The sequence below is a fragment of the Blattabacterium cuenoti genome, from assembly GCF_014251255.1.
Taxonomy (GTDB): Bacteria; Bacteroidota; Bacteroidia; order Flavobacteriales; family Blattabacteriaceae; genus Blattabacterium; species Blattabacterium cuenoti_W.
Window position 1 is genome coordinate 403,700 of sequence record NZ_CP059182.1, and the last position, 115,343, is coordinate 519,042.

Annotated in this window: 114 protein-coding genes, 9 tRNA genes and 1 other RNA gene (2 of these 124 running past the window's edge); 43 read left to right on the plus strand and 81 right to left on the minus strand. The window is 25.8% G+C overall.

The genetic code is table 11. The annotated features are described in order from the left end of the window. The 23 genes in view from rplE to rplM are tightly spaced (at most 55 nt apart) and all read right to left on the minus strand, a layout consistent with a single transcriptional unit that may run on beyond the window. Positions 1-314, minus strand: the 5' portion of a protein-coding gene (gene rplE, locus H0H77_RS01900) for a 50S ribosomal protein L5 (RefSeq protein WP_185851394.1). It extends 244 nt beyond the left edge of the window; 314 of the gene's 558 nt are visible here — the first part of the coding sequence; the start codon lies at positions 312-314; its stop codon lies off the left edge, out of view. Further along, the gene (gene rplX, locus H0H77_RS01905) at positions 311-529 is read right to left on the minus strand and encodes a 50S ribosomal protein L24 (protein ID WP_185851395.1); all 219 of its coding nucleotides are present in this window, start codon (positions 527-529) and stop codon (positions 311-313) included. Before rplX ends, rplE begins: the two co-directional genes overlap by 4 nt. Before the next feature lie 18 nt (positions 530-547). Next, complete coding sequence (gene rplN, locus H0H77_RS01910; RefSeq protein ID WP_185851396.1) at positions 548-919, minus strand: 50S ribosomal protein L14; 372 nt, start codon at positions 917-919, stop codon at positions 548-550. A 19-nt stretch (positions 920-938) separates the two neighbouring features. Further along, on the minus strand, positions 939-1,211 hold the full coding sequence (gene rpsQ, locus H0H77_RS01915) for a 30S ribosomal protein S17 (protein WP_185851397.1): 273 nt from the start codon (positions 1,209-1,211) through the stop codon (positions 939-941). Then, entirely contained in the window at positions 1,195-1,395 is a 201-nt protein-coding gene (gene rpmC, locus H0H77_RS01920) for a 50S ribosomal protein L29 (protein ID WP_185851398.1), read from the minus strand. Before rpmC ends, rpsQ begins: the two co-directional genes overlap by 17 nt. 21 nt (positions 1,396-1,416) lie before the next feature. Then, complete coding sequence (gene rplP, locus H0H77_RS01925) at positions 1,417-1,827, minus strand: 50S ribosomal protein L16 (RefSeq protein ID WP_185851399.1); 411 nt, start codon at positions 1,825-1,827, stop codon at positions 1,417-1,419. Between the two features lie 6 nt (positions 1,828-1,833). Then, a complete protein-coding gene (gene rpsC, locus H0H77_RS01930) occupies positions 1,834-2,556 on the minus strand; it encodes a 30S ribosomal protein S3 (protein WP_185851400.1) in 723 nt (240 codons plus the stop codon). Between the two features lie 54 nt (positions 2,557-2,610). Further along, positions 2,611-3,000 carry a large ribosomal subunit protein uL22 gene (locus tag H0H77_RS01935; RefSeq protein WP_185851401.1) on the minus strand — a complete coding sequence of 130 codons (390 nt, stop codon included), beginning with the start codon at positions 2,998-3,000 and terminating at the stop codon, positions 2,611-2,613. 17 nt (positions 3,001-3,017) lie between these two features. Further along, entirely contained in the window at positions 3,018-3,302 is a 285-nt protein-coding gene (gene rpsS, locus H0H77_RS01940; RefSeq protein ID WP_185851402.1) for a 30S ribosomal protein S19, read from the minus strand. 7 nt (positions 3,303-3,309) lie between these two features. Then, positions 3,310-4,134, minus strand: a complete 825-nt coding sequence (gene rplB, locus H0H77_RS01945) for a 50S ribosomal protein L2 (RefSeq protein ID WP_185851403.1) — start codon at positions 4,132-4,134, stop codon at positions 3,310-3,312. Between the two features lie 4 nt (positions 4,135-4,138). Beyond that, a complete protein-coding gene (locus H0H77_RS01950; protein WP_317168001.1) occupies positions 4,139-4,435 on the minus strand; it encodes a 50S ribosomal protein L23 in 297 nt (98 codons plus the stop codon). Positions 4,436-4,463: 28 nt separating this feature from the next. After that, on the minus strand, positions 4,464-5,099 hold the full coding sequence (gene rplD / locus H0H77_RS01955) for a 50S ribosomal protein L4 (RefSeq protein ID WP_185851404.1): 636 nt from the start codon (positions 5,097-5,099) through the stop codon (positions 4,464-4,466). Beyond that, positions 5,065-5,718, minus strand: a complete 654-nt coding sequence (rplC, locus tag H0H77_RS01960) for a 50S ribosomal protein L3 (protein WP_185851405.1) — start codon at positions 5,716-5,718, stop codon at positions 5,065-5,067. Before rplC ends, rplD begins: the two co-directional genes overlap by 35 nt. Positions 5,719-5,738: 20 nt before the next feature. Then, positions 5,739-6,044: a 30S ribosomal protein S10 gene (rpsJ, locus tag H0H77_RS01965; protein WP_185851406.1), complete on the minus strand. Its 306-nt coding sequence runs from the start codon at positions 6,042-6,044 to the stop codon at positions 5,739-5,741. A 16-nt stretch (positions 6,045-6,060) separates the two neighbouring features. Continuing rightward, the gene (gene fusA / locus H0H77_RS01970; protein ID WP_185851407.1) at positions 6,061-8,205 is read right to left on the minus strand and encodes an elongation factor G; all 2,145 of its coding nucleotides are present in this window, start codon (positions 8,203-8,205) and stop codon (positions 6,061-6,063) included. 3 nt (positions 8,206-8,208) lie between these two features. Then, entirely contained in the window at positions 8,209-8,691 is a 483-nt protein-coding gene (gene rpsG / locus H0H77_RS01975; RefSeq protein WP_185851408.1) for a 30S ribosomal protein S7, read from the minus strand. Positions 8,692-8,728: 37 nt separating this feature from the next. Continuing rightward, on the minus strand, positions 8,729-9,106 hold the full coding sequence (rpsL, locus tag H0H77_RS01980) for a 30S ribosomal protein S12 (RefSeq protein WP_185851862.1): 378 nt from the start codon (positions 9,104-9,106) through the stop codon (positions 8,729-8,731). A 55-nt stretch (positions 9,107-9,161) separates the two neighbouring features. Next, positions 9,162-9,989, minus strand: coding sequence for a type I methionyl aminopeptidase (gene map, locus H0H77_RS01985; protein WP_185851409.1), 828 nt, complete (start codon positions 9,987-9,989; stop codon positions 9,162-9,164). Then, positions 9,967-11,553, minus strand: coding sequence for a 2,3-bisphosphoglycerate-independent phosphoglycerate mutase (gpmI, locus tag H0H77_RS01990; RefSeq protein ID WP_185851410.1), 1,587 nt, complete (start codon positions 11,551-11,553; stop codon positions 9,967-9,969). The genes map and gpmI overlap by 23 nt, the downstream gene beginning before the upstream one ends. 39 nt (positions 11,554-11,592) lie before the next feature. Beyond that, complete coding sequence (gene tsf, locus H0H77_RS01995) at positions 11,593-12,447, minus strand: translation elongation factor Ts (protein ID WP_185851411.1); 855 nt, start codon at positions 12,445-12,447, stop codon at positions 11,593-11,595. 2 nt (positions 12,448-12,449) lie between these two features. Further along, positions 12,450-13,166: a 30S ribosomal protein S2 gene (rpsB, locus tag H0H77_RS02000; RefSeq protein ID WP_185851412.1), complete on the minus strand. Its 717-nt coding sequence runs from the start codon at positions 13,164-13,166 to the stop codon at positions 12,450-12,452. 36 nt (positions 13,167-13,202) lie between these two features. After that, on the minus strand, positions 13,203-13,589 hold the full coding sequence (gene rpsI, locus H0H77_RS02005) for a 30S ribosomal protein S9 (RefSeq protein ID WP_394366556.1): 387 nt from the start codon (positions 13,587-13,589) through the stop codon (positions 13,203-13,205). Continuing rightward, the gene (gene rplM, locus H0H77_RS02010) at positions 13,589-14,023 is read right to left on the minus strand and encodes a 50S ribosomal protein L13 (protein WP_185851413.1); all 435 of its coding nucleotides are present in this window, start codon (positions 14,021-14,023) and stop codon (positions 13,589-13,591) included. Before rplM ends, rpsI begins: the two co-directional genes overlap by 1 nt. A 207-nt stretch (positions 14,024-14,230) precedes the next feature. On the opposite strand from rplM, the gene dnaK reads away from it, so the two are divergent. Beyond that, entirely contained in the window at positions 14,231-16,135 is a 1,905-nt protein-coding gene (dnaK, locus tag H0H77_RS02015; RefSeq protein ID WP_185851414.1) for a molecular chaperone DnaK, read from the plus strand. 26 nt (positions 16,136-16,161) lie between these two features. Here the strand turns inward: dnaK and H0H77_RS02020 are convergent, their stop codons facing one another. From H0H77_RS02020 to rsfS, 4 genes are all read right to left on the minus strand, one after another. Next, positions 16,162-16,833, minus strand: coding sequence for a phosphatidylserine decarboxylase family protein (locus H0H77_RS02020; protein WP_185851864.1), 672 nt, complete (start codon positions 16,831-16,833; stop codon positions 16,162-16,164). Between the two features lie 9 nt (positions 16,834-16,842). Then, positions 16,843-17,667 carry a phosphatidate cytidylyltransferase gene (locus tag H0H77_RS02025; protein WP_185851415.1) on the minus strand — a complete coding sequence of 275 codons (825 nt, stop codon included), beginning with the start codon at positions 17,665-17,667 and terminating at the stop codon, positions 16,843-16,845. A gap of 92 nt (positions 17,668-17,759) precedes the next feature. Further along, positions 17,760-19,757: an ATP-dependent zinc metalloprotease FtsH gene (ftsH, locus tag H0H77_RS02030; RefSeq protein WP_185851416.1), complete on the minus strand. Its 1,998-nt coding sequence runs from the start codon at positions 19,755-19,757 to the stop codon at positions 17,760-17,762. A gap of 2 nt (positions 19,758-19,759) precedes the next feature. Beyond that, positions 19,760-20,062 carry a ribosome silencing factor gene (rsfS, locus tag H0H77_RS02035; RefSeq protein WP_185851865.1) on the minus strand — a complete coding sequence of 101 codons (303 nt, stop codon included), beginning with the start codon at positions 20,060-20,062 and terminating at the stop codon, positions 19,760-19,762. Between the two features lie 149 nt (positions 20,063-20,211). Between rsfS and H0H77_RS02040 the strand changes: the two genes are divergently transcribed. Beyond that, positions 20,212-21,018, plus strand: a complete 807-nt coding sequence (locus H0H77_RS02040) for a biotin--[acetyl-CoA-carboxylase] ligase (RefSeq protein WP_185851417.1) — start codon at positions 20,212-20,214, stop codon at positions 21,016-21,018. Here H0H77_RS02040 and H0H77_RS02045 read toward each other — a convergent pair. Both H0H77_RS02045 and H0H77_RS02050 read right to left on the minus strand, forming a co-directional pair. Next, positions 21,015-22,823 carry a YidC/Oxa1 family insertase periplasmic-domain containing protein gene (locus H0H77_RS02045; RefSeq protein WP_185851418.1) on the minus strand — a complete coding sequence of 603 codons (1,809 nt, stop codon included), beginning with the start codon at positions 22,821-22,823 and terminating at the stop codon, positions 21,015-21,017. The genes H0H77_RS02040 and H0H77_RS02045 overlap by 4 nt on opposite strands. Then, complete coding sequence (locus H0H77_RS02050) at positions 22,813-24,453, minus strand: CTP synthase (RefSeq protein WP_185851866.1); 1,641 nt, start codon at positions 24,451-24,453, stop codon at positions 22,813-22,815. Before H0H77_RS02050 ends, H0H77_RS02045 begins: the two co-directional genes overlap by 11 nt. A gap of 110 nt (positions 24,454-24,563) precedes the next feature. Here H0H77_RS02050 and ffs point away from each other — a divergent pair. Both ffs and clpX read left to right on the plus strand, forming a co-directional pair. Then, positions 24,564-24,666, plus strand: an RNA gene (ffs, locus tag H0H77_RS02055) — signal recognition particle sRNA small type. Positions 24,667-24,718: 52 nt separating this feature from the next. Next, the gene (gene clpX / locus H0H77_RS02060) at positions 24,719-25,954 is read left to right on the plus strand and encodes an ATP-dependent Clp protease ATP-binding subunit ClpX (protein WP_185851419.1); all 1,236 of its coding nucleotides are present in this window, start codon (positions 24,719-24,721) and stop codon (positions 25,952-25,954) included. Here the strand turns inward: clpX and obgE are convergent. The 3 genes from obgE to lpdA (H0H77_RS02075) all read right to left on the minus strand — a co-directional run bounded on the left by obgE (position 25,949) and on the right by lpdA (H0H77_RS02075) (position 29,060). Continuing rightward, the gene (obgE, locus tag H0H77_RS02065) at positions 25,949-26,953 is read right to left on the minus strand and encodes a GTPase ObgE (RefSeq protein WP_185851420.1); all 1,005 of its coding nucleotides are present in this window, start codon (positions 26,951-26,953) and stop codon (positions 25,949-25,951) included. The genes clpX and obgE overlap by 6 nt on opposite strands. Positions 26,954-26,974: 21 nt before the next feature. Then, positions 26,975-27,559 carry a nucleoside monophosphate kinase gene (locus H0H77_RS02070; RefSeq protein WP_185851421.1) on the minus strand — a complete coding sequence of 195 codons (585 nt, stop codon included), beginning with the start codon at positions 27,557-27,559 and terminating at the stop codon, positions 26,975-26,977. A gap of 112 nt (positions 27,560-27,671) precedes the next feature. Further along, positions 27,672-29,060, minus strand: a complete 1,389-nt coding sequence (gene lpdA / locus H0H77_RS02075; RefSeq protein WP_185851422.1) for a dihydrolipoyl dehydrogenase — start codon at positions 29,058-29,060, stop codon at positions 27,672-27,674. A 139-nt stretch (positions 29,061-29,199) separates the two neighbouring features. Here lpdA (H0H77_RS02075) and fsa point away from each other — a divergent pair, with 139 nt between their 5' ends. Further along, entirely contained in the window at positions 29,200-29,886 is a 687-nt protein-coding gene (fsa, locus tag H0H77_RS02080) for a fructose-6-phosphate aldolase (protein ID WP_185851423.1), read from the plus strand. On the opposite strand, the gene H0H77_RS02085 is transcribed toward fsa, so the two are convergent. From H0H77_RS02085 to H0H77_RS02105, 5 genes are all read right to left on the minus strand, one after another. Continuing rightward, a complete protein-coding gene (locus H0H77_RS02085) occupies positions 29,887-30,198 on the minus strand; it encodes a hypothetical protein (RefSeq protein WP_185851424.1) in 312 nt (103 codons plus the stop codon). A gap of 22 nt (positions 30,199-30,220) precedes the next feature. Then, entirely contained in the window at positions 30,221-31,615 is a 1,395-nt protein-coding gene (gene bamD / locus H0H77_RS02090) for an outer membrane protein assembly factor BamD (RefSeq protein ID WP_185851425.1), read from the minus strand. Between the two features lie 3 nt (positions 31,616-31,618). Next, on the minus strand, positions 31,619-32,137 hold the full coding sequence (locus H0H77_RS02095) for a ferritin (protein ID WP_185851426.1): 519 nt from the start codon (positions 32,135-32,137) through the stop codon (positions 31,619-31,621). A gap of 6 nt (positions 32,138-32,143) precedes the next feature. Continuing rightward, positions 32,144-33,031 (minus strand): 4-hydroxy-tetrahydrodipicolinate synthase, encoded by an 888-nt coding sequence (gene dapA / locus H0H77_RS02100; RefSeq protein WP_185851427.1) that lies wholly within the window; start codon positions 33,029-33,031, stop codon positions 32,144-32,146. A gap of 136 nt (positions 33,032-33,167) precedes the next feature. Beyond that, positions 33,168-33,440, minus strand: a complete 273-nt coding sequence (locus tag H0H77_RS02105; protein WP_185851428.1) for an RNA recognition motif domain-containing protein — start codon at positions 33,438-33,440, stop codon at positions 33,168-33,170. A 237-nt stretch (positions 33,441-33,677) separates the two neighbouring features. Between H0H77_RS02105 and pncB the strand changes: the two genes are divergently transcribed. The 7 genes from pncB to groL all read left to right on the plus strand — a co-directional run bounded on the left by pncB (position 33,678) and on the right by groL (position 40,796). Further along, the gene (gene pncB, locus H0H77_RS02110; RefSeq protein WP_185851429.1) at positions 33,678-34,859 is read left to right on the plus strand and encodes a nicotinate phosphoribosyltransferase; all 1,182 of its coding nucleotides are present in this window, start codon (positions 33,678-33,680) and stop codon (positions 34,857-34,859) included. Positions 34,860-34,980: 121 nt separating this feature from the next. Next, positions 34,981-36,417: a tRNA (N6-isopentenyl adenosine(37)-C2)-methylthiotransferase MiaB gene (miaB, locus tag H0H77_RS02115; RefSeq protein ID WP_185851430.1), complete on the plus strand. Its 1,437-nt coding sequence runs from the start codon at positions 34,981-34,983 to the stop codon at positions 36,415-36,417. A 60-nt stretch (positions 36,418-36,477) separates the two neighbouring features. Then, positions 36,478-37,752, plus strand: coding sequence for a sigma 54-interacting transcriptional regulator (locus H0H77_RS02120; RefSeq protein ID WP_185851867.1), 1,275 nt, complete (start codon positions 36,478-36,480; stop codon positions 37,750-37,752). Further along, positions 37,742-38,335 carry a hypothetical protein gene (locus tag H0H77_RS02125; RefSeq protein WP_185851431.1) on the plus strand — a complete coding sequence of 198 codons (594 nt, stop codon included), beginning with the start codon at positions 37,742-37,744 and terminating at the stop codon, positions 38,333-38,335. The genes H0H77_RS02120 and H0H77_RS02125 overlap by 11 nt, the downstream gene beginning before the upstream one ends. A 53-nt stretch (positions 38,336-38,388) precedes the next feature. Continuing rightward, a complete protein-coding gene (secG, locus tag H0H77_RS02130; protein ID WP_317168002.1) occupies positions 38,389-38,634 on the plus strand; it encodes a preprotein translocase subunit SecG in 246 nt (81 codons plus the stop codon). Positions 38,635-38,753: 119 nt separating this feature from the next. Next, entirely contained in the window at positions 38,754-39,032 is a 279-nt protein-coding gene (locus H0H77_RS02135; protein WP_185851432.1) for a co-chaperone GroES, read from the plus strand. 123 nt (positions 39,033-39,155) lie between these two features. After that, the gene (gene groL / locus H0H77_RS02140) at positions 39,156-40,796 is read left to right on the plus strand and encodes a chaperonin GroEL (RefSeq protein ID WP_185851433.1); all 1,641 of its coding nucleotides are present in this window, start codon (positions 39,156-39,158) and stop codon (positions 40,794-40,796) included. 96 nt (positions 40,797-40,892) lie between these two features. On the opposite strand, the gene H0H77_RS02145 is transcribed toward groL, so the two are convergent. From H0H77_RS02145 to H0H77_RS02155, 3 genes are all read right to left on the minus strand, one after another. Further along, entirely contained in the window at positions 40,893-41,372 is a 480-nt protein-coding gene (locus tag H0H77_RS02145; protein WP_238783782.1) for a KdsC family phosphatase, read from the minus strand. A 114-nt stretch (positions 41,373-41,486) separates the two neighbouring features. Continuing rightward, positions 41,487-41,882 (minus strand): DUF3276 family protein, encoded by a 396-nt coding sequence (locus H0H77_RS02150; protein ID WP_185851435.1) that lies wholly within the window; start codon positions 41,880-41,882, stop codon positions 41,487-41,489. A 101-nt stretch (positions 41,883-41,983) separates the two neighbouring features. Then, on the minus strand, positions 41,984-43,732 hold the full coding sequence (locus tag H0H77_RS02155; RefSeq protein WP_185851436.1) for an ABC transporter ATP-binding protein: 1,749 nt from the start codon (positions 43,730-43,732) through the stop codon (positions 41,984-41,986). Positions 43,733-43,808: 76 nt separating this feature from the next. On the opposite strand from H0H77_RS02155, the gene nusB reads away from it, so the two are divergent. From nusB to H0H77_RS02175, 4 genes are read left to right on the plus strand one after another with little or no spacing between them, the layout of a single operon-like run. Beyond that, positions 43,809-44,729 carry a transcription antitermination factor NusB gene (gene nusB / locus H0H77_RS02160; protein WP_185851869.1) on the plus strand — a complete coding sequence of 307 codons (921 nt, stop codon included), beginning with the start codon at positions 43,809-43,811 and terminating at the stop codon, positions 44,727-44,729. Between the two features lie 52 nt (positions 44,730-44,781). Then, positions 44,782-45,174: a preprotein translocase subunit YajC gene (gene yajC / locus H0H77_RS02165; protein ID WP_185851437.1), complete on the plus strand. Its 393-nt coding sequence runs from the start codon at positions 44,782-44,784 to the stop codon at positions 45,172-45,174. 11 nt (positions 45,175-45,185) lie between these two features. Next, complete coding sequence (coaE, locus tag H0H77_RS02170) at positions 45,186-45,806, plus strand: dephospho-CoA kinase (RefSeq protein WP_185851438.1); 621 nt, start codon at positions 45,186-45,188, stop codon at positions 45,804-45,806. Further along, the gene (locus H0H77_RS02175; protein ID WP_185851439.1) at positions 45,793-45,909 is read left to right on the plus strand and encodes a 30S ribosomal protein THX; all 117 of its coding nucleotides are present in this window, start codon (positions 45,793-45,795) and stop codon (positions 45,907-45,909) included. Before coaE ends, H0H77_RS02175 begins: the two co-directional genes overlap by 14 nt. Positions 45,910-45,911: 2 nt before the next feature. Here H0H77_RS02175 and H0H77_RS02180 read toward each other — a convergent pair whose 3' ends face one another. Continuing rightward, positions 45,912-46,607: a zinc metallopeptidase gene (locus H0H77_RS02180; RefSeq protein WP_185851440.1), complete on the minus strand. Its 696-nt coding sequence runs from the start codon at positions 46,605-46,607 to the stop codon at positions 45,912-45,914. Between the two features lie 119 nt (positions 46,608-46,726). Here H0H77_RS02180 and H0H77_RS02185 point away from each other — a divergent pair, with 119 nt between their 5' ends. Further along, positions 46,727-48,010: an NAD(P)/FAD-dependent oxidoreductase gene (locus H0H77_RS02185; RefSeq protein ID WP_185851441.1), complete on the plus strand. Its 1,284-nt coding sequence runs from the start codon at positions 46,727-46,729 to the stop codon at positions 48,008-48,010. Here H0H77_RS02185 and H0H77_RS02190 read toward each other — a convergent pair. Together H0H77_RS02190 and H0H77_RS02195 are read right to left on the minus strand one after the other, a co-directional pair. Beyond that, a complete protein-coding gene (locus tag H0H77_RS02190; RefSeq protein ID WP_185851442.1) occupies positions 47,989-49,062 on the minus strand; it encodes a chorismate-binding protein in 1,074 nt (357 codons plus the stop codon). The genes H0H77_RS02185 and H0H77_RS02190 overlap by 22 nt on opposite strands. Continuing rightward, the gene (locus tag H0H77_RS02195; protein WP_238783783.1) at positions 49,059-49,472 is read right to left on the minus strand and encodes a PaaI family thioesterase; all 414 of its coding nucleotides are present in this window, start codon (positions 49,470-49,472) and stop codon (positions 49,059-49,061) included. Before H0H77_RS02195 ends, H0H77_RS02190 begins: the two co-directional genes overlap by 4 nt. A gap of 175 nt (positions 49,473-49,647) precedes the next feature. Between H0H77_RS02195 and H0H77_RS02200 the strand changes: the two genes are divergently transcribed. The 7 genes from H0H77_RS02200 to miaA all read left to right on the plus strand — a co-directional run bounded on the left by H0H77_RS02200 (position 49,648) and on the right by miaA (position 56,851). Next, entirely contained in the window at positions 49,648-50,175 is a 528-nt protein-coding gene (locus tag H0H77_RS02200; protein WP_185851444.1) for an isopentenyl-diphosphate Delta-isomerase, read from the plus strand. A 25-nt stretch (positions 50,176-50,200) separates the two neighbouring features. After that, a complete protein-coding gene (locus H0H77_RS02205; protein ID WP_185851870.1) occupies positions 50,201-50,608 on the plus strand; it encodes a 6-pyruvoyl trahydropterin synthase family protein in 408 nt (135 codons plus the stop codon). Then, positions 50,598-51,701, plus strand: coding sequence for a glycine cleavage system aminomethyltransferase GcvT (gene gcvT / locus H0H77_RS02210; RefSeq protein ID WP_185851445.1), 1,104 nt, complete (start codon positions 50,598-50,600; stop codon positions 51,699-51,701). Before H0H77_RS02205 ends, gcvT begins: the two co-directional genes overlap by 11 nt. A 215-nt stretch (positions 51,702-51,916) precedes the next feature. Further along, positions 51,917-53,167, plus strand: coding sequence for an MATE family efflux transporter (locus H0H77_RS02215; protein WP_238783818.1), 1,251 nt, complete (start codon positions 51,917-51,919; stop codon positions 53,165-53,167). Between the two features lie 13 nt (positions 53,168-53,180). Then, complete coding sequence (locus H0H77_RS02220) at positions 53,181-54,824, plus strand: DEAD/DEAH box helicase (RefSeq protein WP_185851447.1); 1,644 nt, start codon at positions 53,181-53,183, stop codon at positions 54,822-54,824. A 22-nt stretch (positions 54,825-54,846) separates the two neighbouring features. After that, a complete protein-coding gene (gene aroC, locus H0H77_RS02225; protein WP_185851448.1) occupies positions 54,847-55,938 on the plus strand; it encodes a chorismate synthase in 1,092 nt (363 codons plus the stop codon). Continuing rightward, on the plus strand, positions 55,928-56,851 hold the full coding sequence (miaA, locus tag H0H77_RS02230; protein WP_185851449.1) for a tRNA (adenosine(37)-N6)-dimethylallyltransferase MiaA: 924 nt from the start codon (positions 55,928-55,930) through the stop codon (positions 56,849-56,851). The genes aroC and miaA overlap by 11 nt, the downstream gene beginning before the upstream one ends. Before the next feature lie 7 nt (positions 56,852-56,858). Here the strand turns inward: miaA and H0H77_RS02235 are convergent. Beyond that, a tRNA-Val gene (locus tag H0H77_RS02235) sits at positions 56,859-56,934 on the minus strand. A 54-nt stretch (positions 56,935-56,988) separates the two neighbouring features. Beyond that, entirely contained in the window at positions 56,989-58,236 is a 1,248-nt protein-coding gene (locus H0H77_RS02240; protein ID WP_185851450.1) for a bifunctional folylpolyglutamate synthase/dihydrofolate synthase, read from the minus strand. 142 nt (positions 58,237-58,378) lie between these two features. Here H0H77_RS02240 and glnS point away from each other — a divergent pair, with 142 nt between their 5' ends. After that, positions 58,379-60,043 (plus strand): glutamine--tRNA ligase, encoded by a 1,665-nt coding sequence (glnS, locus tag H0H77_RS02245; protein ID WP_238783819.1) that lies wholly within the window; start codon positions 58,379-58,381, stop codon positions 60,041-60,043. On the opposite strand, the gene rpoC is transcribed toward glnS, so the two are convergent. The 17 genes from rpoC to ileS form a co-directional block, all read right to left on the minus strand. Continuing rightward, positions 60,040-64,287, minus strand: a complete 4,248-nt coding sequence (rpoC, locus tag H0H77_RS02250; protein ID WP_185851451.1) for a DNA-directed RNA polymerase subunit beta' — start codon at positions 64,285-64,287, stop codon at positions 60,040-60,042. The two genes, glnS and rpoC, sit on opposite strands and share 4 nt — an antisense overlap. Before the next feature lie 15 nt (positions 64,288-64,302). Then, positions 64,303-68,130: a DNA-directed RNA polymerase subunit beta gene (gene rpoB, locus H0H77_RS02255; protein WP_185851452.1), complete on the minus strand. Its 3,828-nt coding sequence runs from the start codon at positions 68,128-68,130 to the stop codon at positions 64,303-64,305. Between the two features lie 157 nt (positions 68,131-68,287). Further along, the gene (gene rplL, locus H0H77_RS02260; RefSeq protein ID WP_185851453.1) at positions 68,288-68,668 is read right to left on the minus strand and encodes a 50S ribosomal protein L7/L12; all 381 of its coding nucleotides are present in this window, start codon (positions 68,666-68,668) and stop codon (positions 68,288-68,290) included. Positions 68,669-68,679: 11 nt separating this feature from the next. Then, entirely contained in the window at positions 68,680-69,222 is a 543-nt protein-coding gene (gene rplJ, locus H0H77_RS02265) for a 50S ribosomal protein L10 (protein WP_185851454.1), read from the minus strand. Between the two features lie 9 nt (positions 69,223-69,231). Further along, the gene (gene rplA, locus H0H77_RS02270; RefSeq protein WP_185851455.1) at positions 69,232-69,933 is read right to left on the minus strand and encodes a 50S ribosomal protein L1; all 702 of its coding nucleotides are present in this window, start codon (positions 69,931-69,933) and stop codon (positions 69,232-69,234) included. A gap of 19 nt (positions 69,934-69,952) precedes the next feature. Continuing rightward, entirely contained in the window at positions 69,953-70,387 is a 435-nt protein-coding gene (gene rplK / locus H0H77_RS02275) for a 50S ribosomal protein L11 (RefSeq protein ID WP_185851456.1), read from the minus strand. 1 nt (position 70,388) lies between these two features. Further along, a complete protein-coding gene (gene nusG / locus H0H77_RS02280) occupies positions 70,389-70,940 on the minus strand; it encodes a transcription termination/antitermination protein NusG (protein ID WP_185851457.1) in 552 nt (183 codons plus the stop codon). A 7-nt stretch (positions 70,941-70,947) separates the two neighbouring features. Beyond that, a complete protein-coding gene (locus tag H0H77_RS02285; protein WP_185851458.1) occupies positions 70,948-71,136 on the minus strand; it encodes a preprotein translocase subunit SecE in 189 nt (62 codons plus the stop codon). Positions 71,137-71,159: 23 nt separating this feature from the next. Further along, a tRNA-Trp gene (locus H0H77_RS02290) sits at positions 71,160-71,232 on the minus strand. Between the two features lie 34 nt (positions 71,233-71,266). Next, positions 71,267-72,454, minus strand: a complete 1,188-nt coding sequence (gene tuf / locus H0H77_RS02295) for an elongation factor Tu (RefSeq protein WP_185851459.1) — start codon at positions 72,452-72,454, stop codon at positions 71,267-71,269. A gap of 39 nt (positions 72,455-72,493) precedes the next feature. Beyond that, a tRNA-Thr gene (locus H0H77_RS02300) sits at positions 72,494-72,565 on the minus strand. Between the two features lie 40 nt (positions 72,566-72,605). Beyond that, positions 72,606-72,680, minus strand: a tRNA-Gly gene (locus H0H77_RS02305). Between the two features lie 57 nt (positions 72,681-72,737). Next, positions 72,738-72,821 (minus strand) — tRNA-Tyr (locus H0H77_RS02310). A gap of 3 nt (positions 72,822-72,824) precedes the next feature. Next, positions 72,825-72,898, minus strand: a tRNA-Thr gene (locus tag H0H77_RS02315). A gap of 100 nt (positions 72,899-72,998) precedes the next feature. Then, positions 72,999-73,649, minus strand: coding sequence for a lipoprotein signal peptidase (locus H0H77_RS02320; RefSeq protein WP_185851460.1), 651 nt, complete (start codon positions 73,647-73,649; stop codon positions 72,999-73,001). Positions 73,650-73,652: 3 nt separating this feature from the next. Continuing rightward, complete coding sequence (locus H0H77_RS02325; protein WP_185851461.1) at positions 73,653-74,060, minus strand: TraR/DksA family transcriptional regulator; 408 nt, start codon at positions 74,058-74,060, stop codon at positions 73,653-73,655. An 11-nt stretch (positions 74,061-74,071) separates the two neighbouring features. Next, a complete protein-coding gene (gene ileS / locus H0H77_RS02330) occupies positions 74,072-77,521 on the minus strand; it encodes an isoleucine--tRNA ligase (RefSeq protein ID WP_185851462.1) in 3,450 nt (1,149 codons plus the stop codon). Positions 77,522-77,616: 95 nt separating this feature from the next. On the opposite strand from ileS, the gene mutS reads away from it, so the two are divergent. The 3 genes from mutS (at position 77,617) to H0H77_RS02345 (ending at position 80,453) form a co-directional block, all read left to right on the plus strand. Then, on the plus strand, positions 77,617-80,181 hold the full coding sequence (gene mutS / locus H0H77_RS02335) for a DNA mismatch repair protein MutS (RefSeq protein ID WP_185851463.1): 2,565 nt from the start codon (positions 77,617-77,619) through the stop codon (positions 80,179-80,181). Positions 80,182-80,271: 90 nt separating this feature from the next. Then, positions 80,272-80,344: transfer RNA gene (locus H0H77_RS02340), tRNA-Gly, on the plus strand. 24 nt (positions 80,345-80,368) lie between these two features. Beyond that, positions 80,369-80,453 (plus strand) — tRNA-Leu (locus H0H77_RS02345). A 20-nt stretch (positions 80,454-80,473) separates the two neighbouring features. Here the strand turns inward: H0H77_RS02345 and guaB are convergent. Further along, positions 80,474-81,946: an IMP dehydrogenase gene (gene guaB, locus H0H77_RS02350; RefSeq protein WP_185851464.1), complete on the minus strand. Its 1,473-nt coding sequence runs from the start codon at positions 81,944-81,946 to the stop codon at positions 80,474-80,476. Between the two features lie 271 nt (positions 81,947-82,217). On the opposite strand from guaB, the gene H0H77_RS02355 reads away from it, so the two are divergent. Then, the gene (locus tag H0H77_RS02355; protein WP_185851465.1) at positions 82,218-82,499 is read left to right on the plus strand and encodes a hypothetical protein; all 282 of its coding nucleotides are present in this window, start codon (positions 82,218-82,220) and stop codon (positions 82,497-82,499) included. Positions 82,500-82,629: 130 nt separating this feature from the next. Here the strand turns inward: H0H77_RS02355 and rplS are convergent, their stop codons facing one another. The 9 genes from rplS to H0H77_RS02400 all read right to left on the minus strand — a co-directional run bounded on the left by rplS (position 82,630) and on the right by H0H77_RS02400 (position 93,081). After that, complete coding sequence (rplS, locus tag H0H77_RS02360; RefSeq protein WP_185851466.1) at positions 82,630-82,971, minus strand: 50S ribosomal protein L19; 342 nt, start codon at positions 82,969-82,971, stop codon at positions 82,630-82,632. 10 nt (positions 82,972-82,981) lie between these two features. Further along, positions 82,982-84,391 (minus strand): phosphoglucosamine mutase, encoded by a 1,410-nt coding sequence (gene glmM / locus H0H77_RS02365; protein WP_185851467.1) that lies wholly within the window; start codon positions 84,389-84,391, stop codon positions 82,982-82,984. Positions 84,392-84,441: 50 nt separating this feature from the next. After that, the gene (locus H0H77_RS02370) at positions 84,442-85,638 is read right to left on the minus strand and encodes an ABC transporter permease (protein WP_185851872.1); all 1,197 of its coding nucleotides are present in this window, start codon (positions 85,636-85,638) and stop codon (positions 84,442-84,444) included. Between the two features lie 65 nt (positions 85,639-85,703). Beyond that, positions 85,704-87,281, minus strand: coding sequence for a replicative DNA helicase (gene dnaB / locus H0H77_RS02375; protein ID WP_185851468.1), 1,578 nt, complete (start codon positions 87,279-87,281; stop codon positions 85,704-85,706). Between the two features lie 98 nt (positions 87,282-87,379). Then, complete coding sequence (locus H0H77_RS02380; RefSeq protein ID WP_185851469.1) at positions 87,380-88,336, minus strand: acetyl-CoA carboxylase carboxyltransferase subunit alpha; 957 nt, start codon at positions 88,334-88,336, stop codon at positions 87,380-87,382. A gap of 22 nt (positions 88,337-88,358) precedes the next feature. Continuing rightward, on the minus strand, positions 88,359-89,117 hold the full coding sequence (locus H0H77_RS02385; RefSeq protein ID WP_185851470.1) for a succinate dehydrogenase/fumarate reductase iron-sulfur subunit: 759 nt from the start codon (positions 89,115-89,117) through the stop codon (positions 88,359-88,361). 17 nt (positions 89,118-89,134) lie between these two features. Beyond that, entirely contained in the window at positions 89,135-91,156 is a 2,022-nt protein-coding gene (locus H0H77_RS02390; RefSeq protein WP_185851873.1) for a fumarate reductase/succinate dehydrogenase flavoprotein subunit, read from the minus strand. Positions 91,157-91,207: 51 nt separating this feature from the next. After that, positions 91,208-91,849, minus strand: a complete 642-nt coding sequence (locus tag H0H77_RS02395) for a succinate dehydrogenase cytochrome b subunit (RefSeq protein WP_185851471.1) — start codon at positions 91,847-91,849, stop codon at positions 91,208-91,210. 59 nt (positions 91,850-91,908) lie between these two features. Then, positions 91,909-93,081 (minus strand): cysteine desulfurase family protein, encoded by a 1,173-nt coding sequence (locus tag H0H77_RS02400; protein WP_185851472.1) that lies wholly within the window; start codon positions 93,079-93,081, stop codon positions 91,909-91,911. Positions 93,082-93,284: 203 nt separating this feature from the next. On the opposite strand from H0H77_RS02400, the gene rny reads away from it, so the two are divergent. The 3 genes from rny to lpdA (H0H77_RS02415) all read left to right on the plus strand — a co-directional run bounded on the left by rny (position 93,285) and on the right by lpdA (H0H77_RS02415) (position 97,361). Beyond that, the gene (rny, locus tag H0H77_RS02405) at positions 93,285-94,856 is read left to right on the plus strand and encodes a ribonuclease Y (RefSeq protein ID WP_185851473.1); all 1,572 of its coding nucleotides are present in this window, start codon (positions 93,285-93,287) and stop codon (positions 94,854-94,856) included. A gap of 15 nt (positions 94,857-94,871) precedes the next feature. Continuing rightward, positions 94,872-95,849 carry a deoxyhypusine synthase family protein gene (locus H0H77_RS02410; RefSeq protein ID WP_185851474.1) on the plus strand — a complete coding sequence of 326 codons (978 nt, stop codon included), beginning with the start codon at positions 94,872-94,874 and terminating at the stop codon, positions 95,847-95,849. Positions 95,850-95,924: 75 nt separating this feature from the next. Next, positions 95,925-97,361, plus strand: coding sequence for a dihydrolipoyl dehydrogenase (lpdA, locus tag H0H77_RS02415; protein ID WP_238783784.1), 1,437 nt, complete (start codon positions 95,925-95,927; stop codon positions 97,359-97,361). A gap of 1 nt (position 97,362) precedes the next feature. On the opposite strand, the gene H0H77_RS02420 is transcribed toward lpdA (H0H77_RS02415), so the two are convergent. The 6 genes from H0H77_RS02420 to H0H77_RS02445 form a co-directional block, all read right to left on the minus strand. Then, the gene (locus tag H0H77_RS02420) at positions 97,363-98,046 is read right to left on the minus strand and encodes a uracil-DNA glycosylase (protein WP_185851475.1); all 684 of its coding nucleotides are present in this window, start codon (positions 98,044-98,046) and stop codon (positions 97,363-97,365) included. A gap of 121 nt (positions 98,047-98,167) precedes the next feature. Continuing rightward, positions 98,168-98,512: a 4Fe-4S binding protein gene (locus tag H0H77_RS02425; RefSeq protein ID WP_185851476.1), complete on the minus strand. Its 345-nt coding sequence runs from the start codon at positions 98,510-98,512 to the stop codon at positions 98,168-98,170. Between the two features lie 139 nt (positions 98,513-98,651). Further along, positions 98,652-99,704 (minus strand): bifunctional diaminohydroxyphosphoribosylaminopyrimidine deaminase/5-amino-6-(5-phosphoribosylamino)uracil reductase RibD, encoded by a 1,053-nt coding sequence (gene ribD, locus H0H77_RS02430; RefSeq protein ID WP_185851477.1) that lies wholly within the window; start codon positions 99,702-99,704, stop codon positions 98,652-98,654. 61 nt (positions 99,705-99,765) lie between these two features. Further along, positions 99,766-100,548, minus strand: a complete 783-nt coding sequence (locus H0H77_RS02435; protein ID WP_185851478.1) for a shikimate dehydrogenase family protein — start codon at positions 100,546-100,548, stop codon at positions 99,766-99,768. Between the two features lie 15 nt (positions 100,549-100,563). Then, entirely contained in the window at positions 100,564-100,761 is a 198-nt protein-coding gene (gene rpsU, locus H0H77_RS02440; protein ID WP_185851875.1) for a 30S ribosomal protein S21, read from the minus strand. Between the two features lie 18 nt (positions 100,762-100,779). Then, a tRNA-Val gene (locus H0H77_RS02445) sits at positions 100,780-100,854 on the minus strand. 109 nt (positions 100,855-100,963) lie between these two features. On the opposite strand from H0H77_RS02445, the gene recG reads away from it, so the two are divergent. The 6 genes from recG (at position 100,964) to H0H77_RS02475 (ending at position 107,354) form a co-directional block, all read left to right on the plus strand. Continuing rightward, positions 100,964-103,087: an ATP-dependent DNA helicase RecG gene (gene recG, locus H0H77_RS02450; RefSeq protein ID WP_185851479.1), complete on the plus strand. Its 2,124-nt coding sequence runs from the start codon at positions 100,964-100,966 to the stop codon at positions 103,085-103,087. 223 nt (positions 103,088-103,310) lie between these two features. After that, positions 103,311-104,294: a cation diffusion facilitator family transporter gene (locus tag H0H77_RS02455; RefSeq protein ID WP_185851876.1), complete on the plus strand. Its 984-nt coding sequence runs from the start codon at positions 103,311-103,313 to the stop codon at positions 104,292-104,294. Between the two features lie 70 nt (positions 104,295-104,364). Further along, positions 104,365-104,976: a DUF4290 domain-containing protein gene (locus H0H77_RS02460; protein WP_185851480.1), complete on the plus strand. Its 612-nt coding sequence runs from the start codon at positions 104,365-104,367 to the stop codon at positions 104,974-104,976. Positions 104,977-105,002: 26 nt separating this feature from the next. Next, on the plus strand, positions 105,003-106,307 hold the full coding sequence (gene murA / locus H0H77_RS02465; RefSeq protein ID WP_185851481.1) for a UDP-N-acetylglucosamine 1-carboxyvinyltransferase: 1,305 nt from the start codon (positions 105,003-105,005) through the stop codon (positions 106,305-106,307). A 147-nt stretch (positions 106,308-106,454) separates the two neighbouring features. Then, a complete protein-coding gene (gene greA / locus H0H77_RS02470) occupies positions 106,455-106,937 on the plus strand; it encodes a transcription elongation factor GreA (RefSeq protein ID WP_185851482.1) in 483 nt (160 codons plus the stop codon). Then, positions 106,938-107,354 carry an HIT family protein gene (locus H0H77_RS02475; protein WP_185851483.1) on the plus strand — a complete coding sequence of 139 codons (417 nt, stop codon included), beginning with the start codon at positions 106,938-106,940 and terminating at the stop codon, positions 107,352-107,354. It begins immediately after the preceding gene. Positions 107,355-107,366: 12 nt separating this feature from the next. Here H0H77_RS02475 and H0H77_RS02480 read toward each other — a convergent pair whose 3' ends face one another. Further along, complete coding sequence (locus H0H77_RS02480; protein WP_185851877.1) at positions 107,367-108,149, minus strand: type III pantothenate kinase; 783 nt, start codon at positions 108,147-108,149, stop codon at positions 107,367-107,369. 66 nt (positions 108,150-108,215) lie between these two features. Between H0H77_RS02480 and H0H77_RS02485 the strand changes: the two genes are divergently transcribed. Then, positions 108,216-109,022 carry an alpha/beta fold hydrolase gene (locus H0H77_RS02485; protein WP_185851484.1) on the plus strand — a complete coding sequence of 269 codons (807 nt, stop codon included), beginning with the start codon at positions 108,216-108,218 and terminating at the stop codon, positions 109,020-109,022. Positions 109,023-109,272: 250 nt separating this feature from the next. Beyond that, positions 109,273-109,656 (plus strand): 5-formyltetrahydrofolate cyclo-ligase, encoded by a 384-nt coding sequence (locus H0H77_RS03085; RefSeq protein WP_317168009.1) that lies wholly within the window; start codon positions 109,273-109,275, stop codon positions 109,654-109,656. Here H0H77_RS03085 and rseP read toward each other — a convergent pair. Further along, positions 109,591-110,919: an RIP metalloprotease RseP gene (gene rseP / locus H0H77_RS02495; protein ID WP_185851878.1), complete on the minus strand. Its 1,329-nt coding sequence runs from the start codon at positions 110,917-110,919 to the stop codon at positions 109,591-109,593. The two genes, H0H77_RS03085 and rseP, sit on opposite strands and share 66 nt — an antisense overlap. Positions 110,920-111,073: 154 nt before the next feature. Between rseP and H0H77_RS02500 the strand changes: the two genes are divergently transcribed. Next, complete coding sequence (locus H0H77_RS02500; RefSeq protein ID WP_238783785.1) at positions 111,074-111,307, plus strand: FeoA family protein; 234 nt, start codon at positions 111,074-111,076, stop codon at positions 111,305-111,307. A gap of 22 nt (positions 111,308-111,329) precedes the next feature. After that, the gene (feoB, locus tag H0H77_RS02505; RefSeq protein ID WP_185851485.1) at positions 111,330-113,393 is read left to right on the plus strand and encodes a ferrous iron transport protein B; all 2,064 of its coding nucleotides are present in this window, start codon (positions 111,330-111,332) and stop codon (positions 113,391-113,393) included. Between the two features lie 155 nt (positions 113,394-113,548). Here feoB and H0H77_RS02510 read toward each other — a convergent pair whose 3' ends face one another. Next, complete coding sequence (locus H0H77_RS02510) at positions 113,549-114,532, minus strand: D-alanine--D-alanine ligase (RefSeq protein ID WP_185851486.1); 984 nt, start codon at positions 114,530-114,532, stop codon at positions 113,549-113,551. A 107-nt stretch (positions 114,533-114,639) separates the two neighbouring features. Here H0H77_RS02510 and H0H77_RS02515 point away from each other — a divergent pair, with 107 nt between their 5' ends. Then, positions 114,640-115,343, plus strand: the 5' portion of a protein-coding gene (locus H0H77_RS02515) for a PASTA domain-containing protein (protein ID WP_185851487.1). The gene runs 217 nt beyond the window's last position; the window shows 704 of its 921 coding nt (coding positions 1-704); the start codon lies at positions 114,640-114,642; its stop codon lies off the right edge, out of view.

Genomic DNA, 115,343 nt, shown 5'->3' on the forward strand with positions numbered 1-115,343 from the left:
TCTAAAAATTCATACATTCTTGTTCTTCGCAAAGTAACTTTCACTCCTATAGGCATTCCTTTTCTAAGTTTAAATCCAGATTCATCATGTTTTGAATAACAAAAAATAGCTTTTTGTCCTACAATAGTAGTTATTTCATTCATAGAATGATCTATCATTTTCTTATCAAATGAAACAGAAGATCCAACTCCTTGATGAAGAACAATTTTCTTTAACCTAGGAACTTCCATAATAGAACGATATCCAAATTTTTTAACCAAAGAAGGAATAATTTCATTTTTATACAATTTTTTTAATTTATTTAGAAACTTCATTCTTTTTCTTTTTTCAATTTGGATAAATGAATAGGCAATTCTTTTTTTAAAATACCTCCTTTAGGTTTTTCTACAGTAGGTTTTGTATGTTTTTTAATTATGTTTATTCCTTGGACAATAGCTTTGTTTTTTTTAGGAAAAACTTTTAATACAATTCCTGTATTCCCCTTATAATTTCCCGATAAAATAGAAACTTTATCTCCTTTTTTTATCATAAAAAAAAAATTAATATTTCATAAAACTTCTTGTGCTAAAGAAATAATTTTCATATACTCTTTATCTCTCAATTCTCTAGCAACTGGCCCGAAAACTCTAGTTCCCATCATTTCTCCTGAAGGATTAATAAGAACACAAGCATTATCATCAAAACTGATATATGATCCATCTTTCCTCCTTACCTTTTTTTTTGTTCTTATAACTACAGCTTTAAAAACTTGACCTTTTTTTACAATATTTCCGCCTGAAATAGCCGATTTAACAGTAACAACTATAGAATCTCCTAATGAAGCATATCTTTTTTTTGTACCACCTAATACTCTAATAACTAATACTTCTTTGGCTCCTGTATTATCTGATACTTTACACATAGATTCTTGTTGTAACATACAAATTAAAAATTTTTATTCATAAAATTGAAACTAATCTCCAACATTTTTTTTTGCTTATAGGACGTGTTTCCATAATACTCACATAATCTCCTTTTTTAGAAATGTTTTTTTCATCATGAACCATATATTTTTTTTTCTTCAAAATACTTTTTCCATAATATTTATGTTTTACTTTTTTTATTTCATAAACAACAATAGTTTTGTTCATTTTATCACTTAATACTATTCCTTTTCTTTGTTTTCTAACATTTCTACTGCTAAAATCTTCTTTATTATTTTTTTTTATCATTATCTATTTTTCTTTTATTAAATTCTGTTTTTAATCTCGCAATATCTCTTCTTAACATTCTAATTTCTATAGGATTTTTTTTTTTTTCTATTATAGGATGATACATTTTCATTTTTTGAAGATTATTTTCTTTAATTTTTATATTTTTTATAATTTCTTCTAAAGAAAATTCTGAATATTTCATATTTTCATCTTAATTTAATTTCTATTGTTTATAAAAAACAAATTTCATTTTTATAGGAAGTTTTTGAGCAGCTAATCTTAATGCTTCTTTAGCTACTTCCATAGAAACTCCATCTACTTCAAATAAAATCCTTCCAGGTTTCACTACAGAAACCCAAAATTCAACAGGACCTTTTCCTTTTCCCATACGAACTTCTTGTGGTTTTTTTGTAGCAGGTTTATCTGGAAAAACATTTATCCATAATTTTCCTTCCCTTTTCATATATCTTGTAGCAGCCACACGAGCTGACTCCAATTGTCTAGACGTAATCCATGCTCCTTCCAAAGCTTTTATTCCATATAATCCTCTTGAAAGAAAAATTCCTTTTGTAGAATTTCCACGTATACGTCCTTTTTGTTTTTTTTTATACTTTGTTTTTTTTGGTTGTAACATAATAATTTAGAATCTTTTTTTTCTATTACTATTGCTACTATTCTTATGATAAGAAGATCTACTACGTTGTTTTTTTTGTATTCCTAATAATAACGGAAACAATTCTCTTTTTCCATAAATTTCTCCTTTCATAATCCAAACTTTAACTCCTATACTTCCATAAACAGTATGAGCTACTTCCATATGATAATCCACATCTGCACGAAAAGTTCCGAGAGAAATTCTACCTTCTTTATAAGATTCACATCTTGCCATTTCTACTCCATTTAAACGACCAGACATTTGTATTTTTATTCCTTGAGCATTCATTCTTATTGCAGAAAGAATTGATAATTTTATTGCTTTTTTATAAGAAATTCTATTTTCTAATTGTCTAACTAATCCTTTAGCAACTAAGGGAGCATCTAATTCAGGACGTTTGACTTCAGATATATTTATCTGAACTTCTTTTTTAGTCAATTTTTTTAATTCTTTTCTAACTGTATCCACTTCATCTCCTCTCTTTCCTATAACAAGAGCAGGTCTTGAAGTTCTAATAGTAATGGTTATAAACTTTAAAGTTCTTTCTATAAAAATTCTAGAAATAATTCCTTTTGGAAACCGTGCTTCTATATATCTCCTTACCTTAAAGTCTTCTTGTATTCTATCTTTATAATTGTTACACCAACTAGATTGCCATCCCATAATAATCCCCAAACGATTCACAATTGGATTTGTTTTTTGCCCCATATCATTTTTTTTATTTAATCTATTTATCTTTTTATAAATTTAAGATCATTTATCTTAGTTTTCTATTTTTTTATCTAAATAAATAACAACATTACTTGATCTTTTTCTAATTCTATGACCTCTCCCTTGAGGAACAGGTCTCAATCTTTTCAACGTTTTTCCTTGATTAACTCTAATATCTTTGATATACAAAGAAGACAACAAATTCTTAGGAACATCTCTCATAGATTTTTCTATGTATTTCTTATTCCAATTGGATAACAAAGAAAGAATTAATTTTATTATATAAATAGAAATTTTACATTTAGAACTGTATCTCAACAAATCTAAAGCTTCTTGTACATTTTTATATCTAATTAGATTTATCACCAATCTTATTTTTCTTGGAGAGTTACGAATTCCATTTAAAGAAGCAGAAACAATATTATTTTTTGTGTTCTTCATTAAAACAAAACTAAAACTTAATTTTTTACTTTTAATTTATTTTTAGATCCAGAATGTCCTCTAAAAGTACGTGTAGGAGCAAATTCACCTAATTTATGTCCAATCATGTTCTCTGTAATATAGACGTTAATAAATTGTTTTCCATTATGAACTGCAAAAGTTTGTCCAACAAAATCTGGTAAAATAGTTGATGGTCTTGACCATGTTTTAATAACAGTTTTTTTTTCAGATTTTATATTTTTTAAAACTTTACTATATAATTTATGAGATACATATGGACCTTTTTTTAAAGATCTAGCCATAACAATATTATTTTTTTCTTCTTTGTAAAATATATTTATTTGAATACTTTTTTCTAGAACGTGTTCTAAATCCTTTAGAAGGAAACCCTTTTCTACTTCTAGGAATTCCTCCAGATGCTTTTCCTTCACCTCCTCCCATTGGATGATCTACAGGATTCATCGCAACTCCTCTAGTTCTAGGCCTTCTTCCTAAATGACGGTTTTTACCTGCTTTTCCATATATCTCCAATTGATGATCAGGATTAGAAACAATTCCAATAGTTGCCATACAATTAATCAGAACCATTTTTATTTCTCCAGAAGGAAATTTTATAGTTGCATATTTTCCATCTTTTGCAAATAATTGAGCATAAGATCCTGCACTTCTAGCTATTTTAGCACCTTGTCCAGGTTTAGTTTCTATACAAGAAATGTTAGTTCCTAAAGGAATTTCACTTAAAAAAGTGGAATTTCCTATTTTAAAGGGAATTTTAGATCCAGAAATAATTTCTTGTCCTATTTTGAATCCATTCATAGCAATAATATAGCTTTTTTCTCCATTTTTATAATGAATTAAAGAAATAAAAGAAGATCTATTAGGATCATACTCTATAGATTTTACAATAGCAGATATTCCAAATTTTCTTCTTTTAAAATCAATAATTCTATATTTTTTTTTATGTCCACCTCCAAAATAACGCATAGTCATTTTTCCATAATTATTTCTTCCTCCAGATTTGCATTTTCCTTTTGACAAATATTTTTCAGGAGAAGAAACAGTAATTTGATCAAATTTATTTACAATTTTAAATCTTTGACCTGGAGTTACAGGTTTTAATTTTTTAATAGACATTGTATTAATCTTTTTTTTGATTTTCAAAAAAATCAATTATTTGATTTTCTTTTAATTGAATAATAACTTTTTTTATTCTATTAGTTTTTCCATATAAAACCCCTTTTTTTGTATATTTAGATTTATTTTTTTTAGGATAAATCATAGTTCTAATTTTTTTTACAGAAAACCCAAATATTTCATTTATTTTTTTTTTTATTTCTGTTTTATTCCAATTAATAGAAACAGAAAAAATATAACAATTATTCATTTTATAAATGGAAGATTTATCTGTAATAAAAGGCTTAATTAGAAAAATCATAACTTTTTATACTTTTTTTTTATCAATTTCAAAAACAAAAACCATGTATTTTATTTATAGAGTTTTCAGAGAAAAAAACATATAAAGAATTTAATAAAGAATAACTATTTAACTCATCTATAGTTAATAACTGAAAATTCTTCAAATTCCTAGAAGATAAATATAAATTTTTATTATATTTTCCAATTACCATCAATAACTTTTTATCTTTTAATTGAAAAGAACTTAACATTTTTAATATCAATTTAGTTTTTGGAATTTCCAATTTTATATCCTCTATTATTTTTACTTTATTTGTTTTTAATTTGGATCCAATAATATATCTTTTAACCAATTTTTTAGTTAAATTATTTAATTTAAAAAAATAACGTTTTGGACGTGGACCAAAAACCCTTCCTCCTCCTCTAAATATAGGATTTTTAATATCTCCTTTTCTAGATCCTCCAGTTCCTTTTTGTCTATGCAATTTTCTTGTACTTCCAGATAATTCTCCTCTTTCTTTTGATTTATGTGTTCCTTGACGTTGTGCGGATAAAAACCTTTTTATTTCTAAATAAATAGAATGATCATAAGAATAATTCTTTCCAAAAAAGAAAAAAGAATTATCTATTTTCACTTTTCTATTTGTATCATTTCCTTGTATATCTAAAATTTTTAGTTCCATTTTTTTTTATCATTAAATATGAATTTTTATTTCCTGGAACAGATCCCTTTATAATCAAAATATTTTGATCAATGTCTATTTTTAATATTTTTAAATTTTTAATAGTAACATTTTTTCCTCCCATTCTTCCAGCCATTTTTTTGCCTTTAAAAACACGTGAAGGGTCAGAACCTGCTCCTATTGATCCAGGAGCTCTCAAACGATTATGTTGTCCATGACTTCTTTCTCCTACTCCTGAAAAATTATGTCTTTTTACTACTCCCTGAAATCCTTTACCTTTAGAAATTCCTTTTATATTTATTAATTCTCCTTCTTCAAAAAAACTCGCATCTATTTTATCTCCTAATTTAAAATTAGAAGAAAAATCCCCTCTAAATTCTAGTAATTTCCTTTTTGGAAGAATTCCTGCTTTTTTAAAATGACCTTGTAAAGATTTAGTTGTTTTTTTTTCTTTTTTATCAATCATTCCTAATTGAACTGAACAATAACCATCTTTTTCTATAGTTTTTATTTGAACAACATAACATGGTCCTATTTTTACAATTGTACATGGAAGACTTTCTCCTGTTTCAGAGAAAAGATTTGTCATTCCAAGATTTATCCCTATTCCTCCAAACATTTTATTTTTTGTTTTATATTTTATACTTTTATTTCCGCTTCTACTCCACTAGGCAATTCTAATTTCATCAAAGCATCTACTGTTTTAGAGGAAGCATTATGAATTTGTAAAAGTCTTTTATGAGTGGGTAATAAAAACTGTTCTCTTGATTTTTTATTTACATGAGGGGAACGTAATACTGTAAACACTTTTTTTTCTGTAGGTAAAGGAACTGGCCCATTTAAAACAACTCCAGTTGGAAGAACAGAATTAACAATTCTCTCTGCAGATTTATCTAATAAATTATAATCATAAGATTTTAATTTAATTTTTATATTATGCCCCATAATAATGAATTATTGATTATTTTCTTGACTTTTTTTTATCATGTAATGAATTCTTTTCAATTCCAATAATACTATTGGTGATATTTAACGGAACTTCTTCATAATGAGAAAATTCCATAGAAGATGTTCCTCTTCCAGAAGAAAAAGTACGTAATGTAGTAACATATCCAAATATTTCTGATAAAGGAACTAAAGCTTGAATAACTTTAATATTATTGTTGTTAGTATGATGACTACTACTACGATTTATCATATTTTGAACAATTCCTCTTCTACGATTCAAATCTCCTATAATGTCTCCCATATTTTCCTCTGGAATGATAACTTCCAACTTCATTATTGGTTCTAGCAAAATAGGTTTAGTTTTTTTTGCTGCTTTTTTGAATCCAAGTTTTCCTGCTATTTCAAAAGATAATTGATCAGAATCAACAGGATGATAAGAACCATCTAATATGGTTATTTTTGCACTATCTATTTCATATCCAGATAAAGGACCACTTTTCATCATTTCTTGACATCCTTTTTTTATGGAAGGAATAAACTCTTTAGGGATGTTCCCTCCTTTTATTTTGTTAACAAATTCTAAACCAGATCCTTTGTTTTTTCCCGGTTCTAATCTAAAAAGTATATCTGCAAATTTTCCTTTTCCTCCTGTTTGTTTTTTATAAACTTCCCTATGTTCCACTGAATTTTTTAATGCCTCTTTATATTCAACTTGTGGATTTCCTTGATTAACTTCAACTTTAAATTCTCTTTTCATACGATCCAAAATAATTTCCAAATGCAATTCTCCCATACCAGAAATAATAATTTGACCGGTATAATTATCTGTACGAACCTGAAAAGTAGGATCTTCTTCCATCAATTTAGATAAAGCAAAACTCATTCTATCTATATCTGATTTCAATTTTGGTTCTATGGCTATCCCTATTACTGGATCAGGAAAAGAAATATCTTCTAACAAAATTGGAAATTTTTCATCACATAATGTATCACCTGTTTTAATATCTTTAAATCCTACAACAGCGGCAATATCTCCAGCTCCTATTTCTGAAATAGGATTTTGTTTATTAGCATGCATTTGATATATTCTAGAAATTCGTTCTTTATTTCCTGATCTTGTGTTAAAACTATATGATCCTGAATTTATTTTTCCAGAATAAACTCTAAAAAATGCCAAACGTCCTACAAAAGGATCACTAGCTATTTTAAAAGCTAAAGCAGAAAATGGCTCATTATCACTAGGTTTTCTAGTAACTTTCATTTGATTAATAGGATTAATTCCCACAATATTTTTAACTTCAAGAGGAGAAGGTAAATAACGACAAATAGCATCTAACATTGCTTGAACTCCTTTATTTTTAAAAGAAGAACCACATAAAATAGGAATTACTTTCATTTTTATTGTATTCTTATGCAAAGAAGAAATTATATCTTCTTCAGATAGAGAAGAATTATCATACAAAAATTTTTCCATAATTGTATCATCATGTTCAGATAACGATTCAATCAATTTATGATGATAATCATTTACTATATTTTTCATCTTATATGGAACAGGAACTTCTTTATATGTCATTCCATAATTACTATCATCCCATACAATAGCTTTATTGGATATTAAATCCACTACTCCTATAAAATTCTCTCCAGATCCAATAGGGATCTGTAAAGGAACAGAATTTGCTCCTAACATTTTTTGTATTTGTAAACAAACATCTAAAAAATCAGCACCTTGTCTATCCATTTTATTTACAAATGCAATTCTAGGAATATGATATTTATCTGCTTGTCTCCATACCGTTTCTGATTGAGGTTCTACTCCATCTACTGCACTAAATAAAACAACCATTCCATCTAAAACTCTCATGGATCTTTCTACTTCAACTGTAAAATCAACATGTCCCGGAGTATCAATAATATTAATTTGATATTTATTTTTTTTATATGTCCATTCGCAACATGTTGCTGCTGACGTAATAGTAATTCCACGTTCTTGTTCTTGTAGCATCCAATCCATAGTGGCAGCTCCATCATGAACTTCTCCTATTTTGTGATTTATTCCTGTATAAAATAAAATTCTTTCTGTAGTAGTAGTTTTTCCTGCATCAATATGCGCTGCGATTCCAATATTTCTTGTATACCTTAAATTCTTTGCCATAATTTAAAATCTAAAATGCGAGAATGCTTTATTAGCTTCAGCCATTTTATGAATATTTTCTTTTCTTTTGATCGCTTCACCTTGTTCTTTAAAAGCATCTAATATTTCACAAGCTAATTTATGTGCCATTGTCTTCTCATTTTTTCTAATGGAAGCACAAGATATAAGTAATTTCATTGCTTTTGTTATTTTACTACTAGATGAAATAGAAATAGGAATTTGGATATTAGATCCTCCCATACGACGATTTCTAACTTCTACATGAGGCATTACATTTTTTAATCCTTCTTTCCATATTTCTAATGCAGATCTCTCCTCTTTTTCCCCTTTAATTTTTTCTATTTTTTTAATAGCATCATAAAATATTTTATATGCTAAATTTTTTTTTCCATTTTTCATTAAATGATTCACAAAACGTGTGACCAAAGTATCATTAAACTTAGGATCTGGAAAATATATTTTTATTTTCTTTTTAACTTTTCTCATTGTCTTAGTAGTAAGAATGATAATCGTTATTTTTCAATTATTTTTTTTTTTGAATTTTAGCTCCATATTTACTTCTACTTTTTTTTCTTCCATTTACTCCAGCTGTATCACGAGCTCCTCGTACTATTTTATATTTCACTCCAGGTAAATCTTTTACTCTTCCTCCTTTTACTAATACTATAGAATGTTCTTGAAGATTATGACCTTCTCCAGTAATATAACTGATAACTTCTTTTCCATTTGTAAAACGAACACGAGCTACTTTTCTCATAGCAGAATTTGGTTTTTTAGGTGTAGTAGTATATACACGTGTACAAACACCTCTTTTTTGAGGACAAAACCCTAATGCTATAGATTTTCTTTTTTTAGAAACAGATGTTCTTCCTTTTCTAATTAATTGTTGTATTGTAGGCATTTTATTTTTTTTCAATCAGAAAAAACAATATAAAAAAAAAAAAATTAAAATAGCATTAAAAATGATCTATATAAATTTTTTCATTTTGAAAGGGTTCTTCTTCCAAAGATTGGATATGAAGTTTTTCGTAAATATAACGGAAAGTAGAAAGTAAGCATGGTAATCCATCAACAATAGCTACATTGTGCTCAAAATGAGCAGAAATAGATTTATCTAATGTCGTCACAGTCCATCCATCTTTATGAAAAGAAACTTCCGCAGATCCTTTATTAACCATAGGTTCTATAGAAAGAACAAAACCTTCTTTTAATTCCAAACCTTTTCCTTTTTTTCCAAAATTAGGAATTTGTGGATCTTCATGCATTTTTTTTCCTAATCCATGACCTACAAGATCTTTTACGACATTATATCCATGATTTTCTACACAAGATTGTATAGAAAATCCAATATCTCCAACATGATTTCCATGTTTGCACTTAGATATTCCAATGTAGAGAGATTTTTTAGAACAATCAAGAAATTTTTTTACGGTATTTGATACTTTTCCTACTTCAAAAGTATAAGCATGTTCTCCATAAAAACCATTCATATATACTCCACAATCTATAGATAAGATATCTCCTTCAGACAAAGGATTTTTATTAGGAACTCCATGAACTACTTGATAATTAGGAGAAACACATAAAGTATTTGGAAAATTATATAATCCTAAAAAAGCTGGAGTTCCACCGTGATCTCTTATATAATTTTCAGCAAGTTTATCTAAATAAAGTGTATTAACTCCAGGTTTAACTTCTCCAGCTAACATTCCTAATGTTTTTGAAGCTAAAAATGCGCTTTTTTTTATTAAAATTATTTCCTCAATAGTTTTTAAGTGGATCATTTTTTTTTATTAAAATAGAATTTCCAGTCATATTATAAGGTTTAGGTAAATTCATCAACTGAAGTATAGTAGGAGCAACATCTGATAAAATAGCTTCTTTTTTTAAAATATTTTTTTTCATTTTTAATGCATCATTTAAAAGAAAAAAAGGAACCAAAGAATTTGTATGAGAAGTATTAGGAGTTTTATCAGAATTTATCATGTAATCTGCATTTCCATGATCTCCAACTATAATAACTGTATATGAACTTTTTATGGCTTCTTTAGAACAAATTTGAACACATTTATCAACAAATTCACAAGCTTTTATAGTTTCTTTCATTTTACCAGTATGTCCTACCATATCTGGATTAGCAAAATTTAAACATATAAAATCCGCTTCTTTTTTTCTCAATATTGGAATTATCTGATTTACAATTTTTTCAGCACTCATTTCAGGTTTTAAATCGTAAGTAGATACTTTGGGAGATTGACATAAAATTCTAGTCTCTCCATTAAAAGGAGCTTCACGTCCTCCTGAAAAAAAGAAAGTAACATGTGGATATTTTTCCGTTTCAGCAATGCGAATTTGTTTTTTATTTTCTTTTTCTAATACTTCTCCTAAAGTATTTAATAAATTTTTTCTTTCAAAAAGAACATAAACATTTTTTTTATATTTAGGATTATAACAAGTCATAGTCACATAATATAAATTAAGTTTTTTTCTTTTTTTATTTATAGTATTTTTTTTTGTTACGTCATTATTATCATCAAAATAATTTGTTAAATATTCCGTAATTTGTCTAGATCTATCTGAACGGAAATTAAAACAAAAAACAACATCTCCTTCTTCTATTCTAGAAATAGGATTTCCAAAATCATCAACTCTTATTAAAGGAGGTAAAAACTCATCCGTTATTTTTTTACTATATAATTTTTCAATTGATTGAATAATATTATTACTATAATTTCCTTTTGAATGGACCATAGCATCATATGCTATTTTAGTTCTTTCCCATTTTTTATCACGATCCATAGAATAATATCTTCCAATAACAGAAGATAACTGCCCAACAGTTTGTTTCATAACCTGAAAAAGGTTTTGAATATAAAAAATTCCATTTTTTGGAGAAGTGTCGCGTCCATCTGTAAATGCATGTACAAAAACATTTTTTACTTTTTTAGTATGTGCTATTTTTAGCAAATGAAAAAGATGATTTATATGTGAATGAACACCTCCATCAGATAATAAACCAATAAAATGAATTTTTTTACCAGAACAAACTACATAGTCAAAAATAGAACTGACTTTTTTTTGAAAAACTCCTTTCTTAATAGAATTATTTATTTTTTCTAAATTTTGGATAATCCTTTGTCCAGATCCTAAATTCATATGACCAACTTCTGAATTTCCCATCTGTCCTTCTGGAAGTCCTACAAATAAACCAGAAGCATGTAATTGACTAAAAGGATAGTTAAAATAACAAGAATCAATAAAAGGAGTATATGCTTGATAAATAGCAGAACTCTTTTTACAAGAAGTAATTCCCCATCCATCCAATATAATTAATATTAATTTTTTCATAAAAAAAAACCAAATTTTTTTGACTCTACTTTACTTATTTTATTTTCTTTTTTTTTCAGAAAACTCTGAAAGAGTTCTTCTTTTGTAAAGAAGAATTTTTAAATTTTTATTGAATCCATTTAGATACTCCTGAACAGTTATTTTGTTGTTTTTTATAAAATTTTGATGAATTAGTGTATTTTCTAATATAAATTTATTTAGTTTCCCTTGAACTATTTTATCAGAAATGACAGCATTTGTTTTTTTATCATTTTCTACTTGATATCGAATAATATCAATTTCTTTTTTCATCAAAGAATCTGGAATTCCGTTTTCATCTATAGCTATTGGGTTCATAGCTGTGATATGCATTGCTATATTTTTAGCAATTGAATCATCAATCCCTTCTTTAGAAGAAAAGCCAACTAGGGTTGCAATTTTATTATTAATATGAGTATAATCTTTTACAAAAGGAGAATCTATCCTTTCAAAAATTTTTAGTTCCAATAACTCTCCTACAACACTTATTTTTTCATGTATTATATCTTTAACACTTTTATTATATGGAAAAATAGAACTAGATAAAAATTCTTGTTTGTTATTATGAAATAATGAATGAATTGATAATTCTTTTAAAAAATTTAAAAATATGGAACTTTTAGAAAGAAAATCTGTTTCACAACTTAATCCTACAATTGTTCCAAAAGTCTGATCTTCACTAATAGAAGAAAGAACTCCTCCTTCTTTCATCTCAAATGAAGAACGGTTTATAGCTATTTTTTTTCCTTTTTTTCTTAAAAAATTAACAGCATCATCAAAATTTCCATTTGATTTTATTAAAGCTTTTTTACAATCCATTATTCCAACTCCAGTTCTTTTTCTAAGTTTCATTACTTTATCAGAAGAGATTTTCATAACTATTTTTCGTTATTTTTTTTTTCTTCATGTTCTTTTTTCGTACAAAGACCTTGTTGAATTGCTTCTGTAATAAATTGTAAAATAACATTAATAGATTTGGAAGAATCATCATTAGATGGAATCGGATACTTTATTTCATTTGGATCTGTATTTGTATCTACCATTGCAAAAACAGGTATATTCAATTTAATCGCTTCTGACAAAGCTATTTTTTCTTTATATGGATCTACTAAAAAAATACCACCTGGAAGATGATTCATAGAAGAAATACTCCCCAAATTTTTATATAACTTTTCATATAATCTATTAATTAATAATCTTTCTTTTTTAGATAATGTATTAAATGTTCCATTTTTTTTCATTTTTTCTATATTATTCATCTTTTTTATAGATTTTCGAATAGTGGTAAAATTTGTTAGTAATCCTCCTAACCATCTTTCTGTCACAGAAGGCATATTTACTTTTTTTGCATAAAAGGATATCTTTTCTCTTGCTTGAGCTTTTGTTCCAACTAACAAAATTTTTCTTCCAATAGAAACAATTTTTCTTATTCCACTACAAGCTTCTTTTAATTTAATTATTGTTTTTGATAAATCTATAATATGAATTCCACTTTTTTTCATAAAAATAAAAGGTCGCATTTTTGGATTCCATTTTCTTGCAATATGTCCAAAATGAACTCCTGCTTTTAATAAATCTTGAGTTTTTATTTCCATTTGAGTTTTTCAAATTTTTTTTATCAATTAATTTTTTTAACGTTTTGAAAATTGATATTTTTTTCTTGCTTTTTTTTGTCCAAATTTTTTTCTTTCTACTTCTCTAGAATCACGTGTTAACAATCCATTAGATTTCAATATTTTTCTATTTTTTAAGTCTACTTTACAAAATGCACGAGATATGGCAAGACGAATTGCTTCTGCTTGACCATTGAATCCTCCCCCATTAACTTTAATAATAATATCAAACTGATTAAGTTGATTTTGATTTATAATCTTAAGAGGATATAAAATTTTACTATAAGTGTTTTTTGAAAAATATTCAATATAATTTTTGGAATTAATTAAAATTTTACCGTTTCCAGATTTTAAATACACACGTGCTAAAGATCTTTTTCTTCTTCCTATAGAATGAATAATCATTATTTTTTTATGGGATTTTGAGATTGATGTTTATGTTTTTCTTCGTGGTAAACATGAAGATTTTTGATAATTTTTCTTCCCAAACGATTTTTAGGAAGCATTCCTTTGACTGCTTTAAATATCAATTTTCTAGAATCTTTCTGAAAAAGATTTTTAACAGAAATTATTTTTTTTCCACCTGGAAACCCAGTATGACGAATATATTTTTTTTTATTCCATTTTTTTCCAGAAAGTTTTATTTTATTAGAATTAATAACAATAACATGATCTCCGCAATCCATGTGTGGGGAAAAATCAGATTTATGTTTTCCTCTAATAATTGAAGCTACTTGAGAAGAAAATCTTCCAAGATATTGATTTTTTGCATCCATTATAATCCACATTTTGGAAATACCTTTTTTTTTTGAAAGAGTTTTAAAACTTAATGGGTCCATTATTTTTTCATTACTTAAGCTTAAGATAAATAATTTTCAAAAAAAAATAGAAAATAATGACTTTTTGTCATAAAAAAACTAAACTTTTTTTTTCTTATAGAGAAAGAAGAATTTTATTGTCATCTTCAATAGATTTATTTTCATTATGGCATAATGATTGGATATTATTTCAATGATTGATTATATGAAAAAAAACGTAATAAAAAAATGAGTAAAATTATAGGTATAGATTTAGGAACTACAAATTCTTGTGTAGCTGTGATGGAAATAAATGATCCCGTTGTTATCCCAAATTCTGAAGGAAAAAGAACAACTCCTTCTATTGTTGCTTTTGTAGACGGTGGAGAAAGAAAAATAGGAGATCCGGCAAAAAGACAAGCTGTAACAAATCCACAAAAAACTATTTTTTCAATTAAACGTTTTATGGGAAGATCATATTCTGAAGTTTCAGAAGAATTAAGACATATTCCTTATAAAGTTGTAAAAGGAGGAAATAATACTCCAAGAGTAGATATAGAAAAAAGATTATATGCTCCTCAAGAAATATCTGCTATGATCCTTCAGAAAATGAAAAAAACTGCTGAAGATTATTTAGGAGAAAAAGTGAATCGAGCAGTTATTACTGTTCCTGCATATTTCAATGATGCACAAAGACAAGCAACGAAAGAAGCAGGAGAAATATCAGGATTGAAAGTAGAAAGAATTATTAATGAACCCACAGCAGCAGCATTAGCATACGGACTAGATAAAAGCAAACAAAATAAAAAAATAGTTGTATATGATTTAGGTGGTGGAACTTTTGATGTTTCTATTTTAGAGTTAGGAGATGGTGTTTTTGAAGTCCTTTCCACAAATGGAGATACTCATTTAGGAGGAGATAATTTTGATCAAATAATAATAGATTACTTTGCAAATGAATTTAAATCTAAAGAAGGAATAGATCTTAGAAAAGATCCTATGGCATTACAACGTTTAAAAGAAACTTCCGAAAAAGCTAAAATAGAATTATCATCTTCTACACAAACAGAAATCAATTTACCATATATTACAGCCACAGAATCAGGCCCAAAACATTTAGTCATTACTCTTACTCGCGCAAAATTTGAACAATTATCTGAAAATTTAATACATCGTTCCATAAATCCTTGTTCCAAAGCTTTAAATGATGCAGGATTAACAACAAAAGATATAGATGAAGTCATTTTAGTTGGAGGATCTACAAGAATTCCAAAGGTTCAAGAAAGTGTTGAAAATTTTTTCAAAAAAAAACCATCTAAAGGAGTTAATCCAGATGAAGTAGTAGCTATTGGAGCAGCTATACAAGGGGGTGTTTTGACAGGAGATGTCCAAAATGTACTATTACTTGATGTGACACCTTTATCCTTAGGAATTGAAACTTTAGGAGGTGTTTTTACTAAACTTATTGATTCAAACACTACTATTCCTACCAAAAAATCTGAAATATTTTCTACAGCATCGGATAATCAATCAGCAGTAACTATAAGAGTAGGACAAGGAGAAAGATCTATGTTTAATGATAACAAAGAAATAGGGAGATTTGATTTAGTTGATATTCCTCCAGCACCTAGAGGAACTCCTCAAATAGAAGTTATTTTTGATATTGATGCTAATGGAATTCTTCATGTTTCAGCAAAAGATAAAGGGACAGGAAAAGAACAATCTATTCGAATTGAAACATCTTCAGGATTAAATCAAGAAGAAATTGAAAAAATGAAAAAAGAAGCGAAAGAAAATGCTCAAAAAGATGAAAAAATTAAAGAAGAAATCAATAAATTAAATACAGCTGATAGTCAGATTTTTAAATCTGAAAAACAGTTAAAAGATTATGGAAATAAATTATCTGAATCTAATAAAAAGAATATAGAAGAATCTCTAAAAGAATTAAAGAATGCTTACAACAAAAAGGATTTTACAACTATTGATAGTTGTATGAAAAAATTAAATGAAGCATGGACTAATGCTTCTCAAGAACTTTATGAAGTAAAAAAAGATAATCAAAAAAATAATTTTTCTAACAAAAAAAATAATGAAGAAAAAAATAATAAAGGAAACGAAAATGTACAAGATGTTGATTATGAAGAAATAAAATGAGAAAATAAAAAAAGGGAGCAAGTAAATTATGGAATAATAGAAATTTTAGTTTCGCCCCCAATAACTTTTTCTCCGGATTTGATAAGAATAGTGGAATTTAATGGTAAATAAATATCGACTCTGGATCCGAATTTGATAAATCCAAATTCTTCTCCCTTTCTTGCAAAGATTCCTTTTTTAGCATAAATACTAATACGACGAGCTAAAAAACCAGCTATTTGTCTAAATAATATTTTTTGTTTTTTTTTCGTCTCTATAACAGTTGTTGTTCGTTCATTATTTAATGATGCTTTTTTGAACCAAGCTATGATGTATTTTCCTGGATGATATTTTACATAAATAACTTTTCCGGAAGTTGGAAATCTGTTGACATGAACATCAAAAGGAGACATGAAAATAGAAACACATATACAATATTTTTTAATGAATTCATTTTCGAAAACTTTCTGAATATTTACAATCTTTCCATCAGCAGGAGAAACTATTTCTTTTTCCTTGTTTTTATCATCATCATTTTTTTCATGAAAATTCCTTTTTGGATTTCTAAAAAAGAAAATAAAAAAAATATATATAGTGATTAAAAATACAGAGATAAAAAGATTAATCAATCTAGAGAATAAAAAAATAGAAATAAAAATTACAAAAAAAATTATTATCAATGTATATGTCAAAAATGAAATTCCTTCTTTGTGAATGATCATTTTGTTTCAATCAAAAAAATGAATACTAACTACTAAAGTCGCTATAATTGGAATCACAAATATAAAACTATCTAATCTGTCTAAAAAACCTCCATGTCCAGGAAACCATATTCCTGAATTTTTTACACCATAAGATCTTTTTATAGTAGATTCTACTAAATCTCCAATAGATGCAAAAATAGGAACAATAAAAGAAAGAATAAACCAATATTTTTTTCCCCATGCATTATACAAAAAGATTCCAGAAATCAAACAAAAAAGCAAACCTCCAATAAATCCTTCTATAGATTTTTTAGGAGATATAAATCTAGCTATTTTTCTTTTTCCCCATTTTTTCCCTATTAAATAGGATAGAGAATCATTTGTCCATATTAAAATAAATGTTCCCAAAACTAATTCCTTTCCCACAAGAGAATACATATAGGAGGCTAAATAAAAAGGAACTATAATATATACCAACCCTAAAATTAGATGATTCATTTGCGTTATTTTCTCCTCATGAGAAGAAGTTTTATTCAATAATTGAATAATAAAAAATATTGTAGAATAAGGAATAAAACATATAATGTATAAAATTAATCCTTTTCTCATAAAAATATCTGCAAGTATTACAAATAAAAAAAAGAACGATGCAACTTTGATTAAAGTTTTATTAGTTTTAGATATAGTCAAAAATTCAAATAAACAAAAAAAAGATAATATCATCATAACTATTCTAAAAAACTTATCTCCTTTTTCAATTGAAAAAACAATTAAAAAAATAAATAAAAATCCAGTAAAAAATCTGATTAAAAAATCAAAATATTTTTCCTTACATATTTTTTTATTCATATTTATTTTTTAAACATTCTACATAACATTATGACAATAGATATTGTAATAAATAGTTAAGTAAGTTTTAGAATAAAAACTAATTAAAAAAATCAATTCTTATTTTCTTTATTAGAATTATTACTACTACTACTATTATCATTTATAAACATATCCTCTAGATCATCAGAAAAAGGAGCTTTTCCAAAAATTCTTTTCAAATCTTCTCTAAAAAGAACTTCTTTTTCTAAAAGCTCATTAGCAAGCATAGATAGTTCTTTCTCATTATTTTTCAATATATTTTTTGCTCTTTGATATTGCTCAGCGATAATTTTAGATATTTCTTCATCTATAATTTGTGCAGTTTTTTCACTATAAGGTTTAGAAAAAGAAAATTCATTCTGTCCTGTAGAATCATAATAAGAAATATTTCCAATTCTATCATTTAATCCAAAAATAGCTACCATAGATTGTGCTTGTTTCGTAACTCTTTCTAAATCGTTCAATGCTCCTGTAGAAACATTTTTAAAAATAATTTCTTCTGCAGATCTACCAGCCAATAAAGTACATATTTCGTCTTTCATCTGTTCTGGTGTTGTCAATTGTCTTTCTTCTGGAAGGTACCATGCAGATCCTAAAGATCTTCCTCTTGGAACAATAGTAACTTTAACTAAAGGAGCTGCATGTTCTAATAACCAACTTATTGTTGCATGTCCTGCTTCATGATAAGCTATACGTCTTTTTTCATTTGGTTTTATAATTTTATTTTTTTTTTCTAATCCACCTATAATACGATCAATAGCATCTAAAAAATCTTGATTTTCTATTTTAGATCTATTTTTTCTTGCAGCTATAAGTGCAGACTCATTACAAACATTTGCAATATCTGCTCCACTAAATCCTGGAGTTTGTCTTGCCAAGAAATCAGTATCAATTTTATCAGAAAGAATAAGTCTATGAAGATGAACACGGAAAATTTCTTTTCTTTCATTTAATTCAGGAGGATCTACTAATATAGTTCTATCAAAACGACCAGGACGAAGTAAAGCTTTATCTAATATGTCTGATCTATTTGTAGCAGCTAAAACAATTACATTAGTATGAGTTCCAAATCCATCCATTTCTGTAAGTAATTGATTAAGAGTATTTTCTCTTTCATCATTAGATCCAGCAATATTACTTTTCCCTCTAGCTCTTCCTATAGCATCAATTTCATCAATAAATATTATACACGGAGATTTTTCTTTAGCTTTTTCAAACAAATCTCTCACTCTTGAAGCTCCTACTCCTACAAACATTTCCACAAAATCAGAACCAGATAAAGAAAAAAAAGGAACTTGTGCTTCTCCAGCAACAGCTTTTGCTAATAATGTTTTTCCAGTTCCAGGAGGTCCTATTAAAAGAGCACCTTTTGGGATTTTTCCTCCTAACTTAGTATACTTATAAGGATTCTTTAAAAACTCTACAATCTCCTGTACTTCTTCTTTAGCTCCTTCTAAACCAGCCACATCTTTAAATGTAATTTTTACATTATCATTTTCATCAAATAATTTTGCTCTAGATTTTCCAATATTAAATATTTGTCCACCTGGACCTCCTCCAGTAGCTCCTATTTTACGAAATACAAAAAACCAAAATATTATTAATAATATAAAAAATATCCCATAATCAAAGAAGAATTTTGTTATAGTATATTCTTGTTGATTTTTAAAATCTATAATAGTATCTAAATTATATTTTTTCTTATATTCTTCAAATTTTTTCTGAAAAAATTGTAAATCTCCTATTTCAAATTCATATTTCAAAGAATGTCCTGTTGTTACAAATCTTTGACTCAAATCATCATTAGGAATGAAGGGATTATTATCGTTTAATTCATTAGAATTATGAGATAAAAATTCTTTTTTTAAATAAACATGTACAATTTCTCTATGTTTTACAATAATTTTATCTATTTCTCCTCTTGAAAGAATATCAAAAAAAGTATCTTGATCTATTTTTTTAGGATTGGAAAAAGAAGATTTAAAGAAAAATATTCCAAAAAATATAGCCAGTATAATTACATATACCCAAAAAAAATTATTTTTGCTCTTTACTTTTTTATTTATCATAATTAATTAGGATCCTTCATTTTTTTTGAATTCCAAAGACTTTCTATGTCATAATACAATCTTACCTTTTTTTGAAAAATATGGACCACAATAGAGACATAATCTATTAATATCCATTCTCCATTCTTTATCCCTTCTACATGCCAAGGTTTTTCCTGTAATTTTTCAATTGTCCTATTTTCTATAGATCTAGATATAGCACAAACTTGACTTTGAGATTCTCCATTACAAATAATAAAATAATCACAAATAAAATTTGTTTTGTTTCTCAGATCAATAATAGAAATATCATGACCTTTTACCATTTGAATTCCTTCTATAATAATATTGTTTAATAGCAAAATGAAAATTTTTTTTGTAAAAAATTATCTAATTATTTAATTTTTTTTTTAATTTCAAAAACAAAAATAAGATTTTCACTTTAAAGAAGTTAAATTTTTAATTATAAAATATCTTGAAAAAGTTCATTTGGAATATATATTTAATCTTCTTAAAAGAAATTGATTCTACTAATCAATATGCAAAAAAAAATATTTCAATGTTTCCAAACTGGACTATTGTTTATGCGATCAATCAAACTCATGGAAAAGGAGTCGGAAATACTTATTGGTATGTAGAAAAAGGAAAAAATCTAACTTTTAGCATTATTTTAAAATCAATCAATTTATCTATTGAAAAAGGATATCTTATTAACTTACTTGTAAGTAATGCAATACATAAAACATTAATAAACAATACTCTTTATAAAATAAAAAATCCTAAAAATTATAGTCCTAGTATTATTCCTAGTTCTTATATTTGGATCAAATGGCCCAACGATATTATTTTAATAAATGAAAAAATAGGTGGAATATTAATTGAAAATACTATTTTTTACAAAAAAATACATACTAGTATTATAGGAATAGGATTAAATGTTAATCAGATACAATTCGATAAAAAATTAAAAGCTTCTTCTTTAAAAAAAATTTTTCATAGAGATTTTAACTTAAAAAAGCTTTTTTATGACATAATTTATTCTATTCAAAAAGAATATTCACTTCTTACAAACAGTCCTTATGGAGAAAAAATAATACGAAATTATTACATTAACCATCTTTATAGAAAAAACAAAATATCTTTTTTTTATGTAAAAAAAACAATTATTCATGGAATAATTCAAAATATTACAAAACAAGGTCATTTGATAATAGTGATAATAGAAAATAATAAATGCAAAAAATTATCTTTTTTCTCTCAAAAAGAAATACAACTCTTTTAAGTTTTTCCTGATTTTATTTCTTTAATTCTTGATTCCCAATAATTACGTTTTTTTGGTTTTTTTTTGTTTTCTTGTATTTTATAAAGAATTTTTTTTTCGTCTAATAGGAATTTTTTAATAAAAAATATTAATCCAATATTAATCATATTAGATGTAAAATAATAAAGAGAAAGACCAGAAGCATAGCTATTTATAAATAATAACATAATTATAGGCATAATATATAATATAAAACGCATATCAGGAATAGAACCAGAACTGCTACTACTATTGCTATTGTTCTGAGTAGATCCATTATTACTCAATTTTGTATAAACTAAAAAAGCTAAAGAATATAACAAAGTAAGTAAACTTACATGATTTCCATAAAACGGAATAAAAAAAGGTAATTCAAAAATAGAATCATATGAAGTAAGATCATCTACCCATAAAAAAGATTTTCCTCTAAGATTAATCAAAGTAGGAAAAAATTTAAATAAAGAATAAAAAATAGGAATTTGCAACAATGTGGAAAGACATCCAGACATAGGATTAATTCCTACTTTTTTATAGAGATCCATCATTGCTTTCTGTTTTTTAAAAGGATCAGAATTTTTAAATTTATTATTTAACTCATCTATTTCTGGACGAATTAATTTCATCATAGCATTTAATTTATATTGTTTATAAGTCACTGGAGAAAGAATTAACTTTACTACAATAGTCATTAAAATAATAATAACTCCATAATTTAAATTTGTTTTCTCTAAAAATTGAAAAATCATCAGAAAAAAATATTTATTAATCCATTTTATAAATCCCCACCCAAATGGAATAATATTTTCAATTCCTTTTCCATATTTTTTCAAAAAGAAATAATCCAAAGGACCAAAATAAAAATGAAAACAAAAATTTAATTCCTCTTTTTTTTCTATTTCATTTAAATCTAAAGACAAATATGATTGAATTTTTTTCAAAAAATTTCCACCTAAAAAATTTTCAGAACAAAGAAAAACATTTTTTATAGGTTTATCTGAAAAAAATATTGTAGCGAAAAATTGTTGTTTATGTGCAATCCAATCTAAATGAGATAAAGTTTTTTCTTCTGTGTTTTTTTCAGACAAATATTTAACTTTATGAGAATTTTTATCTTTAGTAGAATAATAAACTTGAGTATAAGCATTTTCCCAATTTCTATCCTTTTCTATAGAAAAAATATTTTGTTCCAAACTAATTAGAACTCTTTTTTTTAAAAAAGGTATTCCTATTGTTCTTATAAAAAATTTAACATCATATTTATTTTCTAATCCTAATTTATACACATATTCTATAAATCCTTTTCCATACGGATTTTTAGATCTCATTGTAAAAATGATATTTTTATTATTTTTTTTTACTAAAAAAGGAAAAAAATACAAATATTTTGTATTAACAAATACAACTCCATTTTTCTTATAAAAATGAATATTATATGAGAAACTAGAATTTTTTATTAAAAAAAGATTTTTTTCATGTAAAAAATGAACAGAATCATAAGCTTTATACTTTTTTAAAAAAACTTCATCAATTATTCCTCCTAAACTAGAAATTCTAAGTTTTAAAACTTTATTCTCTAAATAATAATTTTTTATTTTCTTTTTTTTTCCTTCTTTTTCTACAGAAAAAGAATATTTTTTATTTCTATTTTTTAGAAAAAATTCTTTGTCTTTATTTTCATTATTATAATATGATGAATTTTTTGTATTTATATATGTAAAAATTATCAATATTAACAATATTAAAAATAAACCAATAGTAGAGTTGTAATCCAAATTTTTATTCTTCATAAGAAGACTTTTTATTTTTTTTATAAAAATATCCCTTAGAAACTTGTACAAAAGAAATAAATAAAGGATGTGGATTGATTACTGTACTTTTATATTCAGGATGAAACTGAACTCCTAAGAAAAAAATATGATTTTCTAATTCAAAAACTTCTACTAACCCAGTCTCAGGATTAATGCCAACAGCTTTCATTCCAGCATTAGAAAAACTTTCTAAATATTCATTATTAAATTCATATCTATGACGATGTCTCTCTAAAATTTCTCTTTTTCCACCATAAATAGAAAAAATATTAGATCCTTTTAGGAGAACACATTTCCAATTTCCCAGACGCATAGTTCCGCCTTTTTGGGTTATATTTTTTTGTTTTTCCATTAAACTAATAACCGGACAAGAAGAATATGGATTAGTTTCATGGCTTTCTGCTTTTTTCATTCCTAATACATTTCTAGCAAATTCTATTACAGCTATTTGCATTCCCAAACAGATCCCAAAAAAAGGAATTTTATTCTCTCTTGCATGTTTTGCAGAAAGAATTTTTCCCTCTATTCCTTTTTTTCCAAAACCAGGAGCAACTAAAATTCCAGAAATTCCATTAAAATACTTTTCTATATTTTTTTCTTTTATCATACATGAATCAATCCATTTAATATCAATATATGTTTCATTTTTTACTCCTGCATGAGTTAATGCTTCCGTAATAGATTTATACGAATCATGTAATAAAACATATTTTCCCACTAAAGCAATTGTAATTTTGCATTTAGGGTTTTTATACCTTTTAATAAAAAAATTCCATTTCTTTAAATTAGGAGTAATAGCAGTGGATAAATTTAAATTCTTTAAAACCACTTTATCAAAACATTGAAAATGCAACAAACAAGGGATATCATATATGATCTTCGTATTAATAGATTCAATTACATGTTCTGGCTTAACGTTGCAAAACAAAGCTAATTTTTTACGAATGTTTTTCGATATATGCTTTTCTGTTCTACAAACTAAAATATCAGCTTGAATTCCATTTTCCATTAGATTCCTAACAGAATGTTGTGTAGGTTTTGTTTTCACTTCTCCAGTAACAGATATATATGGTAAAAAAGTTAAATGAATTACTAATCCATTAGATTGTCCTAATTCCCATTTTAGTTGACGTACAGATTCAATATAAGGGAGACATTCTATGTCTCCAACAGTTCCACCAATTTCAGTAATAACAATATCATAATTTTTAGATTCTCCAAGAATCTTAATACGTCTTTTAATTTCATTTGTAATATGAGGTATTACTTGTACTGTTTGTCCTAAATAATTACCTTTTCTTTCATTATCAATGACTTTTTTATATATCATTCCTGATGTGATGCTGTTATTTTTTGTAGTTGGTTGATTTAAAAAACGTTCATAATGACCTAAATCCAAATCCGTTTCTACTCCATCTTTAGTTACAAAACATTCTCCATGTTCATAAGGATTTAAAGTTCCAGAATCAATATTCAAATAAGGATCCAATTTTTGTATTGTCACTTTATATCCTCTAGACTTTAGTAACATTCCTAATGAAGCTGATACAATCCCCTTTCCCAATGAAGAACTAACTCCTCCTGTAACAAAAATGTATTTTGTTTTTATCATCAAACAAATAATAAAAATAATATGAAATATTCAATAAAAAAAACATCAATTTATGATTCAAAAGATAATATGCAATAAAATTTTTTATTTATATTTGTTAAACTTAGGAGCAAGTCCTACGCAATCAGCTCCCTATGAAATCCTCCAGGGTGGGAACACAGCAAAGGTAAATAAGGTTGTAGCGATGTGATGTAGATTTGCTTGCTCCTATTTCTTAATCATGCTCTTTTTCTCATACTACTTACTGCACATAGAAAAGAAAATGGAAAACTTATTATTTTGTAACTTTTGTGGAAGGAAAAAAAATGAAATAACTTTTCTTATATCAGGAATCAATGGCCATATTTGTAATTTTTGTATAGAAAAAACTTATTCTATAATACATAGAAAATTTTCTCTTGTAGAAGAGCAAAAAAAAACAGAAAAAGAGGATCAATTTATTCTTAAAAAACCTAGGGAAATAAAAACTTTTTTAGATCAATATGTTATAGGACAAGAAGAAGCAAAAAAAGTGATTTCTGTTGCTGTATATAATCATTATAAAAGAATTCAATTTCTATCTTCTTATCAAAAAGAAGAAAAAAAAACAGAAAAAATAGAAATAGAAAAATCTAATATCTTATTAATTGGAAATACAGGAACTGGAAAAACTTTACTTGCTAAAAGTATTTCTAAACTTTTAAAAATTCCTTTTACAATAGCAGATGCAACAACTTTAACTGAAGCGGGATATGTTGGAGAAGATGTAGAATCAATTTTATCTAGATTATTACAATCTGTAAATTATGATATTCACTCTGCTGAAAAAGGAATTGTCTTTATAGATGAAATAGACAAAATCTCCAGAAAAAGTAATAATCCATCTATTACCAGAGATGTATCTGGAGAAGGAGTTCAACAAGCTTTACTAAAAATACTAGAGGGATCAATAATAAATGTTCCTCCACAAGGAGGACGAAAACATCCTGATCAAAAAATGATTCAACTAAATACAGAAAATATTTTATTTATAGCTGGAGGAACATTTGATGGAATTGAGAAAATTATATCTGATAGAATCAATCAATTTTCTTCTATTGGATATTTGACTAGAGAAAAAAAAATAAAAAAAGAAAAAAATGAACATTATATTAAAAATATTACATCTAATGATTTAAAAAAATTTGGTTTAATACCAGAACTTATTGGAAGATTTCCTATAATTACTTATATGAATCCATTGGATAAGATCATATTAAAAAAAATTTTGATAGAACCTAAAAACGCTTTAATAAAACAATATAAAAAAATATTTGACATGGATAAAATATCTATGAATATCACAGATGAAGCTTTAGATGTTATTGTTGATAAAACGGTTCAACTAGGATTAGGAGCAAGAGGATTACGTTCTTTTTGTGAAAAACTTTTTTTGGATTACATGTTTAACATAGAAAAAATACAAAAAATTTTAAATGTAGATAAGAATATCGCTATAGAAAAATTATCTTGTTTATAATGAAGAAGAATCATCATTTATAGAATTCCACAATTTATTTTTTAACGTTATTAATCCTTCTCCTGTAAAAGAAGAAATGAATACAATATTTTCTCCTAATGAGAAAAAAACATCTTTTATTTTTTTTCTTTTTTTCAAACAAGTTAAATCAGATTTAGAAATAGCTAACAAACGTTTTTTATATAATAAATTTGGATTAAATTTTTTTAGTTCATTTAATAAAATGATATATTCTTCTTTTTTATTTTTGGTTTCTGAAGAAATAAGAAATAACAAAACAGAATTTCGTTCTACATGTCTTAAAAAACGATGTCCTAATCCTTTCCCTTGAGACGCTTTTTCTATGATTCCAGGAATATCTGCTAGTATAAAAGAATGATAATTGTTCATGAAAACGATTCCTAAATGAGGTCTCTTAGTTGTAAAAGAATAATTACCTATTTTTGGTTTCGCTTTTGTCAGTGTAGAAAGCAAAGTTGATTTTCCAGTATTAGGAAATCCAATTAAACCAACATCTGCTAAAATTTTTAATTCTAAAGTAATCCAATTTCCTGTTGTTTTTATTCCAGGTTGTGCATAATGAGGAGATTGAAATTTTGAATTTTTGAAAAAAGCATTTCCTTTTCCTCCTTTTCCTCCTTCAAACAAAATTTTTTCTTGTAAATTTTTAATTATTTCTACAATAATTTTTTGATTAATATCTTTGATTATAGTTCCTACAGGAACTTCTATAAATAAATTTTTTCCATTTGCTCCAGTAATATTATTTTTTTTACCCGGAAATCCAGATTTAGCAATCCAATGTCTATGATATTTTAAATGAACAAATGTATGAATGTGAGAATTTCCTTTAACAATAATATTTCCACCTTTTCCTCCTGAACCTCCATCTGGTCCTCCTCTTATTATATTTTTATCTCTATGAAAATGAACACATCCTGATCCACCATTTCCACTTTTACAAAAAATTTTTATAAAGTCTACAAAATTTTCTTCCATAAAAAAAGAAAAAAAATAAAATTATCTTTCATAAAAATTCATTATCTTTTTTTCTATAAAAAAAGAAATTTTCTCTTTAGAAGAAGAAGCATTTAATTTGATTATGTTTTTTTTCCATTTATAATCATTCCAAATAAATGCAGTTTTTCTATCATATTCTTCAATTCTTTTTTGTACAGTTTTCATATTTATATCATCATTACGTTTACTTATTTTTCCTCTTTTTATAAGTCTATTAATTAATAAATTATTTTTTATATGAAAAGAAAAAATGACATTTATTCTCCCAAAAGAAAATCTATTTAATATCTTTTCTAAAGAAAAGATTTGATTTTTTGTTCTAGGATATCCATCATAAATAATTCCTTTAGCTTGAATATATTTTTTCATTTCTATATTTAACATACTTGTAGTAATTTTATCAGGAACCAATATTCCTTGATTAATGTAATGCTTAGCAAGCATTCCTAGACTTGTTTCGTTTTTTATATGATTTCTAAATATCATTCCAGTAGATAAATGGATAAATCCAAATTTATTTGCTATAATTCTTGCTTGAGTTCCTTTTCCACATCCTGGTGGACCAAATAATATAATATGTATCATAACCAACATTTAGACAAAAACTTCCGTTTGAAACAAATAGAAAAAAAATTAATAATAAATAATTTATCTATGTGTCATAGAAAGATAAAATAAAAATTTTTTCTCTTTATTATTATAAATGAATAGCTTTTCCGTAAGCATGCGCTACGGACTCAAAAATTGATTCGCTTAATGAAGGATGTGGATGGATACTTTTTATTATCTCACAATGAGTAGCTTCCAATCTTCTGGAAACTACTACTTCCGATATAATATCGGTAACATTATTTCCTATCATGTGACATCCCAACCATTCATCATATTTAGAATCAAAAATTACTTTCACAAATCCTTCTGGATTATCATCAGAAATAGATTTTCCAAGAGCAGTAAAAGGAAATTTTCCTACTTTAATTTGATATCCTTTTTTTTTAGCTTCTTTTTCAGTATAACCCACTGAAGCAATTTCAGGAAAACAATAAATACATTTTGGAATATTATTATAATCTATTCTTGTAGGATTTAATCCTTTTATGTTCTCAATACATAAAATAGCTTCATGTGATGCTACATGAGCCAAGGAAGGACTTTCTATAACGTCTCCAATAGCATAATATTCATCTACATTAGTCCGATAATTTTCATCAACAACTATAAATTCTTTGTCGTTTGTCTGAATTCCAATTTTTTCTAACCCAATTAGTCTGATATTAGGAGTTATTCCAATAGCAGAAAGGATTATGTCTGCTTCTAAAGAAATTTCTTCATTCAAAGTTTGAATATGAGCTATAACTCCTTTTTCAGAATAATCGATTTTTTTTATCGTAGATGATACGTAACTTTTGATTCCCCTCTTATTAAAAGAATATTTTATATGAGAAGATATTTCTTCATCTGCATTTGGAAGAAATTGTGGACAAAGTTCTATAATAGTAACATCAGTTCCCATAGAATGGTAAAAATAAGCAAATTCCAATCCTATAGATCCGGAACCTATTATAATCATTTTTCTAGGCAACGAAGTAAGGGAAAGAGCTTTTTTATATCCTATAATTCTTTTTTCATCTTGTTGAAACTTTTTTTCTATCTTAGATTTTGCTCCTGTCGCTATAATAATATGTGAAGCATTATGCTCTTCTATTTTTTTTCCATTTCTAAATATTTCAACTTTTTTTCCATTTTTTAATTTTGCATTTCCATAAATAACATTAATTCCATTTTTTTTCATTAAAAATGAAATTCCTTTTTTCATTTTGCTTACGACATTTCTACTTTTTTGAATAATTTTTAAAAAATCAATTTTGACTTTATCTATTCCAAATAGATCCTCATTTTTTTTTATATTTTGTAATATTTTAGCACTGTTTAAAAGAGATTTTGTTGGAATACATCCCCAATTTAAACAGACTCCTCCGAGAGATTCTTTTTCAATAAGAGCAACTTTCATTCCAAGTTGAGAAGCACGTATAGATGCAACATAACCTCCTGGACCACTTCCTAAAATAATTACATCGAAATACATAAATATGACATTTGATAATAAATTTACAAATTTTTATTTTCAATTTTATATCTTATAAAGATCTTAAAAAAATTAAGAATCAAAAATTAAAAAAGAATAAATTTTCATAAATTTGTTTTTTATAAAAAAATATGTATTAATGAAGTTTTTTATAGATACAGCTAATTTAAATGAATTAAAAAAAGCAAAAACATTAGGACTATTAGATGGAGTTACAACCAATCCTTCTCTGATAGCAAAAGAATCCATTTGTAGAATTGGAAATACTACTACTACTAATGATATTTATAACCATTATATATCTATATGCAATCTTTTAGATGAAGAAAATGGAGATGTTAGTGCAGAAATTATTAGTAATAATTATGTGGATATGATAAAAGAAGGAAAAAAAATTTCTCTTTTACATCCAAAAATTGTAGTAAAAGTACCTGCAACAAAAGATGGAATAAGAACTATTCAATATTTATCAAAAAATAAAATAAAAACCAATTGTACACTTATTTTTTCATCTGGACAAGCTTTATTAGCAGCTAAAGCTGGATCTAGTTATATATCTCCTTTTATAGGAAGACTAGATGATATCTCTTTCAATGGTTTAGATTTGATAAAAGAAATTAAAACTATTTTTAGTCATTATTGTTTTAATACAAAAATTATCGGAGCATCAATACGACATCCATTACATATTGTAGAATGTGCCAAAATAGGAATATATGCTGTTACTTCTCCATTAAATGTTATATCTTATCTTATTAATCATCCTTTAACAAAAATAGGGTTAGAAAAATTTTTAAAAGATTACAATTCCAATGAAATTGAATAATTATTTTATTTTTATTTTTCCATCTAATAAATACTGAAGAGAAATAGATGTAGGTTTTGGTAATTTTTCATAAAATTTAGATAATTCTATCTGTTCTTTATTTTCGAAAATTTCTTCCAAATTATTTTTGTTTATTATGTGAAACTCTTCTAACTTCTTGTCCAAATTATTTTTTAAACGAAAACCAATTTTTTGGCTTATTTTTTCTAATACACAAATAATTTCATAAATATTTCTTCCAGATAATTTTTCTAAAAAAACACGATCTACAGTTTCAGTATTAATTGGAGCTTCAATATTTTCATAATTCATATTATAATGTGAATTTTGAATTCTAATTCATTAAATTCTTATAAATTTTTTTCAAAATCCTTTTATTAGAATTAGGATATAATTGAAAATATTCATGATATGATTTAAGAAAACTAGAAATATTTTTTTTACTTTTGTTTTTTATAGCTATTCTATATTTAGTAATACAAATCTTATAAAGTGCTTTTTCTTTTAAAATACTTTTAGGAAAATCATTTATGAAATGATTTAAAGAAAACAAAGCGGCATAATCCTTATGCATAAGAAAATACAGATTCGCTATATAATAATCTTTCTTTTCAAGTTTTTTCAACAATTTATTTAATAGAATATCTATTTTCTTTCTTTTAGAACTATTTGGAAATTCTAGAATAAATTGATTTAGCAAATCAATAGCCATATGAATATTTTTCTGATCTAAATTAAAATTTAATGAAGAAAGATAATAATTGAACCCCTTTTTAAAAGAATCATTTTCTATAGATTTTTCTTCTTTTAGTTCTGAATCTGAATATGGATATTTCTTTTTTAAGAAAATTTTTATTTTTTTAAGAAAACTTTTACTTTTTGATTTTTCTTCTTTTAGTTCTGAATCTGAATTCAGAAAACTTTTACTTTTTGATTTTTCTTCTTTTAGTTCTGAATCTGAATTCAGAAAACTTTTACTTTTTGATTTTTCTTCTTTTAGTTCTGAATCTGAATTCAGAAAACTTTTACTTTTTGATTTTTCTTCTTTTAGTTCTGAATCTGAATTCAGAAAACTTTTACTTTTTGATTTTTCTTCTTTTAGTTCTGAATCTGAATTCAGAAAACTTTTACTTTTTGATTTTTCTTCTTTTAGTTCTGAATCTGAATTCAGAAAACTTTTACTTTTTGATTTTTCTTCTTTTAGTTCTGAATCTGAATTCAGAAAACTTTTACTTTTTGATTTTTCTTCTTTTAGTTCTGAATCTGAATTCAGAAAACTTTTACTTTTTGATTTTTCTTCTTTTAGTTCTGAATCTGAATTCAGAAAACTTTTACTTTTTGATTTTTCTTCTTTTAGTTCTGAATCTGAATTCAGAAAACTTTTACTTTTTGATTTTTCTTCTTTTAGTTCTGAATCTGAATTCAGAAAACTTTTACTTTTTGATTTTTCTTCTTTTAGTTCTGAATCTGAATTCAGAAAACTTTTACTTTTTGATTTTTCTTCTTTTAGTTCTGAATCTGAATTCAGAAAACTTTTACTTTTTGATTTTTCTTCTTTTAGTTCTGAATCTGAATTCAGAAAACTTTTACTTTTTGATTTTTCTAAATTAAAAAAAGCATGCTTATTCTGTTTCTGTTTTATAAAACTATTATTAGTACATCCTGTTGGATGGAACAATAATAATATATTGAATACAAATAAAAACAATAAAAAAACAATTTTTTTCATAATTTATTTCATGTTAGTAACATAGTTTTTCCTAATATCACGATTAAATAAGTAAAGACCTACTTTTTCATCTCCTATTAATTCAATTTGATTAAATATCATTTTACTTAATGCTTCTTCTTCTATTTGTTCTTCTATGTACCATTGCAAAAAATTATATGTAAAATAATCCTTTTCTTGTAAAGAAAGTTCAACCAGTTTATTGATCTCTTTAGAAATTTCCTTTTCTTGTTCCAACAATTTTTGAAATAATTCTTTTAAAGAACTACGTAAAGAAAATTCTTTAAAGAAAAGAGAAGATGACTGATTGGGAAAAACAGCATATCCTCCTCTCTTATTAATATATCTGATTAATTTTAACATATGTTTTCTTTCTTCATTTGAATGATCATATAAAAATTCACATATTCCATCAAATCCTTTATATTCAGCCCAAGATGCCATGGATAGATATAATTGAGAAGATTCTAATTCTCTAATTAATTGTTTTTTTAATTCCGTTTGTATTATTTCACTAAACATAAAAATTTAATTCACTCTGTTTTCAAATCTATCTAAAAAAAATGTCATTTTATTTTTTAAAGTATTAGATCCACTTAACAATGGTAATCTTACATAAGATTTACATATTCCCATGATATTTAAAAGTGTTTTAATTCCCGTTGGGTTTCCTTCTTCATATATTAAATGAATCATATGAAAAATTTCATAAAAAATAGTAAAAGCTTCATTTACTTTGTTCTTTTTAACTAAAGATATCATTTTAAAAATTTTATCTGGAAATCCTTGTGCAATTACAGAGATAACTCCATTTCCTCCACCTAACATAATAGGCAAAGTAAGAAAATCATCTCCTGAAATAACACTGAAATCTTTCGGCTTTTTTTCAAGAATTTCATAAGATTGTAATATATTTCCAGATGCTTCTTTTATTCCTATAATATTTTTAAAATCATTAGCTAATCTAATAACAGTATTTGGAAATATATTAGATCCAGTTCTTTTAGGAACATTATAAATGATAATGTTTGCTTCCGTATGATTCACAATAGATTTGAAATGCTGATAAATTCCTTCTTGAGAAGGTCTATTATAATAAGGGGAAACAGAAAGAATAGCTGTAAAATCTGATAAATTTATACTTTTTATTTTTTTTATAATCGATTCAGTATCGTTTCCACCAACTCCTAATATTAAAGGAAGTTTTTTGTAATTTATTTTTTGAATGCATTCAATGACTTCTTTTTTTTCTTCTTGATTTAAAGTAGAAGTTTCAGCTGTAGTTCCCAATACTACCAAATAGTTTACTTTATTTCCTACATGCTTTATAAGTTTTTCAAGACCATTAAAATCTATTTTTCCATCCTTTTTAAAGGGAGTAACCAACGCCACACCTGTTCCATATAATTTTTTCATATTAGCTTAGTGATTATTATGCTATTAAAAATATAGAAATGTCATTTAATAATCATGATTTCTTTTTTTTCTCAATTTTTTTTCCTAAACACTAAACAGATGTAGACAAATAAAATATTCTAAAATTAGTTTAGTGTTAAAAATCTCTTTTTGTTCTTGGTCTTGCAGCAGATACAATAATATTCCTTCCCATAAATTCTGTTCCATTTAATTTTTCTATAGCTTGTTTTGCATTCTCTTCATTAGACATTTCTATAAATCCAAATCCTTTACTCCTTTTACTTGATGCAGATTCATCAAAAATTATTTTTGCATGAGTCACTTCTCCTACAGATTCAAAATATTCTTTTAATTCTTTTTCTGTCATGTTATAGGATAAATTACCAACGTACAATTTCGTATTGTCCATATTAAAAATAAATTGTTTTAAAAGCAAATTTAGAGAAATATTTTTTCTAAAAAAGAAAAATATTTTACTTCAACAAGTTTTTTAACTTAGCAAAAAAAATTATGATTATTTTCATAAATAAAACTTTGCAAAAAAAAAATTGAATATATAATAGATTTTATATAAAAAAAAAAGAGAACTCTTCATTAAAATTAAAAATGAATAAATTTTTAATAATTACAAAGAAAGTATTTTTTGATGAATGAATTCATGACAGTATCATCTTTGTTAGACAATGATTTTTATAAATTTACCATGCAAAATGCTATAATAAAATTATTTCCTTTAGCAAAAGCTAAATATGAATTTATAAATAGAGGGAACCATTTTTTTCCAAAAAATTTTGCAAACATTTTAAAAGAAAATCTTCAAAAAATGTCAAAATTAAGACTTTCAAATGATGAAAGAACATTTTTAGAAAAAAATTGTCCTTATTTAGATTCCACATATTTAGATTTTCTAAAAAGATACCAATATAATCCCAAAGAAATTTATATATCACAAAATGGAAAAAATCTAAAAATGCATATTGAAGGATTATGGAGTAGAACTATATTATGGGAAGTCCCTTTAATGGCTACTATGTCGGAATTATATTATCAGTTAACAGGAAAAAAACCTATTTCAGATAAAAAAATATTTTCTTTAACAAAAGAAAAATTAAAAAAATACAAAGAACTAAATGTTAAAATTGGAGAATACGGCACAAGAAGAAGATATTCTTATCAAGTACACAAATTAGTTTTAAATCTTTTGATAGAAGGAAAATATCCTTTTTTTACAGGAAGCAGTAATGTTCATTTATCTCATATTTTTTCAAAAAAACCTATAGGAACACATGGACATGAATGGATTATGTTTCACGCAGCTAAATATGGATTTAAAATAGCAGACAAAATAGCAATGGAAAATTGGTTAAATATTTATGGAAAAAATTTAAGAATTGCTCTATCTGATACATATACCACTCCAGTTTTTTTAAAAAACTTTGACAAAAAATTATCAACTCTTTTTGAAGGCGTTAGACATGATAGTGGAAATCCTATTCTGTTTACAAAACAAATGATAGAACATTACAGAAAATTGAAAATCAATCCTATTAATAAAAAAATTATCTTTTCAGATAATTTAAATCCACATAAAGTAACTATGATTTCTTCTTTTTGCAAAGAAAAAATCAATCCTATTTTTGGAATAGGAACTAATTTTACTAATGATGTAGGACTTCCTTCTCTAAATATAGTTATTAAAATGGTAAAAGCACTTCCAGAAAAAACAAAAAAATGGATATCCGTTGTTAAACTTTCTAATGTAAAGGAAAAATCTACAGGAAATAAAAATATGATTTTTTTAGCTAAAAAAATTCTTCATATTGTATAAAATACAAATCAAAAATTATATTGATTTTTTTTTTTTATTTTATCTTTGATTCTAATCAGCTAAAGTATCTAGAATAGATCTCTGTACCAGTACATATTTAGATTAGATTGTGTATATAATTATGGATAATCATAATATCAATAATTTTTCTTATAATAAGAATAAGAAAAAGAATAAAAAGGAAGAAATATTACAATTACAAAAAACTTATATAGAAAGTTATGGGTGTCAGATGAATATTTCTGATAATGAAATTATAGCTTCTTTTTTGTTGAAAAAAAATTTTTCTATTACAAATAATTTAGAAGAAGCAAATATTATACTCATAAATACCTGTTTTATTCGGAAAAAAGCAGAATTAACTTTAAAATATAGATTACAAAATCTAAAATATTTGAAATTAAAAAAAAAACCTCCATTATTTGGAATTTTAGGATGCATATCAAAACATATAAAAAAATTGGACAAAGAGAATATTGTAGATTTTGTTATTCCTCCAGATTCTTATAGAAAAATACCAGATATTATCTTTTTGGTTAAAAAGAAAAAAGAATATTCACAAATACTCTCTCAAAAAATAAATGAAACTTATGCAGATATAACTCCATATCAATTAAATAAAGAAAAGAAAGTAACATCATTTATAAGTATTACAAGAGGATGTGATAATATGTGTACATTTTGTGTAGTTCCTTTTACGAGAGGAAGAGAAAGAAGTAGTGATCCTGACTCCATTCTTAGAGAATGTAAAAAATTATATGACAAAGGATATAAAGAGGTAACTCTTTTAGGTCAAAATGTAGATTCTTATCTATGGGTTGGAAGTAATTTATTGAAAAAACAAATTTACAAAATTAGAAATAACAAAAACTTTATAGACTTTTCTATGCTATTAGATTTGTTAGCAAAAGAAATCCCTCTTATGAGAATTCGTTTTTCTACATCTAATCCTCATGATATGTCTGAAAATGTTATAAAAGTAATATCAAAACATTCAAATATATGTAAACATATTCATTTACCAGTTCAATCAGGAAGTAATAAAATATTAAAACTAATGAATAGAAAATATACTTGTGAAAGTTATATATCTTTAATAAAAAAAATTAGATCCATAATCCCTCAATGTTCTATTTCACACGATATTATGACTGGATTTTGTAATGAAAATGAAGAAGATCATCAAAAAACTATTAGTTTAATGAACAATGTTAAGTATAATTATGGATATATGTTTTCTTATTCTCACAGACCTGGAACTTATGCATATAAAAAATTTAAAGATAATGTTCCAGAATATATAAAAAAAAGACGTTTAAAAGAAATCATTGATTTACAAAAAAATCATTCTATTTTTCATATGAAAGAATATATAGGAAAAATACAAGAAGTTTTAATAGAAGGAGTTTCCAAAAAAAGAGATCAAGATTGGTATGGAAGAAATACTCAAAATACTGTAGTAGTATTTCCTAAGATTAATAAAAAAAAAATAGGAGATATAGTTCATCTAAAAATAACAAATTATACTTCTGCAACATTAATAGGAAATATAATTTAACAAAGAAAAAAGAAAAATATTTTAAACTTTCTTATGTCCAAGAAAATAATTTCCATATCCATGGAATCTATCCATAAGATAAAACAAAAATTTAATATTATTGGAAATGATTCTGCTTTGAATAGAGCTTTAGAAAAAGCAATTCAAATTGCTCCAACTGATATTTCAGTATTGATTCTTGGAGAAAATGGAGTTGGAAAAGAATTTATTCCAAAAATTATTCATTCTTTTTCTCACAGAAAACATTGTTCTTATATTACTGTAAATTGTGGAGCTCTTCCAGAAGGAACAATTGATAGTGAATTATTTGGACATGAAAAAGGTTCTTTTACAGGAGCTACAAGTATGAGAAAAGGTTATTTTGAAGTAGCAAACGGAGGAACAATTTTTTTGGATGAAGTAGGAGAACTTCCTTTAACAACACAAGTACGTCTTCTTCGTATTTTAGAATCAGGAGAATTTATAAAAGTAGGGGCTTCTCAAGTACAAAAAACAAATTTTCGAGTAGTATCTGCCACTAATTCAAGTATGTCGGATTCTATTCAAAAAGGAAAATTTAGAGAAGATTTGTATTATCGTCTTAACACAGTACAAATTATTGTTCCACCTTTAAGGTGTAGGAAAAATGATATTCAATTATTATTGAAAAAATTTTCAAATGATTTTTCTGAAAAATATCAAATGCCATCCATAAAATTTACTGAAGAATCTATGAAATATTTGGAAAATTATTCTTGGCCAGGAAATATAAGGCAATTAAAAAATCTTGTAGAACAAATATCTGTAGTAGAAACAAAACGAGAAATTTCTGTGGAAAAACTAAAAGAGTATATTCCAGAAAATATTCCTTCGTTATCTTTTCATCATTCAACAATAAATAACGAATATTTTTTTAAAAATTTTTCTAATGAAAAAGATTTGGTTTATAAAGTTTTATTTGATATGCAAAAAAACTTTAATGACTTAAAAATTTTAACATTACAATTGATAAAAAACAATAAAAATACTAATTTTATAGAAAATAATCAACAACTTATGGAAAAAGTATTCGGAAAAATGATTCATCATTCAGATTCAGATGACTCTCTTTTTCTAGAAGATTCTTCAAAATTATCCACTCATAATAACAATGATTTAGATTTTGAAGAAATAGAAGAAGATGATCACAATACATCTAAAAATAAAAAAAATTCTAATTTTTCTTTACAAAAGAAAGAAATAGAATTTATTCAAAAGGCTTTGATAAAAAATAGTGGAAAAAGAAAAATGACTGCAAAAGAATTAGGAATTTCAGAAAGAACATTATATAGAAAAATAAAACAATATGGATTGTAGAAGACTTTTTTTTCTTATTATTTCATTTTTATTATTGAATAGTTGTTACAAACCTCTTTATTCTAAACTAAATGAATACAAAAAAAAAATACAAATCAATGAATTTGTAGAACTTGTTAAGTTACCTTTTCATGGAGCAGGAAGTTACATTTCTTATGATATTAAAAGAATGTTTGAAAATTATATAATAGATCATGGTCCTTTTAATTTAGCATTTAAAGAGGGAGGAGATATTGTTATAGGAGGAAAAATTGTAGACTATTCTATTATAGAAGGAGATGGAAAAAATCAAAAAATTAAAATAATAGTTCAAGCTTATTGTAAAGATATACGAAATTCAAAAAATAATTGGAAAGAGGATTTTGAAATTATAGAAAATTTTCACGAAGAAAAAGATGCTTTGAATGAAGGTCCAATAAGAAATAAGATTGTAGTGAATTTAGTTGATCAATTGTATAAAAAAACAATTGAAGTAATGGATATAAATAGTAAAGAAAATGATGATGGGGAAAAAGTGAACTTATATGATGATGATAAGAATGAAGATGATAATGAAAATGAAATGGAGTATTTTGAATTATGACACATTCATATTTAATGAATTAATTAAAATTAACAATTTTAACAATAAAAAATATGAAACATATATATTCAACAATGTTTGGATTTTTAATCATTTTAATGTGTATTCTTCTTATTGTAGTAATTTTAATTCAAAATCCTAAAAAAGAAAGTATTTCTCAATCTTTTATGGAAAAAAATTTTAGATTTTTTGGAATAAAAAGAACAAATACTTTTTTGGAAAGAATTACTTGGATATTATCTATTTTCATAGTTTTTTTAACTTTGTTTTTCAATTTTTTGTTAAAATTAAAAAAATAAATATGTCATAATGTCATTCAAATATGTTTTCAAAATTATGTAAAATCTAAATATTTTTTGTTTGGCATGTTTTTGGCTATGAATGATTAGTATAGTTAACCTTAAAAATTATTTTAAATATGGTGGAAGTTAAGATTAAACCTTTGGCAGATCGTGTTCTTGTACAACCAGATCCTGCTGAAACAAAAACAGCTTCAGGAATTATTATTCCTGATACAGCAAAAGAGAAACCACAAAAAGGAACTATAATAGCTGTTGGAAATGGAAAAAAAAATGAACCTATGGTTCTGAAAAAAGGAGATAGAGTTTTATATGGAAAATATTCAGGGACTGAATTAAAATGGGAAGGAGAAGAATATTTAATCATGAGAGAATCTGATGTAATTGCAATCATATAATGTCACATCACAAGAATCATCATCATTATAGAATAAAATTATTTTGTTAATTAAGGATAAAGATCTTAAGTAAAGATTATAATGTTAAGATTAATAAGATAACTTTAAAAAATCTAAAAAATTATGGCAAAAGATATTAAATTTGATATTGAAGCAAGAGACAAATTAAAAAAAGGTGTAGATGCATTAGCAAATGCTGTTAAAGTTACTTTGGGACCAAAAGGTAGAAACGTAGTTCTTCAAAAATCTTTTGGTGGACCACAAGTTACTAAAGATGGAGTTTCTGTCGCAAAAGAAATTGAATTAGAAGATTCCATAGAAAATCTTGGAGCTCAAATGGTTAAAGAAGTAGCTTCTAAAACAAATGATGTCGCAGGGGATGGAACAACTACTGCTACGGTATTAGCTCAAGCTATTGTAAGAGAGGGATTAAAAAATGTAGCAGCTGGAGCAAATCCAATGGATTTAAAAAGAGGAATAGATAAAGCATTAGAAGTTGTTATCTTAGATTTGAGAAAACAATCTAGAGAAGTAGGAGGAAATACAGAAAAAATAAAACAAGTAGCTTCTATATCTGCAAATAATGATGAAAAAACTGGAGCATTAATAGCGGATGCTTTTGAAAAAGTAGGAAAAGAAGGAGTTATTACTGTAGAAGAAGCGAAAGGAACAGATACATCTGTAGATGTCGTAGAAGGAATGCAGTTTGATAGAGGGTATCAATCTCCCTACTTTGTGACAAATACTGAAAAAATGATAACGGAATTTGATCAACCACAAATTCTATTATCAGATAAGAAAATTGCTGCAATGAAAGATCTTCTTCCCATATTAGAACCTGTAGCACAATCTGGAAAACCTTTGCTTATCATTTCTGAAGAAGTAGAAGGAGAGGCATTGGCAACATTAGTTGTCAATAAAATACGTGGAACATTAAAAGTAGCAGCAATAAAAGCTCCCGGATTTGGAGATAGAAGAAAAGCAATGCTAGAAGACATTGCTATTCTAACAGGAGGAACTGTTATTTCTGATGAAACGGGAAGTAAATTGGAAGATGTTAAACTAAATATGCTTGGAAAAGCAGAAAGAGTTATTATTGATAAAGATAATACTACTATTGTGAATGGAGGTGGAAGTAAAAAAGAAATAAGAGCTAGAGTTGAGCAAATAAAAGCTCAAATAGAATCTACTACATCTGATTATGATAAAGAAAAATTGCAAGAACGTCTTGCTAAATTGGCTGGTGGAGTAGCTGTTCTTTATGTAGGTGCTGCTTCAGAAGTAGAAATGAAAGAAAAAAAAGATCGTGTAGATGATGCATTAAATGCTACTCGTGCTGCTGTAGAAGAAGGAATTGTAGCAGGAGGTGGAGTTGCTTTGGTACGTGCTATAAAATCATTAGATAATATTAGTGGAGACAATTCAGATCAAGATACTGGTATACAAATAGTTAGAAGATCTTTAGAAGAACCTCTACGTCAAATAGTAGCTAATGCTGGAGGAGAAGGATCTGTTGTTGTTTCTAAAGTCGCTGAAGGAAAAGGAGACTTTGGTTATGATGCTAAAATTGGAGAATATAAAAATATGATTGTAGAAGGAATTATAGATCCTACTAAAGTTGCTCGAGTTGCATTAGAAAATGCTGCGTCAGTATCAGGTATGTTATTAACAACTGAATGTGTTGTAACAGAGATCAAAAAAGAAGAACCAAACACACCTCCAATGCCTGGAGCTGGCGGTGGTGGAATGGGAGGAATGATGTAGACTTAGACTGATAAGAAAAAAAGTTATCTACCTAATAATCTGATTATAAAAAAAATAGTGTCTTTTTTTAGAGACACTATTTTTTTATAACCATTTTTATAACCAATTTCTTTGAACTTTCAAAGTTTGTTCTATTACATCTCTTACACAACCTTTTCCACCTTCTTTTGGAGAAATATATTTAGATATTTCTTTTACTTCTTGAACAGCATCTATTGGAGAACATGGCAAAGCTACAGACTTCATAATTTCAATATCTGGAATATCATCTCCCATATAAAGAATTTTTTTCTTAGTAATATTTAATATATTACAATACTCATCCAAATATTTTTTTTTATTATCAACTCCTTGATAAATATAACGAATATCAAGTCTTCTTAAACGCCTAAATACCATCAAATCTGATCCTCTCGTTATAATACACAAATTATATCCTTTTTTTTTTGCTAATTGCATTGCATATCCATCTTTAGCAAACATTTGACGAACCATGTTTCCGTCAGGAAATAAATTTAAACTACAATTAGTTAACACTCCATCTACATCAAATATAAAAGTATTAATATCATTCATTATGTTTCTATAGCTACTGTCCATAAACCCATTACATTTCATTTGTAAACGTTCCTATCCATTTGTATAAAAAATGAATAAACATATAACACAAATTATTAATTTTACAATTAACTAAATATCTTCAAAATTAATATTTGTAAAATTTTTTATTTTTGATGTTTTTTTTTGAACATCTTTCATTTCTTGATGAAATGTATGATTTTTAAAATCTTTTTGATGACGTTCTGAAATGACTTCTCTTCCTTTTTCATTTATAATAAATCGAATCATATCATCAAGAATACTTTGAAATTTAGAAAAATCTTCTTTATACAAATAAATTTTGTGTTTTTTATAAGTTATTTCTCCTGTTTCAGAAAAATTTTTCTTACTTTCAGTAATAGTTAAATAATAATCTCCTGCTCTCGTTTCTCTCGCGTCAAAAAAGTATGTTCGACTTCCAGTTTTTAGAGTACGTGAACAAATTTCATTTCTTTCTTTAAGATTTTCTTTTTCTTTTTCTTCCATTTCAAACAGTGTTATAATTAATACTAATTCAGCAAATCTAAATAAAAAAAATGGTCCATACTATTTTTAGTAAAATAATTCAGAATAAATTTCTAAATTTTCTAACAAAAAATACTACGATCTCCCATTTTAAATATCTTTCCATTTTTCAAAGTAATAACAAGATCAAAATCAGAGATATAAGATAAATCATGAGTTATAATTATAATAGTTGTATTTTTCATCTTTTTTTTTAAAGAACAAATTATTAATTTTCTAGTATTTTGATCTATAGCAGAAAAACTATCGTCCAATACAAGAATACTAGGGTTTCTTATAATAGCTCTTGCTATACATATTCTTTGTTTTTGACCTCCTGATAAAGTAATTCCTCTTTCTCCTATAATAGTTTCATATCCATTTTTAAAATGAAGAATCTCATCTTCTATCATTGCTTTTCTAGCAGCATCATAAACTTTACATGATTCTACTTCTTTTTCAATACTTCCAAAAGCAATATTATTATAAATTGAATCTGAAAATAGAAAAGGTTCTTGAGGAACATATCCTATACAATTTCTAAAATTGTATAAATTATGAGATTTCAAAGATATATTGTCAACAAATATTTCTCCTTGATTTGGATCATATAAACGAGTTATTAATCTTCCTATAGTAGTTTTTCCTGATCCTGTTTCTCCAGTCAATATTAAAGTTTTTCCTTTATGAAGAGTAAAAGAAATTTCGCTTATAGTTTTAATTCTATCTTTATTTACTATCAAATTTGAATCATAAATAAACCCAACATTTTTAAACTGAATTTTACCAAAAATTTTAGTTTTTATTAAACTGTTGTTGAATATTTCAGGAATTTCTTGTAAAAATTTATTTATACGTATTTGTGATACTTTTGCTCTTTCAACAATAGAAACAACCCATCCTAAAATAATAAACGGAAAAACTAATACATTTATATAGGTAAAAAATTCAGCAAGAGTCCCTACATTTTTTATTTTTCCTTCAAAAAATTTTTTTCCTCCAAAAAAAATAATTAGTAAATGACTAATTCCAACAAAAAATATTATTATAGAAGATAAAAAAATATCAATTTTTGCTAATTCAATATTTTTTTTTTTATATTTTAATAGAATATTCTTATGTTTTTCTTGAAAAGAAATTTCAGAAACAAATGATTTAATAATCTGAATTCCAGAAAAAGTTTCTTGTATAAAAGAACAAATAAGAGATTGATAATTTTGAACTTCTTCACTTTTTCTAGTGATAAAAACACTGATATAATAAATAGAAATAAAAAGAACTGGAATAGGTAATATTCCGTAAAGGGTCAAAGTTTTATCTAAACGTAACATTTGTACAAATACCATAAAAAACAAAACTATAAGATTAACAAAATACATAACTCCTGGACCAATATACTGTCTAATAAAAGAAACATCTTCAGTAATTCTATTCATTAAATCTCCAGTTGAATTTTTTTTATAAAAGGATAAACTTAATTTTTGATAATGCGAAAAAATTTCATTTTTTATATCAAATTCTATCATTCTTGATGTTGTAATAATACACTGTCGCATATGATATTTCACTACCCCACCTATAATTGGAACTATTAATATGATACTTGTATCAATGAAAATATCTGTTTTTAAATTATTAAAAAATATAGATGATATAGATTGATTTTTAGAAAAAAAAACAAAAATATTTTTTATTGTATTAATAGATTTTCCTATATAAGGAATAGGAAGTAAAGTTAAAATATTTGATACTAAAATTAATATAAATCCTCTGAACAAACGAAACTTATATTTCTTAAAATATTTTTTGCTAAAAGCAAATAAACCACACATACGGAACACAAAAGTACAAACTTTTTAAGTTTGATATTTTATTTACATTGTGAAGAAAAAATTCATAAAAAAAATAATGTTAATAAGACGACATTTCAGAATAAAAAGTTTACAATTTTTATATGCTCAATACTTATCTAAAATGAATTCTAAAAAAGTAGAAGAAAACATGTTAAAAAGTATTGAAGAATTACATAATTTGTATATATCTCTTCTTTATTTAATATTAAAAATTAGAGATAGAGCTATCATAAAAATAAAAAAAAATAAAATTTCTAAAAATCTTGATCCTACTCAAAAACTAGCTTACAATTCTGTAATAAAAATATTGTCTAATAATAAACATTTATTAGAATATAATTCTGAAAAAATATTGTGGAAAAAAAAAGATGAATATATTTTTTTTATTATAGAAGAAATAAAAAAATCAAAATTTTTTATAAATTTTGTTGAAAAATCCAATTCTTCATTTGAAAATGATAAAATATTTATCATAAAATATTATCAAAGTTTTTTGATTCCAAACAAAAAATTAAAAGAATGCGTTGAAGAACAATATACTATAGAAATATATGATTTATGTATAGCACATACGATGGTTTGCAAAACTTTGCAATACATAAAATTGTCTACTCCAAAAAATTTTCAATTATATAATATTTATAATAATAATGAAAATAAAAAATTTATTATTAATTTGTATAGAAATACTATTTCTCACAAAAAAGAATTTAATAGTTTAATAAATAGAATCTCCAACAATTGGAACATTCATAGAATATCTATGATAGATTTAATTATATTACAAATGGCTATTTGTGAATTTTTATATTTTCCCAATATACCACCAAAAGCAACTATGAATGAATACATAGAGATAGCAAAAATGTTTTGTATGGAAAAAAGTAAAATTTTTATTAATGGGATATTAGATCAAGTATTCAAATTATTATATAATAAAAATAAAATATTTAAAATAGGAAAAGGATTAATGTAATTATTATTATCATTTTCACTAAATTTTATTTTTATTAAATAAATAAAAATTTATGTTTTTCATACTAATCCAACAAAATCCTATAATAAATACTCTTTGGATGTTTGCATTAATTTTTATAGTTTTTTATTTCTTTATGATACGTCCTCAAATAAAAAAACAAAAAATTGAAAAAAAATTTCAAGAAAATATAAAAAAAGGAAATTATATAGTGACAAGTTCAGGTATTCATGGAAAAATTATAGAAATAACAAATAATTTTTTTGTATTAGAAACTATTATAGGAAAAATAAAATTAGAAAGAAATACTGTTTCTAAAGAATTAACTCAATTACGTTATGGAGACCTTGTAAAAAAAAATAAAGAAAAAGAAAAAAAAATAATAGAAAAAGAAAAAAAAATAATAGAAAAAGAAAAAAAAATAATAGAAAAAGAAAAAAAATAACAAGTACAGAAATGAAATCTTTATTAATAGGAATTACTGGACAAATGGGATCCGGAAAAAGTTTATTTTCTTCCTTTTTTAAGGAAAAAGGAATTCCTGTTTATTCTTCAGATAAAAGAAGTAAATATTTGATGAATCAAAAAAAGAACATAAAAGAAAATATTATTAAATTTTTTGGAAAAAAATCTTATAAAAAGAATAAAATAAACAAAACATTTTTATCTAAAAAAGTTTTTAAAAATTCTAATGCATTAAAATTGTTATGTTCTATAGTTTATCCATCTATTTTTTTAGATTTTAAAAATTGGTTTTTTTATCAAAAAACTCTTTTTTCCATAAAAGAATCTGCTCTCTTATTTGAAAGTGGATCATATAAAAAATGTGATTTAATTATTACTATTAGTAGTCCTACCAAAAAAAAAATTGAAAGAGTAATAAAAAGAGATAAATTAAATGAAATCCAAATTATGGATCGTATAAGAAATCAAATATCGGATAAAGAAAAAGAAAAACATTCTGATCTTATTATAAGAAATAATCAAAATATTTCTTTTTTGCAAAAAGAAGCAGAAAGAATTCATAATAAAATTATGAATATTCAAAATATCATCAAAAAATATGGGAAAAGGTGACAAAAAAACTAGAAGAGGAAAAATAAAAAATAAAACTTATGGAAATCTTCGTCCGAATCCAAAAAATTATAAAAATTATAAAAAAAAGAAGAAAAAAAACTAATATTATTCATCTCTTTTATGATTAAGAAAAGACATAAAATATATTAATTGCGATAAACTTCCTAAGGCATAAACAACATATGTCATAGCCGCCCATTTCAAAGAATCTTTTGCCTGATTGTATTCTTGATAATTTACTATATTTTTATTCTTTAACCAAATCAAAGCTCTTTTACTTGCATCAAATTCTATTGGAAGAGTAATGAAAGAGAAAATAACTGCTAAAGAAAATAATCCTATTCCTAACTTAAGAAAAAAAGAATTTTCTCCTTCTGAACTATAAAAAATTGCAAGTCCAAACATAATTGTAAAATTAGTTAATTTTGAACTAAAATTTAAAATGGGAACCATTTGATTTCTTAACTTCAACATTTTATAACCTACTTTATGTTGTAAAGCATGTCCACATTCATGTGCTGCAACTGCAATTGCTCCCACAGTTTTTCTGTAAAAAACTATTTCGCTTAAATTAACAGTTTTATTTAAAGGATCATAATAATCCGTTAATTCTCCTTCTACAGAAAGAACATTTACATCATAAATTCCATTATCAGATAACATTTTTTCCGCTACTTCTTTCCCACTCATATGAATATTCATCTGCAATTCTGAATAAAACCTGAACTTATTTCTTAAGATTTTACTAACAAGAACACTAATAAAAAAAATAATAGAAACAATCCAATAATAATAGTTCATCTAAATAAAATTTTTTTTATCAAAAAAATCATTATTTAATTTAAATAAAATAATGATCAAATAATAATTAATTTAATAATTAAAAAAAATTAAGATATTTGTACGTCAAATATTTGACTATGAATATTCCAACAGTAAATAATCTAAAAAGAGTTGTTATTATTGGCGCTGGGTTTGCTGGCTTACAAGTAGCAAAAAAATTAAAAAGAGAAAAATTTCAAGTTATACTTATAGATAAAAACAATTATCATACATTTCAACCTTTGTTATATCAAGTAGCTACAGCAGGTTTGGAACCAGATTCTATTGCACATTCTATTAGAACAATTATAAAAAAAAAAAAAAATTTCTTCTTTCGATTAGCATACGTTCATTACATTGATACAAAAAAACAAAAAATATACACAAATGTAGGATCTTTATCCTATGACTATTTAATTCTGGCTACAGGCTCTGTAACTAATTATTTTGGAAATAAAAACATTGAATCTTTTGCTTTACCCATGAAATCTATTCCGGAAGCATTAGACTTGAGAAGTCTTATTTTACAAGATTTTGAATCTGCTTTACTCACTAAAGATTCAAAAGAAAAAGAACGACTTATGACCTTTGTTATTGTTGGAGGCGGGCCAACTGGAGTAGAACTAGCTGGAGCTTTAGCAGAAATGAAAAGATATGTTTTACCAAATGATTATCCTGATTTGGACATTCAACAAATGAATATACACTTATTACAAGCTTCTACTAGATTGTTAGATGGTATGTCTGAAAAATCAGCAAAACAAGCTTTTAAAAATTTAAAAGAATTAGGAGTTACTATTTGGTTAGATTGTTTAGTAAAAGATTATAATGGAAAAATTGTTTTTATAGACAAAAATAAGAGGATAGAATCCTCTAATGTAATATGGGCTGCAGGAGTAAAAGGAGCAATCATAAAAGGATTTCTAAAAGAGGATATGAAAGGTCAAAGAATTTTAGTAGATGATTATCTAAAAGCAATTAGATACAAAAACATCTTCGCTATTGGCGATATTGCTTGTATGATAAAAAATCCATCTTACCCCAATGGTTATCCTATGACGGCACAACCAGCTATACAACAAGGAAATTGTCTTGCAAAAAATTTAAATCTTTTTTCAGAGAAAAAACCTATAAAACCTTTTGAATATAAAAATTTAGGATCCATGGCAACTATTGGAAGAAACAAAGCAGTATGTGATTTTCCATATTTTAAATTAAAAGGGTTTCTAGCATGGATCATATGGATGTTTGTTCATTTAATAAGTTTAGTTGGATTTAGAAATAGAGTCATTGCTTTGATGAATTGGATCATTCAATATTTTCATTATCATAAAAGTGTAAGATTAATCATAAGACCGTTTCATAGAAAAAAAATTAATTGAGATAAAATATTTTTTATTTTATTTTCTGTTTCTAAATATTCTTTATCTGCAATACTTTGTTTAGTGATTCCACTTCCGGCATATAATGATATTTCTTTTTTATCTAAATTAATCTTTGCACATCTTAAATTAAGATACAATTCTATATTATTGTTATTATCAACTGTTCCAATATATCCTGTATAAAAACCTCTTTGATATTCTTCATTTTCTTTAATAAAATCTAAGGATTTTTTTTTAGGAAATCCACATATAGAAGGAGTTGGATGTATTTTTTTTAAAATTTCAAAATAATTAGGTTTATTGAAAAATGAAAAATTGATAGGAGTTTGAAGATGAAATAAATGTCCCATATTAATAATTCTTGTTTTTCCTACATAAATATTTCCGGAATATATTCTTAATAAAGTTACAAGATACTCTGTTACTATTTTATGTTCTTCCAGTTCTTTTTTTGTCCATTTTTTATTATTCCCAAAAACTGTACCAGCTAGAGAAATAGTTTTAAATTCTTTATCATAAGATTTGATGAGTAATTCTGGAGATGCTCCTATCCAAAATCCATAATAAGAATCATACCAAAGACTAATAAAAGCATTAGGATAATAAAAAATCAATTTTTGAAAAGTTCTTTTAAAAGAAAAACGACAAAATGAAAATTTTATGAATCTAGAAACAACTACTTTTTTTAAAAATCCATTTTTTATAGAACTAATAGCTTTTTTAATTAAATTTTTATATTTATGTGAATAAGTTAAAACATAAGAATTATTTTCATAATCATTATTTTTTTCATGACTATCACTAGTCTCAATCTGAAGATTCTTTATATTTATAAAATATATTTTTTTTGGATGTATTTCTATAGTATTCTTATGATCAAAACTTCTAATTAAAAAGAATTTTTCTTTTTTATTATTTTTTTTATTTTGAGAATAGAAAAAAATTCTATTTTCGTATGGTTTTTTGAAAAGAACAAAACTTTTTCTATCTGAATAATTTTTAATTATTTTTCTATATAAACTTAAAAAAGTTATTTGTTTTTGTTTCAAAAATATATGTTTTTTTTAGGTATTATTATATTCGTCATTTTACAGAAACTCACAAGATTTTTTTTGTCATTTAAAATTCTAATTTGAATCAAATGAAGAGTTTTTCCTTTATGAATTATTTTTGCATTCGCAAAAATAATTCCTTCTTTAACAAATCGTACATGATTCGCAGAAATTTCAACGTTGAAAACATTAAAAAAATTTTTGTTAACATTTAAAGTAGATAATAAACTTCCAACACTCTCAGCCAATGCAACTGTGGCTCCTCCATGAAGAAATCCTAAAGGTTGAAATACCTTTTTATTAACAGGCATTTTTGCAACTAAAAAATTTGTTCCCACATAAATATACTTTATTTGAAGGGTATTCATCAATGTGTTTTTTCTCAATCTATTTAATTCTTTCAACATTTTTCTTTTCATTCAAATAAGAAATAAAAATTTGTAAAAATAATTTAAAATTTATGCTTTTTTACATAAATTTTAAAGAAAAAGAACTAATAAAATTGATTCAATTTCATTTATTTTGTTTATCTTAATTATTTGACTAAATACATTATCCACACATGCCATAAATCCATAAATCATGATAAAAAAAAAAGAAAATCGCATTCCTTTGATAGGAAAAAAAAATCAAATTATTGGATTTGAGAATAAAGAAAAAATTCATATTGAAGGATTGTTACATAGTGCGGTTTCTGTTTTTGTTTTCAATACAAAAAATAACATGTTAATGTTGCAAAAAAGATCATCAAAAAAATATCATTCTTCTCTTCTTTGGACCAATACATCTTGTAGTCATCCTAGAAAAAATGAATCTGTTTTAACAGCTGCTCATCGTTGTTTAATAGAAGAGATGGGATTTGATTGTTTTTTAGAACAAAAATTCTATTTTACTTATCATGAATTATTAAATAATGGACTAATAGAGAACGAATTAGATCATGTTTTTGTAGGATATTATTCTCTTCCTCCCATAATCAATTCCAAAGAAGTAGATAATTGGAAATGGATAACGTTAAAAGAACTCATCAAAGATATTAATATTTCTCCAGATTCTTATACTATCTGGTTAAAAATAATTATAAAAGATCATCTAAACAAAATAAATTAATTATTTTTTCCAAATCCCAATGAAAATGAAAGCAACCATCAGCAGAAAAGGATATTTTAGTGCAGCACACAAACTTTACAATCCTCACTGGAATTATCAGGAAAATATTGAAAAATTTGGAAAATGTGCTTATCTAAACTATCATGGACATAATTATAAATATATTGTTAGTTTAACAGGAGAAATTGATCCAGAAACAGGATTTGTTTTCAGTTTACAAAAATTAAAAAATCTTCTTTGCGAAGAAATAGAAGATCTTTTAGATCACAAAAATATCAATTTAGATATTAAAGAATTTTCCCATAAAAATCCTACAGCGGAAAATATTTCTATTTTTATATGGAAAAAAATTCATAAAAAAATATCTTCTTCCTTAAATTTAAAAATAACTCTATACGAAACTGACAATAATTTCGTTCAATATGAAGGATAATTTTAATTTAAAAAAAACAATTTTGTATGAATGTCATATTAAGTTAAAAGCTAAAATGACTCCTTATTCTGGATTCTTAATGCCTCTTCAATATACCTCTTCTTTAAAAGAACATATGTCCGTAAGAAATTCTGTGGGAATTTTTGATGTAAGTCATATGGGAAAATTTCTTTTAAAAGGAAAAGAATCTCAAAAATTACTTCAATATTTAACAACAAATGACATAAGTAAAATCACATATGGACAAGCTCAATACTCTTGTTTCGTTAATCATTTAGGAGGAATTATAGATGATTTAATTATTTATAAAATTTCAGAAGTAGAATTTTTACTTATAGTTAACGCATCTAATATTGAAAAAAATAAAAAATGGATTTATAAAAATATAAAAAATAAAGAGAATTTAAAATTTTTGGATCTCTCTCAAAGAGATTCTATATTATCCATACAAGGACCAAATTCTTTGAAATCTATTCAAAAATTCACGAATATTTCATTAGATAAAATTCCTTTCTATCATTTTGTAATAGGAAAATTTGCAGGAGTAGATGAAGTTTTGATATCTAGGACAGGATATACAGGATCAAAAGGATTTGAGCTTTACATTCACAATAAATATGCAGAAAATATTTGGAATGAAATTTTAAAAATCAAAACGAATTCTTTCAAAGTGATTCCTTGTGGAATCGCTAGTAGAGATTCATTGAGATTAGAAATGGGATATCGGTTGTACGGACAAGATATTTCTGAAAGTATTACCCCTATAGAAGCTGGATTATCTTGGATTACAAAATTAGAAAAAAAATTTATCGCAAGAGAAATATTGAAAGAACAAAAAAAAGAAGGAAAATATAAAAAATTTCTATCTTTCGTAATAGAAGAAAAAGGAAAAATTCCTAGAAAAGGATTTTTACTGAAAGATAAAAATAATTTTGTTGTTGGAAATGTAACTTCTGGATCTTTTTCTCCAATTTTAAAAAAAGGAATCGGATTAGGATATCTAAATGATTCAGAAAAAAATTCTTATTTTGTTTCAATAAGAGGAAAAAATATACCCATTAGAATAGTAAAATTACCTTTTGTAAAAATTTAATATCAAATTAAAAAAAAAACGAAACCTTTTTCTCTTCAACAAAGAAACTCCTATCATTCTTCTTATTCTTAAGATGTTTCTCTTCTCTTTCTCTTCTATTAGAAAAGTCAATGTCTGAAACATATTTACAACATTTTAAAAAAAATTTTTTATTAGCCATTCCTGTTTTTTTCACTCAACTAGGAGTAATTTTTGTTGGATTTTCTGATAACATGATGGTTGGTTTTTTAGGAAAAAAGGCTTTAGCTTCAGTTTCATTATCCAATGCTGTTTTTTTTATTACAATCATATTCGGATTAGGAATAGCAACAGCAATTTCTTCTATAATAGCATCATTGGATGCTAAACATGAATATAAAAAAGGAGCTATTATTTTATATCATGGGATAATTATTAATTTTTTATTATCAATTTTTATGTACATATCCATACGGATTTTTTTATTATATATTCTTCCACATTTAGGACAACCTAAAGAAATATTAAATGACACTACATCTTTTTTAAAAATAACAGCTATTTCTTTTATTCCATGGATGGTTTTTGAAGTATTTAGAAAATTTTCAGAAGGATTATCTTTAGTTTTTCCTGGTCTTGTTATTACTTGGATATCGGTATTTATTAATATAATATTGAATTATTTTTTTATAAATGGATTTTATGGATTTCCTAAATTAGGTGTTATAGGAGTTGCTTATGCAACTTTAATTTCCCGTATAACTATGTTAATAGGAATTAACTTGTTATTATTTAAACATAAAAAAGTTCGTGATTATTATAGTCATATAAAAATATTTTTTTTTGAAAAAAAATATTTTAGAAAAATTCTAAAAATAGGTATTCCTTCAGGATTACATATGTTATTTGAAATGAGTGCTTTTTCTATTTCTTCTTTCATCTCAGGAAAATGTGGAATCAAAGAACTTTCGGCTCATCAAATAGTTATTAATTTAATTTCATCTACATTCCTATTATGTACAAGTTTTTCTGTTGCAGCTACAATTAGAGTAGGAAATCAGCATGCATTAAAAAATTATTACGAATTAAGAAAAATAGGATGGTCTGTAATTTTTATGGGAATGATATTTATGTTTATATGTAGTTCTTTATTCCTATTTTTTAGGGATTATATCCCCTATATGTATATCAAAAATGATCGTGAGGTTATTCACATAGCAAAAAAAATAATTCTAATAGCTAGTATTTTTCAATTTCCAGATGGAATACAAGGAATAATTATTGGGGCTTTAAGAGGAATGCAAGATGTAAAAATCCCTATGTGGATAAGTTTTTTTTCTTATTGGATCATAGCATTACCTATAGCATGTTTTCTTTCTTTATATTTGAATATGGGAACTCAAGGAGTTTGGATTGGGTTGGGAATTGGTTTAACTATATCCGCTGTACTAATGGTTTTCAGATATCATAATATAACTAAAAAACTTATAAACAAAAAAAATAAGTGATCCATTTTTTTTTATGAAAACATTTAAAGAAAATAATTATTTGAATAATAAAATTATTCAAGCTTTAGAAGATATTGGGTTAAAAAGACCAACTCCCATACAAAAAAAAATTATTCCATATTTGTTAAAAAAAAACGAATTAGAAAAAAAAGATTTAATTGCTTTATCTCAAACAGGAACAGGAAAAACAGCAGCGTTTGGATTACCAATTATTCAAAAAATAAATTTAAATTTTAGGGATCCTCAAGTTTTAATTTTATGTCCTACAAGAGAACTTTGCATACAAATTACACGTGATCTTTGTCGTTTTTCAAAATATATATCCTTGATAAAAATCATTCCATTATATGGAGGAGTAAATATAGAAAATCAAATTAAATCTCTTCAAAAGAAAACTCATATTATTGTTGGAACTCCAGGGAGAATTATTGATTTAATTAAAAGAAAAAAACTTCATCTATCTGATATTAAATATTTGATTCTTGATGAAGCAGATGAAATGCTAAACATGGGATTTAAAGAAGAATTAGATTTTATTATAGAAAAATTACCAAAAAAAAGACAAAGTCTTCTATTTTCTGCGACAATGTCAAAATACATGAGTAAAATTGCGTATACTTATTTAATAGATCCTATAGAAATTATTGCAGGAAAAAAAAATGTGGGTTCTGATGATGTTCATCATATTTATTATATAGTAAATAATAAAAAAAATAAATATTCTGTTTTAAAAAGAATTCTAGATATAAATCCAGATATTTATGGAATTATATTTTGCAAAACAAAAAAAGAAACAAAAAAAATAGCAAATTTTTTAATTCAAGATGGATATAATGCAGATGCTATTAATGGAGATTTATCACAATCTCAAAGAGAATTTGTTATGAATCGATTTAGAAAAAAATGTTTACAATTTCTTGTAGCAACAGATGTTGCTTCTCGTGGAATAGATATCAATGATATAACTCATGTTATTCATTATAACATACCAAATGAAAGTGAAATTTATGTTCATAGAAGCGGTCGGACAGGAAGAGCTGGAAATACAGGAATTTCTGTTTGCATTATTCATTCAAAAGAAACTCATTATATGAAAGAATTTGAAAGAAAAATAGGAAAAAATTTTGAAAGAATTATGGTTCCTACTGGAAAAGAAATATGTGAAAAACAACTCCTACATTTTGTAGAAAAAATTAAAAAAGTATCCGTGGAAAAGACATCTATTATGGATAAATTTCTTCCAACAATACAAAAAAAATTAGAATCTATTAACAAAGAAGAATTGATAAAACGATTTTCATGGATAGAAATGAATCGTTTTTTTTATAGAAAAAATTCTCATCAAGATCTTAACGAAGATCACTTTCTTTATAAAGAAAGAAAAAAAAAATTAAGATCAAGAAAAAAAAAAAAAGAATTTTTTTCTAAACTATTCCTAAATATAGGATATAAAGATAATTTAACAAAATTAGGATTGATCCATTTAATTAATAAAGCTACTAATAATTCACGTATTAATATTGGACACATAGAAATTTTATCTAATTTTTCATTATTTGAAGTTGAAAAACGTTATCAAAATAAAATATTAACAGGAATGAATAGAATCAATAATCATTCTTATGGAAGACCCCTTTCCATAGAAATAAAAAATTAAATTTTTATATTTTTTGTATATTATGGCTGGAAATATTTTTGGAAATCTATTTAGATTAACTACTTTTGGAGAAAGTCATGGAAACGCTTTGGGAGGAATCATAGACGGATGTCCAGCAGGAATAAAATTGAATTTTGAAAAAATTCAATACGAATTAAATCGTAGAAGACCAGGGCAATCATCAATTGTTACTCAAAGAAATGAACCTGATCAAGTGAATTTTCTTTCTGGAATTATGGAGGACATTACAACAGGAACTCCTATTGGTTTTATTGTGTATAATAAAGATTATAAATCCAAAGATTATAATCATATTAAAAATATATATAGACCTTCTCATTCAGATTTTACATATGAAAAAAAATATGGAATTAGAGATTATAGAGGAGGTGGACGTTCATCAGCTCGTGAAACAATATGCAGAGTTGTTGCTGGAGCTATCGCTAAACAATTAATAAAAGACATTAAAATTATATCTTATGTTTCATCTGTAGGAAATATATCCGTGAATAAATCTTATAAAGATCTAAATTTATCTAAAAAAATGATAGAACACTCACCTATAAGATGTCCTGATCCTGATATTTCAAAAAAAATGATATCCATGATTCATGAAATAAAGAAAAAAGGAGATACGATAGGAGGGACTATCACTTGTGTGATAAAAAATGTTCCAGTCGGATTTGGAGAACCTGTTTTTCAGAAATTACATGCGGAGTTAGCAAGAGCTATGCTTTCCATCAATGCAGTAAAAGGATTTGAATATGGAAGTGGATTCCGTGGAACAAAACTAACGGGATCACAACATAATGATTTATTTGATACTCCTAATGGAATAACTAAAACTAATTTATCTGGAGGAATTCAAGGAGGAATATCAAATGGAATGGATATTTATTTTAAAATAGCATTTAAACCTGTGGCGACCATAATGAGAAAACAAAAAACTATAGATAAATATGGTAATTTTGTTTTTATGGAAGGAAAAGGCAGACATGATCCTTGCGTTCTTCCTCGTGCTATTCCTATTGTAGAATCTATGACCGCTTTGGTTTTAGCAGATTATTGGATGTATAAAAAATTATCTAAATATTCTTCAATTATTGAAAAATAAAAAATTTCTCATTTTTATTGTAGGTCCAACAAGTGTTGGAAAAACATCTATTTCTATTTTTTTAGCAAAAAAATTTAAAACGGAAATTTTATCTTATGATTCTAGACAATTTTACAAAGAATTAAAAATAGGATCTTCTATGCCCACTTCAGAAGAATTAAATTCTGTTCCACATCATTTTATAGGACATTTAACAATTCATAAAAATTATAACGTAAAATCTTTTCAAAAAGAATCTTTTAAAAAAATTAAAGAATTATTCAGTAAAAATTCCATTTTAATCATGGTTGGAGGATCTGGATTATATGAAAAATCGATAACAGAAGGATTATCTGATATTCCAAATATTGATCTTAACATCAGAAAAGATTTAATTTTGAATTTTTCAAAAAAAGGAATCATTTTTTTACAAAAAGAATTTCTAAAATTTGAAAAAAAACCTTATCCGATAGATATTAATAATCCTAAACGTTTGATTAGATACTTAGAAATCGTTAAATCCACAGGACATCCTCCTTATTTTTTTTTCAAAAAAAAGAAATCATGTCTTCTAAACAAAGATTTTACTATTTTGAAAATAGGATTAATTTTACCAAGAAATGAAATTTACTTTCGAATCAATAATAGAGTAGATCAAATGATAAAAAATGGATTGATAGATGAAGCTAAAAAATATTATCCTTACAAATATTTGAATGGTTTACAAACCATAGGTTATAAAGAAATTTTCGATTTTATCGAAAAAAAAAATTCTATTTCTGAAACAATAGAAATGATAAAAAAAAATACTAGAAAATACGCAAAAAGACAATTAACATGGTATAAAAAAGACACATCTGTTATGTGGTTCGATCCGAAAGAAAAAAAAAAAATATTCAATTTTATTGAAAAAAAAATATTAAATAAAAAGTAGTAGTGAGTGGGCAATACTGGATTTGAACCAGTGACCCCCTGCTTGTAAAACAGATGCTCTAAACCAAACTGAGCTAATTGCCCGTTTCTCATGATCATGAAAACATGAAAAGAAACAACTCAAATGTAAATAAAAATTTACAATGTAAATAATAATACTTCAGATACGGTAAAAGAACTTCCACTGACTAAGATAAAATCTGTTTTTTTAGCTTTGTTTTTAGCTGATAAAAAAGCTTCTTTTACAGAAAAAAAGAAAAAAATTTTTCTATGATTTTTAAAAATACTTTTAACTAAATTTTTTAAATCATAAATAGAAAACTTTCTTTCTATATTCGGTTGACAAAAATAATAGAAAGCTTCAATGGGAAAGTATTTTAATAACTTTTTCACTTTTTTTTCTTTCAAAAAACCTAATACTAAATGTAAATCATCATATGACTCTTTTTTTAATTGATTTTTTATCATATAAATCCCTTCTTCATTATGAGCTATATCACAAACAATTTTTGGATGATGTTGCAAAATATGCCAACGTCCTTTAAAATTTGTATTTTTAATCACATTCTTTAATCCTTTTTTTATTGAGCTATCTGAAACTGTTATATTTTTTCTTTTATGTAAAATATTTATAGTTTTTAATACAATAATTTTATTCATGATTTGATAATCAGCTTCAAAAGGAGTTTTATATTGAAAATAATCTTTCATATTTTTAGAAAAATATATAGGAGCATTTTTTTTTAAAGCTTCCTTAAAAAAAAGGAATCGTATATTTTTTGATATTTTACTTCCAATTATAACTGACACATTTTTTTTTATGATTCCTGCTTTTTCTAAAGCAATTTTCAATTTATTCTCTCCAAGAGATTTTGTGTGATCTATACTAATATTTGTAATAACAGATATTTCTGGACATATAATATTAGTGGAATCTAAACGTCCCCCCATTCCTACTTCAATAATAGCTATTGAAACTTTTTTTTCTTTAAAATATTGAAATGCCAATCCTGTATTCATTTCAAAAAATGACATTTGTTCTTTTTCTATAAATTTTCTATTTTCCTTTATGAAATCTATAATAAAATCTTTTTCTATTAAAAATCCATTGTAGGTAATTCTTTCTCTAAAATCTATTAAATGAGGAGATATAAATAATCCAATATTATATTTTTCTTCTTGCAAGATAGAAGATAACATATGAACTGTCGATCCTTTTCCATTTGTCCCTCCTACATGAATACTTTTGAAAGAGTTTTGAGGATTTCCCAAATGAGAACAAAAAACTTGAATTCTTTTTAATCCAGGTTTATATGATTTTAATCCAACATTTTGGTAGATTGGAAGACGATTAAAAATCCATTGTACTGTTTCAGAATAATTCACAATTTATTTTTTATTTAGTTGAGTAATTTTTTTATTAATAAAACATGATAACATGATCCAAAAAATAGATTAAAAAAAATTAATTAAATTTACAAACTAGTAAATAAATAAATTAGTTCATATAAAAACACATTTACACTTTATTGATAAAATAATAAAAGAAGATATCCTAAAAAAAGGATTTCCTATAAATAAAATTAAATTTAGATTTCCTCCAGAACCAAATGGATATCTTCATATTGGACATGCAAAAGCTATATATCTCAACTTTCAATTAGGAGAAAAATACAAAGCTCCTGTTTATTTAAGATTTGACGATACAAATCCCATAGGGGAAGAAAAAAAATTCATAGACTCTATTAAAAAAGATATTCTATTTTTAGGATTTAAATGGGATTATGAAAGTTATGCTTCAGATTATTTTCATAAACTTTATGAATGGGCGGTAAAACTTATCAAAAAGAATAAAGCTTATGTAGATCATCATTCTAAAGAAACGATTCAATTTCAAAAAAAAACTCCACTTGAATATGGAATTAATAGTAATCATAGAAATAGATCCATAAGTGATAATTTATATCTTTTTGAAAAAATGAAAAATGGATTTTTTGAAGAAGGATCATGTGTTCTAAGAGCTAAAATAGATATGAGATCTCCAAATATGAATTTAAGAGATCCAATCATGTATAGAATTTTAAAAAAAAAACATCATAGAACTGGAACTCAATGGTGTATTTATCCAACTTATGATTGGACTCATGGACAGTGTGATTATATTGAACAAATATCTCATTCTTTATGTTCATTAGAATTTGAAAATAGAAGACCACTATACAACTGGTATTTAGATCAGATTTGTGAAAAAAACAAAATACGTCCTAAACAAATAGAATTTTCAAGATTAAATTTAAGTCAGACTATAACTAGTAAAAGGGAAATTCAATTTTTAATTGAAAAAAAAATGATTCAATCTTGGGATGATCCTAGAATTTTAACTATATCCGGATTACGTCGTAGAGGATATACTCCAACAGCTATTAAAAATTTTATTCAAGAAGTAGGAATTTCAAAAAGAAATAATATCATTAATACATCTCTTTTAGAATTTAAAATCAGAGAACATTTAAACAAAATAGCTCCTAGGGTGATGGTTGTCCTTCATCCAGTTCGATTAGTTATAGATAACTATTCAAATCTCACTGAATGGGTTCATGCAGAAAATAATCCAGAAAATAAAAAATTTGGATTTAGAAAAATTCCTTTTTCTAAATTTCTATATATTGAGAAATATGATTTTTTAGAAAAAAAAAGAAAAAAATTTTTTCGTTTATCAATTGGAAATGAAGTAAGACTTAAAAATGCCTACATTATTAAAGCAAATTATCTTGTAAAAGATTCTCAAGGAAAAATAATAGAAATCCATTGCTCTTATGATCCTAAAAGTAAATCTGGAAAAAAAGAAAAAGTAGAAGAAAAAAAAAGAGTCAAAAGTACTTTACACTGGGTTTCTATAAACCATTCTATTCCTATAAAAATACATCTATATCATCCTATTTTTTTGGATAGAAATCCAAATATAGAAAATTTAAAAAAACATATTAATAAAAAAGAAACAGTAGAAAAAATTGTTGCCTATGCAGAACCCACTTTAAATCAAGCAAAAAAAGGAGATCATTTTCAATTCCAAAGAATAGGATATTTTTATGCAGACATAGACGCTACTAATAAAGAAAAACTTATTTTTAATAAAACAGTTTCTATTAAAGATAAATGGAAAAAAATACAAAATTCAAATAATAATGATTAGAAAATTTCTGAAGAAATATTTTCATATTCTTTTAATCCAGTCCCTGCCGGTATTTTATGCCCCACTATAACATTTTCTTTCAATCCATATAAATAATCTGTTTTACTACTGATAGCCGCTTCACTTAATACTTTTGTAGTTTCTTGAAAGGAAGCTGCAGATATAAAAGATTTTGTCTGTAAGGCAGCTCTTGTTATTCCCTGTAATATAGGTCTAGCAGTAGCTGGTATAGCATTTCTAGTTTTTATTAATTTTTTATTTTTATACTTTAAAACTGCATTTTCATTTCTAAAATCTCTATAACTAATTAAATCTCCAGATTGAAAAATTTCAGAATCTCCTAAACATTCAATAACTCTCATCTGAGAAATTCTATCATTTTCCTCGATAAAATCATCTTTATATTCAATATTTCCTTCTAAAAATTTAGTATCTCCCACATCAATAACTTCTACTTTACGCATCATTTGCAGAACAATCACCTCAAAATGTTTATCATTAATTTTAACCCCTTGCAAACGATATACTTCTTGTATTTCTTTTACTAAATATTCTTGAACAGCTCTAGCCCCTCTGATATTTAAAATATCATTAGGTGTTACAGCTCCATCTGATAAAGGCATTCCTGCTTTTACATAATCATTCTCTTGAACTAAAATCTGATTAGAAAGCTTCACAAGATATTTTCTAATATCTCCAGTTTTAGATTCAACTACAATTTCTCTATTTCCTCTTTTTATTTTACCATGACTCACTATTCCATCCATTTCAGAAACCACAGCAGGATTAGAAGGATTTCTAGCTTCAAATAATTCAGATAAACGAGGTAATCCTCCTGTTATATCTCCTGATTTAGCTGATTTTCTAGGAACTTTAACTAAAATTTTTCCAGCTTCTATACTTTCTTTATCTTCAACCATTAAATGTGCTCCTACCGGAAGATTATACACTTTTAATTCCTCATCCTCATTATTTTCGTTAATAATTTTTAATGTTGGAATTAAATTTTTATTTCTTACTTCTGTAATTACTTTTTCTTGAAATCCAGTTTGCTCATCTATTTCAATTTGAAAAGTAATTCCTTGTTCTAAATGTTGATAAGAAATTGTTCCAGAAAACTCCGCAACAATCACGGCATTATACAAATCCCATTGGCATATTTTATCTCCTTCTTTTAATTTATCTCCATGTTTTACATATAAAGTTGCTCCATAAGGAACATTATTGGTCATTAAAACAGATGATCTATTTGTATTAAAAAGTTTCATCTCTGTAGATCGAGAAACAACAATATAAATTTTATCACCAGAATCACTTTTCTTTTGTACAGTTTTCAAATCTTCAAATTCTATAATTCCATCATACTTTGCTCTTATTTGTGAAGATTCTGCAATATTTCCTGCAGTTCCTCCAACATGAAAAGTACGTAAAGTTAATTGAGTTCCAGGCTCTCCAATAGACTGTGCAGCAATAACACCCACAGCTTCACCTTTTTGAACAATTCTTCCTGTAGATAAATTACGACCATAACACTTAGAACAAATCCCCATTTTTGCTTCACAAGTAAGAGGAGAACGAACTTCCACGAAGTCTATTCCAGATTTTTCAATCAATCCTGCTATTTTTTCATCAATCATGTCTCCAGATGAAACTATTAATTTTTTGTCTTTTGGATGAAAAATATCATTCAAAGAGATACGCCCCAAAATTCTGTCAAATAAAGTTTCTACTATCTCCTCATTTTTTTTTAATGAAGAGATTTCTAATCCTCTAAGAGTATTACAATTCTCTATTGTTATAATGACATCTTGAGCTGCATCAACTAAACGCCTTGTAAGATATCCTGCATCTGCCGTTTTCAATGCAGTATCTGCTAATCCTTTACGAGCTCCATGAGTTGATATAAAATATTCTAAAATAGAAAGTCCTTCTCTAAAATTAGATAAAATAGGATTTTCAATAATTTCTCCACCAGAAGATCCTGCTTTTTGAGGCTTTGCCATTAGTCCACGCATTCCAGAAAGTTGACGAATTTGTTCCTTAGATCCTCTTGCTCCAGAATCTAACATCATATATACAGGGTTAAACCCTTGTTTATCTTCACGCATATGTTTCATCACTTTTTCTGTTAACATGGCATTTGTATTTGTCCATATGTCAATCACTTGATTATAACGTTCATTATTTGTTATCAATCCCATGTTATAATTTATTTTGACATTATCAACTTGTTTAATAGCATGAAAGACCATGTCTTTCTTATCATTTGGAATAATAATATCTCCTAATCCAAATGATAAACCTCCTTTAAATGCATTATAAAAACCTAATTCTTTAATATCATCTAAAAATTTAGAAGTTGTCGGAACATCTGTAAGATGTAAAATTTTTCCTATAATTTCTCTTAAAGATTTTTTAGTCAGTGATTCATTAATATATCCTACTTTTTTAGGAACAACTTGATTAAATAAAACTCTACCTACAGTTGTTTCTATTAATTTTTTTAAAAATTTATCCTCTTCACGAAGATCTACTTTTACACGAATTAAAGCATGTAATGCTACTTTTTTTTGATTATAAGCTATTTCTACTTCTTCTGGAGAATAAAAAGTAAGACCTTCTCCTTTTACTTTTTTATTTGAACTTGACAATAAAGGTTTAGTCATATAATATAATCCTAATACCATATCTTGAGAAGGAACAGTAATAGGAGATCCATTAGCAGGATTCAAAATATTTTGAGATGCCAACATAAGAAGTTGTGCTTCTAAAATTGCTCCGTAAGATAAAGGTAAATGAACAGCCATTTGGTCTCCATCAAAATCCGCATTAAAAGCAGCACAAACTAAAGGATGCAATTGAATTGCTTTTCCTTCTATTAATTTAGGTTGAAAAGCTTGAATTCCTAATCTATGTAAAGTAGGAGCTCTATTCAATAATATCGGATGCCCTTTCAATACATTTTCCAAAATATCCCATATCATGGGATCTCTTCTATCTATAATTTTCTTTGAAGATTTTACTGTTTTAACAACTCCTCTTTCAATCAATTTTCGTATGATAAAAGGTTTGTAAAGTTCCGCAGCCATATCTTTAGGAAGACCACATTCATGTAATTTTAAATGGGGCCCCACTACAATAACTGATCGTGCAGAATAATCAACTCTTTTTCCAAGTAAATTTTGTCTAAAACGTCCTTGTTTTCCTTTTAAAGAATCAGATAAAGATTTTAAAGGACGATTTGCCTCAGATTTTACTGCAGAAACTTTTCTTGAATTATCAAATAAAGAATCAACTGCTTCTTGCAACATTCTTTTTTCATTTCTAAGAATAACTTCGGGAGCTTTAATTTCTATAAGTCGTTTTAAACGATTATTTCTTATGAGAACACGACGATATAAATCAGTCATATCAGAAGCAGCATAACGACCTCCATCTAAAGGAACCAAAGGACGTAATTCAGGAGGGATCACAGACAAAACATGAATTACCATATAAGAAACATTTCCTCCATTTTTTTTTCCTTCTCTAAAAGATTCCACAACTTGTAAACGTTTTAAAGCTTCAGTTCTTCTCTGTTTAGAAGTTTCATTATGAGCTTGATTTCTTAATTCTATAGATAAAAGATCTAAATCAATACGATTTAAAAGATCTTCTATGCACTTAGCGCCCATTTTTGCAATAAACTTATTTGGATCAGTATCTTCTAAATATTGATTTTCCTTTGGAAGTTTATTTAAAACATATAAATATTCTTCTTCCGTAAGAAAATCTCCTTTTTGAAAAGAAGATCCATCTGAACGAGATGCTCCCCCTCCTTGTATAACGACGTATCGTTCATAATAAATAATCATTTCAAGTTTTTTAGAGGATAATCCTAATAAATATCCTATTTTATTAGGAGAAGAACGAAAACACCAAATATGGACAACAGGAACAACAAGACTAATATGCCCCATCCGTTCACGTCTTACTTTCTTTTCAGTAACTTCTACTCCACATCTATCACATACAATTCCTTTGTAACGAATTCTCTTGTATTTTCCACAAGCACATTCATAATCTTTTACTGGACCAAAAATACGTTCACAAAATAAACCATCTCTCTCTGGTTTATGAGTTCTATAATTTATCGTTTCTGGTTTTAAAACTTCTCCATGAGATTCTTTTAAAATAGATTCTGGAGATGCTAAACGAATAGTTATCTTACTAAATTTATTTTTATTATTCTTTTTTCTACTCATTTTTAATAAAAAAAATCATTCTTCCAAATCAATATCTAATCCTAATCCTTTTAATTCGTAACATAAAACATTAAAAGATTCTGGGTTATTCGGTTCTGGCATTGGCTCTCCTTTTACTATTGCCTCATAAGTTTTTGCTCTTCCTACCACGTCATCTGATTTAACAGTTAAAATTTCACGTAAAACATTAGAAGCTCCAAAAGCTTCTAGAGCCCAAACTTCCATTTCTCCAAAACGTTGTCCTCCAAATTGAGCTTTCCCACCTAAAGGTTGTTGTGTGATAAGAGAATAAGGACCTATAGAGCGAGCATGCATTTTATCATCTACCATATGACCAAGTTTTAACATATATATCACTCCTACTGTTGCAGGTTGATCAAATCTTTCTCCTGTCCCTCCATCAAATAAATAAGTTGTTCCAAAACAAGGAAGACCAGCTTTATTTGTATATTCAGAAATTTGATCTATGGTAGCTCCATCAAATATAGGAGTAGAGAATTTCATATTAAGTTGATATCCTGCCCAACCTAATACTGTCTCATATATTTGTCCAATATTCATTCTAGATGGAACACCTAATGGATTCAATACTATATCTACAGGATTTCCATCCTCTAAAAAGGGCATATCTTCTTCACGTAAAATTCGCGCTACTACACCTTTATTTCCATGTCTTCCAGCCATTTTATCTCCTACTTTTAATTTTCTTTTTTTTGCAATATATACTTTAGCCATTTTAATAATTCCAGAAGGTAATTCATCTCCAATTGTAATAGAAAACTTCTTATGTTTTAAAGTACTAGTCAAATCATTGAATGCTATTTTATAATTATGTATAATTTCAGATACAAGATTGTTTATTTCCACATCATCCGTCCAACCATAAGAAGATATATTCATTATATAATCAGATATCTTATGAAGAAATTGAAGAGTAAATTTTGTTCCTTTTTTTATTAGGATTTTTTGTTTTTTTTCATCAAAAATTTCTTGAGAAATTTTCTCATACAAAAGAGTATGCAATTTTTTTAACAAAAGATTCCTTAAATCAGAAAACTTTTTATCATATTCTTTTTCTATCCGTTCTATCTGTATTTTATCCTTAATTCTAGATACTTTATCTTTTATACTCCTAGTAAATAATTTTGTATCTATAACAATACCAAATAAAGAAGGTTCAGCTCTCAAAGAGGCATCTTTGACATTTCCTGCTTTTTCTCCAAATATAGCTCTTAATAATTTTTCTTCTGGAGTAGGATCAGATTCCCCTTTAGGAGTAATCTTCCCAATAAGAATATCTCCAGGTTTCACTTCTGCTCCGACACGAATAATTCCATTTTCATCCAAATCTTTAGTTGCTTCTTCACTCACATTAGGAATATCATTTGTTAATTCTTCCATTCCTAATTTTGTATCACGAACGTCTAAAGAATATTCATCTATATGGATGGAAGTAAACCAATCTTCACTAACTACCTTTTCTGAAATTAAAACAGCATCTTCAAAATTATATCCATTACAAGGAATAAAAGCCGCCCTTAAATTTCTTCCCAAAGCTAACTCTCCACTCTCTGTTGCATATCCTTCACATAAAATTTGTCCTTTCACAACTTTCATTCCTTTTTTAACAATAGGTTTCAAAGTAATACATGTGTTTTGATTTGTTTTTCTAAATTTAATTAAATCATATACTTTAATTTCAGAATCAAAACTAACCAAAGATTCTTTCTCTGTTCTATCATAACGAATGATAATTTTTTTAGCATCAATATATTCTACTATTCCGTTTTTCTCTGCATTAATTAAAATTCTAGAATCTCTAGCTACTTGTTTTTCCAAACCTGTTCCTACAATAGGAGATTCAGGTTTTAATAATGGAACTGCTTGACGCATCATATTAGAACCCATAAGAGCTCTATTTGCATCATCATGTTCTAAAAAAGGAATTAAAGATGCAGATATAGAAGCAATTTGATTAGGAGCAACATCTACATAATCCACTTGTTTTGGTTTTACTATTGGAAAATCTCCATCTTCTCTAGAAATAATTCTATCAAAAACAAAAATTCCATTTTTATCTATGGCATTGGCTTGTGCTATAATTTTCCCTTCTTCTTCTTCTGCACTTAGATATTTTACTTCATCTTTAAAATTTACTTTTCCGTTGTGAACCAATCTATAAGGAGTTTCTAAAAAACCCATTTTATTAATTTTTGCAAAAACAGAAAGAGAAGATATTAATCCAATATTTGGACCTTCTGGAGTTTCAATTGGACACAATCTTCCATAATGAGAATAATTCACATCCCTTACTTCAAATCCCGCTCTTTCTCTAGATAAACCTCCAGGGCCCAAAGCAGACAATCTCCTTTTATGTGTTATTTCAGATAATGGATTAGTCTGATCCATAAATTGAGATAATTGGTTCGTTCCAAAAAAAGTATTAATTACGGACGATAAAGTTTTAGAATTAATCAGATCTACAGGCATAAATACTTCATTATCACGAACATTCATTCTTTCTCTAATTGTCCTAGCCATTCTAGCCAAACCGATACTAAACTGTGTATAAAGTTGTTCTCCTACAGTTCTTACACGTCTATTTGACAAATGATCTATATCATCTACTTCTCTTTTAGAATTAAATAAAGCATTCAAATGTTCAATAATAGCAATTATGTCCTCTTTTGTCAAAACTAAATGAGTTGGATCAATCTCTAATCCAAGACGTTTATTTAAACGATATCTCCCTACAGGACCTAAACTATATCTAGTATCAGAAAAAAAAAGCCTATCTATAACACTTCTTGCTGTTTCCTCATCTGGAGGTTCTGTATTTCTAAGTTGTTTGTATATATATTCTACAGCTTCTTTTTCAGAATTAGTAGGATCTTTTTGCAAAGTGTTATAAATAATAGAATAATCTTTTTTTCTTCCTCCTTCTTTGTGTAATAAAACTGTTTTTATTTCATGTTTAATAATTAAATCAATATGTTCTTGTTTTAGGGTTACATCTCTATCTATAAGAATTTCATTTCTTTCTATAGAAACAACTTCTCCTGTATCTTCATCCACAAAATCTTCATGCCAAACATTCAAAATTCTAGCTGCCAGAGTTCTATCTAAAATTTGATTGACATTTTCATTTTCTCCTAACACTTTGACTTCTTCTGCTAAATCAAATATTTCTAATATATCTTTATCTCTTTCATATCCAATAGCACGAAGTAAAGTAGTCATTGGTAATTTTTTCTTTCTATCTATATAAGCATACATTACATTATTTATATCTGTTGCAAATTCTATCCAAGATCCTTTAAAAGGAATAATTCTAGCAGAATATAATTTAGTTCCATTTGCATGATGAGATTGTCCAAAAAACACTCCAGGAGAACGATGTAATTGAGAAACAATTACACGTTCTGATCCATTGAAAATAAAAGATCCAGAAGGAGTCATATATGGATATGTTCCCAAATACACATCTTGATATACTGTTTCAAAATCTTCATGTTCAGGGTCTGTACAATACAGTTTTAATTTAGCTTTTAAAGGAACACTATAAGTTAATCCTCTTTCAATACATTCTTCTATAGAATATCTAGGAGTATCAATAGAATAACCTTTAAATTCTAAAACAAAGGAATTTCTTGCATCAGAAATTGGAAAATTTTCTGAAAAAGCTTTGAATAATCCTTCATTTTTCCTATCTTCTGGTTTCGTTTCAAGTTGAAAAAATTCTTTAAATGATTTTATCTGAATATCCAAAAAATCAGGATATTCTACTCGTTTTTTGACTGAAGCAAAAGTAATTCTTTCTAAAGATTTTTCTATATTCACCAAATTCAACAGTAATTAGTAATTAAAATTTTTATAAAAAAAAACATAGTTCCACTCTTCTATTCTATTTTCTATAGTTCATAATATAGAACTAGAAACTAGAATTAAAACAAACTATGAATAAAAAATAAACAAAAATAATAAAAAAACATTGAAATAATTATTTCAATTCTACTTCAGCACCAATTTCTTCAAATTTATTTTTTAAATTTTCTGCTTCTTTTTTGTCAAGAGATTCTTTAAGAACATTTGGAAGATGATCCACTAATTCTTTCGATTCTTTAAGTCCTTTTCCAGTAATTTCTTTTACTAATTTAACCACAGATAACTTAGAATTACCAGAAGATTTTAAAATTAAATTGAAAATATTTTTTTCTTCTTTATCAGAAAAACTTTCTTTTTTTTCTTTCCCAGAATCTAATGATGTTTCTAAACCAATATTAGACGGTTCTATCCCATATTCTTTTTTCAAAAGAAGAACTAACTCATTAACTTGTTTCACAGTTAGATTGACCAATTGTTCTGCTAACTTTTCTATCATCTTATTTTTTTTTATTTATTGTTTTTTTTTTGTGATAATTCTTTCAAAATTCTAAAAATTTTAGATTCTCCTAATTTCAAATAGAAAATAACATCCCGAATTGGATTTTTAAGCATATTCAAAATATCAATAATAAAATCTTTTTTAGATTTTATGTTAATTAATAAATCCAAATCTTTATTTCCAAAATAAAAAGATTCTTCAGCATAAGCTCCCTTTAAATAAGGCTTTTCTATTTTTTCTATAACATGAAAATTTTTTATAATTTTAGATGGAATACTACTTCCTGAATTAGAAAATAAAACAGAAGTATTTCCATTTAAAATAGAAAAAAAAGAATCCAATTTTTTATTTTTAATCTTTTCCAAAGCCTTTTTCAATAAGGTATTCTTTACAACTTTCATTCGAATACTAAATTCATAAAAATTTTTTCTAAGAATAGAAATTTGATTAGAATTTAAATCAGAAATATCAATTAAATATATTGTATTATAATCAGATATAATAGAAACTAATTCTAATAATTCTTTTCTTTTTTTTTCTTTTTTCTTCATTTGATTTTTTCATAAAATAAAACTTTTGGAATCCACTAAAATACTACTACTCATGGTCGTGGATAAATAAATGCTTTTTATATAAGAACCTTTTTTACAAGAGGAAGGTTTACTTCTAATAATCTTGTTTAGAAATTCTTTTGCATTATTGAATAAATATTGATGAGAAAAAGAAACTCTTCCAATAGAAACATGAATAATTCCATAACGGTCTGCTTTAAAAGATATTTTTCCAGATTTGATTTCTTTAATAGATTTCCCTGGATTCATAGTCACTGTATCTAATTTAGGATTTGGCATTAAACCTCTAGGTCCAAGTATTTTTCCTAAAGATCCTAATTGAGGCATTACTGATGGAATAGTAATTATAATATCAATATTTTTTGTCCATCCAGATTTAATTTTTTCTATGTAACCTAATCCTACATAATCCGCTCCAGCTTCTTTCACTTCCAATTCTTTATCTTTAGGAACTAAAGCTAAAATACGAATATTCTTCCCTGTTCCATGTGGCAATTTTACAAATCCTCTTATCATCTGATTTGGTAATTTTGTATCTATTCCTAGATGAACAGAAATATCTATAGAAGCGTCAAAATTAACAAATGAAATTTTTTTAACAAGAATAGATGCTTCTTCCAAAGAATATTTTTTATGATTATTTATTTTTTCTAAAATTTTTTTTCTATTCTTAGTTAATTTTTTTGACATAAAAATAATGAATAATTATTTATTTTTTTTCGTAAACTTCTATCCCCATTGAACGGGCTGTTCCAGAAATCATAGAGACAGCAGATTCAATGGAAAAACAATTCAAATCTTCCATTTTATTTTTTGCTATTGTTTTTATTTGATCTAAACTTATTCTTCCTATTTTAGAACGATTGGGTTCATTTGATCCTTTTTCTAATTGAATCAAATTAAGTATTTGAATAGAAACTGGAGGTTTTTTAATGAAAAAAGAAAAAGATTTATCTTCATATACTGTAATAATTACTGGACATATTTGTCCTTTTCTACTTTTAGTTAGAGAATTATATTGCTTACAAAATTCCATAATGTTCACTCCTGCACTTCCTAAAATAGGTCCTATAGGAGGAGAAGGGGTAGCATTTCCTCCATTTATTTTCTGTATTTTAATTCTTTTTATTATTTTCTTTTTCATTTCAAATTTTTTCTATCTGCGTAAAATTTAGTTCAAGTGGAGTTCTTCTTCCAAAAATCAAAACAGCTAATTCCAATTTTCTTTTTTCTTCATTAATTTTTTCAATTGTTCCGTTAAATCCACTAAAAGGCCCATCTATCACTTTTATAGTTTCTCCTACTACGAAAGGTATCGTTATATTTTCATAACTTTCTTCTGATAATTGATCTATTTTCCCCAACATTTTGTTTACTTCTTCCGTTCTCATAGGAATAGCAGAACCTCCTTTTCCTTCACTTAAAAAAGTAATAACTCCAGGTACATTTTTGATTGCATGTACAGCCTCTCCTTCAAGATTTGCTTCCACCATAACATATCCAGGATAGTGAACTTTTTCTCTATGTATTTTTTTTCCTTTTCTCATTTGGATTACTTTTTCTATTGGGACTAAAACTTTTCCTATATGTTCTTGAAATCCATTATCTCTAACTTCATTCTCAATATATGATTTTACTTTATTTTCTTGACCACTAATGGTTTTAATTACATACCATTTTCTTTCCAAATCACTCATCAATATTTTATTTTACTGAAAATAATTTTTTTATAAAAAAAATAAAAAAAACATCCACTCCATATAAAAATATGGATAAAAACATAGAAAAAAACGACACAATCAATGTAGACATTTGCAAATCGATCCATTTAGGCCATGTCATACAATAAAAAAATTCATCGTAAATTTCCAAAAAAAATTTTTTTACTTTCATAGTAATCTACGATTTTTTTTTTGCACGGACGGTAAGAATCGAACTTACGACCTTCGGTTTTGGAGACCGATGCTCTACCGACTGAGCTACATCCGTTTTAATTTTTTTTGTTTCTTTCTTTATTTATTAATCAATCCATAAGTTGAACAACTTGTCCTGCTCCAACAGTTTTCCCTCCTTCACGGATAGCAAAACGTAAATTTTCACTTAATGCAACAGGTTGATGTAATTCTACTTCCATAGAAACATTATCCCCTGGCATTACCATTTCTACCCCCCCTGAGAGATGAATCTCTCCGGTGACATCTGTAGTTCTTAAATAAAACTGAGGTCTATATTTATTATGAAAAGGAGTATGTCTCCCTCCTTCTTCTTTTGTAAGAATATATACTTCTGATTTAAATTTCTTATGAGATTTTACAGATCCTGGTTTTCCTATTACCATTCCACGTCTAATATCTTTTTTTTCTATTCCACGTAATAATAATCCTACGTTATCTCCTGCTTGTCCTCTGTCTAAAATTTTTCGGAACATTTCTACTCCTGTTACTGTAGATGATAATTTATTTTCTCCCATTCCTATAATTTCTACCAAATCTCCTGTATTAATAATTCCACACTCTATACGTCCTGTTGCTACAGTTCCTCTCCCAGTTATTGTAAAGATATCTTCTACAGGCATTAAAAATGGTTTATCCATTTCACGAATAGGTTCTGGAATATATTCATCTAAAACCTTCATAAGATCTTGTATTTTTTCAACCCATTTTTTTTCTCCATTCAAAGCGCCTAATGCAGAACCTTTCACAATAGGAATATTATCTCCATCATATTCATATTTAGAAAGTAATTCCCGGATTTCCATTTCTACTAATTCCAATAATTCTGGATCATCTACTTGATCCACTTTATTCATAAAAACAACAATTTTAGGAACACCTACTTGACGTGCTAACAAAATATGTTCTCTTGTTTGAGGCATAGGTCCATCTGTTGCAGCAACTACCAAAATAGCCCCATCCATTTGAGCAGCTCCAGTTATCATATTTTTAACATAATCTGCATGCCCAGGACAATCCACATGAGCATAATGTCTTTTAACTGTTTCATATTCTACATGAGAAGTATTAATCGTAATTCCTCTCGCTTTTTCTTCTGGAGCATTATCAATTGCATCAAAACTTTTTTCTTCTGCTAATCCTATTTCTGATAAAACTTTAGTAATAGCAGCAGTCAAAGTTGTTTTTCCATGATCTACATGACCTGTTGTTCCTATATTTAAATGTGGTTTTTCCCGTTTAAATTTTTCTTTTGCCATGATGAATAAAAATTTCTAAAATTAAAATTATAAAAAAAAAGCCAATGGCGGGAATTGAACCCGTGACCTCTTCCTTACCAAGGAAGTGCTCTTCCACTGAGCTACATTGGCCATTTATTTTTTGATCACTACACACTAATTAACTTCATTGAGCGGAAGACGGGATTCGAACCCGCGACATTCAACTTGGAAGGCTGATGCTCTAAACCAACTGAGCTACTTCCGCTTTTTTTTTGATGATGTTATTAGGATCCCAATGGGCCTATAAATTTATATTATATGATGGGGAGAGCAGGATTCGAACCTGCGAAGGCAAAGCCAACAGATTTACAGTCTATCCTCGTTAACCAAACTTGAGTATCTCCCCAAAAGCCGGTAGAGGGATTCGAACCCACGCCCCCGAGATTACAAATCACGTGCTCTTACCATCTGAGCTACACCGGCAAACAAATTTCTGTATAAGAACTGTTAATTCACTAACAATGGAAATCAGGTTGATACAAATCTATAGAGATTTTTATAAATCTCAAAAAAATAATAAATTTCAAAAAATTTTTATATTTCTAATTTTATTATTGAATATTAACAATAAAACAAAACCAAAGAATATCACAAAATCTGAAAAATTAAAAACTGGTTTAAAAAATTGAAAATTATATCCACCAAAAAATGGAATCCAATTTGGGATATTAGTATCTATTATAGGAAAATAAAAAACATCAACGACACATCCTTCCATAAAAGAAGCATAACCTTTTCCTCCATAAAAAAAAGAACTATTAATCTTAGATATTCCAGAATAAGGAATCCATTTATGAGATGTTTTATGACAGATTGTTCCTGTATCAAATAACAAACCATATAAAGCACTATCCAAAAAATTTCCTATTGCTCCTGAAAGAATCAAACTAGTGGGAAAAATTAAAAAATTGGAAGATTTTTTTTTCATATTTTTATAAAGAAAAATGGAAATAAAAAATATTAATAAAAAACGAGAAATACTTAAAAATATTTTCCCATAATACCCAGGAGCAAGAAAAAAGCCATAAGCCATTCCAGGATTTTCTACTAAAAAAATCCAAAAGAAAGAAAAGATAGAAACTCTACCTCCCAACTCAAGATGAGTTTTTATATAAATTTTTAAAAATTGATCTATTAATAAAATAGAACAAATAATTAAAACAATTTTTTTCAAAAATCAAAAATTTTTTTTACTTTCTTCTACTTGTCTTTTTCCTTCAATACTCAAAGTAGTATGAGGAACAGCTATAAGACGTTCTTTAGGAATCAATTTTTTTGTTACACGACAAATTCCATAATCTTTATTAGATACTCTAATTAAAGCAGAATTTAAACTTTGTATAAATTTTTGTAAATGTTCCATAATCTGAGCATTTTGTTCTTTACTTAGCGTTTCTGATCCTTCTTCAAAAGCTTTAAATGTAGGATAAGTATCATCTGTTCCATTATTATTTTGATCATTAGAAAATGACTCTTTTAACAGAGCTAAATTTTTTTTAGCTTTTTCTAATTTTTCAATTATCAGTTGACGAAACTCTTTTCTTTCTTTCATAGAATAATATCGTTTTCTTACTTTCTCTTCCATTTTATAATATTTTAGGATTTTTGAGTCAGTAGATAGATTGAATTCTTTTCAAAAAATACTCTAGTTCCTTTTTTTTCTATATTTTTTTCTAAAAAAATATCTAAAGCAAGAGTTTCTTGACAGATATAATCTTTATTTTTATGGATAACCAATTGTATTTCTTTATTAGCATTTATGTATACAAATATTTTTTCTATTACATTATAGTTACACTTTTTTCTTAATTTTTGTATATTTCTAATTAATTCTCTTACAAAACCTTCCTCCCAAAGAGGCTTAGTTATATTTAAATCCAAAGCAATTGTCAATTGCCCCTCAAAAAGAACAGACCAATTTTTTACAAATTCAGTTGTAATTATTACATCTTGTAATGAAAGCACAATTTTTTTTTCTTCAATAAAAAAAATATATTTTTTATTAACTTCTATTCTTTCAATATCTTTTTGAGTAAATTTTTTAATGATATTAGAAATAATTTTAGTTTTATTTCCAAATTTAGGCCCCAAATTTTTATAATTTGGTTTAATATGTTTAATAACTTCCAAAGATTTATAAGACGTAGGAAATTCAACTTCTTTGACGTTAACTTCTTGTTTAAGAATTTCTAAAACTTTTTGTAATTCATTAGTTCTTTCTTCAGAAAGAAAAACAAGTAATTTTTGAAGAGGTTGACGAATTTTTATTCCACTTTTTTTCCTAATAGAAAAAACCATAGTTGTAATTTTTTGAACTAAAAACATTTGATTTTCTAGTTCTTTATTTACAAAATGTGAATTATACTTTGGAAAAAATGTTAAATGAACACTTTCAAAATTTTCTCTATTTGTAATAGAATTTAGATCTATGTATAATTTTTCTGAAAAAAATGGAACAATAGGTGAAATTAATTTAGCTATTGTGATCAAACATTGGTAAAGTATTTGATAGGCAGATATTTTATTTTTAGTATATTTTTCTTTCCAAAATCTTCTACGACATAATCTAATATACCAATTACTTAATTGATCTAAAACAAAAGATGAAATAAAGCGAGCAGCTTTGGTAGGATTATAATTTTCATAAGATTGATCTACAATATTAATCAAGGTATTCAATTCAGAAAGAATCCAAAAATCTAATTCTGTATAATTTTCTAAAGAACAATCTTCTTCTTTATAAGAAAATCCATCAATATTAGCATATAAAACAAAAAAAGAATAAATATTATGAATCGTTCCAAAAAATTTATTGATTATTGTACGAATTTCTTTTACATTAAATTTTAAATTATCCCAAGGTTCAGAATTAAATATAATATACCAACGAATGGCATCAGATCCATAATTCTCTATTAAATCAAAAGGATTTATAGTATTCCCTTTACTCTTGGACATTTTATGACCTTTTTCATCTAGAACTAAACCAGTGGATATAACATTCTTATAGACTATAGAATTTAAAAACATACACCCAATAGTATGTAAAGTAAAAAACCATCCTCTTGTTTGATCAATTCCTTCGACAATGATATCTGCAGGAAAAAACAAATTTTTATCTATATATTCTTTATTTTCAAATGGATAATGAAATTGAGCATATGGCATAGATCCAGAATCAAACCATACATCTATTAAATCCGGTTCTCTTTTCATTGGAGTTCCTTTACTAGAAACTAATACAACCTCATCTAAAATATGTTTGTGTAAATTTATTTTTTCGTAATTTTCATCACTCAGATCGTCCAATATAAAGTTTTCAAATACATTGTGTGACATAAATCCACATCGAACAGATTTTTGAATTTCAAGATATAATTCTTTAATTGATCCTATTACAATTTCTTCCTCTCCATTTTTTGTTCTCCAAATAGGTAAAGGAGTCCCCCAATATCTAGAACGTGATAAATTCCAATCTTTTATATTTTCCAACCAAGAATCAAAACGTTTTTTTGTTGATTTAGGATACCAATTAATTCCTTTATTCAAAAAAATCATTTCTTCTTTTACTTTCGTCGTTTTAATAAACCATGAATCTAAAGGATAATAAAGAATAGGTTTTTCTGTTCTCCAACAATGTGGATAGAAATGAGTATGCATTTCTACTTTAAAAACTTTCTTTTCCTTTTCAAGAAAAGAAACTATTTCTCTATCTACTGAGAATGATCGTAAATTATTTGAATTATTTTTTTCTTTTTGAAAATCATCTTTAACATATCTTTCCCCAAATCCATAGGGAGAATTTTTTAAAAACTTTCCTTGTAAATCAACTAAAGGAACAGGAATATTTTCTTGATTCAAAATTAACATAGATGGAATCTCGTATTTTTTAGCTACTGTGAAATCATCTATTCCAAATGTAGGAGCAATATGAACAATTCCGGTTCCTTCATTTGTATTCACAAAATCCGCTTCTATCACTTGAAAAGCATTTTCTTCTTTTTGATAAGGTTGAAACCAAGGTAACAATTGTTCATATCTACTTTTAAAGAGTTCTTTTCCTTTAAATCTACTCGCTATAAAGTAAGGAATTCTTTTTCTTTTACAGAAACTATTATTGTTTTTTTCAAAAACTGTATCTAATTCAAAAATATTAGAAACAGAATAAAATCTGTCTATTGATAATATTTTATTAATTAATTTCTCAGAAAAAATGATATTTTCTTTAGAAAAGATATAATAATATGGATTATAAGTTATAACTAAAACATAATCTATATTATATCCAACAGCTAATGCTGTATTAGATGGAAGAGTCCAAGGAGTCGTCGTCCAAGATATTAAATATATATCTCCTGGAATTTTTTGAATTTTTTCTGGTAAAGTCTTTTTCCTAGTTTTAAATTTTAAAATAGGTGCTATCTGTTTTACTTTTTTATAGGAACCTGGAAAATTCAATTCATGATAACTTAATCCTGTTCCAGCTGCAGGAGAATATGGTTGAATTGTATAACCTTTATACAGAATTTTTTTTTGATATAATTTTTTGATTAACCACCATACACTTTCTATATATTTTGTATTGTATGTTATAAATGAATTTTCCATGTCGACCCAATATCCTATTTGTTTCGTAAATTGGATCCACTTTTTCAAAGATTTTTTCACAAAACATTTACAAACATTATTGTACTCTTCTATACTTATTTTTTTTCCTATATCTTTTTTAGTAATCCCTATTTTTTTTTCTACATTAAGTTCTACAGGAAGTCCATGTGCATCCCAACCTGCTTTTCTTATCACTTTTTTTCCTTTCATAGTGTGATATCTACAAAAAATATCTTTGATAGTTCTAGCGACTACATGGTGTATTCCAGGATTCCCATTTAAAGAAGGAGGTCCTTCATATAAGACATAGCATTTTTTAGAATTCTTTCGATATTGAAAACTTTTTTTAAAAATGTTATGTGTTTTCCAATATTGATTGATTTCTATAGTAATTTTTTTGAGATCTAGTTTTTTATATTCTCTAAATATTTTTGACATGATAAATAATAATTAAAAAAACAAGGATTTTATCGTCATTAAAATATAATTTAAACTTTAACAAAGTAAAAGAATATCCTATTAATTAATATTTTATGAATAAAAACAAAAATTCTTTTTCTGAAGAAACTCCACTAATTAAACAATATAATAATATAAAAGCTAAATATACAGAAGACACTATTCTATTATTTCAAGTTGGAGATTTTTATGAAACTTTCGGAAAAGATGCTATCAAATGTTCCAAAATATTAAATATTGTTTTAACCAAACGATCAAATATTCCCTTAGCAGGATTTCCCTATCATTCTTTAAATAATCATTTGCCAAAATTAATCCAGTCAGGACATCGTGTTGCTATTTGTGATCAACTAGAGGAACCTAAAAAAGGAAAAAACATTGTAAAAAGAGGAGTCATAGAATTAGTGACTCCAGGAATAACTATAAACGAGAAGATTTTACAAACCAAATCTAATAATTTTTTAGCCTCTATTTACGTGGATAAAAAAAAATTAGGATTTAGTTTTTTAGACATTTCTACAGGAGAATTTTTTATAGCAGAAGATAATCAAAAAAATATTTTGCAATATCTAAAACATTTTAATCCGAGTGAAATTCTTTTTCAAAGAAAAGAAAAAAAATTTTTTAATAGATTTTTAAAAGACAAATATTATACATTTTTTATGGAGGATTGGATATTCAACTATTCATTTGCATATGAAAAATTGATAACTCATTTTCAAACAAATTCTTTAAAAGGATTTGGAATAGATGATTTAAAATTAGGAATTATTGCTTCTGGAGTCATATTAAGTTATTTATATGATACTCAACATTATAAAATAAAACATATTTCCACTATACGAAGAATAAAAAAAGAAGAACATATGTGGATTGATGATTTCACCTTTAGAAATTTAGAAATATTTCGTTCTTTAAATAAAAAAGGAGTTTCTTTAATAGATATTATAGATAAAACAATCACTCCTATGGGGAGTAGATTATTAAAACATTGGATTCTTCTTCCATTAAAAAATATACTACATATTCAAAAACGTCATAATATAGTACAAGAACTATTTTCTAATCCCTATATTCATAAATATATAAAAAAAAAATTGAAAGAAATTTATGATATAGAACGAATGATTTCCAAAATAGCTATTGGAAAAATATCTCCTCGTGAACTAATAGCATTACATAAATCCTTAGCATCTATTGTTCAAATAGAACAAAAAGTTTCCTTTTATAAGGAAAAAAAAGAATTACAAAAACTTATAAAAGTTGTAAATTCTTTTCAAAACTGTAACTATATTTCTAAAAATATTATTCAAACAATACACTCCGATTCTCCTCAGAATATTGAAAAAGGAAATGTCATTATGAAAGGTGTTTCTAAAGAATTGGATGAAATACGTCATCTTTATTCTTCTAAAAAAGAATATTTAGAAAAACTTTGTTCAATTGAACAATTGAATACAGGAATACAAAATTTAAAAATTGGATATCACAATGTGATTGGATATTTTTTTGAAATAAGAAATTCTAAAAAACATAAAATCCCATCGTATTGGATACGGAAACAAACACTTTCTAACTCAGAAAGATACATTACAGAGGAATTAAAAAATTATGAATTTCAAATTTTAAATGCTGAACAGAAAATTTTATCTCTAGAAAAAGAAATATTTTATGATTTGATCAATCAAATTTTAAAATTTATAAAACCTTTACAAAAAAACGCCAGAATTGTTGCAAAATTAGATGTTTTATGTTCTTTTTCTACCGTTGCATTAGAAAACAATTATGTGAAACCAGAAATAAATCACTCTTTCAAATTGTGCATAAAAGAAGGAAGACATCCAGTTATTGAAAGACAATTTCAATCCAAAACATCATATATTCCTAATGATATTATTCTAAATAAAAAAGATCAGCAAATTATGATAATAACGGGCCCAAATATGTCAGGAAAATCAGCTCTTTTACGTCAGACTGCAATTATTATATTAATGACACACATTGGAAGCTTTGTTCCTGCAACCTATGTAAAAATGGGATTAGTGGATAAAATATTCAGTAGAGTTGGAGCTTCAGACAACATTTCTTTAGGAGAATCTACTTTTATGGTAGAAATGAATGAAACTGCAAATATATTAAATAATCTTTCTAAAAGAAGTTTTCTTATTTTAGACGAAATAGGAAGGGGGACAAGTACTTACGATGGAATTTCAATAGCTTGGGCTATTATTGAATTTTTGCATGAAAATTCTTTTAGACCTATTACCTTGTTTGCAACTCATTATCACGAGTTAAATAAAATGAGTTCTAATTTTAACAGAATTAAAAATTCTCATTTTTATGTAAAAAAAATTGATGAAGACATTATTTTTATGCGTAAACTAATTGATGGAGGAAGTGAACATAGTTTTGGAATTCATGTTGCTAAAATATCAGGAATGCCTATAAAAATTATTCATAGAGCAAAAGAAGTATTAAAAAACAAAGAAAATTTATATAAAAATGATAATGATTCTCAACACAAAAAAAAATTAGAAAAAATAATTCATTTTTTAAAAAAAATAAATATTAATTATTTAACTCCTGTAGACGCTCTTGTAAAAATCAGTGAAATTAAAAATTTATTGGATAAGTTATAAAATTTGCGATATATATAAAAGTGTCTTTACCTTTGTCGAAGAACAGCATTTCATTTCATGTACGACTATAATTTTTTCATAAAAAAAAATGCGAGAATAGCTCAGTTGGAAGAGCACGATCTTGCCAAGATCGGGGTCGCGGGTTCAAGTCCCGTTTCTCGCTTTTTATTTTTTATAAAAAAAATAAATCCGGGTGGTGGAATTGGTAGACACACAGGACTTAAAATCCTGTGATCATTGTGATCGTACGGGTTCAAATCCCGTCCCGGGTACTTGGTCCTTTTTTTATTACTTATTTGTTTTTATAATTAAAATAATTTGGAGATTCTTTTGTAATGCTTACACTATGTGGATGATTTTCTTTTAATCCAGAATTAGTAATTCTAACAAATTTTCCAGTTTTCATTAATTCTGTAATGGTAGAGACTCCACAATATCCCATTCCAGAACGTAATCCCCCACAAATTTGATAAAGAACATCTTTCATTTTTCCTTTGTAAGGAACTCTAGCTTCTATTCCTTCTGGAACAAATTTTTTGTTGAATTGAAAATAACGATCTTTGCTTCCTCTTTTCATGGCCACTAAAGACCCCATTCCCACATATGTTTTAAATTTTCTTCCTTGAAAAATAATTTCTTCTCCTGGAGCTTCATCTGTTCCAGCAAATAAACTTCCAATCATAACAGAACTGGCTCCAGCTGCAATAGCTTTTACAACATCTCCTGAATATCGAATTCCTCCATCAGAAATTACATTCACATTTCTTGTTTTTGCATATTCATAGACATCATTTATGGCCGTAATTTGAGGCATTCCAACTCCAGCTATAACTCTTGTTGTACAAATAGATCCTGAACCAATTCCTACTTTTAAAATAGTAGATCCAGCATCAATTAAATCTTTTGCGGCTTTCATAGTTACTATATTTCCAGCTAATAGGGCTATATCTGGAAAATATTTTCTGATTGATTTTATCATTTTCAATATTCTATCGGAATGCCCATGAGCTGAATCTATGGATATAATATCTGTTCCAACTTTTACTAAAGAATCAACTCTTTCTAAAGTATTTTTATCGATTCCTACAGATGCTCCTACTCGTAAACGACCTTTAGAATCCTTGCATGCATTTGGATATTCTATTAAATTATCAATATCCCTAATTGTAATTAAACCCACCAATTTTTTATTGTCGTCTACAATAGGTAATTTTTCTATTCTTTCCTCTAAAAGAATTTTTTTTGCTTTTTCTAAAGTTATATTTCTTTTAGTAGAAGTAATCAATTTTTCTTTTGTCATAACATCTTCTACCAAAGAATCTAAATCCATCCTATATTTAATATCTCTACTCGTAATAATTCCAACCAAAGAATTATCTTTTTCAATTACAGGAAGACCAGAAATATGATATTTTCTCATAAGAGATTGTGCATGTCTTAGTGTTGAATTTCTAGAAAGGGTAATAGGATCATCTATCATTCCGCTTTCACTTCTTTTTACTCTATAAACTTCTTCTGATTGATTTTTTATATTCATATTTTTGTGAATAATTCCTATTCCACCTTCTCTTGCTATAGAAATAGCAAGAGAAGATTCAGTCACTGTATCCATAGCAGCACTTAATATAGGAATATTAAGAGTAATGTCAAATGTTAAAGAAGTTTTAAGAGAAACTTCTGATGGATGAATAGAAGAATAAGATGGAACAAGTAAAACATCATCAAAAGTTAAAGCTTCTTTTAAAATTTTTTTATTTAAAGACATAATTCTTGAATTTTTATTCAAAATATATATAAATTTGGTTATTTGATTAGTTATATTATGTGACGTATAAAAAAAAAATAAGAATTGTAACATTCTTATTTACAAAGACATAAAAAAAATGAAAATGTATAAATTGTTTTTTATATATGAGAGTATATAGATAATTTTTCATTTTTATATGAAAAAAATACAAATAATGTATATTTTATCATTCCAAATTTTTATATAAATTTGCCCATAATATGTTATAACTGAAATAATATTATTGATTATGATGAAAAAATTAAGAATTACTATTACCACGATCTTGTTAGCAATCTTTTTATTTGCAAGTAGTAGTTGTAATAACAAATCTAAAAACGAAAATACTTCTAATACAACAGAAGAGGAAAAAACAGCTAATAATAATGAAAATCAAACAAATTCCACAAATACGACTCCTCCTTCTACTTCAGAAGAATCCTCAAAAAATAATGGGGAAGATGCTGCTGCAGGATCCAACAATAATGATAAAGAAAAAATAACTCCTGAAGAAAACGAAAAAAATAAATAAAAAAAATAATCTAAAAAAAGAGGGGAATCAAATATTTCTCTCTTTTTTTAGATTTTTTATATTCTAGACTTGGAATAAATAATTTTAATCTAAGGAAGATTTGTATTTTTATGCTTTTTTGAATCCAAAATTATAGAAATCTTGCTTTCTTTCCTTTAAGGAATCTAAAATAATAAATTTTAGCTCGTCTTACTTTTCCTTTCTTATTCACTTCTATTTTTTGTATACTGGGTTGATTAAAAAAAAATATTCGTTCTATTCCTATTTCTCCACTCATTTTTCGAATAGTGAAAGTTTTTGTTAATCCTTTTCCTTGTTTTTTGAGAACAACTCCCTTAAAAGATTGGATTCTTTTTTTTTCTCCTTCTTTAATTTCAAAAAAAACGGTTATAGTATCTCCAGAATTAAATAAAGGAAAATCATTCTTTTTAAGAAATTTATTTTTCACGTATTGAATGTAATTTTCTGACATAAATATTTTTTTAATGAAAATTTTTTATTTCGGATATTATTTGATTTACTAAAAAAGATGCTCTTTTTTTTGATCGACTTTCTGCATATATTCGAATAATATTTTCAGTTTTAGATTTTCTTACATGAATCCATTCATGACTTTTAAAATGAATTTTAATTCCATCATTGACATCTATTTCTTCTTCCTTATATTTCTTTTTAATTTTTTCTAAAAAAACATTAACTTTTTGATCATGAAATAATTGAATCTTCTTTTTAGACATAAAATAATTAGGATATTTTTTTCTCAATTTAGTTAATGGAATTTTTGAAAGTGAGGCTACATAAGTTAAAAATAAGGCAATTCCTACCAATGCATCTCTCCCATAACGCAAATCTGGATAAATAATTCCTCCATTTCCTTCTCCTCCAATCACTGCATGAACTTTTTTCATCTTTTTGACAACATGAACTTCTCCCACGGAAGTGGAATAATAAGGAACTCCTCTATTAATGGATAAATCTTTCAATGCATGAGAAGAAGATAAAGTAGAAACAATAGGGCCTAATTTTTTTTTTAAAATATAATCTGCAATAGACACTATTGTATACTCTTCTCCAAAAAAATTTCCATTTTCACAAATAAATACAACACGATCTACATCTGGATCTACAGATATTCCCAAATCCGCTTGCATTTTTGGTACTTTTTTGCATATTTCTTTCAAATTTTTTCCAACAGGTTCAGGATTATGAACAAAATTTCCATGAGGATCACAATACATTTTAACTATTATTTCAACTCCCAAAGATTTTAAAAGATTAGGAACAGCTATTCCCCCTGTAGAATTAATTCCATCTACTACGATTTTAAATTTAGCTTTTTTAATCATTTTGACATCTACCAATGGTAATGAAATAATAGTATTTATATGTTTTTGAACATAGTTTTCTATGTATTTGTATTGTCCTAATTCATTAAATGGAACAAAATGTAAATATTTTTCTGTTTTGTCATCTACTATGCATAGTAATTTTTTGAAATCTTTTTCTGATAAAAATTCTCCTTTAGAATTGAATATCTTTAATCCATTCCAATTTTTTGGATTATGACTTGCGGTTAACATAATCCCACCATCTGCTTTTTCATTCATAACTGCAATGCCTACAGTAGGTGTTGTAGATAACCCAATATCAAAGACATCCACTCCAAGACTTTGAAAAGTGATAATTAAAAATTTTTGTAAACTAAAAGAAGTAGTACGACCATCTCTCCCTAAGATTATTAAATACTTCTCTCTACTTTTTTTTTTATATTTTCTTTTCATCCAGGAAACATAACCAGCAGAAATTTTTATTATGTCTATAGGAGAAAAACTTTCTCCAACTTTTCCTCCTAATGTTCCCCTTATTCCAGATAAAGATTTGACAAGTATCAAAAAAATTCATTTTTTTATGATGGCAAAAATACAAAATTAAATTTTTAGATTTACTCAAATTCTATAACTCTTATGAGAGTTATTTTATTTATAATAAAAAAAACAGTAAAAAACATAGTAGAAATACATATAAAAATAATGGATAAATTAATAAGAACTATATCATTGATATTCAAATAAACAGGAACAAAATCAATATAATATTGTACTTTATTTAAAGATAAGAATCTAAATTTTTTTTGTAAAATTAAAAAGGAAATCCCTATAATATTTCCTATTATCAATGAAGGAATTAAAATTTTCATCACATAATATAAAAATATCTTATAAATAACTTTGTTTTTAGCTCCTATAATTTTTAAAATTCCTATAGTTTTCATTCTTTCTAAAATGAGTATTAAAAGAAATACAACCATATTAATAATGATAGATATCAAAACTATAAAACTAATAACAAGAATGTTTACATTAAATATATGAATCCATTCTAAAATATTATCAGAATCAAACTGATCGTAAATAGTTTTTACTAAAAAATTATTTGGAATTTTCTTTTTAATTTTATTCTCAAGGAGTTCCATTTTTTTATGGTCAATAATAGAAGATAAAAACAATTCAATTCCTTCTAAAAAATTTTCATTCCAATTATTTATATGCTGTATATGTTTCATATCTCCAATCATATAAACATTATCAAATTCTGGAATTCCAGTATCATATAATCCACATACATAAAATTTTTTAGAAGTAAAGAAAGGAATTCCTTTTTTAAAAGAAAGAAAATTTAGATGAATAATTGAACCTATGTTCAACCCTAATGAACAGGAAATTTTTTGAGATAAAATAACTTTCTGACTAGAAAAAAGATTTTTTTTTATTTTTGAAAAAGATCCTTTAACTAAAAAATATTTAAAAAAAGCAGTATTATAATCTTTTTCATAGAATCCTTTAAATACGAATTTTTCTACATTTTTTTGATTTGTAACAATCATTACATTTTTTTCAGAAAAAGGATGAATCTGACGAATAGAACAATTTTTATTAGAAAATTGATTGAGTAAAATAGGGATTTTTTTTTTTAAAAATCCCCTTTTTGAATTATTATAAATAATAATTTGACCTTGAATATTTAATAATTTTTTGATTATAAATTCTTTAAATCCAAATCCTATAGAGAAAGTTAGAAGAGTTATAATTACACTAAATATTATTGTTACTTGTGTAATTAAAACTATTGTAAAAACCATTTTACTTTTACTAGAATCTTTCCAAATCGTTTTTTTTGAAAAAAACCATTCAAAATTATTCAAAATTAAAAAGAAAAATTATCCTCCTCTTTTATAAGAGGATCTTTAAAATCAATATCATCGTATGATGACGTCATAATAGAAGGTTTTTCTATGAAAAAACTATCTTTATCTAAAACATTTTTTTTATAATCTTCTTCCCAATCTAAAAAAGATCTTTTTTTCTTTTCAAAATCCATAAATTTTGATTGATTACTTATAAATTTTAAACGAAATTTATCCAATATTCCATTTCTATGTTTTGCTATTATTATTTCTGCTTGCCCAATGCAAGAATCATTCTCATCCGTATCCCAAGTATTGAATCCATAATATTCAGGTCTGTAAATAAATAAAACAATATCTGCATCTTGTTCTATAGCTCCAGACTCACGTAAATCAGACAACAAAGGACGTTTACTTCCACCTCTTGTTTCTACAGCTCTAGATAATTGAGATAAAGCAATGATAGGAATATCTAATTCCTTTGCTATAGATTTTAAACTCCTAGAAATTATTGATATTTCTTGCTCTCTATTTATTCTACTACTAGAATAACCATGATCTCTAATTCCCATTAATTGCATATAATCTATCAAAATTAACTTTATCCCATGCTGGGATATTAAACGACGACATTTTGTACGTAAACTAAATATAGATAAAGAAGGTGTATCATCTATAAAAAGAGGTGCTTCTTTTAATTTTTTAGTTTTTAAAAAAAGTTGTTTCCAATCTAAATCAGATAAATAAGATCTTTTTAGTTTTTCTGAAGATATTCCAGATTCTGATGAAATTAATCTTGTAATTAATTGAACAGAGGACATTTCTAATGAAAAAATAACAGCAGGAATTTTTTGTTCTATCACAATGTTTCTAACCATAGACAACATAAAAGTCGTTTTTCCCATACCAGGTCTAGAAGCAAGTATAATTAAATCAGAATTCTGCCAACCAGAAGTAATTTTATCCATTTTATAAAAACCAGAAGAAATCCCACTTAATCCATCCTTATTTTTTCCTATTTTCTTTATTTTTTCAATAGCTTTCATAATGAGAGATGGTGTACTTTCATATTTTTTTGATTTTAAATATCTTTGGTTTATCTCAAAAAGTTTAGATTCTGCTTTATCTAAAAGTTCAAAAACATCTGCTCCATTATCATAACAATTTTCTATAATCTCCGAAGAGATACTGATCAATTTTCTAAGTAGGAATTTTTGTTGGACTATACGACTATGATATTCTATATGTGCAGAAGAAATAACTTTTTGTGTCAATTCTATTAAATATAATTCTCCTCCTATAATATCAAGTTTCCCATCTTGACGTAGTTGATTAGAAACAGTATAAATGTCGACCGGTTTAGAATTATGATATAACTTTTGAATAGCACGAAATATATCTTGATGTTCTTTCTTATAAAAAACTTCAGGAAAAAGAATATCAACAATTTCATCTAATCCTTTTTTATCAATCATAATAGCACCTATTATCGCATATTCTAAATCTAATGCTTGAGGAGGGATTTTTCCATCCTTTATAATAAAATCAGAACGTAATTTATTTTCTTCCTCTTGGATTAGATGATTCATTTCTCTCATTTATCATGATTTTTTTGTTTTTTTTTTTATGACATAAAAAATAAAGTTCTTTACATATCCATTAAAATAAAAAAAATCAATGAAAATTGATGATTTTTTTAATCATAAAAAAAACCTATAGAAATATACTTATTTTTCCTATTTCTGATTAAAACTTCTGTATCAAAAAATGATAATTGTTTATAATATTTCATGATTTGTTTTTTAACAACTTTGTATGCTAATTCAGGATGAAAATGAGCTCCTCCTAAAGGTTCTTTAATAATGTCATCTATAAGATTTAATTTATACATATCTTCTGCAGTTAATTTCAACAACTCTGCTGATTTTTCTTTTTTTTCCCAATTTCCCCAAAGAATTGTAGAACAACTTTCAGGAGAAATAACAGAATACCAAGAATTTTCCATCATAGAAACCTTATCTCCTATTCCAATCCCCAATGCTCCACCACTTGCTCCTTCTCCTATAATTATAACAATTATAGGAACTTTCAAACACATCATCTCATAAATATTTTTTCCAATAGCTTCTCCTTGACCTCTTTCTTCTGCTTCAATTCCAGGAAAAGCACCTGGGGTATCTATAAAAGATACAATAGGTTTATGGAACTTTTCCGCTAATTTCATAAGACGTAATGCTTTTCTATATCCTTCTGGATTAGGCATTCCAAATCTTCTATATTGTCTTTCTTTAGTATTTTTTCCTTTTTGAGTTCCTATAAACATAAAAGTTTTATCTTCTATTTTTCCAAAACCCCCTATCATTGCTTTGTCATCTCCAATATGACGATCTCCATGCAACTCAATAAAAGAATCTTTTTTCGTAATAGAAAGAATATAATCTAAAGTGTAAGGTCTGTTTGGATGTCTAGACAATTGAACTCTTTGCCAAGGAGTTAATTTATGATGTAACCTTTTAATAGTTTGTTCCAATTTCTCTTGTAATTGAGTACAAACTTCTTTCATATTTACACCACTTTTCTTTTGTATAAGAATACAATTAATATACTGATCCTGAATTTCTTTTATAGGCTTTTCAAAATCTAAATATTCCATGATGAAAAAAAAATATATTTGACTATGTCAATGAAAAAATATATTCTTTATTCAAAAGAGAAATGTATTCTGTAGAAATTCCTTTTGGACATTCAATTTCACAAGATTTAGTATTAGTACAACTTCCAAATCCTTCCTCATCCATTTTTTTTACCATATTTAATACACGATTTTTTCTTTCTATTTGTCCTTGTGGAAGAAAAGAAAATTGTGAAACTTTTGCTGAAACAAATAACATAGCTGATCTATTTTTACATACAGCAACACACGCTCCACACCCAATACATGTAGCAGCATCAAAAGCTTTATCTGCATCTTCTTTTGGAATAGGAATCATGTTTCCATCTACTGTTTTTCCGAATGTATTCACAGAAATAAAACCTCCTGAGATAATAATTCTATCAAAAGATGATCTATCAACAACAAGATCTTTAATAACAGGAAAAGGTTTTGCTCTCCAAGGTTCAATATATATAGTTTCTTCATCATGAAAACGACGCATATGCAATTGACAAGTTGTAACTAAATTATCTGGACCATGAGCTCTTCCATTTATGTATAACGAACACATTCCACAAATTCCTTCACGACAATCGTGATCAAACGATATAGGATATTCTTTTTTACTATATAAAATTTTGTTATTTAAAACATCTAACATTTCTAAAAAAGAACTATCAGGAGATATATTATTAATTCTATAAGTTTTAAATTTTCCCTTTTCTTTATTATTTTTTTGCCTCCATATTTTTAATGTAAAATTAAGTAATCCTTTCTTCATAAAATTATAATTTTTCTTTATTTATAAGAACGAGATTGCAATTTTACAAAATTAAAAGATAAATTTTCTTTGTGCATAATTTCTTCACTAAGAAGTTTTTCTTTTTGATATTCCCATACAGAAATATATTTATAATGAATATCGTCTCGTAAGGCTTCTCCTTCTTTTGTTTGATATTCTTCTCTAAAATGACTTCCACAAGATTCTTTTCTATTTAAAGCATCCATTGCTATTAGTTCTCCTAATTCTAAAAAATCTGCAACACGTTCAGCTTTTTCTAATTCTGAATTGAATCCATCATTTTTCTTTCCAGGAACATAAATATTTTTCCAAAATTCATCACGTAGTTCTTGTATTCTTTCTATGGATTCAGATAATCCTTTATGATTTCTACTCATCCCAACATATTTCCACATGATTTTTCCAAGTTCCTTGTGAAAAAAATCAACAGAAAAATCTCCATTATTATGAAGAAATCGTTTTATTCTATCTTTTACATTTTTTTCAGAATTATCAAATTCTATATGTTTTGTAGATATATTTTTTTTATGTACAACATATTGAGATAAATAATCCGCTATAGTATATGGCAAAATAAAATAACCATCAGCTAATCCTTGCATTAATGCAGAAGCTCCAAGACGATTTGCTCCATGATCTGAAAAGTTAGCTTCTCCTATAACATAACATCCTTTTATAGAAGACATTAAATTATAATCTACCCATAATCCCCCCATAGTGTAATGAACAGCAGGATAAATTTTCATGGGATTTTTATAAGGATTTTTATTGGTTATTTTCTCATACATATGAAATAAATTTCCATATTTAGATTCCATAACACTTTCTCCCAACTTTTTAATTTCTACGAAAGTTGGATTTTTAATTCCAAGTTCATTTGCTTTTTCTATTCCATATTGTTTTATAGAATAAGAAAAATCTAAAAAGACACCTTCTTTTTCTTCATTATTCTCTATTCCTAATCCTTTATCACAACGTTCTTTAGCCGCACGTGATGCCACATCTCTTGGAACAAGATTTCCAAATGATGGATAACGTCTTTCAAGATAATAATCTTTTTCTTCTTCAAGAAGATCTTCAGGAGATTTAGTTCCATTTCTTATAGAAATAGCGTCTTCTATTTTTTTTGGAACCCAAATACGTCCATCATTTCTCAATGATTCAGACATCAATGTTAATTTAGATTGATAATTTCCATGAACTGGAATACAAGTTGGATGTATTTGAGTATAACAAGGATTTGCAAAAAATCCACCTTTTTTATGAACTTTCCAAATAGCACTAGCATTAGCTCCCATTGCATTAGTTGATAAAAAAAACACATTTCCATAACCTCCAGATGCAATAATAACAGCATGTGCTGTATGACGTTCAATTTCTCCAGAAATTAAATTTCTAGCAATGATTCCTCTAGCAGCTCCTTCTATGACAACTAAATCAAGCATTTCATGACGATTATACATTTTTATTCTTCCTTTTCCAATTTGTCTAGACATAGCTGAATAACAACCCAATAAAAGTTGTTGTCCTGTTTGTCCTTTAGCATAAAAAGTTCTAGAAACTTTAGTTCCTCCAAAAGATCTATTTTCAAGATACCCAGCATAATCACGAGCAAATGGAACTCCTTGAGCAACACATTGATCAATAATATTAGAAGAGATTTCTGCCAAACGATAGACATTTGCTTCTCTAGATCTATAATCTCCTCCTTTAATAGTATCATAAAAAAGTTGATAAACAGAATCATTATCTCCTTTGTAATTTTTAGAAGCGTTAATTCCTCCTTGTGCAGCAACAGAGTGAGCTCTTCTAGGAGAATCTTGATAACAAAAAACTTTAACCTTATATCCTAGTTCAGCCAAAGAAGCGCAGGTAGATCCACCAGAAAGTCCTGTTCCAATCACTATAATTTCTATCTTAGATCTATTATTAGGAGATACTAATTTTAAAGTAGATTTATGATTGGTCCATTTTTGAGACAGTTCTCCACTCGGTATTTTTGAGTTTAGTTTCAATATATTATGATTATTATTATTTATAACTAAAAATAAAAAAAAATAATACGACTCTCATTGAATGAAAAAAAACCAAATAGCTATAATAGAAAATCCAGAACAAATAAGCCAAAAATAAAAACAACCTAATTTCTGTATCCAATACAATCTTCTTTTGTTAGTAGATAATCCTAATGATTGAAAAGACGATTGAAATCCATGACTCAAATGGATTCCTAGAATGAAAAATGAAAAAACATATACAAATGTATATATAGGATTTTTAAATAATGAAACAACTATATTATAATCTGAATTTTCATGATGATATTTCATAGGAATCATAAAATTCATCAAATGTAAAATTAAAAAACATAAAATTAAAAATCCTGTATAAATCATAGTACGGCTCCCAAATGAAGAAACAGATTGTTGAACAGCATAATCTTCTCTTCCCTTTGTTTTTCTATTTTTTAAATGCAATCTAATTCCAAAAAAAATATGAATAATAAATCCTAATGCAAGAACATATTCTAATATTCTAACAATCATATTCCTTCTCATAAAAGCAACAGCTTCATTAAATGATTTTTCTCCACAAAAAAGAAAAAGGTTCACACTTAAATGTAACGATAAAAAAGACATAAGAAAAATCCCCGTAATAGCCATTACGATTTTTTTACTTACAGAAGATTGAATAAAGTGACATTGATTCATTAGAGAATTTCTATGTAAGTAAATATATTTAAAAAAATATTTCAATCAAAAATTTATTTTTATCTATTTCCTATTTTTTTTTTAAAAGCTTCTATTAAAAAATCAATATCTTTTTTTTCATTGAAAATTCCAAAAGAAATTCTTACAGGCATCATTGTTTCCAACAAATGTTTATTTTTTGTAATAGATTGAATAACATGAGATAAATTTTTATTATTATTTGATTTACAAGAACTACCATCAGAAATAGCCACTCCCATTAAATCTAAATGGAAATATAACAAGTGATCCTTTTTTGGATAAAAAAAATTTAATATAGTAGGAAGACTCTTCTCAAGAGAGTCTGATAATCCATTAAAAATAACATCTGGAATTATTTTTTTTAATTCTGAAATACAATAAGATTTTAAATATTTCATCTTTTTTAAATGATTTGTTAGATTGCAGCAAGATAAATGTAATGCTTTGGATAAGCCAATAATTCCATAAACATTTTCTGTTCCTGAACGAATTCCATACTCTTGATTTCCACCTGTAATTAACGGTTTTATTTTCTTTATGAGACTTTTTCTAATATACATAAAACCTATTCCTTTTGGACCATAAAATTTATGTGCACTTGCTGTTGCAAAATCAAAAGAAAGCTGTTTCATATTAATTGGAACATTTCCTATGATTTGAACGGTATCTGAATGAAAATAAGCATTATATTTTTTACAAAGAGAAAAAACTTTATCTAGTTCTAAGAAATTTCCTATTTCGTTATTTGCAGACATTAAACTAACAAGCATTTTTTTATTAGATTTATAAAAATTTTTCTTCAATATTTTTTCTAGATGATTTAAATCAATTGTTCCTTTATCTTGAAGATGAACAAATTCTACAAGAACTTGGTAATTTTTAGATAAATCAAAAACTGTTTGTAATACAGAGTCGTGTTCCAATGGAGAAGTCAAAATATATTGAACTTTTAGATTCATTATAGATGATCTCAAAACAAAATTATTGGCTTCAGTTCCACCTGAAGTAAAAATAATTTCATCTGGTTCAGCATTAATTTCTTTTGCAATATGAATTCTAGATTTTTCTATGATAGAACGAGTTTTTCTTCCATAACTATGTTGTGTAGAAGATGGATTTCCAAATGAATTTTTTAATGTTTTTAACATCACTTTTATCACTTCATTTCTTACAGGAGTTGTCGCTGCATTATCTAAATATACTTTTTTCATTAGAATTATAATTTGTTCAAATTCCGATTGTTAAAAAAAAAATATAAAAAAAATCTCGTCATTAATTTTGTATATTTATCATTGTTATTTTTATTAATTCAATTAAAATTTTGATTGAAAATTTTTATAATTTCTACTTATTGTTTTTTGTTTTAAAAATGTTATTAAAATGTCTATTTTATTTTTATTTAAATTGAGTAAATATGAAAATAAATGTTGGATTTTCGGTTCTAATGGGGTTTATGATTGGAATTATTACATGTTATTTTTTTGGAAAAAAAACCATATTAAAAAAATATATTCAATTATTAGAAAAAGCAAATATTCAAGCAAAGAGAATTATAAAAAATGCTGAAAAAGAAGGAGAATCTATTAAAAGAAAAAAAATAATTCAAGCAAAAGAAAAATTTATAGAACTTAAGTATAAACATGAAAAAGATGTTCATTTCAGAGAAAAAAAAATAATTGATGGAGAAAAAAAAACAAAAGAAAAAGAAAATAGATTATCAAAAGAAATAGAAATTTATTTTAAAAAAAACAATCGTTTAGAAGGACAAATACATGATTATGAGAAAAAATTTAAAATTCTTCAAAAAAAACAAGAAGAGTTTAATAACATGTATACAAAACAAATAGAATTACTTGAGAAAATATCCAATTACTCTTCTGAAGAAGCGAAAAATGATTTAATTGGAATTCTTAAAGAAGAAGCAAAGATAAAAGCACAATCACACATACAAAACATTATAGAAGAATCTCAATTAACTGCAAAAATGGAAGCAAAAAAAATTGTTATTCAAGCTATTCAAAGAATAGGAACAGAACAAGCAGTTGAAAATGCAGTATCTATTTTTAATATAGAATCAGATGATGTAAAAGGTCGTATAATTGGAAGGGAAGGAAGAAATATAAGAGCTTTAGAAAAAGCAACAGGAGTAGAAATCATTGTAGATGATACTCCGGAAGCAATTCTTTTATCTTGTTTTAATCCCATACGAAGAGAAGTGGCAAGATTGTCTCTTCATAAATTAGTAATAGATGGACGTATACATCCGGCAAGAATTGAAGAAATAGTAGCAAAAACAGAAAAACAAATTGAAGAAGAAATAGTAGAAATAGGAAAAAAAAATATAATAGATTTAGGAATTCATGGAATTCATCCAGAATTAATTAAAATGATAGGAAGAATGAAATATCGTTCTTCTTATGGACAAAATCTTTTACAACATTCTCGTGAAGTCGCTCATTTGTCAGGAATATTAGCTTCAGAATTAGGGTTAAATGCAAAATTAGCTAAACGTGCAGGATTGTTACACGATATTGGAAAAATTCCTGAAAAAGAATCAGAACTTCCACATGCTATTTTAGGAATGCAATGGGCAGAAAAATATGGAGAAAATATGGAAGTGTGTAATGCAATAGGAGCACATCATGATGAAATGGAAATGAAAGTTTTAATATCTCCTATTGTACAAGTATCAGATTCTATTAGTGGAGCACGTCCAGGAGTTAGAAGAAATTCTTTTGAATCTTATTCTAAAAGATTAAAAAATTTAGAAGATATAGCTTTTAGTTTTGAAGGAGTCAATAAAGCATTTGCTATGCAAGCAGGAAGAGAACTACGTGTTTTAGTAGAAAGCAAAAAAATAGATGATAAAAAAGCTTTTCAATTATCTTGTGAGATCACAGAAAAAATAAAAAAAGAAATGACTTATCCTGGGCAAATAAAAGTAACAGTGATTAGAGAAACTAGAGCTGTACAAATCGCCAAATAAAATTAATAAAAAATTATGAAAGATTCTATTACTATTACTTCATTCATTGATAAATATTTTCTTCATTTTAATGCTCTAACTTTATCAGAAGCAGCTAAAGCATATAAATATCATATCAAAAATAATGGAAAAATGATGATAACCTTAGCTGGAGCTATGAGTACAGCAGAATTAGGAAAAATATTAGCGGAAATGATAAGGAAAAATAAAGTACATATAATTTCTTGTACTGGAGCTAACTTAGAAGAAGATATAACAAATTTAATAGCTCATTCTCATTATAAAAAAATTCCCAATTATAGAGATTTAACTCCAGATGAAGAAAAAAATTTTTTAAAAAAAGGATTCAATCGTGTAACAGATACATGTATTCCGGAAGAACAAGCTTTTAAACTTTTACAAAAACATATTTTCAATATGTGGAAAAGAGCTAAAGAAAAATCTAAACGATATTTTCCTCATGAATATATTTATCAATTATTATTAGAAAATATTTTGGAACCATATTATAATATAAATTCAAAAGATAGTTGGGTATTAGCTGCTGCAAAAAAAAATTTACCTATGGTTGTTCCAGGTTGGGAAGATAGCACAATGGGAAATATTTTTTCCTCATATTGTATGAAAAAATTATTTCAACCATTCCTCGTTAAAAATGGAATAGAATACATGATTTATTTAGCTAAATGGTATCAAAAAGAATCTGCTCATAGGAAAATAGGATTTTTTCAAATAGGTGGAGGGATTTCAGGAGACTTTCCTATTTGTGTTGTTCCCATGCTTTCACAAGATATAGGATTACATCCGACTCCTTTTTGGTCTTATTTTTGTCAAATTTCAGATTCTACTACTAGCTATGGATCTTATTCTGGAGCCATTCCTAATGAAAAAATCACTTGGGGGAAACTCGATAAAGATACTCCAAAATTTATTATAGAATCAGATGCGACCATTGTTGCTCCATTAATTTTTGCATATATATTAAATATGTAAATGTAAAATTATGTATTATATGTAGTAACTTTATTATATATTTCTTTAGTTTAAAATTTAAAAAAATTATTACTCATGATGATGATGCATAATTATAATAATTATGATATTGTAGTGATAGGATCTGGTCCAGGAGGTTATATATCCGCTATTCGTGCAAGTCAACTTGGTTTTCACACCGCTATTGTAGAAAAATACCAAGAATTAGGAGGAACATGTTTAAATGTAGGATGCATTCCTTCTAAATCCCTTTTAGATTCTTCTAAATATTACTTTTTAGCTAAAAAAAACTATTATGATGAACATGGAATTTTTTTCCATAAACTTTCTTTAGATTTCCAAAAAATGATGAGGAGAAAAAATGAAATAGTAAAAAAAACAAGTAATGGAGTAAAATATTTGATGAAAAAAAACAATATTGATTTATATCAAGGGATAGCTACTTTTAAAAAAAAGAACATTCTTTCTATAAAGAATAAAGAATCTTTAAAGGAAATAAAATTCAAACATTGTATCATAGCTACAGGATCCAAACCTTTAGGTCTTCCATTTTTTTTAAATTTCAATCATAAAAAAAGAATTATTTCTTCTACAGAAGCTCTTTTTCTGAAAGAAAAACCAAATCAATTAATAATAATTGGAGGAGGAACAATAGGACTGGAATTAGGATCTATTTACAGTAGATTGGGCAGTTCTGTTACTATTATTGATTCTATGAATAGGATTATCTCAAATATGGATCATTCTTTAAGTCAAGAAATTGAAAAAATACTGAAAAAATCTTTTATTAAAATAAAAACCTCTTCGTTAGTTACGAATATCATTTCAAATGATGATAATACAGTATCAGTTCATGTCAAAGATAACAATAATGGAAATAATAAAATATATACAGGAGATTATTGTCTTATATCCATTGGAAGGAATCCTTATACAAAAAATCTAGGATTAGAAAATATAGGAATAAAAAAAAACAAAAAAGGATTCATCTTAGTTGATAATTTTTTACAAAGTTCTGTAAAAAATATTTATGCTATAGGAGATGTTATAGGTGGAAAAATGTTAGCGCACAAAGCGGAAGAAGAAGGATTATATGTAGTTGAACATATAGCAGGACAAAAACCAAATAAAATAAACTACGATTTAATTCCCTCAGTGGTATATACTTATCCTGAAATATCTAGTGTGGGAAATACAGAAGATGAAATCAAGAAAAAAGGAATAGAATATAATATAGGATATTTTCCTATGAAAATATTAGGAAGAGCTCGTGCAAGTGGAAATACTGAAGGTTTTATAAAAATTATTTCTCATAAAAAAACAGATGAAATTCTAGGAGTTCATATGATAGGAGATCATGTTTCAGATATGATTATGGAAGCCACTGTTGCAATGGAATTTCGTGCTTCTTCAGAAGACATATATAGAATTTGTCATCCACATCCTACTTTTAGCGAAGCTTTTAAAGAGGCAGCATTATTAAGTTTTGAAAATCATTCTTTACATTATTAATTCAGTTTTTGTTATACCAACAAATAGTTTTTTTTCCTTTTTTATGCAAAAATTGATTAGTCTTTAAAAAATGTTTGGATCCAAAAAAACTAATATTTGCAGAAAAAGGAGATGGATGTGAAGCTTTTAAAATATAATGTTCGTTATAAAAATTGATGACGGATGCTTTTTTTATAGCATATTTTCCCCATAATAGAAAAACAATATTCTTTTTTTTATTAGAAATTATTTGTATAATTTTTTCTGTAAAAATCTCCCATCCTTTATCTTTATGAGATCCAGGAAACCCTTCTCTAACTGTTAAAATAGAATTAAGGAGTAAAACTCCTTGTTTAGCCCATCCAATCAAAGATCCATTAGATGGAAGTAACTCCTTTCTGTTAAAAGAATTGTTGACTTCTATAAAAATATTCCTTAGTGAAGGAGGAAAAGAAATTCCATTCGGAACAGAAAAAGAAAGTCCATCTGCTTGATTTTTTTTGTAATAAGGATCTTGTCCTAAAATGACAACTTTTACTTTTTGAAAAGGACAATGATTTAAAGATGAAAAAATGTTTTTCTTTTCTGGAAAACAAATGTATTTTTTATATTCTCTGTTAAGAAAGTTTTTTAATTTTTGAAAATAAGGTTTTCCCCATTCATTTCTTAAATGAAAAATCCAATCAGAATTAATTTTTTTAATCATGTTTTCTTTTATTTTAAAAATATTTAATACTTCTCATTATTAGAATATGAGTTTTTCTGTTTTTTAACAGGAAAATCGTTCTCTCTAAAAAGAGAGAAACTTGATTATTTATTATATTCTATTACTCACCATGCAAGAATTTTTTTTTCTGAAAAAGATCTTCTTTAGTTTCAAAATGATTTTTATCTAAGATGCAACAATTCACTGGACATATTATTGCGCATTGAGGTTCATCATAAAAACCAACACACTCTGTACATTTTTCTGAAACTACAAAATAAATTTCTTGTTCCTTAGGATTTTTAGGAATAGTAGGATCCATTTCTAATTCTTTGTTTTTTCCTTTCTTTAAAGAAGTTCCGTCTGACATTCTCCACATCTTCCCTCCTTCATAAATAGCTCTATTAGGACATTCTGATTCACATGCTCCACAATTAATACATTCTTCTGTGATTTTTATGGACATTGAAAATAAATTATATTATATATACTATTAGTTAGTAAATATAAATGAAAAAAATATAGTGTATGATTTTTTAAATATTAATGTTTTTTTTTTTGAAAAATGACAGGGAGACTAACCTAGTATAATGTTGTAAAAAGACTTAAAATGGAACTTTAATAATTAATTTATCATTATCATCAATATCAACTTTTTTTAATATTTTTCCATCTACTATAGGAGCAGATAATCCTTTTTTTAAGGAAAAAGAACGATAACATAAAAAAATTCTAGATTCGTCCCAAATATTTTTTTCAATGAAACTTTCTAAAGTCATTTTTCCTCCTTCTACAATTAAGGATAAAATTTTTTTTTGATATAAATGATTTAATATATTCTTTATGATTCCTTTATCGAAAGAAATCTGAACAAATTCTATATTTTTTTTATTTTCTTTTTTTTTTTCCGTAAAAACAATTGTATGTTGTTCTCCATTAAAAACAAAATAAGAAGTAGATATATTCAAATTTCTATCAAGAATAATCCGAATAGGATTCTTTCCAAACCATTTTCTAACATTTAATTTAGGATTATCATTTAATACAGTTTTTTTTCCTACTAAAAGACTATCCTCTTCTGATCTCCATTTATGACTCAATTGTCTAGAATAAATCCCACTAATCCAAAAACGTTTACGATCTTTTTTATTATTAAAAGAATAATCCATAAATCCGTTATCACTTTGTGCCCATTTTAATATAACATAAGGTCTATTTTTTTCATAGAAAGTAAAAAAACGTTTATTCAAAAAACGACATTGATCTTCTAAAACATTTTCTATAACTTCTACTCCATATTCTTTTAATTTTTGTATGCCTAATCCTTTTTTCTTATAAGAAGGATCTCGTACACCTATTACCACTCTAGGGATATTTCTTTTAAGAATTAAATCAACACAAGGAGGAGTTTTTCCAAAATGAACACATGGTTCTAATGTCACATAAAGAGTAGAATCAGAAAATAAAGAAATATCCTTTACCATATTAATAGCATTAACTTCTGCATGAGATTTTCCTGCTTGATAATGCCATCCTTCAGAAAGAATTAAACCATTTCTTTCTATGACACATCCTACCATAGGATTAGGAGAAGTAGATCCCAACCCCTTTTTAGCCAATTGAATGGCTCTATACATAAAAATTATTTTCTCTTTCATAATAAAAACGCATCACATTTTTTTTAAATGTGTTTTTTTTATTTTTACTTGATTGAAAAAACTAAGAATTCCATATTTTCCAAGATTCTTCTGCTTGAATCCGTAACATTTCTAATCCATTTCTAATCATAGCTCCTCTCTTTTCTCCTTTTTTTAAGAACAAAGTTTTAGATGGATTATAAACTACATCATAAAGATAGTGATAAGAAGAAATATATTGATAAGGTAAAGGAGGACATAATTTTACCATAGGATAAGTTCCTAAAGGAGTGCAATTAATGATAATCTTACAATTTTCTATTAAATCTTTATTTAATTCTTCATACACAATAAAATTCTTATTTTTTTTCTTTCTAGAAACATATTTATATGGAATTTTCCATTTTCTTAAAATAAATGAAATAGATTTAGAGACACCTCCAGTTCCAAGAATCAAAGCAGACATTGTATTATTGTTTTCATGATATGCAAATTTATTCATATCCTTTTGAAAGGATAACTCAAATCCTAAAACATCTGTATTGTATCCAATTCTTCTATGTTGATTCTGTATTTTAACTACATTTACTGAACCAATAGATTTTGCTTCTGGCATAACTTGAGTAAGAAAAGGAATAACACTCGTTTTATATGGAATAGTAATGTTGCACCCTTTTAAATAAGGATTTTTAAAAATATATAAAATATCCTCTATATTTGGAATATCAAAGATTTCGTAAGTCACATGATGAATAGATTCCTTTTTAAATTTTTCTAAAAAAAAATTCTTTGAAAAAGAATAACTGATTTTCTTTCCAACTAGTCCAAAAATAGATTTATCATATTTTTTTTTTTCTATTTTCAAAGCAAAAAAAATTACCTATTCTTCTTTTTTTAATCTCATACGTTCTCTGTATCTAGCTTTTAAAATTTTATTTCTTCTTCCTTCAGAAGGTTTTATATATTGTTGTTTTTCTCTAAATTCTTTTAAAATACGCGTTTTATCGAATTTTTTTTTACATTTCTTCAAGGCCTTATCGATTGATTCACCTTCTCTTACTGTCGTAATTAATACCACCATATAAACAAATTTCTGTGGACACTATCGGATTTGAACCGACGACCTCTACTCTGTCAAAGTAGCGCTCTAAACCAACTGAGCTAAATGTCCTTGAACTTTTTTTTTAACTTAACTAACAAAATTAAATATTTTTTTTTGATGCAAAAAAATCACTATTAATTACTTTACTAAAGAAATAAATCTGAATTTTTCCAAAAAAATGTCATACAATATTTTAGAAAAATCTATAGAACATTTAAAAGGAGTAAGCTCAAAAAAAGCCCGTCTATTTAATATTGAATTGAATATTCATACATATGAAGATTTACTTTCTTTTTATCCAAAAAAATATATTAATTGCTCCATATTAAATATATCAGAATTCAAATCAAATATTGAAAAAAATAATAACAATAATATAATACAAATATTAGGAAAAGTAACCAAGATAGAAGAAAAAAAAATTAATCCTAATAATAAAAAAGGAAGAATTATATTGATAGCACGTTTAGAAGATCATACAGGTTTTATTGAATTGGTATGGTTTCAAAAAATAAATTTTTTTAAGAAAAATATTAAAAAAAATGTTCCAATAGTCGTATTAATTTTTGGAAACATTAAATTATATCAAAAAAAAATTCAAATTATTCATCCAAATATTCAAAAATTCAAACTCAAAAATAATTTTTATCCTATCTACTCTATTTCTAAAAAATTTAAAGAAAACGGAATCAATAATTTATTGATGATTAATCTATTACAAAACTTAATAAAAGAATCAAAAAATGAGATAAAAGAAATTTTCTTTCAAGATATTATTATTAAAAAAAAATTAATGCCAAGAAAAGAAGCGTTAATTCAAATACATTTTCCTAAATCTTCAGAAAAACTATTTCAAGCACAATATCGTTTAAAATTTGAAGAATTGTTCTTTTTAAAATTATCTTTCTTATATAAGAATAAAAACACAACATCATTATCCAGTTATCCTTTTTACAAATTAGGGAAAAATTTTTCAAAATTCTACAAATATTTCTTACCCTTTACTTTAACAGAAGAACAAAAAAGAGTTTTTAAAGAAATATGGAATGACTTAAAAAAACCTATTCAAATGAATAGATTATTACAAGGAGATGTAGGATGTGGAAAAACGATAATAGCTATATTATCAATGCTTGTTGCTTTAGATAATGGGTTTCAATCTTGTTTGATGGTTCCAACTGAAGTTTTAGCTGTACAACATTATTCTTCCATAAAAAAAATGTTTTCTGAAATTGGAGTTAAAATAGCTTTATTAACAAGTTCCACTTCTAATAAAAGACGTGAATGTATCTATCATGATCTTTTCACAGGAAAGATTTCTATTTTAATAGGAACACATACTTTAATTCAAGATAAAGTTATTTTTAAAAATCTTGGATTAGCAATAATAGATGAGCAACAACGTTTTGGAGTGGAACAAAGAGCAAAAATTTGGGAAAAAAATAAAAAACCTCCTCACATATTAATCATGACAGCAACACCTATTCCTAGAACTTTAGCTATGACTCTTTACAAAAATTTAAAAATTTCTATTATTAAAGAATATCCTAAAGGAAGAAAACCAATTAAAACCGTTCATTTTTTCAATAAAATGAGATATAAAGTATTTGAAATAATAAAAAATCAAATTATAAAAGGAAGACAAATATACATTGTCTATCCTACTATAGAAGAAAAGGAAAAATTTAGTAGATATCAAAATTTAATAAAAGGATATCATATTTTAAAAGAAAAATTCAAAAATTTGGAAAATCAAATTGGAATTTTACATGGAAAAATGACACCTCAAGAAAAAAACATTCAAATGATTCGATTTTTACGTGGAGAAACTAAAATAATGGTTTCTACTACCGTTATAGAAGTAGGAGTTGATGTTCCAAATGCTTCAATCATTTTAATAGAAAATGCAGATTGTTTTGGATTGTCTCAATTACATCAATTAAGAGGGAGAGTAGGAAGAGGAGTTCACCAAAGTTATTGCATTCTTATGACAAATGATAAAATTAGTATTGAAGGACATTTTAGAATAAAAAAAATGTGTCAAACTAATAACGGTTTAGAAATTGCAAAAGAAGATCTTAAATTACGAGGAAGTGGAGATTTAACAGGAACAAAACAAAGCGGAAGAACTTCTTATTTAAGAATTGCAAATCTTATGAAAGATTATCAGCTCATGAAAGAAGTTATTCCTATCGCTAAAAATTTTTTTTACAAAAATCCTAATTTTTTATTAACTCAAAAAACTACTACAAAAAGTCATTTTTATAAATACTACAAATCTTTTTGGGGAAGAATCAGTTAATAAAAAACTTCACGAAATAGTTTTAAACGGGAAGGAATAGAAAAAATTATTTATTAATTTTCAATAATCAAGTAAAAAAGAAAAAGTGAATGTGAATTTTTTTCATTCTAAATGAATTAGAGATTCTATAGAAGAACACAAGAGATTTTTTTCTCTATAAAAAAATTTCATTAATTTTTAAAAATTATTTACTACAGAAAGTAAAAATATTATGGATATGATTATGGATGATAACAACATAAAAATCAATTGGAGTATCCAAAAATGGATTTGTTTTGTCTCAGTATTGATATTTTTTATAAAGTTAATTACTTGGCATATAACTTCTTCTCTTTCTGTATTCAGTGATGCGATGGAAAGCATAACAAATATATTTAGTGGTTTTATAGGATTATATAGCCTTTATATCTCCTCTTTACCTAAAGATCATAATCACCCATATGGTCATGGAAAAATAGAATTTATATCTACTGCAATAGAAGGTTTTTTTATTTTTATTGTAGGAATCGTCATTTTTATAAAAACTTTAATACATCTTAATAAAAATATTATGAATGAAACTTTTTTATTAAGATTAGATTATGGAATTTTTTTAATGTTATTCACGGCTATTATCAATTATTTTCTAGGTTTTTTTGCTTGTAAAATAGGAAATAAAAATGGAACTTTAACACTAGTCGCTAGTGGGAAACATCTTCAAATAGATACTTATTCTACTCTTGGAATAATTATAGGATTAACATTGTTAAATATAACTAAATGGATATGGATAGATCCTATTATTTCTATTATTTTTTCATCCTTAATTCTATATACGGGATTAAAATTATTAAGAAATGCTACAGCTGGAATTATGGATGAATCTGATAAAAAACTCTTAAATAAATTATCTTTTTATCTAAATGAAAAAAGAGATCTCCATTGGATAGATCTTCATCATTTAAAAATTATTAAATATGGAAGTGCGTTACATGTTGATTGTCATTTAACTGTTCCATGGTTTTTTAATATTAAAGAAGCCAATAAAGAAGTACAAAAATTAACGGATTTAACAAAGAAAAAATTTGGAAATAAAGTAGAACTCTCCGTACATGTAGATGCTTGTACAAAACATCATTGTATATTTTGTTTCAATCATTCATGTCAATTTAGACAAAATTTTTTTCAAGAAAAAATTCTTTGGACATTAGATAAGACTTCATATTAAAACAATAAATCTTAGATTAAAAGAAAAGATCTTATTTTTAGTGAGAATAAAAGAATAAAAAAATATAAATATGGAATATAATACTAACCGTTTCAAATTGGTTATTCCAGAATATGGAAGAAATATTCATAAAATGATAGACTATGCAATACAAATAAAAAATAGAAAAAAACGTAACAGATGTGCATGGAGTATCATTAAACTAATGACTTCTTCTACTAGTCCAAGATTTAACAAAGAAATTCCATATTTTCAACATAAATTATGGAATCAATTGTTTATTATGTCCAAATATCAATTGGATGTTGATCCTCCTTTTCCAAAACCAAATCCAGAAAAAATGAAAATAAAATGTAAAAAAGTTGTATATCCAGAATATATAACCAATTTTAGATATTATGGAAAAATCATAAGAAATATGATACATGTAGCAATTCATTGTAAAAATAGACAAAAAAAAGAAGGATTGTTCTATGCTATAGCAAATACAATGAAAAAAAATTATTTAAGATGGAATAAAAATATTGTAGAAGATGATGTCATATTTCAAGATTTGAAAGAACTTTCAAAAGGAAAAATATGTTTGATGAATAATACGGATAATACATTGATACAATGTTCCCATATTTTATTCAATTCAAAAAGAAAAAAAAATTATATAAACAGAAAAAACAAAATATGATTATGATGAATAATCATAATGGCTAAATGGCTACTTTTAAAATAAAAGGAGGGTTTTCTTTGAAAGGAGAAGTTAAACCTCAAGGGGCAAAGAATGAAGCTTTACAAGTATTGTGTGCTGTTTTATTAACATCAGAAAAACTAAGAATAAAAAATATTCCAGAAATAGGAGATGTAAAATGTTTAATACAAATACTTAAACATTTAGGAGTCTATGTTCAAAAAAATGATGTTGGAGATTATACTTTTCAAGCAAAAAATATTCAACTTGAATATTTCAGTACGAAAAAATTTCGTGAATATGGAAAATATATTAGAGGATCTCTCATGATCGCTGGTCCATTATTAGCTAGATTTGGAGTGGCATGGATGCCTATTCCTGGAGGTGATAGAATTGGTCGTAGACGTTTGGATGCTCATTTAAAAGGATTTCAATCTTTGGGATGTTCTATCGATTATCATGAAGATAAATTTTTTCATTTATATACTAAAAAATATTTAACTGGACAATACATTTTATTAGAAGAAGCATCTATCACTGGAACAGCGAATATTATCATGGCAGCTTCTCTAGCTAAAGGGAAAACAACTATTTACAATGCTGCGTGCGAACCTTATATTCAACAGTTATGTAGACTTTTAAATAAAATGGGAGCTAAAATAAAAGGAATTGCTTCTAATCTAATTAATATAACTGGAGTCAAAGAATTAGGAGGATGTACACATAGTCTTTTACCTGATATGGTAGAAATAGGAAGTTGGATTGGATTAGCAGCAATTACTAATTCTGAAATTAAAATTAAAAATGTGAGTTGGAAAAATTTAGGAATTATTCCGAATACATTTAATAAAATGGGAATCAAGTTAGAAAAAGAAAATGATGATATTTATATTCCATCGCAAAAATCTTATAAAATAAAAAAATTATTAAATAATGCAATATTAACGATTTCTGATGCTCCATGGCCAGGCCTAACTCCAGATTTATTAAGTATTTTAACAGTAGTTGCGACTCAAGCGAAAGGAAGTGTTTTAATTCACCAAAAAATGTTCGAAAGTAGATTGTTTTTTGTAGATAAACTAATTGAAATGGGAGCACAAATTATATTATGTGATCCTCATAGAGCTACTGTGATTGGATTAAATCATCAATCTTATTTACGAGGTTCTTTATTAAACTCTCCAGATATACGAGCAGGAATATCACTTCTCATTGCGGCTCTTTCTGCTAAAGGAACTAGTATTATCAATAATATAGAACAAATAGATAGGGGATATGAAAATATTGATCAAAGATTACGTTTTTTAGGAGCAAACATTTTGCGAGAATAAGAATAATTATTATGAGATGAATCATGAAAAAATTATAAAAAAAAACTGAATAAAAACACTATATTCCTTATATTATTTTATTATTCACAAAATCAATTAACTTTATAAAAATAAATAATGTGAATATAAATAATAATGAAAAAAACTATGGAAAAATTCGAATATATAACTAAAGAAGGATTAAAAAAACTACAAAAAGAAATAGAAAGACTAGAAAACATAGAACGTCCAAAAATATCCATGCAAATAGCAGAAGCTAGAGACAAAGGAGATCTTTCAGAAAATGCAGAATATGATGCAATAAAAGAAGCTCAAGGATTCTTAGAAATGAATATAGCCAAATTAAAAAAAAAATTATCTAATGCACGAGTTATAGATGGTTCAAAAATAAACAAAAATAGAGTTTCTATTCTTTCTACAGTAAGAGTTAAGAATTTAACATATGGAGGAGAACAAATTTATACTTTAGTTCCAGAAGGAGAAGCAGATTTAAAATCTGGAAAAATTTCCATAAATACTCCTATATCTACAGGATTACTTGGAAAACAAGTGGGACAAATAGCTCAGATTAAACTTCCCAATAAAATGATCCTAGATTACGAAATATTAGAAATAGCATTTAGTGAATAAATGAATAAAAAAAATAACATTTTCGCAAAAATAATTAAAAACGAAGTTTTTTCTTATAAAGTAGCAGAAAATACTGAACATTTAGCTTTTTTAGATATTCATCCAATAAAAATCGGACATACTTTAGTTGTCCCAAAAAAAAACAATCAAGAAAAAATATTCTCTATAACAGAAAAAGAATTTCTGAGTCTTATGTCTTTTTCTAGAAAAATAGCTATAGGAATTGAAAAAACGATCCCTTGTAATCGTGTGGGATTATTCGTTCTTGGTTTTGAAATTCCTCATGTTCATGTCCATTTAATTCCTATGGATAAAGAAAGTGATGTAGGTTTTTCTTATAAAAAAAAAATGATTTTGTCTGTTAAAGATTTTGAAATTTTATCAAAAAAAATAAAAAAATCTATATCTATAGGATGAAAAAAATAAAAATTATTGATTATGATTCCAATGAAATAATATTTTTAACCCTTTTATTGTATGTAATTTATCTTTAAGATGAATTTTTTTGGTTAAAGGAGTGTATATATGAGAAAGGCCCCCAGTTGCAATAACAAAACAATTTGTTTTTAATTCTTTATTAATACGAGTTATAAGTCCTTCTACCATACTTATATATCCATATATAATTCCACTTTGAATACATGTTTCAGTATATTGTCCTAATAGACTAGGAGGCTTTTTCAATTCTATTTGTGAAAGTTGAGCTGTATTCCCAATCAATGCTGTTAATGAACTATTAACTCCTGGAGCTATAATAATTCCTTGAAGTTTTCCATATTTATTATCTATACAAGTTAAACTTAATGCAGTTCCAAAATCTACAACAACTAAAGTTGTTTTTTTATGTTTATACAATGTATATGCAGCTATCGCATTAGCATATAAATCTGTTCCCAATTGATGAGAATAATGTTTGATTGGAGAATCAGAATTTCTATCTACTATTATTGGTTTTATTTTATGAATTTCATATAAGGATTGTTCAACAATATTTGTAAGAGAGGGAACGACAGATCCAATCACAATATTTTGTATTAATTTTGATAGAATTCCATATTGTTGATATATATTTCTAAATAATAAAATATATTCATCTAATGATCTATGAGGATTACTATTAATAATCCATGAACAATTACATTTGAAATTATAATTATTATTAAATAGTCCAAAACGAAGACTTGAATTTCCAATATTTATGGTTAACAACATTATTAACTTCATTTTTGAAAAAAAAATAAAAATGTAATTATTACATTTACCCATCATTTTAATAATATGTTTATATTATACAATAAAACAAATATTTACTACAAAATAAAAGGAAATAAAAGTGGAATAGCCATTATTTTTTTGCATGGATTTATGGAAAGCTTAGAAATTTTTTTACCAATTTCCAATTTTCTTTCAAAAAAATACAAAGTCATTTTAATAGATTTTCCTGGTCATGGAAAAAGTTCTTTTTTCAATTTAGAAAAAAAAATTTTTTCTATGGAAAAATCTGCTGAGATAATAAAATTAATTTTAGAAAAAGAAAAAATAGAAAAAGCAATTTTTATTGGTCATTCTATGGGAGGATATATTGCTTTAGCTTTTGCAGAAAAAAATCCAGAAATCCTTTTAGGATTATGTTTACTTCATTCTACAGCATCATCTGATACACTGGAAAGAAAAAAAAACCGTATTAGATCTATACAACTTATAACAGAGAATTACCCTCTATTTGTTTCTACTAATCTCAATAAATTATTTAATCCTAACAAATTTAATTTGTTACAAAAAGAATTTCATTTTTTAAAGAAAATAGCATTATCTACTTCTGTTTGCAGTGTTATTTCTTTTTTAAGAGGAATGTCTATTCGAAAAGATAGAAAATTTGTATTAAGAAACACAAAATTTCCAAAATTATATATTATAGGTCTTTATGATTTAATTCTTGATCCCAAAAAAATTATTGAGGAATCAAAAAGTGGATATAAAAGTTATTCTATTAACATTCCCACAGGTCATATGGGTCCACTAGAAAATTCAAAAAAAATAATCGAAATTTTGGAAAATTTTGTATTTCATTGCATTATGAAATAATAATGAATAAAAAAGAACTAAGAAAAAAATATTTTTTTTATAGAAAATCTTTTTCTAAAAAAGAAATTTTTAAAAAGAGTTATGAAATTTTTTTACAGTTAAAAAAACTTTTCATTTGGAACAAAAAATATTACCATATTTTTTTACCTATACAAAAACATAATGAAATTAATACATTTATTATTATCGATTTTCTTTTTAAAAAAAAAAGTATGTCACAATTCCTCATTCCAATTTTCATGAATTATCCATAGAGAATTGTTTTTTTGATGAAAAAACTTTTTTAAGAGTAAATCAATATGGAATTCTAGAACCTAGAAAAAAAAATATAATTCCTCCTGATCTTATTGAGGTGATATTTATTCCATTATTAGTTTTTGATAATAAAGGATATCGTGTTGGATATGGAAAAGGATTTTATGATAGATTTATTAGACTATGTAAAAACAATGTTATCAAAATAGGGTTAAGTTTTTTTTCCCCTGTAAAAAAAATTGAACCTCTTCATAAAAATGATCTTATCCTAGATATAGGAATCACTGTCAAGAAAGTTTTTTTTTTCAATAATTCAATAAAAAAATACCTTAAAAATATCCCAGACAATAACCATCATCATGATAAGACTAATCATTAAAAATCCAATGAAAGTAGAACGTTCAATAACGATTTCTTTAATTCTTTTTTGTGTGATCATTTCTATTAAAATGAAGAATATATATCCTCCATCTAATGATGGAATAGGAAATAGATTTAGAAAAGCTAACCATATAGACAAAGTAGCTGTTAAAGACCAAAAAATATCCCAGTTCCATTGAGAAGGAAATTCTTTTACCATGGAAAAAAAACTGCCTATTTGTTTATAAGCTTTAGTTTTTATATGAAAAACATTTTTCAGAAAAAAAATTTGATTTTTTAATACTTCCCAAGTTCTTTTCCCACCGTAAGACAAACTTTCAATTACAGAAAAATTCTTTTTTTCAAATGAAAAAATTTGATCCAAATCCATAAAATTTTTTAAAAAAATTCCTAAAAATCCTTTTTTATTTAAAAAAACTTTTTTTTGAATAAGAGAACCATTTCTATTAATAGATAAATTAATCGTTGTATTTTTATATCTTGATAAAAGATCTTTTAATTGGTCAGAAAATAAAACAAATTCAGAGTTTACTTCTATAATTTTATCATCTTTTTTCAGTCCTGATTTATCTGCTTCTGAATTTTTTATTACATAGTTTACAATAGGAGGAATGCGAGGTTTAATAAAAAACCTAAATTCTTTTCTATCAAAAAGAAATCTTTTTTTCTCATCGGTTAATGATAAATTAATTATTTTCCCCATTCTATCTACAGTAATTGAATTTCCCAAAATAATCGATTTAGGAATATCATTGAAGTAAGAGATATATTTTCCATTTATTAATAAAATACGATCTCCATTTTCTAACCCAATTTTTTTTCCAAAAGAATCTACTTCAATTCCAAATTTGACATTTTTTGTAGGAAGATTTTTTTCTCCATATTTAAATAATAAAGAAGAAAAAATGATTATAGATAATAATACATTGAAAAGAATTCCTCCTGATATAATTAATAATCGTTTTATTGCAGATTTTGAACGAAACTCCCAATCTTTTTTTTTATTATCTAAATATGAATTTTCATCTAAAATCATTCCAGATATTTTAACATAACCTCCTAAAGGAAGCCATCCTATTCCATAAATAGTTTGTCCTATTTTTTTTTTGAAAATAGAAAACCAAGGGTCAAAAAACAAAAAAAATTTTTCAACACGTACTTTAAATATTTTAGCAAATAAAAAATGACCCAATTCGTGAATAACAATCAATATAGAAATACTGAGAAACAACTGTATAGATCGAATAAAAATAGACATTATCATTTCTAATGATTATTAATGTTGTTATTAATTATAACTTTATTCATACTTTATGAAGTAAATTTAAAACTTTATTTCATTTTTTTTCATATTACTATATTACTAATTGAGTAATTTCATATTATTTTATTTATTATCAATATCAAAATAAATTTTGAAAAAAAATTTGAATTTATCTAATCTAAAAAAAGGAGAAAAAGGAATTATTAAAGGATATAAAAATGAGAATTTTCCTCTCAAATTATTAGAATTGGGAGTTTTGCCTGGAGTCAAATTTGAAATACTTTTTGTTTCTATTTTTTATGATCCACTTTGTATTAGATACGATCAATCTTGTTTAGCTTTGCGTAAAAAAGAAGCGGAAAATATTTTAATAGAACCTATTTGAGTTTTTGATAAAAAAAAAATTAATGCAACAAAGAATAATTAAATTAGCACTTATTGGAAATCCAAATGTTGGAAAAACTTCTTTGTTCAATAAACTAACTGGACTTAATCAAAAAGTAGGAAATTATTTAGGAGTTACCGTTGATAAAAAAATAGGATATTTTTTTTATGAAAACATTTATTATCAAATAATAGATCTTCCTGGAACTTATAGTCTATATCCTTCATCTGAAGATGAAGAAGTTGTTTGTAACTTATTAAACAATGTAGAAGATATTGATTATCCAGATAAAATCATTGTGGTAGCAGATTCTTCTAATATTAAAAAAAGCCTTCTATTATTTAGACAAATACAAGATTTAGGATTTCCTGTATTGTTCATATTGAATATGATAGATGAAGCAAAAAAAAAAGGTGTTATCATTGATATCAATGAACTCAAAAAACTTTTGATTACAGAAATTATATTGATCAATGCAAGAAAAGGAATAGGAGTGGAAAAAATTAAAAAAAAAATAAAGAATCTGAAAAAAAAAACGAAAAACTACTTCTTTTTCAATCCGGGACTTCGTTATCATATTGCTATTAAAGATGTAAAAAAAAATTATAAAATAAATACTTACCAAGCTTGGTATTACTTAGCTAACAGTAAAAATTTTTTTAAAAAAAACAATATCCTCCTAAATGAAATTAGGAAAAAACACAATATCATTTCTAAAAGATTGCAAATTAAAGAAACATTAGATAGATATGAAGAAATAGGAAAAATATTCTCTAAAACAGTTTCAGAAAAAAAAAAATCACATTTAGAATTTTCAAAAAAAATAGACAATTACTTGATATTACATCCTTTATGGGGGTATTTGATTTTTTTTATTTTTTTATTTTTTATTTTTCAAAGTGTTTTTTTATGGTCAGAAAAACCTAAAAAAATCATAGAATTTTTTTTTTCTTTTCTTCAAAGAAAACTAGAAAATGTTTATCCAGGCCCTTTAAACAATTTCCTTTTGAAAGGAGTTTTACCAGGAATTAGTTCTATAATTACTTTTATTCCACAAATTTCTGTTTTATTATTTTTTATTCTTCTTATGGAAGAAAGCGGTTATATAAGTCGAGTTATCTTTCTAATGGATAGAATCATGCGTCCATTTGGATTAAATGGAAAAAGTGTAGTTCCTATTATTTCTAGTGTTGCTTGTGCTATCCCAGCTGTAATGTCTGCTAGACATATTGAAAATCCTAGAGATCGTTTAATTACTATTCTAATAACTCCTTTTATGACATGTTCTGCTAGATTACCTGTTTATACATTAATTATATCTATGATTATTCCGGATAAAAAATGGTTTTTTATTCAATTAAGAGGAATAGTTCTTATGGCAATGTACTTATTAGGTATTTTATCCGCTTTGAGCATATCTATGATTCTTCATCAATTTTTAAAAAAAAATTATAAAAGTCATCTTATTATGGAAATTCCTACTTATAAACGTCCTATGTTCAGAAATATATTCATTACTCTGTGGATAAATTTAAAATCATTCATTTTTAATGCAGGAAAAATGATTTTATTAATCAGTATATTAATTTGGGGACTAGGATCTTTTGGGCCTTCAGAATCTTCTAAAGATAAAGATTCTACTACTTTTTTTGAAAATATGATAAAAAGGAAAGAGTTACCTAATTCTTATTTAGGATTAATAGGAAAAAAAATAGAACCTTTTATTAAGCCATTAGGATATGATTGGAAAATAGGAATTGGATTACTTTCTTCTTTTGTAGCAAGAGAAGTTTTTGTTAGTACTATGTCATCAGTCTATAGCATAGAAAAAAAAGGAGATTTATTTTTTTTAAAGGGAAAAATGAAAAAAGAAGAAGACCCTAATACGAAAATTACAACAAATAATAATATTGCTACAGGAGTTTCTTTACTATTTTTTTATGCATTTTCTATGCAATGTATGAGTACATTGTCCATCATAAAAAAAGAAACAAAATCTTGGAAATGGCCTATCTTACAATTTATTTTTATGACAATATTAGCTTATCTTTCTTCTTTTTTTGTATATCAAATATTAAAAAAATAAAAACATGTGGCAATACATTGTCATTGGAATATTTTTTTTATATTCCGTAATATATTGTTTCAAAACTTTATTAAAATTTTTCTCATTAAAAAAAAACTTTTGTAGAAAAAAATGTAATTGTAAACTATGAATTAAATGAATTTTTTTTATTCATTCTATTTCCATCCAATAGAAGAATAAATAGCATTTCTAAATAAATCAGATAAAGGAATTCCTGCTATTTTTAATTGTTTTGGAAAAATACTTTCTTTAGAAAGCCCAGGAACTGTGTTAATTTCCAAAAAAAATGGAACTCCATTTACAAGAATATATTCCGATCTAGATATTCCTGATAAATTCAATATTTGATGTATTTTCTTTGATAAAGTTTGAATTTTTTTTTCAACTTTTGGTAATAACCTCGCAGGGGTTATTTCTTGAGATTTTCCAGAATATTTTGATTCAAAATCAAAAAAATCATTTTTGCTAATGATTTCTGTAATTGGCAAAACTTTAATTTTGTTTTTAAAAGATATCACTCCTACGGAGACTTCTGTTCCTTTAAGATAAGATTCTATAATAACTTCGTTATCTATTTTAAAAGCTTTCTCTACTGCATAAAAGAAATCTTTTTTTTCATACACTTTAGATATTCCTAAACTCGATCCAGATCTACTAGGTTTTACAAAACATGGAAGTCCTATTTTTTTTATAATTTTTTCCTCGCAAAAAGATTCATTTTTATTCAAAAAAAAGGAGACAGCTGTATCGATTCCAAATTCTTTCAAAAAAGATAAACAATATTTTTTATTAAAAGTTATACTTGCATGATGAAAATGACATCCTGTATAAGGAATTTTCAATAAATGAAAATAAGCCTGTATAATTCCATCTTCTCCTGGAGTTCCATGAATAGCATTAAAAACACAATCAAATTTTAAAATTTGATTCTTTGAAAAAGAAACTGTAAAATCATGTTTATTCACAGAGTATTCATGATTGTTTTCATCTATCAAAAACCATTTATCTCTGAAGAGATGTATTTGATAAGGTTCAAATTCTTCTTTATTTAAATTATTGTAAACTTCTTTTCCGCTTTTGAGTGATATGACAGACTCTTCTGTATCTCCTCCCATAATAATGGCTATTTTTTTTTTCATTTCATAAAATTATATTTTTTTCATATTTCATCTCATTCATAATGAAATTTTTTTATCTTTATTTTTTTATTGAATTAAGATATAAAATTTTGATATGTGATTACAACATGAATTATTCAAAATTATGTTTGATATTCATAATCAATTTATTAATTTCTATATTGATTTTATACAAAATCACTGATTTTGCATTAAAATGGGTTGATTTTTATACAAAACACGGATCTTATGTTGTCGTTCCTAACCTTCGTTCCTTAACTTTAGATCAATCTATAGAACTTTTAAAAAAATTAGGATTAAAATATGATGTAGAGATATCTCGTTACGATCCTTCTTTTAAACCTAATCAAATTCTTTCCTTTTCACCAGGAGCAGGAGATCATGTGAAAATAGGAAGACATATATACATACAAGCTAATGCAAAAATATTCCAATCGACGATATTACCTCATATCATAAATAAAAATAAACGGACAGCTATTAAATTACTTCATGATAATCATATTTTTGTTAAAGAAATAAAATATGTAAATGATCCTTCTAAGGATATTGTTTTGAAAGTTTTTTATCAAGGAAAATCTATTAAATATGGATATATTCTCCCGAATCTTGATTCGGTGACTTTAATGATTGGAAAAGGATTTGAAGAAAAGAATTTTGTTATTGTTCCAAATGTAATTGGAATGGATTTACAGACTGCCACTTCTACTTTGAGAGCCAAATTGTTTAATATTCATGACCATTCATCAACAAATGAGAATAACATAAACGAAGAAAAAATCGTATATCGTCAAAAACCTTCTCCTGGAAA

Coding starts and splice junctions, on each gene's coding strand:
- miaB (WP_185851430.1), top strand. CDS start 34,981: ATGGATAATCATAATATCAATAATTTTTCTTATAATAAGAATAAGAAA.
- clpX (WP_185851419.1), top strand. CDS start 24,719: ATGGAAAACTTATTATTTTGTAACTTTTGTGGAAGGAAAAAAAATGAA.
- obgE (WP_185851420.1), bottom strand. CDS start 26,953: ATGGAAGAAAATTTTGTAGACTTTATAAAAATTTTTTGTAAAAGTGGA.
- H0H77_RS02385 (WP_185851470.1), bottom strand. CDS start 89,117: ATGAAGAAAGGATTACTTAATTTTACATTAAAAATATGGAGGCAAAAA.
- aroC (WP_185851448.1), top strand. CDS start 54,847: ATGGCTGGAAATATTTTTGGAAATCTATTTAGATTAACTACTTTTGGA.
- H0H77_RS01950 (WP_317168001.1), bottom strand. CDS start 4,435: ATGATTTTTCTAATTAAGCCTTTTATTACAGATAAATCTTCCATTTAT.
- H0H77_RS02070 (WP_185851421.1), bottom strand. CDS start 27,559: ATGATACATATTATATTATTTGGTCCACCAGGATGTGGAAAAGGAACT.
- tsf (WP_185851411.1), bottom strand. CDS start 12,447: ATGAAAATCTCTTCTGATAAAGTAATGAAACTTAGAAAAAGAACTGGA.
- rpmC (WP_185851398.1), bottom strand. CDS start 1,395: ATGAAATATTCAGAATTTTCTTTAGAAGAAATTATAAAAAATATAAAA.
- H0H77_RS02380 (WP_185851469.1), bottom strand. CDS start 88,336: ATGGAATATTTAGATTTTGAAAAGCCTATAAAAGAAATTCAGGATCAG.
- H0H77_RS02400 (WP_185851472.1), bottom strand. CDS start 93,081: ATGAAAAAAGTATATTTAGATAATGCAGCGACAACTCCTGTAAGAAAT.
- H0H77_RS02125 (WP_185851431.1), top strand. CDS start 37,742: ATGGATTGTAGAAGACTTTTTTTTCTTATTATTTCATTTTTATTATTG.
- H0H77_RS02095 (WP_185851426.1), bottom strand. CDS start 32,137: ATGTTTAGTGAAATAATACAAACGGAATTAAAAAAACAATTAATTAGA.
- H0H77_RS02285 (WP_185851458.1), bottom strand. CDS start 71,136: ATGAAAGTAAAAAAATTTTTTTTGGAAATTTACGATGAATTTTTTTAT.
- rplD (WP_185851404.1), bottom strand. CDS start 5,099: ATGGAACTAAAAATTTTAGATATACAAGGAAATGATACAAATAGAAAA.
- rplC (WP_185851405.1), bottom strand. CDS start 5,718: ATGTTTGGAGGAATAGGGATAAATCTTGGAATGACAAATCTTTTCTCT.
- rpsJ (WP_185851406.1), bottom strand. CDS start 6,044: ATGGGGCATAATATAAAAATTAAATTAAAATCTTATGATTATAATTTA.
- ribD (WP_185851477.1), bottom strand. CDS start 99,704: ATGAAAGAGAAAATAATTTTTATGTATAGAGCCATTCAATTGGCTAAA.
- rsfS (WP_185851865.1), bottom strand. CDS start 20,062: ATGGTAAAAGGTCATGATATTTCTATTATTGATCTGAGAAACAAAACA.
- H0H77_RS02420 (WP_185851475.1), bottom strand. CDS start 98,046: ATGATTAAAAAAATTAATTCTGATTGGATTTTTCATTTAAGAAATGAA.
- fsa (WP_185851423.1), top strand. CDS start 29,200: ATGAAGTTTTTTATAGATACAGCTAATTTAAATGAATTAAAAAAAGCA.
- H0H77_RS02155 (WP_185851436.1), bottom strand. CDS start 43,732: ATGTGTGGTTTATTTGCTTTTAGCAAAAAATATTTTAAGAAATATAAG.
- murA (WP_185851481.1), top strand. CDS start 105,003: ATGGCTACTTTTAAAATAAAAGGAGGGTTTTCTTTGAAAGGAGAAGTT.
- recG (WP_185851479.1), top strand. CDS start 100,964: ATGTCATACAATATTTTAGAAAAATCTATAGAACATTTAAAAGGAGTA.
- pncB (WP_185851429.1), top strand. CDS start 33,678: ATGAATGAATTCATGACAGTATCATCTTTGTTAGACAATGATTTTTAT.
- gcvT (WP_185851445.1), top strand. CDS start 50,598: ATGAAGGATAATTTTAATTTAAAAAAAACAATTTTGTATGAATGTCAT.
- ileS (WP_185851462.1), bottom strand. CDS start 77,521: ATGTCAAAAATATTTAGAGAATATAAAAAACTAGATCTCAAAAAAATT.
- H0H77_RS02150 (WP_185851435.1), bottom strand. CDS start 41,882: ATGGAAGAAAAAGAAAAAGAAAATCTTAAAGAAAGAAATGAAATTTGT.
- H0H77_RS02205 (WP_185851870.1), top strand. CDS start 50,201: ATGAAAGCAACCATCAGCAGAAAAGGATATTTTAGTGCAGCACACAAA.
- fusA (WP_185851407.1), bottom strand. CDS start 8,205: ATGGCAAAGAATTTAAGGTATACAAGAAATATTGGAATCGCAGCGCAT.
- greA (WP_185851482.1), top strand. CDS start 106,455: ATGGAAAAATTCGAATATATAACTAAAGAAGGATTAAAAAAACTACAA.
- H0H77_RS02175 (WP_185851439.1), top strand. CDS start 45,793: ATGGGAAAAGGTGACAAAAAAACTAGAAGAGGAAAAATAAAAAATAAA.
- H0H77_RS02185 (WP_185851441.1), top strand. CDS start 46,727: ATGAATATTCCAACAGTAAATAATCTAAAAAGAGTTGTTATTATTGGC.
- rpsC (WP_185851400.1), bottom strand. CDS start 2,556: ATGGGGCAAAAAACAAATCCAATTGTGAATCGTTTGGGGATTATTATG.
- H0H77_RS02145 (WP_238783782.1), bottom strand. CDS start 41,372: ATGAATGATATTAATACTTTTATATTTGATGTAGATGGAGTGTTAACT.
- rplK (WP_185851456.1), bottom strand. CDS start 70,387: ATGAAAAAGAAAATAATAAAAAGAATTAAAATACAGAAAATAAATGGA.
- H0H77_RS02120 (WP_185851867.1), top strand. CDS start 36,478: ATGGAATCTATCCATAAGATAAAACAAAAATTTAATATTATTGGAAAT.
- rpsQ (WP_185851397.1), bottom strand. CDS start 1,211: ATGATAAAAAAAAATAATAAAGAAGATTTTAGCAGTAGAAATGTTAGA.
- H0H77_RS02485 (WP_185851484.1), top strand. CDS start 108,216: ATGTTTATATTATACAATAAAACAAATATTTACTACAAAATAAAAGGA.
- H0H77_RS02425 (WP_185851476.1), bottom strand. CDS start 98,512: ATGTCCATAAAAATCACAGAAGAATGTATTAATTGTGGAGCATGTGAA.
- bamD (WP_185851425.1), bottom strand. CDS start 31,615: ATGAAAAAAATTGTTTTTTTATTGTTTTTATTTGTATTCAATATATTA.
- H0H77_RS02085 (WP_185851424.1), bottom strand. CDS start 30,198: ATGAATTATGAAAATATTGAAGCTCCAATTAATACTGAAACTGTAGAT.
- H0H77_RS02135 (WP_185851432.1), top strand. CDS start 38,754: ATGGTGGAAGTTAAGATTAAACCTTTGGCAGATCGTGTTCTTGTACAA.
- H0H77_RS02195 (WP_238783783.1), bottom strand. CDS start 49,472: ATGTTGAAAGAATTAAATAGATTGAGAAAAAACACATTGATGAATACC.
- H0H77_RS02475 (WP_185851483.1), top strand. CDS start 106,938: ATGAATAAAAAAAATAACATTTTCGCAAAAATAATTAAAAACGAAGTT.
- nusG (WP_185851457.1), bottom strand. CDS start 70,940: ATGAGTGATTTGGAAAGAAAATGGTATGTAATTAAAACCATTAGTGGT.
- rplN (WP_185851396.1), bottom strand. CDS start 919: ATGTTACAACAAGAATCTATGTGTAAAGTATCAGATAATACAGGAGCC.
- H0H77_RS02410 (WP_185851474.1), top strand. CDS start 94,872: ATGAAAGATTCTATTACTATTACTTCATTCATTGATAAATATTTTCTT.
- feoB (WP_185851485.1), top strand. CDS start 111,330: ATGCAACAAAGAATAATTAAATTAGCACTTATTGGAAATCCAAATGTT.
- rny (WP_185851473.1), top strand. CDS start 93,285: ATGAAAATAAATGTTGGATTTTCGGTTCTAATGGGGTTTATGATTGGA.
- rplB (WP_185851403.1), bottom strand. CDS start 4,134: ATGTCTATTAAAAAATTAAAACCTGTAACTCCAGGTCAAAGATTTAAA.
- dnaK (WP_185851414.1), top strand. CDS start 14,231: ATGAGTAAAATTATAGGTATAGATTTAGGAACTACAAATTCTTGTGTA.
- rpsB (WP_185851412.1), bottom strand. CDS start 13,166: ATGGAAATAAAAACTCAAGATTTATTAAAAGCAGGAGTTCATTTTGGA.
- rpsS (WP_185851402.1), bottom strand. CDS start 3,302: ATGGCTAGATCTTTAAAAAAAGGTCCATATGTATCTCATAAATTATAT.
- coaE (WP_185851438.1), top strand. CDS start 45,186: ATGAAATCTTTATTAATAGGAATTACTGGACAAATGGGATCCGGAAAA.
- rpsL (WP_185851862.1), bottom strand. CDS start 9,106: ATGCCTACAATACAACAATTAATTAGAAAAGGAAGAACATCTGTTTCT.
- H0H77_RS02480 (WP_185851877.1), bottom strand. CDS start 108,149: ATGTTGTTAACCATAAATATTGGAAATTCAAGTCTTCGTTTTGGACTA.
- groL (WP_185851433.1), top strand. CDS start 39,156: ATGGCAAAAGATATTAAATTTGATATTGAAGCAAGAGACAAATTAAAA.
- H0H77_RS02105 (WP_185851428.1), bottom strand. CDS start 33,440: ATGGACAATACGAAATTGTACGTTGGTAATTTATCCTATAACATGACA.
- H0H77_RS02215 (WP_238783818.1), top strand. CDS start 51,917: ATGGTTGGTTTTTTAGGAAAAAAGGCTTTAGCTTCAGTTTCATTATCC.
- tuf (WP_185851459.1), bottom strand. CDS start 72,454: ATGGCAAAAGAAAAATTTAAACGGGAAAAACCACATTTAAATATAGGA.
- H0H77_RS02455 (WP_185851876.1), top strand. CDS start 103,311: ATGGATGATAACAACATAAAAATCAATTGGAGTATCCAAAAATGGATT.
- lpdA (WP_238783784.1), top strand. CDS start 95,925: ATGATGATGATGCATAATTATAATAATTATGATATTGTAGTGATAGGA.
- rpsG (WP_185851408.1), bottom strand. CDS start 8,691: ATGAGAAAAGTTAAAAAGAAAATAAAAATATATTTTCCAGATCCTAAG.
- H0H77_RS02200 (WP_185851444.1), top strand. CDS start 49,648: ATGATAAAAAAAAAAGAAAATCGCATTCCTTTGATAGGAAAAAAAAAT.
- rplX (WP_185851395.1), bottom strand. CDS start 529: ATGATAAAAAAAGGAGATAAAGTTTCTATTTTATCGGGAAATTATAAG.
- map (WP_185851409.1), bottom strand. CDS start 9,989: ATGATCCACTTAAAAACTATTGAGGAAATAATTTTAATAAAAAAAAGC.
- H0H77_RS02355 (WP_185851465.1), top strand. CDS start 82,218: ATGATGAAAAAATTAAGAATTACTATTACCACGATCTTGTTAGCAATC.
- rplM (WP_185851413.1), bottom strand. CDS start 14,023: ATGGACCCATTAAGTTTTAAAACTCTTTCAAAAAAAAAAGGTATTTCC.
- dapA (WP_185851427.1), bottom strand. CDS start 33,031: ATGAAAAAATTATATGGAACAGGTGTGGCGTTGGTTACTCCCTTTAAA.
- H0H77_RS02025 (WP_185851415.1), bottom strand. CDS start 17,667: ATGAATAAAAAAATATGTAAGGAAAAATATTTTGATTTTTTAATCAGA.
- mutS (WP_185851463.1), top strand. CDS start 77,617: ATGAATAAAAACAAAAATTCTTTTTCTGAAGAAACTCCACTAATTAAA.
- secG (WP_317168002.1), top strand. CDS start 38,389: ATGAAACATATATATTCAACAATGTTTGGATTTTTAATCATTTTAATG.
- rplS (WP_185851466.1), bottom strand. CDS start 82,971: ATGTCAGAAAATTACATTCAATACGTGAAAAATAAATTTCTTAAAAAG.
- H0H77_RS02045 (WP_185851418.1), bottom strand. CDS start 22,823: ATGAAGAATAAAAATTTGGATTACAACTCTACTATTGGTTTATTTTTA.
- H0H77_RS02180 (WP_185851440.1), bottom strand. CDS start 46,607: ATGAACTATTATTATTGGATTGTTTCTATTATTTTTTTTATTAGTGTT.
- H0H77_RS01935 (WP_185851401.1), bottom strand. CDS start 3,000: ATGAAGAACACAAAAAATAATATTGTTTCTGCTTCTTTAAATGGAATT.
- nusB (WP_185851869.1), top strand. CDS start 43,809: ATGTTAATAAGACGACATTTCAGAATAAAAAGTTTACAATTTTTATAT.
- rpoC (WP_185851451.1), bottom strand. CDS start 64,287: ATGAGTAGAAAAAAGAATAATAAAAATAAATTTAGTAAGATAACTATT.
- dnaB (WP_185851468.1), bottom strand. CDS start 87,281: ATGAGAGAAATGAATCATCTAATCCAAGAGGAAGAAAATAAATTACGT.
- H0H77_RS02395 (WP_185851471.1), bottom strand. CDS start 91,849: ATGAATCAATGTCACTTTATTCAATCTTCTGTAAGTAAAAAAATCGTA.
- H0H77_RS02460 (WP_185851480.1), top strand. CDS start 104,365: ATGGAATATAATACTAACCGTTTCAAATTGGTTATTCCAGAATATGGA.
- guaB (WP_185851464.1), bottom strand. CDS start 81,946: ATGTCTTTAAATAAAAAAATTTTAAAAGAAGCTTTAACTTTTGATGAT.
- rplJ (WP_185851454.1), bottom strand. CDS start 69,222: ATGAAGAAAAAAGAAAAAAAAAGAAAAGAATTATTAGAATTAGTTTCT.
- yajC (WP_185851437.1), top strand. CDS start 44,782: ATGTTTTTCATACTAATCCAACAAAATCCTATAATAAATACTCTTTGG.
- rpsI (WP_394366556.1), bottom strand. CDS start 13,589: ATGATTATTCATTCTATAGGAAGAAGAAAAAGATCTTTAGCACGTGTG.
- H0H77_RS02325 (WP_185851461.1), bottom strand. CDS start 74,060: ATGGAAGAGAAAGTAAGAAAACGATATTATTCTATGAAAGAAAGAAAA.
- H0H77_RS02510 (WP_185851486.1), bottom strand. CDS start 114,532: ATGAAAAAAAAAATAGCCATTATTATGGGAGGAGATACAGAAGAGTCT.
- H0H77_RS02370 (WP_185851872.1), bottom strand. CDS start 85,638: ATGGTTTTTACAATAGTTTTAATTACACAAGTAACAATAATATTTAGT.
- rplA (WP_185851455.1), bottom strand. CDS start 69,933: ATGTCAAAAAAATTAACTAAGAATAGAAAAAAAATTTTAGAAAAAATA.
- lpdA (WP_185851422.1), bottom strand. CDS start 29,060: ATGTATTTCGATGTAATTATTTTAGGAAGTGGTCCAGGAGGTTATGTT.
- ftsH (WP_185851416.1), bottom strand. CDS start 19,757: ATGATAAATAAAAAAGTAAAGAGCAAAAATAATTTTTTTTGGGTATAT.
- rplP (WP_185851399.1), bottom strand. CDS start 1,827: ATGTTACAACCAAAAAAAACAAAGTATAAAAAAAAACAAAAAGGACGT.
- gpmI (WP_185851410.1), bottom strand. CDS start 11,553: ATGAAAAAATTAATATTAATTATATTGGATGGATGGGGAATTACTTCT.
- rplL (WP_185851453.1), bottom strand. CDS start 68,668: ATGATAGAAAAGTTAGCAGAACAATTGGTCAATCTAACTGTGAAACAA.
- H0H77_RS02220 (WP_185851447.1), top strand. CDS start 53,181: ATGAAAACATTTAAAGAAAATAATTATTTGAATAATAAAATTATTCAA.